The sequence below is a fragment of the Streptomyces sp. NPDC096048 genome (assembly GCF_044763415.1).
GTDB lineage: Bacteria > Actinomycetota > Actinomycetes > Streptomycetales > Streptomycetaceae > Streptomyces.
Genome location: NZ_JBIWGG010000015.1, coordinates 1 through 111,519 on the forward strand (window position 1 = coordinate 1; position 111,519 = coordinate 111,519).

The following is a 111,519-nucleotide window of genomic DNA, read 5'->3' on the forward strand; positions in this document are numbered from 1 at the left end:
TGAGGATGGAGTCCTTGCCGCCGGAGAAGAGGATCACCGGCCGCTCGAACTCGCCCGCCACCTCGCGGAAGATGTGCACCGCCTCCGACTCGAGGGCGTCGAGGTGGGAGAGGGCGTACGGGCCGGCCGTACCCTCCCGCACCGCTGCGACGGTCGTCGTCATGCCAGTCCCCTTTCGGTGAGCAGGGCGTGGACCGCCGCGGCGGACTCCTGGACGGTCTGGTCCTGCGACTCGATGCGCAGGTCGGGCGCGACGGGCTCCTCGTACGGGTCGTCGACCCCGGTGAGCCCGGTCAGCTCACCCGCGGCCTGCTTGGCGTACAGGCCCTTCACATCGCGCACCGAGCACACCTCGACCGGGGTGGCCACGTGCACCTCCACGTACGCCGTGCCGTTCGCCTCGTGCCGCTTGCGGACCGCGTCCCGGCTGTCCGCGTAGGGGGCGATCACCGGGACCAACGCCGTGACGCCGTTGCGGGCGAGCAGTTCGGCGACGAAGCCGATGCGCTGCACGTTGGTGTGCCGGTCCTCGCGGCTGAAGCCGAGGCCCGCCGAGAGGAACTCGCGGATCTCGTCGCCGTCGAGGAGCTCGACGCGCCGGCCCTGCTCGCGGAGCCGGCCGGCCAGTTCGTGGGCGATGGTGGTCTTGCCGGCGCTGGGCAGACCCGTGAGCCAGACGGTGGCTCCGGTCGTCACAGGGTTCTCCTGAATCTCAGTGGTCGTCGTCATGTCAGCCGTGCAGTCCGCACTCGGTCTTGGAGCGGCCCGCCCAGCGACCGGCGCGGGCGTCCTCGCCCTCCAGCACACGGCGGGTGCAGGGCGCGCAGCCCACGGAGGCATAGCCGTCCATCAGCAGCGGGTTGGTGAGGACACCGTGCTCGTCGACGTACGCTTGCACATCTTCCTGTGACCACTTCGCGATGGGAGAGACCTTCACCTTCCGCCGCTTCTCGTCCCAGCCGACCACCGGCGTGTTGGCGCGGGTCTCGGACTCGTCGCGGCGCAGGCCGGTCGCCCAGGCCTGGTAGCCCTTCAGCCCCTCTTCCAGCGGCCTCACCTTGCGCAGCGCGCAGCACAGGTCGGGGTCGCGGTCGTGCAGCCTCGGCCCGTACTCGGCGTCCTGCTCGGCGACCGTCTGCCGGGGGGTGAGCGTGATGACGTTGACGTCCATCACGGCCTCCACCGCGTCCCGGGTGCCGATGGTCTCCGGGAAGTGGTAGCCGGTGTCGAGGAACACCACGTCCACGCCGGGCAGGGCGCGGGAGGCGAGGTGGGCGACGACCGCGTCCTCCATCGAGGAGGTCACGCAGAAGCGGCCGCCGAAGGTGTCGGCCGCCCACTGGAGGATCTCCAGCGCGGAGGCGTCCTCCAGCTCGCGGCCCGCCCGCTCGGCGAGTGCCTTGAGTTCCTCGGTCGTACGCTCTTCCTGAACCGCCGTCATATCGGTTCCCCTCCCGTGGAGTCGGGCTGAAGACCCCGGGCGAGGAGCCCGAGGAACTTCAACTGGAATGCGCGGTTGCACGCCCCGCATTCCCAGGCGCCGTGACCTTCCTCGTGTGGACGCAGGTCCTCGTCACCGCAGTAGGGGCAGTAGAAGGGCGCGGCACGCTCCGTCACGACAGGGCCTCCTCGGAGGCACGGGCCGCCCAGGTGGCGAAGCGCTCGCCGTCCTCGCGCTCGGCCTGGTAGCGCGTCAGCACGCGCTCCACGTAGTCCGGCAGCTCCTCCGCCGTGACCTTCAGGCCGCGCACCTTGCGGCCGAAGCCGGGTTCCAGGCCGAGGGCGCCGCCGAGGTGCACCTGGTAGCCCTCGACCTGCTCGCCCTCGGCGTTCAGGACCAGCTGGCCCTTGAGACCGATGTCCGCGGTCTGGATGCGGGCGCAGGCGTTCGGGCAGCCGTTGAGGTTGATGGTGAGGGGCTCGTCGAACTCCGGGAGGCGGCGCTCCAGTTCGTCGATCAGCGAGGCGCCGCGCGCCTTGGTCTCGACGATGGCCAGCTTGCAGAACTCGATGCCGGTGCAGGCCATGGTGCCGCGCCGGAAGGTGGAGGGCCGGGCGGTGAGGTCCAGCGCCTCCAGGGACTCGACCAGCGAGTCGACCTTTCCCTCCTCGACGTCGAGGACGATCATCTTCTGCTCGACCGTGGTGCGCACCCGGCCCGAGCCGTGCGCCTCCGCCAGGTCGGCGACCTTGGTCAGGATCGTGCCGTCGACGCGGCCGACGCGCGGGGCGAAGCCGACGTAGTAGCGGCCGTCCTTCTGCCGGTGCACGCCGATGTGGTCGCGCCAGCGGCTGGTCGGATCGGCGGGCGCCGGCCCGTCGGTCAGCTTCCGCTTCAGGTACTCGTCCTCCAGCACCTGGCGGAACTTCTCCGGGCCCCAGTCGGCGACCAGGAACTTCAGGCGGGCGCGGTTGCGCAGCCGCCGGTAGCCGTAGTCGCGGAAGATCGAGATGACGCCCTCGTAGACGTCGGGGACCTCGTCGATCGGCACCCAGGCGCCGAGGCGCACGCCCAGCTTGGGGTTGGTGGACAGGCCGCCGCCGACCCACAGGTCGAAGCCCGGCCCGTGCTCGGGGTGCTCGACGCCGACGAACGCCACGTCGTTGATCTCGTGCACCACGTCCAGCACCGGCGACCCGGAGATCGCGGTCTTGAACTTCCGCGGCAGGTTCGAGTACGCCGGGTTGTTCAGGACGCGGCGCTTCATCTCCTCCAGCGCCGGCGTGCCGTCGATGATCTCGTCCTCGGCGATGCCCGCGACCGGGGAGCCGATCATCACGCGGGGCGTGTCGCCGCAGGCGGTGACCGTGGACAGGCCGACGCCCTCCAGGCGGTTCCAGATCTCGGGCACGTCCTCGATCCGGATCCAGTGGTACTGGACGTTCTGCCGGTCGGTGATGTCGGCCGTGCCGCGCGCGAACTCCTGGGAGATCTCGCCGATGACCCGCAGCTGCGCGGTGGTCAGCGCGCCGCCGTCGATGCGGACACGCAGCATGAAGTAGCTGTCGTCCAGCTCCTCCGGCTCCAGGACGGCCGTCTTTCCGCCGTCGATGCCCTGCTTGCGCTGGGTGTACAGCCCCCACCAGCGCATCCGGCCGCGCAGGTCGCCGGGGTCGATCGAGTCGAAACCCCGCTTGGAGTAGATCGTCTCAATACGTGTCCGTACGTTGAGACCGTCGTCGTCCTTCTTGGTCTGCTCGTTTCCGTTGAGCGGGGTGAAGTGACCCATAGCCCACTGACCCTCGCCACGGTGACGGCTCACCTTGCGGCGGGGGGTCGCGGCAGCAGGATTCGGCGGCGTGGCGGCCATGGTTTGACACGTCCTTCGACAGGCGGAAAGCGGCTCTGACCTGCGCGCGCGGCGCATGGCATACGTGAGGCGTACGTGCGCTTCGTCGCGCGGGAATCAGGCGAATGCGGGGAATCCGGAGGTGCTGGAGGGTGCTCTCAGCGGACCGGACAGATGGCGCTGGACATGCGGCCGAGGTCGACGTGCCGCCGACTCACCAAGGCAATTCCAGTTCCAGGCATGACGGAAGCCTGGCACGGCGATCTGGACACAGTCCAGCTTCGTCCAAAATACGGACACCCGTGTCTCGTGGGGCGAGACGCGGGTGTTGTGGATCACAGCTCGGCCCCCGTCCGGAGGCCGCGGAGGGGCGGCCGGTCAGGCGGGGAACGCTCCGGGCCAGGGGCCCGGAGCGGCCACCTCCGCCTCCTCCTCGACCTTGGTGTCGAACAGGCGGAAGCCGCGGCGCTGGTAGTTGGCCATCGCGAACTCGCCGTCCTTGCTGCACGTGTGCAGCCACACCCGCTTGGTCGTGGCCAGCCCCGGCCACCGGTCCGCCAGGTCCCAGGCGCGGGCGGCGCCGTACGAGAGCAGGTGGCCGCCGATGCGCCGGCCCCGGAAGGCCGGGATCAGGCCGAAGTACTCGATCTCCACGACCCCGTCGTCCCCCGGCGTCAGCTCCACGTACCCGGCGGGCGTGCCGTGGTCGTAGGCGACCCAGGTCTCCACGCCGGCCCGCTCCAGGTGCTCCCGCCACCGCGCGTAGCTCCAGCCCAGCCGGTCCGTCCAGCGGATGTCGCCGCCGACCGAGGCGTACAGGAAGCGGCTGAACTCGGGGGAGGGCACCTCGGCGCGGACGATCCGGACGTCCCCCTCCGGTGCGGCGGCCGGCAGCAGGTCGGTCGGCGCCGTCTGCTCCAGGGACCAGGTGGTCACGGCGATGTTGGTCATGCCGGTCAGGGAATCATCCGGTCCGCGGATCTGTCGATCCCCGCCCGCGCGCACCCCCGACGGGCGCTTGCCCGTCAGTCGAGCGCGTCCTCGATCGAGGTCAGCGGCAGCGCGAACAGCATGCGGCCCGACTGGGACCAGACCTCACCGGTCTGCGCCCAGTACGACAGGGAGCCCGCCTGTCCGCTCCAGCACCGCTGCGAGCGGTCCGCCCCGCACTCCGTGGCCCGGGCGTCCTCCGCGTCCTGGCGCCACAGGGTCCCGCGCCCGTCGTCTCCGCCGGCGGCGCGTCCCAGGTACCAGTCGGACCGTGCCGCGCCGGCCGGACGGTGGGAGAGCACGCCTCCGACCTCGGCCGCCCCCGTCTCGTACGCCTCCACCGCGTCGACGTGACCGGAGGAGTCGGCGGCCGGCAGTCCGGTGCGGGCCGGGTCCGTGCCGAACGCGTAGCGCCACAGCCGGGTGGGGCGGTCGTCGTCCGCGGGCACTCGCTCGCTCGCCACCAGGCTGTCGGGGACCGTGCCGCGGTCCAGGGAGATCGCACCGGGGCGGGCGGCGCCGTCGGCGTCGGAGAGCCGGTACGAGGCGACGGCGGGCAGTACGTAGGGGTGGCCGTCCGCCGCCCAGCCCCCGGGTACCCGCCCGACGGCGTCCGCGTCGGTGGTGGCGCGCTGGACCCGGTCCACGTCGTACACGTACAGCGCGTCGCGGTCCCCGGAACCGGTGGTGACCAGCAGCTTGTCCTGGTACCAGACCATGCCGGAGACGGGGGAGGCGAGCCCCCGGTAGTCGTGGCCGCCGTCGACCGGGACGGCGAGGAGCGCCGAGGTGTAGCTCAGGCGGTCGGGGTCGTCGGCGTCGACGAAGGAGACCCGGGCGAGGCCGCCCTCGGGCGTCCCGTCGTCGCGGGTCCAGGCGGACAGGATGACGCGGTGGGCGCCCCAGCGTCCGTCCTCGTCGGCGTCCCCGGAGGTGGTGACCGCGCCGGGCCGCCAGCCCTCGGTGTCGCCCTCCTCCCAGCAGTAGGCGCGGGTGGCCGCGGGGGAGATCGGCAGGGCTTCGCGTTCCTCGGCCGCGCAGTCGGCGGCGTCGCGCAGCGTGTGGTCGGCGGAGCCGAGGAGGGCGTCGACGCCCACCGGTTCGCCCATCGCGGTGGAGAGCCGGTCGAGCCAGGGCCGCGGCACGCGGTGCTCCGTCAGCCGCAGCGGGTCGGTCTCGGCGGCGGAGGTCAGGGGTGCGAGAGCGCCGGGGTCGTCGGCGACCGTGGCCTGCGAGGCGCTGATCAGCGTGGCGGCCCCCGTCAACGCGAGGGCGGCACCGGTCAGGGCCGCGCGCAGCGCCCTGCCCCGCCTGCGTCGGCGGTGTCTGCCGCGCTGCTTCATAGAACCTCCACGGGCACCGAACCAACTGGGCTCGACGGTGGCCACGTTGACCGAGGAGCGGATGGGGCGGTCCGTAGAGGATGCTACGACAGACGGAGGGGTTCGCGGACGCGGACGATGCAAATATGCGAAAACGTGCCGTCTTTCCGGCCATCCCGGACGGCCCGGGGTGCGCGTGGGCGGCTCGGGCGGAGCGGGTCGCGCCCCTGAAGGGGCCCGTTCAGGGCGCCGGCAGCGACGCCCTGCGTTCCGCCACCGCCGGTGCGGCCGAGTGGGGGAGCAGGTCGCGCGGGTCGTCCGGGAGGAGCACCTCGATCTCCGCTTCCTCGCAGAAACGATACGGCCGGTGTTCCAGGTAGGCCCCGAGGTACCTCCGCACCCGCGACATCTCGGCCCGTACCGTCACCGTGCGGGCCGGGTCGCCGAACATGTCCTCGGCCAGCCCCGACGCGCTGCGGCCGGCGCGGTGGACGGCCAGCAGGTACAGCAACTCGGCGTGCCGGGGACTCAGTTCCCGGACCCACGCCTCCGCGCCGCCCAGCACCCGGACCGACCAGCGGCGCGGCTGCCCGAGGTCCAGCACGATCCGGACGGAGCCCTGCGGCACCGGCTCATCGGCCGCCCGCACCAGCCAGCCGTCGCCCAGCGGCTCCACGGTGCACGCCCCGAGCGCCGGCAGCCACCTCGGCCCCGCCGCCGGGGACTTGGGCAGCGTCACCCGGTCCAGGTACGGCATCCCCGTCACCGCCGCCGTCCAGCCGTCGCGGTCCGTCACCAGTGCCCGCCCGTCGAGCCGGGCCAGCACCGGCGCGGCCACCGCACGCAGCCGCTCCAGCGTCAGCATGTGCAGCTCGCGCAGCCGGGCCTCGGCGAGCTTGGCCACCGAGTCGACCCAGGCGAGCGTCGCCGGGTGCATCGTCTCCAGCGGCCCGCTCACGTCGACCACGCCGAGCAGCCGGCCACTGCGCGGATCGGTGATGGGCGCCCCGGCGCAGGTCCAGGTCGCCTGGGACCGGACGAAGTGCTCGGAGGCGAAGACCTGTACGGGCCGCCGGGTGACCGCCGGCGTGCCCACGCCGTTGGTGCCGACCACCTCCTCCCGCCAGTCCGCCCCGAGTTCGAATCCGAGACCGTCGGCCTTGCGCAGCACCGGCGCGCTGCCCTCCCGCCACAGCACCCGGCCCTCGTCGTCAGCGACCACCATGATGTGGTGCGCGACGTCCGCGACCGACAGCAGGCCCTCCCGCAGCACCGGCAGCACGTGCCGCAGCGCCGAGGCCTCCCGCCGTCGCTGTACCTCCTCGGGGGCCAGCAGCCCGGAGCGGAAGTCGTGCTCGGGATCGACACCGCTGCGCAGCATCCGCTCCCAGGACTGCTCGATCACCGGACGCGGCGCCACCGGAGCCCGTCCGCCCGAGAGTTTCGCGGAACGGACCTCGTTGAGCATCCGCGCCGCACGCGCCGTGTCGACGGCGGCGAACTGCGTCACGTCCATCGGCGAGAGCGCCACTGGTCCCGTCCTCCCGAAAGCCGGATGTTCGGATACTCGAATGTTCGGATACTCGGATGTTCGTCTGATACTGGCCGCTTGCCCGTGACACGAGGACACAGTCCGCACACAGTCGGCAGCAAGTTGCAACCCCCTGCAACCCTGGTGGACCGCCGTACCGGTGTCCAAACTTGAACCACGTCGCCCCGAGCGGCGTACGCGGCCTGAACGGGCCGGTGTGGCGGGGGTGGTGCCGTGTCGGCGCGGCACCACCCCCGCGCCACCCGGTGCGATCAGGCCACCGCCGGTGGCCGGGCCCGCTCCACCACCGACGCCAGGTCCAGCGTGGGCGGCAGTGTGCCGAAGGCCGCGCCCCCGTCACCGCCCAGCCGTCCGGCGCAGAACGCGTCGGCGACCTCCGGCGGCGCGTACCGGACCAGCAGCGAGCCCTGGAGCACCAGCGCCAGCCGCTCCGCCAGCCGCCGGGCCCGCCCCTCGGCGGCCCCCAGATCGGCCAGCTCGGTCAGCAGGCCCCTGATCGCCGCGTCCAGCCGGTGATCGGCGCCGCGCGCCAGACCCACTTCCGTCAGATACGCGTCCAGCGCCAGCGGCTCCCGGCCGAGCGCCCGCAGGACGTCCAGCGCCTGCACGTTGCCGGCGCCCTCCCAGATCGAGTTCAGCGGTGACTCGCGCACCAGGCGGGGCATCCCGGACTCCTCCACGTACCCGTTGCCGCCCAGGCACTCGGCGGCCTCCACCGCCACCGGCGCGCACCGCTTGGTCACCCAGTACTTGGCCACCGGCACCGCGATCCGCAGCAGCGCCCGCTCCCGCTCGTCGCCGCCCTCGGCGGCGTCGTAGGCCGCCGCCAGCCGCACCGCGAGCGTGGTGGCCGCCTCCGACTCGATCGCGAGGTCCGCGAGGACGTTGCGCATCAGCGGCTGGTCGACCAGCTTCGCGCCGAACGCCTCCCGGTAGGCGCTGTGGTGCACCGCCTGCGCGACGGCCTGCCGCATCAGGCCCGCCGAACCCAGCACGCAGTCGAGCCGGGTCGCCGCCACCATGTCGATGACGGTGCGCACCCCGCGCCCCTCCTCGCCGACCCGGCGCGCCCAGGTCCCGGCGAACTCCACCTCGGCGGAGGCGTTGGAACGGTTGCCCAGCTTGTCCTTGAGCCGCTGGATCAGGAACACGTTGCGGGTGCCGTCCGCCAGCACCCGCGGCACCAGGAAGCAGGTCAGCCCTCCCCCGTTGCCTTCGGCACGGGCGGTACCCCCAGGGGCCTGCGCCAGCACCAGGAACCCGTCCGACATCGGCGCCGAGCAGAACCACTTGTGCCCGGTCAGCTCGTACGTGCCGTCCTCGGCCAGCGGCCGCGCCGAGGTGGTGTTCGCCCGTACGTCGCTGCCGCCCTGCTTCTCCGTCATGCCCATCCCGAACAGGGCCCCGGCCTTCAGGTGGGCGGGCCGCAGCTCCCGGTCGTACACGCGGGAGGCCAGCCGCGGCTCCCACTCCGCGGCGAGCGCCGGGTCGGCTCGCAGGGCCGGAACCGCCGCGTGGGTCATCGACAGCGGGCAGCAGTTCCCGGCCTCGACCTGGGTCCACATGAGGAACGCGGCGGCACGCCGCACATGCCCGCCCGGCCGGGACCAGGCGTCGGTCAGGCCCGCCGAGACGCCCTTGCCCAGCAGCCGGTGCCAGGCCGGGTGGAAGCCGACCTCGTCGACGCGGTGCCCGTAGCGGTCGTGGGTGCGCAGGACCGGCGGGTTCTCGTTGGCCTGCGCGCCCCACTCCTGGGTCTGGACCGATCCGCAGCTGCGGCCGAGACCCGACAGCTCCTCCAGCGCCTCCTCGTGCAGCCCGGGTGCCAGATGCCGCTCGACCGCGGCCGTCAGGGCCCGGTCGGCGGTGAAGACGTCGTAGCCGACCAGCGGCGGCGCCTGATTCGTCACGGTGTGGGTACTGCCTGCCATGAACGTGAACCTACCGTGCCGCGGACCCGCACGGAGCCGTCACCGGCAGGAGGGCGTCCGCGGATGAGCGCGACCCCCCGCGACGGATACCTTTAGGTCGTGCAGCCAGCAAGTGAATCCCCCGAACGGCCCTCCGGCCGGCTCCATCGCGCCCGGGTCCTGTACCGGAACGTCTCCAAACGCAGGACCGCCTGGCTGCTCCTCAAGGACACGGTCAACTCGTGCATGGAGTACCGCATCCTCGGTCTGGCCGCCGAGGCCGCGTTCTTCACGCTGCTCTCGGTGCCGCCCCTGCTGCTGAGCCTCCTCGGCCTGCTCGGCTACGTCGACTCCTGGATCGGCGCCGACACCACCGAGAGCCTGCGCACCAGCATCCTGGACGCGTCCCGCGCGGTGCTCTCCGAGAAGGGCGTCGAGCAGATCACCGAGCCGATCCTGGACGACGTGATGAAGGGCGGCCGGCCCGACGTCATCTCCCTCGGATTCCTGTTCGCCCTGTGGTCGGGCTCCCGCGCGGTGAACGTCTTCATCGACACCATCACCGTGATGTACGGCCTCGACGGCGTCCGGGGGATCGTCAAGACCCGTCTGATGGCCTTCCTGCTGTTCCTCGTGGCCCTGCTGATCGGGTCGATCGCGCTGCCGCTGATGGTGGCCGGTCCGGACGCCGTGGTGCGGATCGTGCCCTGGTCGACGACGGTCGTCCAGGTGCTCTACTGGCCGGTCGTCATCGTCCTGTCCATCGCGTTCCTGACCACGCTGTACCACGTCTCCGTGCCCGTACGGTCCCCGTGGATCGAGGACGTGCCCGGCGCGCTGGTCGCCCTCGCCATGTGGGTGCTCGGCAGCTTCCTGCTGCGCATCTACCTCACCAGCACCGTCGAGGGCCCCACCATCTACGGCTCGCTCGCCGCGCCCGTCGCCGTGCTGCTGTGGATCGGCGTGTCCGCGTTCGCCGTGCTCGTCGGAGCCGCGGTCAACGCGGCCATCGACCGGGTCTGGCCGGCCGCCGCCACCGCGGCCGCCCGCGAGGCCAACGAGCGGCTGCGCCAGGCGCAGGTCGTCGAGTACGTGGCCCGCACCACCGCGAACGGCGAGGCGGACCCCGACATGCCCTCCGAGTTCCCGGAACGCTGGTCCCGCTTCCTGCCCCCGGAGGACGTCACGTCCCGCCTGCGCACCCACGTGAAGAACACGCCCCCCGTGAACCACAAGAAGCCCGAGGAGAAACCCGAGGCCTCGTGACCGACCGGCCTCGTGACCGACCGGCCGCCTGGTGACCGACCGGCCTGGTGACCGGACTGCTTTCCTAAGGCCGGCCGGACGGATCCGGGGCCCAGGTGCCCGCCGCCGCGCCCTCACGTACGAAGTCCCCGAAGTCCCTCGGCGCACGGCCCAGCACCTGCCGGACACCGTCCGACAGATGGGCGTTGCGGCCGTCGAGCAGGGCACCGAACAGCTCCACGAGGAACGTGACCTCCCCCTCGGGCACTCCGAACCCGGCCAGGTTCTCGCCGTACTCGCGCGGTGAGACGGCCCGATACGTCAGCGCGTGCCCCGTCTCCTTCGCGATCTCGGCGACCGCCTCACCGAAGGTCAGCAGCCGCGGCCCCGAGACCTCCAGCACCCGCCCGGCGTACCGGTCGCCTGAGGTCAGCGCCGCCACCACCACGTCCGCGACGTCCCGCAGGTCCACGAACGGCTCCCGGGCCCCGTCACCGGCCGGGAACATCAACTCCCCGCGCTGCCGCAGCTCCGCCACCAGCGGGCCCTCGCTGAAGTTCTGCGCGAACCAGGCGGCCCGCACGACCGTCCAGTGCGCGCCCGCTTCCGCCAGCGCCTCCTCGGTGGGCCGGGCCTGCTCCTCGCCCCGCGCCGACAGCAGCACCAGCCGCCGTACGCCGAGCCCGGCCGCCTCCCGCGCCAGCGCCCCGACCGTCCCGGCGGCGTCCGGGGCACCGACATCGGTCGGGTAGGCCAGGTAGGCCGCGTCGGCGCCGCGCAGGACGTCCGCCCAGGTCGACCGGTCCCACCAGTCGAAGCCGGTCGCCCGGGACGCCGCCCGCACGGTCAGCCCGGCCGCCCGCGCCGCCTCGGCCACCCGCCGCCCGGTGCGACCGGTCGCTCCCGTCACGACGACCGTCATGCCCGCTTCCGTGTCCACGCCTGTCATGTCTGTCATGTCTGTCATGGCTTCAGTCAACCGCCGGGCGCCGCACGTTCCCATAGCCGAACGGCTCGTTCCCATACGCGTGCGTCTACGCTGTGACGCCATGGACGCACTCGCCGGTCTGCTGGAGGGCCCCCGCGCGCGCGGCGCGTTCATGATCCGCGCCTGTTTCGACCCGCCGTGGGCCGTGCGCATCGAGGACCGGGCGCCGCTGACGGTGATGCTGATGGTCCGCGGCGACGCCTGGATCGTCCCGGACACGGGCGAGCGGCTGCGGCTGCGGGCCGGCGACCTCGCGATCGCGCGCGGCCCCGACCCGTACACCTGCGCCGACGACCCCGGCACCCCGCCGCAGGCGGTGATCCTTCCGGGCGGTGAGTGCGGCTACCCAGACGGACGCCCCCTCAACGGCTCGATGGACCTCGGCGTCCGCACCTGGGGCGACCGCCCCGACGGCGGCGCGGTGCTGCTGATCGGCACCTACCTGGTCCGGAGCGAGATCGGCGGCCGGCTGCTGGACGCCCTGCCGCCGCTGCTGTCCCTCACCTCCGACCAGTGGGACTGCCCGCTGACACCCCTGCTGACGACGGAGGTCACGCGGGACGAACCCGGTCAGGAGGTCGTCCTGGACCGGCTCCTCGACCTGCTGGTCATCGCCGCTCTACGGGCCTGGTTCGCCGGTCCGCGGGCCCGGCCGCCCGCCTGGTACCGGGCGCTGGGGGACCCGGTCGTCGGCCGGGCGCTGCGGCTCATCCAGGACGATCCGGCGCACCCCTGGACGGTCGCCTCGCTCGCCGCCGAGGCCGGGGTCTCCCGCGCCGCGCTCGCCCGGCGCTTCACCGACCTGGTGGGCGAGCCCCCGATGGGGTACCTCACCGGCTGGCGCCTCGCCCTCGCCGCCGACCGGCTGCGCGACACCGAGGACACGCTCGGCGCCATCGCCCGGCAGGTCGGCTACGGCAGCGCGTTCGCCCTGTCCACGGCCTTCAAGCGGGTGTACGGCGTCAGTCCGCAGGAGCACCGGGCACCGGCGTAGCCTGGCAGGCGTGTACGCGGAACGGGCGTCCCGGCTGACCGGCGCGGTGGTGTGGAACAGCACGCCGACCGCGCCCGGCGCCCCGGGGCGCGTGCTGCCCGACGGCTGCATGGACCTGCTCTGGTACGACGGCCGGCTGCTCGTCGCGGGCCCCGACACCCGCGCCCACGTCACCGAGGGCGCCCCGGGCCCCTGGGCGGGCGTCCGCTTCTACCCCGGCACCGCGCCCGCCCTCCTCGGCGTCCCCGCCCACGAACTGCGCGACCGGCGTGTCGAACTCGCCGACCTCTGGCCGGCCGCCCGGGTGCGGCGCCTGACCGCGCGGGTGAACGCGGCCCCCGACCCGGCGAGCGGCCTGGAGGAGGCGGCGCTGTCCCGGGCGGCCGAGGCCGAGCCCGCCGACCCGATGCTGCGCCGGATCGTGACCGCCCTCGACGCCGGCCGCCCGGTGGCCGACACCGCCGACGAACTCGGTATCGGAGCCCGTCGGTTGCACCGCCGCTCACTGGCCGCCTTCGGCTACGGTCCCAAGACGCTGGCCCGCGTACTGCGGTTGCAGCGCGCCCTCGCCCTGGCCCGCGCGGGCACGCCCCTCGCCGAGACGGCCGTCCGGTCCGGTTACGCGGACCAGGCCCATCTGACGCGGGACGTGCGGCAGTTGTCGGGCGTGTCACCCGGTGAACTACTCGGCCGGCGTGGATAGCGGCGCGAACAGGTCGACGCCGTGGCCGTCCGGGTCGTTCACGACGGCGTAGCGCTGCCCCCACACGGCGTCCCAGGGCTTGAGTTCGCCGTGGCATCCGGCTCCGGTCAGCTCCTCGTAGAGCGCGTCGACCTCGGCCGGCGTGTCGCACAGCAGGGCGAGCGAATGCCGTCCGCCGCCTGCGGGCGGCTGCCACCCGGGCATGAAGGAGCGGACGGACTCCTCGGTGTCGAGCAGCAGCCGGATCCCGCCCGGCAGTTCGGCCTCGGCGTGCGGCTGGTCCCCGGCGCCCTCGGGGAACGCGAAACCGAGCCGGCGGTAGAAGGTCACGGACGCGGCCATGTCGGAGACGACGAGGCCGACGGCGTTGAATCGTGCGGTCATGGGGCCACCGTAGGCAGGGTCCGGCAGCCCGGTCTTGAAAGAATCGGACACACGGGATACGGGCCCGGAGGGGAGCCGAGAGGGCCCTTGCCTCAGAAGCCCCTCAAGTCACTTGAACCGCACAGGCCACGGCAACGACCATGGCTCCATGTTCGGACGCGGCAGACAACCGGAACTCAACGTACTCGTCCTGCGCGACGCGGACGTCATCGCCCACGGCGTCCGTCAGGCGCTCGCCGAGGCGACGCCCGAGCAGCGGCCCGGGCTGGAGCACGCCGCCGCCCTGGTCGAGCGGGCCGCCGCCGCCTCCGACGCCGAGTTGCGCGCCCGCTGGGTCCACGAGCGCTTCGCCATGGCGGGTTACCAGGGCCCCGCGGACTCCGTGCAGGCCGTCAAGGTCCTCCGCGAGGCGGCGCCCGGCCTCAGCCTGCTCTCGGCCGTCCAGCTGACGAAGGACGCCGCGGCGCACCGCCCCTGACCCGAAGGCCCCGCCGTCCATGTCTCCCTCACGGCGGACCGGATGTCACCGGTCCCCGAGGCGTGTCCACCGTGCGGCACAGGCCCGTCGGACCGGCGGTGAGCGGCAGCGCCGTGCCGAGCGCGGACAGCGGCGGACGGATCCCGGCGGGGTCGGGGGCGGTCGCGGTGAGGGCCGGCAGGGGAGTGACGGGCAGGCCCGCCGAGGGATGGGGCGTGGCGCCCCGGTCGATGAGGAAGGGCACCAGACCGGAAGGGTGGACGCCGTCGGTCAGGCGCCACTCCAGGAGCGTGCCGTCGGGTCGGCGGCGGCTCACCGGGCGCACCGCGCCGGGGTCGTGACCGCGTGCCCGGGCCGCCGCCACCGCCGCGTCCAGGTCGGGCGGGCGGATCGCCCAGGACACGAAGCGCGGGGCGGTGAGCCGCTCCAGCCACACGGGGCGCGGGCCGTCCGGCGGGGACCGGCGCGGGTCGGGGCCGATGATCTCCAGGTAGCCGGTGCCGCCCAGCCCGACCACGTGGCTCCGGGTGCCGAGGCCGAGATGCGTACCGCCGGGCGCGGGGGCGACACCGGTGCGCCGGGTGTAGTCGGCGACCGTCGCCGCGAGGTCGGGGGTCGCCATTACCAGGTGGTCCAGCAGGGCGGGAAGGGCGTGCGTCGCGACCGAGCGTAGGCGGCCCGACCCGGCTGTGAACACCTCTGTGCGGCAGGATGGCCGCATGATTCGTCCCACGCGCGTCCTGCCGGTGCTGTTGCTGGCCCCGCTGCTGCTCACCGCCTGCGGCTCCGAGAAGGCGGACGCCGGCCCCTCGGCGGGCGTCTCCGCCAGCGTGACGGAGGCCGCCGACCGGGGTGAACTCGACGCCCGTGCCCAGGCGCTGGGCGTGGCGCCCGAGCTGGTCTACGTCACCGAGGCCCCCGGTTTCACCCTGGTCCGGCAGTCCGTCGGCGTCCTCGGCGACGACGGCTTCACCGCCACCTGGGTCTCCCACGAGACCGGTGCCCACCTGCGCCTCTTTGTCGACCGGGGCGCGATCACCGAAGGCGCCTGCCCCGAGCAGCCGGTCGGCGACATGTCCGGTGAGCGCACGATCTGCGAGCGCGACGGCGACGTCTGGTACCGCACCGGTGCCGGTCGCCACGAGTACGCCGTGCCCGAGGAGGGCCACGTCGTGCGCGTCTCCGGCGAGACGGACGCCGTACCGCGCGACGTCCTGCGCGAGGCCGCCCTGGGCGCCCACCGCCCCGACGCCTCCGAGGCCGCCGCCCTCCTGCCCTCCGCCGAACCCGCGCCCGGCACACCGGTGGAGCGCGGCGACCTGCCCTCGTTCGGCGACGGGGCACCCGACAACAACGTGGACGTCGGTGGCTGACCCGGCCCCACCGTCCGTCCCGGCCGTCTAGGGTCGGCGCCATGGCCCCCCGACTGCTCCTCTACACGCGCACCACCGCCTACCGCCACGACTCCATCCCGGCCGCGGTCGACGCCGTGGGAACGCTGGGGGAGTTCGAGGCCGACCACACCGAGGACCCGGCGGTCCTGGAGGGGCCCCTCGACGCCTACGCCGCCGTCGTCTTCCTCTCCACCAGCGGCGAGGTGCTCACCCCGGCCGGGCGCACCCAGCTCGCCGAGTACGTCGAGTCGGGCGGCGGCTTCGTCGGCGTGCACGCGGCGGCCTGCACCGAGGACGACTGGCCGTACTACGGCGAACTGCTCGGCGCCCGCTTCGACCGGCACCCCGCCCACCAGCCGGGCCGGGTCGTCGTCGAGGACCGCGACCATCCGGCGACCCGGAACCTGCCCGCCGTGTGGGAGTGCACGGACGAGTGGTACGACTTCCGCACCAACCCGCGCGGCGCCGTCCACGTCCTCGCCCGCGCCGACGAGTCGTCGTACGATGGCGGCGGCATGGGCGACGACCACCCACTGGTCTGGTGCCGCGACCAGGGCGCGGGCCGCGTCTTCTACACCGCCCTCGGCCACGCCGCCGACGCCTACACCGATCCGCGCTTCCGCGCCCATCTGCGGGGCGGCATCGACTGGGCGGCGCGACGGCGAGCCGGTGACTGACCAGTGCGGCCCGTCAGGGCGCTGCCGCGATCAGCGCGCCGAAGAAGAGGCAGAGAGGCAGCCCGATCAGGGCCCCCGCCATCAACCACCCCACGCGCGGTGTCGAACTCCGCGCGACTCGATGGCAGAAGAGCGCCATCAGCGCGCAGTAGAAGAGCAGCGGCACCACGACAAAGGTCGCACCGGATCCCATGGTGACTTTCCTTCCTTCCTGGGATTGCGGGTGGCCGGGCTGCCCGTGGACAACCCGGCCACCCGACGTTCAGTCGCTAGGGCGTGAAGTTCTCGGTGAACTCCGTGTGCTGGCCCGTCTGCGAGTCACAGTGCGTGACCTTCTTCGGGCGTACGTTCGGGCCGTCGCCGATCAGTGGCACCGGTGCTTCGATGGCCCACGGGTTGCCTCCGCTGCCTCGGCCCATAGCGTCGCACTGACCGTATGCGTGACCGTTGCCCACGGGCAGGTTGCCGAAGTTGCGCCAGTCGCCCAGCTTGATCCGCTGGTTCGACGGACGACCGAGGTTGTCGGTCATCTTGTCATCGATGTAGACGTACAGGTCCGGCATGTAGCTCTGCCACACCAGGCCGTTGTTCGGCACCGCGTCCCGGTTCTCCACCAGGTGGGTCGGCTTGACACTGCCGTCCGCGCAGAAGGCGGCCGCGATGTCCTGCCAGATGGGCGGGGCATTGCCGATCATGCTGCCGAAGGCGTTGTTGTCACCGGAGTTCTTGAAGAACATCGAGTAGATGTCCCCGGCGAAGTCCTGGATGCCCTTGTTGGTTTCCGGGTGAGCCTTGACCTTGTCGACCCATGCCTTCACGTTGTCGTTGACGTGCTGGTAGGCGACCATCGCCCGGTAACCGTGCACACCGCCACCCACGGCACGGAAGTCCACGCACTTCTGGTCGGTGTCCAGGCGCGCCCCGCGGAAGTGCGGGAAGTACGCCTGGCCGGGGGTGTCACCGGTGGTGTACGGGGTCACATACTGGTCGCGGCCGTATTCGAGCGCGTCGTACGTCGTGTAGTTGATGTTCGGCTTCGGGATGCCGTAGTCCGCCTCGATCGCCTTGATGAGATCGGTGACGAAGTGCGGCAGGTGCGCGTTGCCGACGCGGACCTTGTAGCCCGCCGACTCGCTGCCCGGGATGATCTTCCCCGTCGACTCGTCGACGATGTAGCTCACGTCGACATCGCTCTTGATCTTGTAGCTGTTGTCGTCCTGGAACGCCACACTCGCCGGCTGCGAGGTGTCCGGGCGGTGGTTGGCCATCGCCATCCACACCGGGATCGACATGGCGGGCGCCGAACCGTCCGCGCGGACCTTGTTGCCGCCCGCCTTGACCTCCTGGTACCACTTCTCAGCGGCGTCGTAGGTCTTCTGGCCGCTGCACTCGCCCACCGGGGTGGCCGTGGGGCAGCGGGCCCGCCAGGTGATGCCGTAGTGGTCCGCCTCCGGGTTCTGCCAGTACGGACCCGACTTCGCGTGGCCGATGCCCCAGTTGTACAGGGTCGTCATCGTACGCAGCGGAGTCTCCATCTCCGCCGGCATGTTGGAGTTGAGGTCCTGGTTGGGGTCGAAGACCGCCGCGGCCGTCAGGCTCCGCTCGACGTACTTGCCGTTGATCGGCGTGACCGCGACGGCGTCGTAGGCGATGTCCTTGTCGCCCGTGCCGCCCGGCGCGATCGTCGAAAGGGTCACCTTGGGCCTGCCGTTGAACATGAAGGCGCCGATGGAGACCCAGCGGTTCTTGTCGCCCATCTGGTTGACGACCCGAGTACGGACACCGTTGGCGGTGTGGATCTTGTACTGGGCGCGTGTCTCGTGCGCACCGTGATCAGGCAGATGTACCCAGATCTTCGCCGGGCCGTTGACGTCCTTGTTCAGGGTCCAGGAACCGGTGAACTCCAGACGCTTGCCCTTGGCGTCGTCCGAGCGAGAGTGGCCGAAGTAGAAGTGGCCGCCCGCACCCGCGCCGAGCTGGTGCAGATCGACCTTGGAGGGCCAGCGATTGGGCCCACCGATCGTCGGATGCGCGCCGTCGCCGTCACCGAAGTCGATCGAGAAGGTGCCCTCGTTGGTCCAGGACGTGTTCGAGCATCTCTGCGCCGGAACGCCCGACGGCAGATTGTCGATGATCATCGACCCGGCCGGGAGGGTCGAGTTCGGGGAGCAGTTCGGCGGGTACGCGGTGCCGTCCGGCTCCTCGGCCCAGTCGACGGGGAAGCGCGTGAAGTCGTTGCCGCACGAGTAGTCGCAGTCAGTCTTCCACGTGACCGGCATGTGCCACCAGCACTTGAAGTCGCTGCGGGTGCAGGGGCCCAGACCCGCCTCGTTCTGTGCGCCGTCAGAGATCTTGCCGGGGTCGCATTCATTGCCCGCGGCGCAGAAGGTGTTCTCCGGCGGCTTGGCCTTGGCACGGTTCTGCACGGCGGAGCCGTCGACGGACGCGCCGCCCTCGGTGCCGTTCCACCAAGCCGCGCGGAACGCGGGGACCAGCTTGCCGGGCGCCTCGAGGAAGGACGGCGGGTGCGCGGCGAAGCCGATCACCTTCTCCTGGTACGGCCAGTCCTGCGGGTGCGCCGCGTCGGAGGCCTCCTCGTTGCCCGCCGAATCCTCCATGAACGGCGAACGGGCGGCGTCCCACATCGGGTTGGCGGGGTTGTTCGCCCAGCCCACGCCCCACGGGCTGCCGTCACCCTTGTTCGGGTAGAAACCGGCGTTGTACGCCCACAGCGCGAACGACCAGTTCTCGATCTTCGCCGGGTTTCCGTTGTTGATCTGCAGACCGGCCTTCTTGGTCTCGTTCCACTTCGAGACGAGGATCTGCAGGCCCGCCGCGACGTTGGCGGTGTAGTCCAGCGCGACCGCGCGCTGCTTTTCGTAAGGCCAGGCCTCACCACCGTGGCCGTCCTCGCGACCTGCCATCCGCATGTGGTCGGTGACCTGGGTGATGCCGTAGCCGCAGTCGGCCTCCGGCCAGGCGATGTCCCACTCGTTCGAGGAGTCGCCGTCGTAGTAGTCGATGCCGTAGTAGTTGCCGATCAGCGGGCTGCTGCTGACGCCGGGCACCGCGATACGCGATGCCTGCCACATGTTGGACTCCTGCGCGGTGACACCGAGCATCACCTGAGCGGGCACGCTGCCGCCGCCCTCCAGGGCCGGCTTCGGGAAGAGGGTCTGCGGCTGGTACGCCGGCATGCCCAGGCTCTTCCAGTTCGCAGGACGGCTGACGTGCGTGTTCAGATTGCCGCGGATGGCCTGGTTGACCGCCCACTCCACCTGGCGCGGCTTGGGCTGGGTGGCCTGGTTCCGCGGATCGTTGCGCGGCACTGAGCAGACCCGCTCGGACTCGACGATCTCGTTGCGGTCCGCGGACATGGTGCTCATGCCGCCCTCGGCGGACGCACCGCCCTCAGGCGCCGCGAGCGCGGGGCTGCGGTCCAGTCCCTCGGAGAAGGCGGCGCTGGTCCGCTCACCCGGCTCGATGGTGAACTCGGCCCCCTCACCGCTGTCCACGGCCGTCAGCGTGACGTTGACCGGGCGCACGGCATCCGGCTTGTCGGCGCGGATCAGGGCGCCCTGCCCGTCGGTCCACCCGGTCTCGGTCAGCACGGCCTCACCGCGCGTGGAGACCCTGGCGTCCTTCGGTGCCTTGGCCAACTGACGTACGGCGGACGGAAGGTCTTGTCCGGCAACGCGCTTCGCCTTGCCGGTCAGATACACCTTTCCGGCGCCGCGGGTCAGCCCGGTCTCGGTCAGCGGGCCCTCGGCGAACGCGGGCGCCTTGGCCTTGCGGACGTCCGGAGAGGCGATCTGCGCGGCGGTAAGGCGCTTGGCCCGTGCCGACTGCTCGCCGGCGGCCGACTTCGGGGCTCGCCCCTTGCCGGGCTTCGCCTTGGCGGGCTGGTCCCGATCGAGGAAGACCACGCCGCCGTCCGCGTCGGCGGCGATCCGGTGCGGCACCGATTCAGTGTTGAGCAGGGCGGTCTTGCGGCCCTGGCCGTTCACCTTGACGAGCTGTGCCCCCATCGCGCCGACGAGCGAGCCGTCCTTGGTGACGACGGCCGAGGTCAACTGGCCCTTGGTCTCGATGGGCTTGGCGAGCTTGCCCGTCGCCGCATCGAGACGGACGAGACGGGTGGCGTTCTTGGCCTCGTCACCGGCCTGGGTCAGTACGGCGCTCTCGCCGACACCGCAGCCGGGATTGAAGTACGCGAGCGTCGACTGCGTCTTCAGTTTGGTGACCCGACCCGTCTCCAGGTCGACCACCGCGGTGAAGGCGCCGCGTGCCATCAGCTCGGGCTCGTTGGTGAACGTCCGCGGGGCGTACACCACGACGGCGCGCTTGCCGGAGCCGGTCACACACGCGTTGCCGATCCACGAGTCCGCGTCGAAGCCGGGCTCGGACAGCGAGGCCGTGGTCTGCCACTGATAGCCCGTGCTCTCGCGTGCGGTCAGCAGGTGGAAACCCCGTACGTCGCCGGACGTGGTCCACGCGAGGTCACCGGACTTCTTGTAGTCCTTGCCCAAGACGGCCGCACGCTCGGCGGACGGCACGGAGTCCTTCCGCTGCGCTTCTGGCTTCGACTGCACGGACGGCGACTTGCCGACCGTGTCGTCGGCCCAGGCCGAGGCCTGGACCATCCCTCCCAGCACGGCCGTGGCGACGAGCATCACCACGGAGCTCCGTGCTCTCTTGCGGAATCTCAACGATTCTCCTTGTGTTGACTGGCGCCCGTGCCACTGAGCGGGCACGGGTCACCCACCGACGGCGATCTCAGGGATGCGCCACCGGGCTGGGCGGACAGGGGGAGTGCCGTCGCGGGAGGCCGGGTCGGCACGTGTGGCCGGCGACGTGAGGGGGCAGCGAGGGGCTACCGGCGCAGCGCCTCGACCGGCTGCACCCGGCTGGCCCTCCATGCGGGGTAGAGGCCCGCGAGCAGACCGGTGAGCAGCCCGATGCCGGGTGCGGCGGTGGCGACCTGCGGATGGATCACGGGTGTCCAGTCCCTGGCCAGAGCGACACCCACGACGGTGAGGATGCCGAGTGACGCGCCGACCAGGCCGCCGAGCGTGCCGAGCGCGCCCGACTCGGTGAGGAACTGAGCCGTGATGTGCCGTCCGCGGGCACCGAGTGCGCGGCGCAGACCTATCTCACCGGTGCGCTCCAGCACGGCGACCAAAGTGGTGTTGGCGATGCCCAGTGTCCCGATGAACAGGCAGATCGCGGCGAGCAGCAGAAACAGCTGGCTGAGATCACCGCTCACTCCAGCCCGCAGCGACTTGGGGTCGGGCGGCGGCACGGACCTGAAGTGCTCCGGGTGTGCGGCGTCGAGCGCCAGCGGTGCCTCGGCGGCCACCTGCGGGGCGGCACCCAGTTGTGTGGACACGAGCATCTTGGGCGCGCTCTTCGGCACACCCCAGATCTGCTGCGCGGTGGACCGGGGCACCACGACAGAGAGCAGCAGGTCGGCCTGGCGCTCGACGTCGTCCACGATGCCCACCACCGTGAAGGCCTCGTCCCCGATGAACACGGCGGGCGCGGTCTCCAGGGTCGTGATGCCGAGCCGGGCGGCAAGCCCCGCACCGACGACGGCGACCCGCTGCTCGGTGCGGTCATGCCAAGAGTCGTAGAGCCGCCCCTGGGCGAGGGTGGGGTGCGCCGCTTCCAGTACGCCGGAAGAGGCGGCCACCACCTGGATCCTGCCGCTGCCGCGGTCGGGGCCCACGGGTGCCGATCTGACCTGCTCCTCGGGAGCCAGGTCGACGGACCAGTAGACGCCCGCGTCGCGTACGCCGTTGAGCCGCTCGACGCGCTGGTCCGCATCGGCGGGGAAGCCGATGGTGCCCGGGGCGCCCTGCTCGCGGGAGACGTCCTCGACGGTCACCTCGGTGGCGCTGAGGGCGTTGAACCGCTCGTCGATCTGCGAGGAGGCGGTCGCGGTCAAGCCGAGGATGGCGACGAACGTGCCGACTCCGAGCACCGTTCCGAGCGAGGTCAGCGCGGAACGGGCCGGGCGCTGCAGCACGCCGGCGAGGGCCTCGGAGACCAAGTCCCGCACCGCAAGCCGGTGCCGGGTCACGCCGGCGGGCCGGCCGGCCTCGCGCCTGCGGATCCCGGGCAGAGAAAACGGAAGACGTCGCATACGTGCTTTGCTCACCGCAGGAGGTCGAGGGCCGGGGAGTGCGGCCGGTCGGACGCGGGCTCGGGGCTAAGCGGCACCGGGCCGTGCGGCCGGGCGTTCGCCTCGGGGTGCGGCGGGTCTGAGGTCTCGGACAGGGCGCCGTCCCGGATGGTCAGGGTGCGGCGGCCGCGGGCCGCCACCGCTGGATCGTGGGTGATGACGACCACGGTCATACCGCTGCGGTGCACCGCGTCCAGAAGCCCGAGGATGGCCTCAGCGGTCGCGGTGTCGAGGTTGCCGGTCGGCTCGTCGCACAACAGCAGCGACGGTCGGCCCACCAACGCCCGTGCGATGGCCACCCGTTGCCGCTCCCCACCGGAGAGCTGGGTGGGCAGGGAGTGCGAGCGGGGGCCGAGTCCCACCTGTTCGAGGGCGGCGCGGGCGCGTGCCGCCCGCTCCCGGCGCGGAGTGCCGTCGTAGAGGAGGCTGAGCGCCACGTTCTCCAGGGCGCTGCGGTGCGGCATGAGATGGAACGCCTGGAACACGAATCCGATGCGCTGTCCGCGCAGGGCCGTGCGGTCCGCGTCCGGCAGCGAGCCGGTGTCGACACCGTCGAGCAGGTAGCTGCCCGAGGTCGGTGAGTCGAGAAGTCCCACGATGTTCAGGAACGTCGACTTGCCGGCCCCGGAGGGGCCGACCACGGTCACGAACTCGCCGCGCTCGACGCACAGGTCACAGGGAGCGAGGGCCTGCACCGGCGGCGGCCCCGGGTAGGTGAGGCCGGCCTGCCGCAGTTCGATGACCGGGGGTTCGGCTACGGCGGTCACGATCCCGCTCCTGCCGCGTCCGCGGGGCTCGCGCGCACACCGATGAGGACGTTGTCCCCTTCGGCGAGCGCGCCTGCGGTCTGCGGACGCACTTCCACGCAGCCGTCCCCTGTGGACCCGGTGACCACTGCCACCCTGCGCCGGCCGTCCCCCTTCTCGACGACGGTCACCGTCGTCCTGCCGTCTGCTCCCGCCGACACCGCCGAAAGCGGCACGACCAGGCCCGCTGCCTTGGTGGCCGCGGCGTGCACGGTCAGGCGCACGTCCTGCCCGGTGAGGTCCGGCGGCAGCGGCTTGTCCGGACGTACGAGCATCAGGTACCCCTGGGCGCCGACGGCCTGCGCCTTGTCCTCTCCGCTCGCGGCGGTCTGCTCCTGGCCGACGGTGTCCGCGACCGATACGACCTTCGCGGTCGCCGTGCGGCCGGTCACCTCGGACAGGATCCGCACCTGCTGGCCGGACCTGACCAGGCCCTTCTCGTGCTGCTGCAGATAGCCGTGGACGACCAGGGCGCCGGCCGACACCGTGAGGACCGGCCCGGACACCTCATCGCCGACCCGCGCGTGCACCTCGTCCACCCGAGCGGGGAAGCGGGACAGGAAGACGACTTCGGAGGCAGGCAGCATGGGTCCGGTCGTCGCCTGCACCCGGGCCAACTCCTCGCGTGCCTTGGCCAGGTCCTCCTGCGCTCGTTCGATCTGTCGCGCGGAGCCTTCGCCCGCGCCCTTGCCGTCGGAGACCGACGGCTCGTCCGCGTCCTTGTCGTCCACGTCGGTGCCTTCGCCCGTGCCCGCGCCGGGAGTGCCGGAGCCGGCGCCGGACGCCGCGGCCGAGCGGGCATCCTCCAGCGCCCGTTCGGCCTCGGTCACGGCGGACTCGGCGCTGTCCACCGCGCTGTCACCGTCCGCCTGGGCAGGCTGCGGCGTATAACCGATGCTGTCGTAGAACGCGGTGAGCGCGGCCTTCGTCCGCGGCCCGAAGTACCCGCCACGGTCACCGGCCGTGCTGTGCCCGAGCGCGGTCAACGCGTCCTGAAGCTGGGCGATGTCGTCACCCTCGGCCCCGGGCTTCAGGTCCCGGAAGACAGGCAGCTCGCCCTGCAAGGCGAACACCGGGCGGCCGGATACCTCGAGGAGCCGCTGGCCGGCCTCGATCTGCTGGCCGCCTTCGACCGGCAGCTTGGTGACAACGGGCGGGCCTCCGTCGGGGCTGCCCGCCGAGGGGCTGACCTCGACGGTCTGGTCCGCGGTGACCGTGCCGCGGACGGTGACCGAGTCCTCGAGGACCCGGTGCTCGACCGGGGCCGTGAGCACCGTCGGCGGGGGCGCCTCGGAGTCGGCCGCGGCCTGCGCGGGCGACTTGATCAGCTGGGTGGCCGCCATGCCGGCGCCGGAGAGCAGTACCGCTCCCGTGGCGATCCCCACGGCCCACCGGCGCTTTCGGGCCAGCCCCGAAGCACCCGTGTGCACCTCGCCGTCGGACATGGCGGTTCCCTTTCCCCGGACCTTCTCCTGAGCTTCGCCCGGTCCGCTCGTGCGGACCGGACGGTGGCGCGGTCAGCCGCGCAGCACCTGCTCCGCGGCCTTCACCGCGGCTTCGTTCTGCTTCTTCGCCTCGTCGAGGGCGAGTTGGTGCTCCTCGATCTGCCTGCCCTGGATCGCGGAGTCGGCCTCGAACCATATGTTCACCAGGTCGACGGACTTCTTGCAGTCAATATCCGCCAGTGCGACATTGACCGCCCGCTCGCTGTCGAGCGGCTGCCCCTTGTTCAGGTCGATGGCATCAAAAGGATGGGCGACTTCGTAGCCCTTTCCCTTCATGCAGGACGACCATTTCTTTGTGGCTTCCTGAACTTTCGGAGCATCCTGGGACTGCATCAGGCTCTCGTAGTTCAGGCGGCTCACGAGCGAGAAATCAAGTCCGGCGGATCCGACCTTGTTCTTGGCCCATCCCGTGCAACCGCCCTTGGGAATTTTCTTTCCCTCGTACGAATGCGGGGCCGGGGTGAAGCTGTCGCCCTTGCGGAGTCCGCCGCTCAGCACCATCTCCGCAGACTCGGTCAGGGCCGGCGATCGCGCTCCGGTTTCCGGGCCTTTTTCGTCGAGCCCGTATCCGTGCTTTTCCGCTACCTTGCGGTCGGTGATGCCGTAGCGCCGTTCCATGTTCGCGTCATTGGAGTTCGGCGGCGGCGTGTTACCGGCGGGCGGCGGTCGGAAATCGAAACCGAAATCCGCCATGCATTCGGACTGCAGGTTGCGTGTGGCCTGGTCGATGACCACGTTCTGCTCGTACGTCTGCATGTACTGTTCGAGCGGCAGGGTCAGTCCCTTGGCCAGCCCGCTCTCCGGGGTGGCCGGAGGCCACTTGGACCGGTCGACGTTCTTCAGGCTCTGGGCGGCGGCAGCCGCCGGGTCCGACTTCTGCTCGGCGGCGCAGCCCGCCGTGACCGTGCTGACCAGCACGGACACGGCGAGCAGCGTGCAGCGTCGGTTACGCGAAGTGCTGCGAAGCATTGTTGTTCTTGAGCGTGGAGTTCAGGTCGACGAGCTTGCCACCGGCGCAGTACTGGCTGCCGTTGGTGTGCGCGAAGTACTGCGAGCTGCCCTGGTAACCGGAGTTGTAGTAGACCCGGTAGGCGTCCCACGGGCCGCAGTTCTCGACCGAGGCCGCATTGTTCTTCACGGCCTGGCCCGTGCCGGCGGCGGTGTTGCCGACCACGTTCTTACCGAACACGAAGTTGTACGTCTGCGCGGTGGCACCGTTGGCCGACACGGTTTCGCCTGCGTAGTTGTACACGTTTCCGTAGAAGTGGGCCACGCCCGAGTAGTAGCCGTCGTTCGCGATCGAGTTGTAGTGCAGGTTCAGCTGGCCGCCCGCGTTCTCGATGGCGCAGACCTTGTAGCCGCAGTTGTTGTCCACCTTGTACGTGGCTGCATTCGCGGTCGGCGCGGTGCCGAGCAGGGCGGCGGCCGTGGCAGCAATGGTGGCGAGCGCAGCTCCGACGCGCTTGTTGAACATCTTCATTCCTACTCCTCAAGAAACAGAAAACCCATTGAGAGGAGTGGAGCGCAGGCTGTCAAGGCGTTCTTCCGTGCGTCGCAGATCCCCCCCGGGAAGTGCTCATCATTAGAACAGATTCACATCGCAACGAAACGGACAAGTGGTCACTTCTGCTTCATCACAGGTAGGTCACGTTCCGGTCGTGAGGAGAGCGAGCGGCGACCTGGCCGGGAGTTCACGACGCAATCTTGCCGAAAGGGGGAAACGCTGTGATCACGGTACCTAAGCGGACATCGCCCCGCTCCGTGCTGCCCTGTGGTGGCGGGCGGTCAGGCGGGAGCCGGACTCGCGGCGGGCCGCGCGGCGCAGGAGGGGGACGGCGAGCAGGAAACCGAGGACCGCCCAGGCGGTCAGTACCAGGGCGACCATGGGCAGCTCCCAGGAGCCCGCCGGCTCGGCGGCCCGTGCGGAGTCCGGCAGCAGCGCCGAACGCAGGCCCTGTGCCATCCACTTGAGTGGGAAGACCGAGGTGACCTGTTGGACCGGCACGGGCAGCGAGGTGATCGGGAACACCGCTCCGGAGGTGATCAGCAGCGCCATCGTGGGCAGCATGATCAACGCCAGTGCCTCGCGCGGGTTGGGCAGCACGGCGCCGATGGCCGCGCCCAGCGGCACGACGGCGAGCAGCCCGAGGGTGGTGACCCACAGCAGCGTCAGCCAGTCGCCCGGCCCGCGCGGCAGCGGCCCGTCCACCAGCAGCGCCGCGGCCGCCAGGAGCAGGGCCAGGGTGCCGGTCGCCATGACGACCACCAGCAGGCACTTGGCGATGAGGTAGGCCGGTATCCCGCCGGGTGTCGCGCGCAGTCGCAGCAGGGCGCCCTCCTCCCGTTCGGTCACGAGTATCTGCGGGAGGTTGATCAGCCCGATCTGGAACAGCAGGTAGGCGGCGAAGCCGGCGAGGACCAGGTGGGCCATCGGGGTGTGGGTGCCGGGCACGTCGTCGCTGATGTAGGCGGCGATCAGCAGTGCGACGACCACATTGCTCAGATGGCCGGACATCTCCTTGGGGTTGCGCAGGAGGTGCCGCAGTTCGATGCCGCCGCGGAGGAAACCGGCGCGCCAGTGGTGGCGGGTGGGGCGGCTCGGCTGCTTCGCCCCTCTGTCTGGCGCCGCGTCGCTGTTCCTCGTCTTCTCGGTCTTCTCCTTCTTCTCCGTCTGGCCGGCCGTGCTCGTCTCGTCGGTCACGTGCGTCCCCCTCATGCGGCGTGTGTCTGCCGGTCCGTGGCCTCGTCCGTACCGTCGGCCTCCCGGTGCACCATGTGCAGGTAGGTGTCCTCCAGCGTCGGGCGGCGGACCTCCAGGTCGGCGATCGGGCCGGTCGCGTTCCGGTGGAGCTCCCAGACCAGCCGTGAGGGGTCGTCGGTGCGTTCGCGACGGGGCGTCCCGTCGTCGGCCGTCCAGCGGACCTCGGCCTGGGCGGCGGCCCGGCGGGCCAGCTCCGACGGGGTGCCGCAGGCCCGGATCCGGCCGCCGACCAGCATCGCGATCCGGTCGGCGAGCCGCTCGGCCTCCATCAAGTCGTGTGTGGTGAGCAGGACGGTGACGCCCTCGTCGTGGGCCAGTCGTTCGACCAGGAGGTGGAACTCGCGCCGTGCCTCGGGGTCGAAGCCGGTGGTCGGCTCGTCCAGGAAGAGGAGTTCGGGGCGGCCGACGATGCCGAGCGCGACGTCCAGCCGTCGGCGCTGTCCCCCGGACAATCGGTTCACCTGCCGGTCGGCCTGGTCGGTGAGGCCGACCAGGGCCAGCAGTTCGGCCGGGTCACGCGGGTCGGGGTAGTACGTCGCGAAGTGCGTCAGCAGCTCGGCGACCCGCCAGCGGGGGTGGTCCCGCCAGGACTGCAGGACCAGGCCGATACGGCCGCGCCAGGCGTCGTCGCCCCGCTCCGGGTCCGCACCGAGGACCCGGACCTCGCCGGCGGAGCGCTGCCGGAAGCCCTCCAGGATCTCGACGGTGGTGGTCTTCCCGGCACCGTTGGGCCCGAGCAGGGCGAAGACCTCGCCGCGGTGGACGTCCAGGTCCATGTCGTGGAGGACACCGATGTCGCCGTACGCCATGGTCAGGCCGCGTGCCTGGATCACAGGTGGGACGGGGGCGTGCTCGACCTGCGTCATCGTGCTGCCTCCGAGTGGTGCTGTCGCCGTGGTGCCGCCTCGGCCGCCGTCGTGGGTCCGGCGCCCTCGACGATCGCCCGGAGTGCCGCCACATGCCCCTCGAAGGCGGTGCGGCCGCGGTCGGTCAGCCGTACCTTCGTGCGCCGCTTGCGGCCGCCACCCTCCTTGTGGATCTCCAGGTATCCGGCGTCTCCCAGGGTGTGGAGTTGTTTGGAGAGCGCCGAGTCGCTGAGCGAGAGGCTGTCGCGGACGAACGCGAACTCCGCCCACTCGGTGGTGGCGAGCAGCGCGACCACCGACAGCCGGGTGGCGGGATGGATCAGCTCGTCGAAGCCGGTGGGGATGCTCATCGGCCGGCCCCCACGCGGGGCGCCCGTTCGCCGCCGCCGCGCAGCGAGCCCGCCGCCCAGCGGTTCGTCGGCCCGATGAGGACGAGGAACACGGCCGCGGAGACCGTGGCCTGGACGAGACCGGCGATCACCGGCTCCAGTGGCTCGACCAGACGGCCGGACAGCACGACGGTCCCGCCGGTCACCACCGCGGCCCCGACGAACGCCGCGAGCATCCGCCGGTTGGAGCGGGAGCGGTGCAGTCGCATCCGGCTTCTGCGGCTGTGGAGCACGATCAGCGCACTCAGCAGCCCGACGTACGCGGCCAGGAGCAGCCAGACGCCCCACCGGGGCGGATCCAGGCCCAGCCCGGCCAGGAAGACCCACATGATCGCGGCCGTGGCGTAGTTCACGCCCGGGCGGCCGGACGTCGACCGCTCGAACTCGTCGTACACGCGCTCCTGCGGTACCCGGATGCGCTGCAGGTCTCTCCACGCCTGGTCGGCATCCACTGGCGTGCTCACGACTATCGCCTCCCCTGACGGACCTTACTTTCCTGCCGGGAAAGCTATCTTCGACTTTCCCCGTGGGCAAGTCAGGGAGGCGGGGCGCGCTACTCCTCGAAGTCGGCGACGGTGTCGAGACCGGCGTGCCGCAGGGTCCGGTGAACCGCCGGGCGGGCCCTGCGGACGGTGATGGCGGCCGGTTCCGGGGCCCGGGTGACCGCGCGCAGCAGCGCGTAGGCGCAGGCCAGGTCGATGTGGTGCAGGTCGCTCATCTCCAGCGTCCACGCGCCCGGTTCCCGCAGACGGTGGTCGAGGAGGAGTTCCTCCAGGACGCCCAGCGCGTGGGCGTCCAGGTCGCCGGAGAAGGCCAGCACGGCGTGCCGCCCGTCGGCCTCTGCGATCCTCACGGGTGCGGGCCGGCCGGGGGGATGAGGGTCGACGGTCACGACGGCCTCCTCAGCAGCGCATAGCGGGCGTACGTGGCTTCCATTGTCTCCCAGCGGCGTCGGACCGGGCGTACGGAACGGAAACCGGAGCAGATCACCGGAATAGATCCGCGTGCCGCGGCGCTCTGACATGAGCAGTGCATCAGTGCGGCGAAGGGCTGGTGGGCGCGTGATCGCAGGCGAGGTGAACCCGGTGGTCAGTACGCCGCACGGGGCCGTACGCGGCAGATACGAGCACGGCATCGCGGTGTTCCGGGGCATCCCGTACGCGGCGCCCCCCTTCGGCCCCCGCCGGTTCCGGCCGCCTGCGCCGCCCGAGCCCTGGGACGGCGTGCGCGACGCGGGGTCCTTCGGTCCCACGGCGCCGAAACCGCCGTACTCCGAGGCCTTCGCCCAGTACCTCTCCGACCCGGCGATCCCCGGCGACGACTGCCTCAACCTCAACGTCTGGACCCCGGAGCCGGGTCCTGGCGCCCGCCTGCCGGTCCTGGTGTGGCTGCACGGCGGCGCCCTCACCCGGGGCTCTTCGGCCGTACCCGTCTACGACGGCCACACCTTCGCCCGGGACGGCGTGGTCTGCGTGTCGATCAACTACAGGCTGGGGGTCGAGGGCTACGGACTGTTCCCGGACGTCCCCGCCAACGCCGGCCTGCGCGATCAGCTCGCCGCCCTGAAGTGGGTGCACGAGTCGATCGTGGCCTTCGGCGGCGACCCCGGCCGGGTCACCGTCGCCGGCCAGTCCGCCGGAGCCATCAGTACCGGCGCCCTCCTCGCCGCCCCGCAGGCCCAGGGGCTGTTCCGGCGGGCCGTGCTCCAGAGCGGCGCACCGGAGGCCGCCGACCGCGACAAGGTGCGGCGGATGGTCCGCCGCATGGCGAGCCGCCTCAAGATCCCCGCCACCGCCGAGGCCTTCGCCGCCGCCGACCGCGACCAGCTGCTCCGCGCCCAGGCCGAGGTGGGCAGGCTCAGCAGCCCCGTACTCGGCGGGCCCGCCTTCGGGATCGTCGTCGACGGGGACGTGGTCCCCCGCGACCCGCTGGAGGCGCTCGTCGAGGGCGGGGCGGCACCCGGCGTCGACCTGATGATGGGCTGGACCCGGGACGAGTACCGGCTGTGGCTGGTACCCGGCGGCCTCCTCGAACGCGTCGACCGGCTCGGCGCCGTCGCCCTGGCCGGGGCGCGCGCCCGCTGCCACTGCGGCACCGAGGTGGTACGGGGCTACCGCGCCGTACACGCCGGTGCCGCCGAGACCGTCGGCCAGCTGGTCACCGACCACCTGCTCCGCATCCCGATGCACCGCCTGGCCGACGCCCGGCCGGGATCGTCGTACGTCTACGAGTTCGCCTGGCCGTCCGGACTGCCCGACCTCGGCGCCTGCCACGCCCTGGAACTGGGCTTCGTCTTCGACTCCGGCGACAGGCCCGATTCGCGCCGGCTCGCGGGCGACGGGGCTCCGCGGGGGCTTGCCGACGCGATGCACGGGGCGTGGGTGCGGTTCGTTCAGTCCGGGGACCCCGGGTGGGAGTCGTGGGGCGACGCGCACCCCGTGCGGGTTTTCGGGGACGGCGCCCCGCACACGGCGCACGGGCCGCGCGACGCCCAGTTCGACCTGTGGAAGGCCGACGTCACCATGCGAGGAATGCGGTCCAGGCGGCTGGTTCGACGGTGATGTGGGGGGCGGCGGGGTCGTCGCCGGTCTTGGAGTCGCGGATGTGGATGGTGGTGGGTTCGTAGGCGACTTCGAGACACTGGCCGCCTTCGCTGCCGCTGTGGCTGGACTTGAACCACTCAAGTGCGTTTCCGCTGCTCATGCTTCTCCCAGAAGACGGTCCAACAGGCCCTTCGTGTCCTCTGTGTTGAGGGCCTGCGTCCGCAGCATCGCATATTTCTGGGTCAGGATCCCTACCCCGTCGGGATCGGCGATCAGCTGGCTGCCCCGCTGGGTCTCCATGTACGCAAGCCGCTGGTAGTCGGGGGTTTCCAAGAGCACGAAGGGGCCGTCGAGACCCGCGTGCGAGGTGCGGCCGAGCGGCAGGATCTGGAGGGTGACGCCGGGCACGTCCGCGCATTCGCGCAGCTGCCGCACCTGCTCAGCGAATACGTCCTCCCCGCCCAATCGGTCGCGTAACGCGGCCTCCCAGATGACGAAGCTGGTGGTGGGCGGAACCTTGCGCTGGAGGATCTCCTGGCGCTCCATGCGCCTTGTGACGAGTTGCTCGATCTCATCCACGTCGTAGACGGGCACACGACTGCGGAAGACCGCTCGCGCGTATGACTCGGTCTGGAGCTGGCCGGGAACAGCCAAGCTGTCGTACACGGAGATCGCGATCGCCTCCCGCTCCCGATCCAGATACTCCTCCGCCCACAACGGAACCAGATCCACCTCCGGCATCCTGCTCAACGCGACCGACAACGCCCCCTTCGTCTCCAGCAGATCGTCGAGCTGCTCGGCGAGATCCGGCTTCAGTGGGCGCCTGCCCTGTTCGATCGAGGCGATCTGCTGCTCGCCGATGACGAACCGTTCGCCCAGCGACCGCTGCGTGTGGCCGGCGGCCTGGCGGTAGAGGGCGAGCAGCGCCCCCACCATCTTCATCGCGGAGGCGTTCCTCCGTGTCGTCGTGCCCATGAGGTCGAACTCCCCACCCGCGCGCGTACGTTCACCCTCGCGCACCCGTACAGACCTGCTGTACGGCAGTGCGCACTGTCTCATCATGACCACGGAGCGTGACCCTCGTCACGTGAACAAGGAAACTCAACCCCTGTCCCCACGTGAACGCTTCTACCGCCGGGAACGCCGGTCGATCCCCGCCGCGAGGGCGTTCGCGCGCGAGGTGCTCGCCGAGTGGGGTGTGCGCGGGCGCGCGGACGACGTGGTGCTGTGCGTCAGCGAGCTGGCGACCAACGCCCTGCTGCACGGCGTTCCGCCCGGCCGGGGCTTCCTGCTGCGGCTGCTGTCGTGCGGTGACGTCGTCCGCGTCGAGGTGCACGACAGCGGGGACGGCGTACCGGCGGTGCCGCAGACGGACGTACGGGAGCCCGGAGAGGGCGGGCGCGGGCTGCTGCTCGTGTCGGAGCTGGCGGACAAGTGGGGCGTGGGGGAGCGGGACCCCGGCAAGGTCGTGTGGTGCGAGGTGGGTGTCGCGTAGCCGGTCGGCCCTACGATGAGCCCATGAAGCGACGTTCAGCCGGACGCTGGCTCGAAGTTGTCGGTATCGGTCACGGGGTCCTCGGGGCGGTGGCCTACCGCGACGTGTTCACCGACATGGCGCGCGGACAGCTCATCGACTCCGTCCCCGACCGGGGTGACCGGGCGGCCGCCTTCTGGTTCATGGTCGCCGCGCCCGCCCTGTGGATGGGCGGCCGGCTGCTGCGGTCGGCGGAGGAGCACGAGGACGTCCCGGCCCAGCGCGCCGCGGGCGTCGTACTCGCGGCCGTCGGTGTGACGGGCACCGTGGCGATGCCGAAGAGCGGTTTTCCCGCCCTGGTGGGGATCGGGGGCCTCCTGCTGCGCAGGTCGCTGCGCGGCTGAAGGGACCGTCACGCCGACGTCGGCGTCGACGCGATCGACGTGATCGTGTCCGGCCCCACCCGGCAGCACCCGCCGACCAGCCGGGCCCCGGCCGCCCGCCAGCCCCGTACCCGCCCGGCGGCGAACGAGGAACGCCCGCGCCACGCCCGGGCCTTCGCGTCCCAGGCCTCGCCGCTGTTGGGATAGGCGACGACGGGCTTGCCGGTGACCCGGGCGGCAGTGGCGACCGCGCCCGTCACGTCCTCGGGGGCGCAGCAGTTCACGCCCACCGCGATCACCTCGTCCACGTCCGCCGCCAGGGCGAAGGCCTCCTCCAGCGGCTGACCGGCGCGGGTGCGGTCGCCCGCCACGGTGTACGACAGCCAGGCCGGCACGCCGAGTCCGCGCACCGCCCGCAGCAGCGCCGCGGCCTCCTCGGTGTCGGGGACCGTCTCCAGCGCGAGGACGTCGGGCCGGGCGGCGGCCAGGACCTCGAGTCGCGGCCGGTGGAAGCGCTCCAGCTCCCCGGCGCCCAGCCCGTACCCGCCCCGGTACTCCGAGCCGTCCGCGAGCATCGCCCCGTAGGGGCCGGCCGACGCGGCCACCCACAGCGGGCGGGGTGCGCGCGCCCGGTGGGCGGCGTCGCGAGCCAGCCGCACGCTGAGTTCCAGTAGTCCGGCCGCGCGCTCTCGCCCGATGCCGCGCCGGGCGAAGCCCTCGAAGGTGGCCTGGTAGCTGGAGGTGATCGCCACGTCCGCGCCCGCCTCGAAGTAGGCGAGATGCGCCTCGGCGATCGCGCCGGGCTCCTCGGCGAGCAGCCGGGCCGACCACAGTTCGTCGCTCAGGTCGTACCCGGCCGACTCCAACTGGTTGGACAGCCCGCCGTCGAGCACGAGCGGGCGGCCGGAAGCGAGGGCGTCGGCGAAGTCGCTGGTCATGACACGAGGCTAGCCAGTCCGGCCGTGGCCCCGGAGATCTTGTCCCCCGTGCGAGCTACGGCGAGGTGTCCACCGTGAGGTGACGATCTCCGGCCGCCGGATCCGTAGCGTCCAGTGCAGTCCGCGGCACTCCGGCCACGGTCCCGATCAAGGAGATTCCCGTGCGGTTCGTCTGGCAGTTTCTCGCCGTCATGGTGATGTTCGCCCTCACCGGCGGTGCCGTCGGCGCGGTGAAGGACAACGACTGGCTGACGCTCGTCGTCGGACTCACGTCGGCCGCGCTCGCGCTCCTCGTGTACGCATGGGTGGTGCGGCGCACCGAGCACCGGGCGGCCCCGGACGTGGCCCGGGAAGGCGCCGTCGCCAAGACCGGCTGGGGGATGCTGATCGGTGTCGGGATGTTCGGGGCCGTGATCCTGAACCTCTTCACCGCCGGGTACTACGAGGTCGACGGCCTGGGCTCGGCGACCGGAGCGGTGGGTCTGGTCGGCTTCATGGCCGGGGCGGCCGTGGCGGAGGAAGTGGTGTACCGCGGGGTCCTGTTCAGGATCATCGAGGAGCACACCGGCACGTACATCGCGCTCGTGCTGACCGGCGTCGTGTTCGGCCTCTCCCACCTGCTCAACGAGAACGCGACGCTGTGGGGCGCGATCGCCATCGCCATCGAGGCCGGGTTCATGCTCGCCGCCGCCTACGCCGCCACCCGCACCCTGTGGCTCCCGATCGGCCTGCACTTCGGCTGGAACTTCGCCGCGGCCGGCATCTTCAGCACCGAGGTCTCCGGGAACGGTGCCAACCAGGGGCTGCTCGACACCGCGACGTCGGGGCCGAAGCTGCTCACCGGCGGTGAGTTCGGGCCGGAGGGCAGCGTCTACGCGGTCGGCTTCGGGGCGCTGCTGACGATCGTGTTCCTGTGGCTGGCCCACCGGCGCGGGAACATCAAGCCCCGCTCCCGGCGCGCCTCGCGTGTCAAGCCCGTCGCTACACTTCCCCGGTGATCGATCGTCGGCGGGTTCCGGAGCTGTGGCACCGGCTCGATGTCACGGTCCGGGACCTCCCGCTCGGCGTACTGCTCCTCGTCGCCTCGCTCATGCCGGCGTTCCGCGGCAACGGGACGGAGGTCGGCGGCCTGCCGACCCAGTCCGTCGACGCGCTGGGCGGAGTGGCCGCGGTGCTCCAGTGCCTTCCGCTCGCCCTGCGCCGGCGGTGGCCGGCCCTCTGCCTCGCCCTGGTGTCGCTCGGCTTCGCCGTCGACCAGCTCAACGGCTACCACCTGGTCGCGGGCACCGCGCTGCCCATCGCGCTGCTGAGCGCGGGGTCCTACCTGGAGCGGTGCCGGCGCGTCACCCTGCTCGTCGTGTCCGCCGCGTACGTGCCGCTGGCGGTCGCCCTCCACCGGCGCGGTCCGGGTGAACCGCCGGAAGAGTTCGTGACGTTCTACCTGGCGGTCGCCCTCGCGTGGGGTGTCGGCGCGTGGATGCGCTCCGCTCGGGCGGCGGAGGCCGAGCGCCGCGGCCGCGTCGCCGAGGACGCCCGCACCGCCGAACGCACCCGCATCGCCCGCGAGTTGCACGATGTCGTGACCCACCACGTGACGGCGATGGTCGTGCAGGCCGAGGCGGCGCGGTACCTGACCGCCGCGCCGGAGCGACTCGACCAGAGCCTGACCGCCGTCAGCGACACCGGCCGGCGGGCCATCACCGACCTGCGGCACCTGCTCGACCTGCTCAACCCGGACCACGGCACCGGCCACGGCACCGGCCACGGCACCGGCCACGGCACCGGCCACGGCACCGGCCACGGCACCGGCCACGGCACCGGCCACGGCACCGGCGACGGTGCCGAGGACAGGACCCCGCCCGTCGGCAGACTGCTCACGCTGGTCGAGCAGACCCGCCGGGCCGGTCAGTCGGTGGAGTTCACCGAGGAGGGCACGCCGGCGGCATCGACCGGCAGCGCCGACCTCGTGGCGTACCGGGTCGTGCAGGAGGCTCTGACGAACGCCCTCAAGTACGACCACGGCAGCCGGACCTCGGTCCTGGTGCGCCATGGCGAAAGGGAGATCACCGTGGAGGTCGGCACGGACGGGTCCGGATCGCGGGCCGCGTCGCCCGGCGGCAGCGGGCGGGGCCTGGCCGGGCTGCGCGAGCGGGTCCACGTCCTCGGCGGCGAGTTCAGCGCGGACCGCCGGGCGGGCGGCGGCTTCGTCGTCCGGGCCCGGATACCCGGGAGCGCGTCGTGAGCGCGCCGATCCGCGTCCTGATCTGCGACGACCAGATACTGATCCGCACCGGGCTGGCGACGATCATCGGCGCCCAGCCCGACCTGGAGGTGGCGGGCGAGTGCGGGGACGGGCGGGCGGCGGTCGACCTGGCCGCCCGACTGCGCCCGGACGTCGTGGTGATGGACGTACGCATGCCGGTGCTGGACGGCATCGAGGCCACCCGTCTGCTGGCCGGTGCCGGGGTGCCGCACCCCGTGAAGGTGCTCGTGGTGACGACGTTCAACCTGGACGAGTACGTCTACGAGGCCCTGCGCGCGGGAGCGAGCGGCTTCCTGCTCAAGGACGCGCCGCCGGACCGGCTGCTGCACGGCATCCGGACCGTGGCCATGGGTGCGGCACTGCTGGACCCGGAGGTGACGCGCCGGCTCGTGGGCCGGTACGCCGCCCGGATCCGGCCCGCCGAGGGGAGATCGCCGCGGCGCTGGTGATCAGCCACGAGACCGTCAAGACCTTCGTCTCCCGCATCCTCACGAAACTCGATCTCCGCGACCGGGTCCAGGCGGTCGTCTACGCCTACCGCCACGGCCTGGTGACCTGACGCACCGCGCGGGGCAACGGCGTCCGACCCGTTGACCTCTCCATGTCACGCCCTTACCTTTTCGACGTTCGTAATCACAGATGACGTTCGACATGGCGAACCAGTCGTGTCGCGCGCCCTGTCGAGAGGCAGCCCGCATGAGCCGCGCCGACGATCAGCCCGTCCAGTCCGCAGCCCCCGGCCGACGCCTGCTGTTGAAGGGCGCCGCGGCCGCGGGAGCCCTGGCGGCCGTCCCCGCCGTCGCGTCCGCCGCCCCCGGCAAGGCGGCCCCGTACGCGAACCCGCTCGTCCGCAACCGCGCCGACCCGCACATCCGTCGGCACACCGACGGCTTCTACTACTTCACGGCGACCGCCCCCGAGTACGACCGCGTCATCCTGCGCCGCTCCCGCACCCTGAACGGCCTCGCGACCGCCCACGAGTCCGTCATCTGGCGCAAGCACACCACCGGCGACATGGGCGCGCACATCTGGGCGCCGGAGATGCACCGCGTCGGCGGCAAGTGGTACGTCTACTTCGCCGCCGCGCCCGCCGAGCGCGTCTGGGACATCCGGATCTGGGTCCTGGAGAACTCCCACCCCAACCCCTTCCGGGGCACCTGGGTGGAGCGGGGCCAGGTGAAGACGGCCTGGGAGACCTTCTCCCTGGACGCCACCACCTTCACCCACCGTGGCACCCGCTACCTCACCTGGGCCCAGCACGAGCCCGGCATGGACAACAACACCGCCCTGTGGCTGTCGGAGATGGCGAACCCCTGGACACTGAAGGGGCCGCAGATACGGCTCTCCACGCCCGAGTACGACTGGGAGTGCGTCGGCTTCAAGGTCAACGAGGGCGCGTCGGTCATCGCCCGCAACGGTCGCCTGTTCATGACGTACTCGGCCAGCGCCACCGACGCCAACTACTGCATGGGTCTGCTGACCGCCGACGCGGACGCCGACCTGATGGACCCCGCGAACTGGTCGAAGTCGCCGACCCCCGTCTTCACCAGCAACGACACCACCGGCCAGTACGGTCCCGGCCACAACTGCTTCACCGTCGACCGGGACGGCCGCACCGACGTCCTCGTCTACCACGCCCGCCAGTACAAGGAGATCGACGGCGACCCGCTGAACGACCCCAACCGGCACACGCGCGTCCAGAAGCTCGGCTGGAAGGCAGACGGTACCCCGGACTTCGGCGTCCCGGTCGCCGACACGGCGCGGGCGCGGGCGTGAGCCCCGCCGCCGCGGCTCAGCTCTGCAGCCGGCTCCGCATCTGCGAAAGACGCCGGTCGAAACGGAGGTTGAACCAGGTCAGCCAGCCCATGGCCACGACCGCGAGAGCCAGGCTCCAGCTCCCGGCGGTGACGGAGCCGGAGACGAACCAGAGGATCGACGTGCCGAAGAAGATGAGGGCCAGGAGCGGGAACGCCCACCAGCGGTTGCGTCGCAGCCGCCGCTGACGGGAGTCGACCAGCGCCGCCAGGGCCTGCCGGCGTCGCGGATCCTCGGGGGGCGGACCGCCCTTGAGGATCCGCCGCTCCATGGCGGGCACGTCGTCCGGCTCCGCACCGGTGTCCCGCGCGTCGTTGCGACGGCGGCGGCGTACCAGGAAGACGATCCACAGACTCATCAGGGCCGCGCCGATCAGGGCATACGGCCACGCGTCGAGCCCGTCCACGATCAATCGGAAGATCAGATTCGCCGCCAGTGCGACCAGGCCGATGACCGACAGCCGGTCTCGCCAACGCCCTGCGGCGAATTCGTCGTGCCGCTCAGGTCTTCTCATGCTCACCTCTCGGTGTCGGGCCCAGCCGTGATGCCACGTGAGCGTCCAAGTACCCGCCCCCAAGCCGAGGACACTTCGGCCGGCACCGAAGCAACCGGCCCGTAGCGTGCGGGACATGAGCGACACGAACACCGCCACCGCCACCGTCACGCCCGCCGACGCCGTCACCGGCATGGTCGGCCACGTCCTGGCCCTGGCTGCCACCTGGACCCGCTGGGACGGGCGGCCCGCGCACGTCGACGACCGTGTCTACACCCCGCACAAGGCGATCCGGCGCGTCGCCGACCACATGGTCGACCATCTCGCGGAGCTGGAGGCGCGGTTGGCCGGAGAGGAGACGCGGCCCGACCACTGGCACGCCTCCATGGTCACCACGGACGCGGACCGCGCCGCCTTCACACAGGAGGACCTCGACGAGGCCCGCAGCCGCCTCACCCGGCTCGCCCGGATCTGGGCCAACCGCCTCGACGCGCTCACCGACGAGCAGCTCGACCACTCGCCCGGCGAGGGCTGGAGCTTCCGCCGACTCGCCGTGCACCTCACGGAGTCCGTGTACTACGCGGACGCGGTGGGTGACCTGTCGTGACCGCCTTCGCCGACCTCCACCGCGCCGGTGAGCCCCTGCTGCTGCCGTGTGCCTGGGACCACGCCTCCGCGCTCGCCCTCGCCGGGCAGGGCTTCCGGGCGGTCGGCACGACCAGCCTGGGCGTCGCGGCGGCGGGCGGGCTGCCCGACGGGGCGTCGGCGACCCGCGACGAGACGCTGCGGCTGGCCCTCGCCCTCGGCTCGGAGCCGTTCCTGCTGTCCGTCGACGCGGAGGACGGCTTCAGCGACGACCCCGACGAGGTGGGGGAGTTCGCGCGGCAGCTGGCGGCGGTCGGAGCCGTCGGCGTCAACCTGGAGGACGCCCTGGGTCCCGCCGACCGGCACGCGGCGAAGATCGCCGCGGTTCGGTCGGCGGCTCCCGGCCTGTTCGTCAACGCCCGCACGGACACGTACTGGCTCGGGGAGCACGGCGGCGACGGTCGAGGTGACGGCGAGGGTGACGGCGACGGCGGGGGCCGCTTCGCGGAGACGATGCGGCGCCTCGACGCCTACCGCGAGGCCGGCGCGGACGGCGTCTTCGTCCCCGGCCTCACCGCCCCCGGCCGGATCGCGGCCCTCGTCGCCCGCTACGACGTCCCGCTCAACATCCTCTACGCGCCCACCGGTCCGACTCTTCCGCACCTCGCCGACCTCGGCGCGGGCCGGGTCAGCCTCGGCTCGCTGCTGTACCGGCGGGCACTGGGCGCCGCCCTGGAGACGGCGGCCGACATCGGCGCGGGCCGGCGAGTGCGGGGCGCGGCACCGACGTACGACGAGGTGCGGGCGCTGAGCCGGGGGTGCGCGGACCCTGGATAAGGTCAGGGCATGTCGAACGAGTATCCAGCCGCACCGGGTTCCGACGGGCAGCCCCCCGGCCACCAGGGCGGCCCGTACGGCCCGCCACCCGGGGCCACTCCTCCGGGAGCCCACCCCGCGCCACCCGCCCCCGGCGCCCCGGGAGGACACGGCGCCCCCGGCGGATACGCCGCCCCCGGCGGGTACGGCGGCCCGGCTCCGTACGGCGCCCCCGGCGGATACGGCGCCCCCGGCGGATACGGCGCGCCCGGCGGGTACGGCGCCCCGGCTCCGTACGGCGCCCCGGGCTCCTATGGCGCGCCCGGCGGTCACGGCACCCCCGCTGCACCTGGCGGCTATGGCGCACCCGGTGCACCTGGCGGCTATGGCGCACCCGGTGCACCCGGCGGCGCTCCCGGTGGATACGCGGGCGCCCCGTACCCCTACGCCCCCGTGCCGCCGGCGACCATGCCGGGCAGTGTGCGCGCCGCGCAGATCCTGATCTGGGTGATGGCGGGGCTGGTGATGCTGGTCGTGGTCATCTGGGGAGCCGGTGTCGGCGCGGAGGAGGCGGGCCGACTCTTCGCCACGAACCTGATGGGCTGGGTGCTGTTCGTCCTCGCCTTCAGATACGGCACGGGCGGCAACGGTGTGCGGGTCGCGTCCATCGTGCTGGCGAGCGTGCAGATCGTGATGTCGCTCGGCGGGATCGCCCAGGGCAACGGGGGCGGCGGCATCCCGCTGTTCGGCGCCATCGCCCTCGTGGTCCTGCTCAACCAGGGTGCCGCGGCGCAGTGGTTCAAGCGCCCGCGCGCGGGTGGGCCGCCGTACGGTCAGTGACCGCGGGGGCCTTCCGTCTCCCGGGGCCAGTTCTCCAGCGCCACGTGCAGGGCGTCGACCGCCTTGTCCCAGGACGCCTGTACGTCGCGCGGGGCGCCGAAGCCGCCGGAGGCCTCCAGGGCGCAGTAGCCGTGGAAGGTGCTGCGCAGCAGGCGTACCGCGTCGGTCAGATCCGGTTCGGTCAGGCCGTAGGCGCGGAGCATGCCGTAGGTGATCTCGGCGGTGCGGCGCAGGGCGGGGGAGTCGGCGACGAGGGACTGGTCGACGCGGATCTGGGTCGCGGCGTAGCGGCCGGGGTGGCGCAGGGCGTACGCCCGGTAGGCGCCCGCGAAGGCGGCCAGCGCCTCCTGCCCGGCCCGGCCGGCCACCGCCACCGCGATCTCGTCGATCAGCTCGCCGCCGGCCAGCAACGCGACCCGGACGCGCAGGTCCTGGAGGTTCCTGACGTGCGTGTAGAGGCTGGCGTCCTTCACCCCGAAGTGCCGGGCGAGCGCCGAGACGGTGACGCTCTCGAACCCGGTCTCGTCGGCGAGGTCGGCGGCGGCCGCGACGACGCGGTCGGTTGTAAGACCCGCTCGGGGCATGGGCCACCTTCCGGCTTCCTAGGGCTCCTAGGTTTCATGCTAGGGCAGGCCGGGCGGCAGGCGGGGCTCATCTCCGAGTCGTTAAACGTTCATCTTCCGCCTCGATTCTCCTCACAGCCGCGCACGGCGGCGGTATCCAGGAGGACTTCATGGGGCACGGTCACGGGCACGGGCACACGCACGGCCATCACCACGGACACGCACACACGCACGACCACGACCACGACCACGAGGCCGCGCAGCCCCTGCCCGCCGCCTTCGACACCAACGTCCCCGACGAGGCCCTGAGCCCCGAACAGCAGTCGCGCCGCGGCCTGCTGCGCCGCGCGGGCCTGCTCGGCGCCGGACTCGCCGCCGGCACCGTCCTCGCCCAGAGCGCGACCGCCGCGCCCGCCCAGGCCGCGGGCAACGGGCGCCGCAAGAAGGGCTTCCTCTGGCTCGCCGGCGACCACCACATCCACACCCAGTACAGCAGCGACGGCAAGTACCGCGTCGTCGACCAGGTCCGCCAGGGCGCCCGGCACGGCATGGACTGGCTGGTCATCACCGACCACGGCAGCGTCACCCACGCCAAGATCGGTGTGGAGAAGGTCAACCCGGACATCCGCGCGGCCCGCGACGCCCACGAGGACACCCTCGTCTTCCAGGGCCTGGAGTGGAACATCCCGGCCGCCGAGCACGGCACGGTCTTCGTCCACCCCGGCCGGAACGAGGTCTCCGTCCTGAAGCAGTTCGAGACCGGTTACGACGGCAGCGTCAAGGGCGTCGGCGACTCCACGCCCGCCAACGAGGCGCTCGCCGTCGCCGGGCTCTCCTTCCTCGCCGACCAGGTGAAGCGGCGCAAGGTCAAGGACGCCCTGATGCTCGCCAACCACCCGGCGCGCAAGGGCATCGACTCCCCGCACGAGATCCGCGCCTGGCGCGACGCCACCTCCCGCCACCACCAGATCGCCGTCGGCTTCGAGGGCGCGCCGGGCCACCAGGCGGCCGGCCTGCCGAAGCCGCTCGGCATGGGCCGCGCCCGCGGCATCTACGACGGCAGCCCCGGCGCCAACTCCTTCCCCGGCTACCCGCTGGAGAGCTACCGCACCTGGGGCGGCTTCGACTGGATGACCGCCACCGTCGGCGGCCTGTGGGACAGCCTCATCGCCGAGGGCCGCCCCTGGTGGATCACCGCCAACTCCGACTCGCACCAGGTGTACGCCGACACCGCGGCCCGCGGCGGCGGCGACTTCAACGCCAACGGCCGCTACGACGACCCCGTCTACGCCGGGCAGATCGACGTCACGCAGGGCGACTTCTGGCCCGGCCAGTACAGCCGCACCCACGTCGGCTCCGACGGCTTCTCCTACGGCGCCGTCATGGACGGCATCCGCGCCGGACGCATCTGGGTCGACCACGGCCAGCTCATCAGCGGCCTCGATGTCCGCGTCTCCGGCGGCGGCCGCTGGGCCACGCTGGGCGGCGCCCTGCACGTCCGCAAGGGCACGCGGGTCACCCTGTCGATGGACGTGGCCCTGGCCGGCGGCCCCAACTGGGCCGGATTCACCCCCAAGCTGGCCCGGGTCGACGTCATCCAGGGCGACGTGACGGGCGCGGTCGCCGACAAGGACACCTTCACCGCGCCGACGGCCCGGGTCGTCAAGTCGTACGAGGTGAACAAGGACACGGGCACCGTCCGCCTCACCTACGACCTCGGCCGCGTCGACCATCCCGTGTACCTCCGCACGCGCGGCACCGACGGCAACCGGTCCGCCGTCGGCGCCCTGGGCGCGAAGGTCGACCCGGCGGGCCCGGCCATCGACGTCGTCGGTGACGCCGACCCGTGGCGCGACCTGTGGTTCTACTCCAACCCGGTGTGGATCCTGCCGTCGTGAAGCCGACCGCTTCCACGCCGACCGCTTCCACGTCGTACGCCTCCACCGCGTACGCCTCCACGGCGTACGCCATCGGCATCGACACCGACGCGACGACGCTGCGCGAGGCCGATCACCTGCTCCAGACGCTCGCGGCCGAACTCGACCTCCCCGAGGGCGTCTTCGGCTGCACGCACCTGGTGCGGGACGGCCGTCCGCGCGTCGCCCTGTCGCTCGCGACGGACGCCGTGGCGGCGGAGCCGGTCCTGCGCACCGCCCGGGACCGGCTCACCGCCCAGGGGTACGACGTCCGCGACGGCGCCCCGGACGAGGTCGGCCGCGCCGTCCTCTACCCGGGCGCGGGCGCCCTCACCGGCACGCTGACGCTCGCGGAGCTGCTCGCGCGCTCCGCGATCGACCGGGTGACGGTACTGGGCACGCCGGACGAACCGGCCCCGGACGCCCGGCTGGTCACCCGGGAACACGTCCGCCCCCAGTGGCAGGACGGCCGCCTCGTCCTGGCCGCCATGCCCGCCGCGGGCGGCACCCTGGTGCCGTTCGAGGACCCCGACCCGACGCCGTGCTGCGCGGACCACTGACGCGTCCGTAAGGTGGTCGCCGACCGGACAGGGGCGGGGCGGGGGAGGCGACCGGTATGAGAGGGCGGCGGCGGACGGCGACGGCCCGATGAGCCACGAGGCACGGGACACCGGACGTGCCGCCGGCCGTCCCCCGAAGGACCCGCGCCCCCTGTGGCGGCAACGGGACTTCGGCGTCTTCTGGGCCGCGCAGACCCTCTCCGTCCTCGGTGACTCCTTCGCCCTGATCGCCCTGCCCCTGCTGGTGCTCGAAGCCACCGGGTCGATCGCGCGGATGGGGATGCTCACGGCCGTCGGCGGCGCGGCCGCGGTCCTGGCGGCCGTGTTCGCCGGGGCCGTGGTCGACCGGGTGGACCGTCGCAAGCTGCTCATCGGCTGCGATCTCGTACGGATGGTCGTCTACGGGCTGGTGCCCGTCGTCTGGCTGTTCGGCCCGCAGATCTGGCTGCTCTACGTCGTGCTGCCGCTGTGCGAGGCCGTCGGCATGCTGTTCGCCGTCGGCTACGTCACCGTCGTGCGCGGCCTGGTCGGCACCGCACAGCTCACCGAGGCCAACGGACGCCTCAACGCCACCGCCGCCGCGGCCGGCGTGCTGGGCCCGCTGTGCGCCGGAGTGGTGGCCGGCTGGTCGGGACCGGCGACCGCCATCGGCGTGGACGCGGCCAGCTTCGGCGTCTCGGCCGCCTGCGTCGTCTTCGTCCGCTTCCGGTCCCGCCCCGCCGACGACGCCCCGGCCACCGGGAAGCGGCCCGGCCTGTGGCGGGACCTGCGCACCGGGGTCGCCTTCCTGTACGGGCATCCGGTGCTGCGCTCGCTCACCGTGCTGCTGTGCGGGTTCAGTTTCCTCACCCTGGGCCTGAACGACCTGGTCATCTACCACCTCAAGCACGACCTGGGCCGCGACGACGGCACGGTCGGCACCGTCATGGCGGTCGGCGCGCTGGGCACCATCAGCGGGGCGCTGCTGGTGGCACGCGCGCGCCGCGTGCTCGGCTTCGGCCGGACCTGGACCGGAGCGGTCGCGGTGTGCGGGCTGGCCTTCGCCGGTCTCGGCTGGGTGAGCGAGGTCCCCGCCGTAGCCGTGCTGAGCGCCGTCTTCCTCGCCTGCGTCGGCATGGCGGGCACCTGCTCGATGTCCCTGCGCCAGGAGGTGACCCCGGAGCACCTGCTGGGCCGGGTGACCTCCGCCTTCTGGACCCTCCAGTACTCGGTGGCGCCCATCGGCGCGGCCGTCCTCACCTGGGCGGCGGAACGGCGCGGCACCACTCCGGTCGCCCTGGCGGCGGGCGCGTGCTGCGTCCTCATCGCGGCCGTCGCACTGCTCACCCCGATCCGCCGAGCGGGCCGGACCTAGCCCGGCCCGTCCGGCCCCGCCGTCCCGTGCAGGCCGCCCGGTCCCTGCCGTCCGGTCCCGTCCCGCCCAGGCCCGCCCTGCCCTGCCCAGCCCCGGCCCGTCCCGCACCGCCCGGCCGGGGCCGTCAGCCGGCCAGCACCCCGCGTACGAACGCGTTGGTGAACTTCCCCGCCGGGTCCAGGGCCTCGGTCAGCGCCCGGAAATCGGGCAGCCGCGGGTACAGCGCGCGCAGTTCGCCCGCCGGCGTCGTGAACACCTTCCCCCAGTGCGGGCGGGCCGCGAACGGGGCCAGCGCCTCCTCCAGCCGCCGTACCACCGGCAGCACCGCCGCCGTGTCCTCGACCCAGGTGAAGTGCGCGGCCACGGTGTCCCGCCCGTACGCCGGGCTCAGCCACTGCTCGTCGGCGGCGACCGTGCGCACCTCGCAGGTCTGGAGCACCGGCGCGAGCGTCTCCCGTATCGCGTCCATCGCGCGCAGGGCGTCCAGGGCGTGCCCGCGCGGCATCAGGTACTCCGACTGGAGCTCGGCACCGCTGCTGGGCGTGAACTCGGCGCGGAAGTGCGGCAGCCGCTCGTGCCAGGGACCCGGCACCCCGAACTGCTCGGTGCAGTTCACCGCGGGCATGCCCGGCACCGGATGCATCTTCTCGACGGCCGGGGCGGCGTACGGGAACCCGGGCAGCGGCTGGTCGGTGCGCCGCTTCAGCCACGCCTGCCGGAAGCCGGACGCCCGCCAGTCGGTGAAAAGGCTCACGCTGTACGCCGCCGACATCACCGCCGAGAACGTCGCCGCGTCCAGCCCCTCCAGCGGCAGCTCGGTGAAGACGTGCTGCTCGACCTCGTAGGCCGGCTCCAGGTCGAGGGTGAGCGCGGTCACGACACCCAGCGCGCCGAGTGAGGTCACCGCGCCGCCGAACCGCTCGTCACCGCGCGCGATCGACACCGTCGAGCCGTCCGCCGTGACCAGCTCCACCTCGCGCACCACCGACGCCAGCGAGCCGTTGCCCACCCCCGAGCCGTGCGTGCCGGTCGCCACCGACCCGGCGACCGAGATGTGCGGCAGCGACGCCATGTTGGGCAGCGCCAGCCCCCGCCCGTGCACCACCCGGGCCAGCTCCGCGTACCGGACGCCGCCGCCCATCCGCACCGTACGGGCCGCCGTGTCGACGTCCACCTCGGCCGGGAGCGCGGCCAGCGACAGCAGGACGCCCTCGGCTCCCGGCTCGGCGATCTCGTTGAAGGAGTGCCCGCTGCCCAGCACCCGCACCCGCGCGCTGTCCGCCACCAGGGCCCGCAGCGCGTCCAGTGAGTGCGGCCGCAGGAGCTCCTTGGCCGTGTAGGTGATGTTGCCGGCCCAATTGGTCACGGTGATGTCGGTCATACCGCGGAAACCTACCCGGCGCGCCTGGAAGGGGCCCCGGGCGGGAAGCCGCACCGGCGGGGGCATACCGTGAGAAGTCGAACGCCTGAGCCGGGAGGAGACACGGATGGGCAGCCGCACCGCGCTGGTCGAGGATCTTATGGAGCGCTTTCCGCATGTGCCGCGGGAAGCCGTCTTCAAGGAGGACCTGCTCCGCGGCGGGGTTGCCTTCGACCCCTCCGCGCTCAGTGACAACGAGGACGGCGAGGTCAAGCCGAAGTCGTACTTCATCTTCTCCTTCGACCACGGCACCCTGCCGGAGCTGGGCGAGGCCGCGCTGCGCCGCCCGCCCGAGGAGATCATCCTCACCGGCGGCCCCTACGACCTGCGCCGCACCGTCGTCTCGGTCCGCGTGAACCCGGCGTCCCCCTACCGGGTCGCCGCCGACGAGCACGGCCAGCTCGGCCTCTACCTCGACGGCAAGCGCATCTCGGACGTCGGCGTGCCGCCCATGCCGGAGTACTACCGGCACAAGCTCGCCAATGGGAAGTCGGTCATGGAGGTGGCCCCGACCATCCAGTGGGGCTATCTGATCTACCTGACCGCCTTCCGGGTCTGCCAGTACTTCGGCGCCAAGGAGGAGTGCCAGTACTGCGACATCAACCACAACTGGCGCCAGCACAAGGCGGCGGGCCGCCCGTACACGGGCGTGAAGGACGTCGACGAGGTCCTCGAAGCGCTGGACATCATCAACACGTACGACACGGCGAAGACGTCCACCGCCTACACCCTCACCGGCGGCGCGATCACGTCGAAGGTCCAGGGCCTGGACGAGGCGGACTTCTACGGGCGCTACGCCAAGGCCATCGAGGAGCACTTCCCCGGCCGCTGGATCGGCAAGGTCGTCGCCCAGGCCCTGCCGAAGCCGGACGTCCAGCGCTTCAAGGACTACGGCGTCCAGATCTACCACCCCAACTACGAGGTGTGGGACGAGTACCTGTTCAAGATGTACTGCCCCGGCAAGGAGCGCTACGTCGGCCGCGACGAGTGGCACAAGCGCATCCTGGACTCCACCGACGTCTTCGGCGCGCGCAACGTCATCCCGAACTTCGTCGCGGGCGTCGAAATGGCCGAGCCCTTCGGCTTCAAGACGGTCGACGAGGCCATCGCCTCCACCACCGAGGGCCTGCGCTTCTTCATGTCGCACGGCATCACCCCCCGCTTCACCACCTGGTGCCCCGAGCCCACCACCCCGCTCGGCAAGGCCAACCCGCAGGGCGCGCCGCTGGAGTACCACATCCGGCTGCTGGAGGCCTACCGCGCCACGATGGACGAGTTCGGCCTCTCCTCGCCCCCCGGCTACGGCCTGCCCGGCGCCGGCCGTGCGGTCTTCTCGGTCAGCTCCTTCATGGACAGCCTGCCGGAGGACGAACCCGTCGAGGTGTGAGCCGCGGGTGAGACGTTCCGGCCCGGCTTCCGTATGACTCCCGCAGGGGCCGGTCCGCCCCGGGCCGGCGTTCCGCGCCCCTCGGGAGCCGCTTGTGAAGACGGTGCTTGTCAGTTGTGCCGGAGACGTGCGAAGCTCTGCGCCTGCCGTGAGGCCCTGCCCCAACTCCACCGTCCGAACGGTGAGTTGGCCTCACCCGTGGACGCAGTGGATGCAGGAGTCCGATGCCCGACCTGCCGAGCCCTCAGGACGCCGCCGAGGCCGCGCTGCTCGACGAGTGCTGGGACACGGTGCTCTCCTACGCCACCCTGTGCACCGCCGGCCCGCAGGCCGCCGTCCGGCTCGCCACCGAGGCGTTCGCCCACGGCATGCGCGAGGTCCGCGCCGCCGACGCGGCCACGGCGTGCGGCACCGCCCGCCGGCCGTCCCGGCTGCCCCGCGTCCCGCTCCTCCTGACCGCCGTACGCACCACCGCGGCGGCCTGGGAGGACGACGGGCGGGGCCACGGACTCGACGCCGGACTGCGGCTGTGGCTGGGCTCCGCCCAGGCCGCCCGCTACGCCGGTCCGCCGCCGCGCCGCCCGCTCGCGCTGCGCGGCCTCAAGGACATGCAGGCACCGGACGCGGAACTGCTGTGGCTGGCCGACGTGGAGGCCCTGCCGCTACCCGTGGTGGCCCGTCGGCTCGGCCTCGACCCGGCCACCGTGTCCGACGAACTCGCCCAGGTGCGCGAACTGTTCCGGGACCGCTGCCGCCGGGGCCACCTCGACGCGCCACCGGACGCGCGGTGCCGCGGCTACGCCCGGCTTCTGGACGCGGTGACCAGGTCGCCCGCGGCCGACACCCCCGAAGACCTCTCCCGCCACCTCGCCGCCTGCCCCGACTGCGCCGAGGCCGCCGCCTGTCTGCGCCCGCACGGCGGTGGACTGCCCGCGGCCCTCGCCGCCGGCGTCATCGGCTGGGGCGGCCTCGCCTACCTGGAACGCCGCCGCCGCGCCGCCGAAGCACGACTCGGCGCCGGGCGCCCCGCACCGGGCGACGACGACCGCGCCGACGAGCCGCCGGACGGCGCCCACAAGGCCCGCGTCGTCCGCGGCGGCCTCCTCGCCACCGCCGCCCTGGTGTCCCTGCTGGCGCTCACCGTCTCCCTGATGCCCTTCGGCGACACCGCCGAGGACACCGCGGCGTCCACCGGCACCGTCGACCGCCGATCGGCCGCCGCCCCGGACCGCACACCGCCGACGGCGGACCCGCAGCCGTCGCCGGACGCGTCACGGCCGTCCGCCGGCACCACCGCCCCCGCACCCGTCGAGACCCCGGAGCGGAAGGACCCCGACCCGGAACCCCAGGGCACCGCCACGCCCACCGCGAGCACCGAGACCCCGCCGGAACACGACCGTGACCGGCACCCGGCTCCGGCCCCCGGCACGGCCGCCCCCGCTCCCTGCCGCGTCCGCTACGACCTCGTCAACCAGTGGCCCGACGGCTTCCAGGCCACCGTCACCGTCACCACCCGCGGCGCCCTCGACTCCTGGCGCGTCGCCTGGACCTTCCCCGACGGCCAGCGGATCGGCCAGATGTGGGACGCGGGGCACGACCAGAGCGGCTCCCGGGTCACCGCCACGGCCGCCGAGTACAACAGGTCCGTTCCCGCGGGCGGCCGTCTCGCCTTCGGCTTCCTCGCCTCCTGGCGCGGCAAGAACTCCCCGCCGTACGACTTCACGCTGAACGGCCGGGCGTGCGAGCGGGCCTGACGCCGCGGGCCCCGAAAAAGGCGTTGACGCACCGCGGTACCCACGGGCTACTGTGGCGGCACGTCACGCGGTGATCGCCGCGAGGTGAGGAACGCACGAGTGAGGAGGTGTCGACCGATGGCTGTCGTTGCGAGGGGCGCTGCCCGCATCCAGGAATCCATCAAGTCCACCTCCGTGGCCACCGGCTGACCTCAGCCTTCCTGAGTCGTTCCGCCGGGGCCGCCCCCCGAAGGGTCACCCCTTGTCTTCCACCTCTTCCAGCTCCGTCTTCACCGCTCACTCCGCCCTGACCTCCCACGGCTGGGACGAGGACTGGGCCGACGCGTTCACCCCGTACGCCGCCGAGGGTCTGCTGCCCGGACGCGTGATCCGGGTCGACCGCGGACAGTGCGACGTCGTCACCGCCGACGGAGTCCTGCGGGCCGACACCGCCTTCGTCACCCCGCACGACCCGCTGCGCGTCGTCTGCACCGGCGACTGGGCCGCCGTCGAACCGGACGGCAACCCGCGCTACGTACGGACGTATCTGCCGCGCCGTACGGCCTTCGTCCGCTCCACCTCCTCCAAGCGGTCCGAGGGGCAGATCCTCGCGGCCAACGTCGACCACGCGATCGTCGCCGTGTCGCTCGCGGCCGAGCTGGACCTCGCCCGGATCGAACGCTTCCTGGCGCTCGCCTGGGAGTCCGGGGCGCAGCCCCTGGTCGTGCTCACCAAGGCCGACCTCGTCCCCGACCCGGTGACCCTGGGCCACCTCGTCCAGGACGTGGAGACCACCGCCCCCGGCGTGCCGGTGCTGTCCGTCAGCGCCGAGCAGGGGGAGGGACTCGACGTCCTCGCCGCCGTCGTCGCCGGCGGTACGGCGGTGCTGCTCGGGCAGTCCGGCGCGGGCAAGTCCACCCTCGCCAACGCACTGCTCGGCCGGGACGTCATGGACGTCCAGGCCATCCGGGACGTCGACGGCAAGGGCCGGCACACCACCACCACCCGCAACCTCCTCGTCATGCCCGGCGGGGGAGTGCTGATCGACACCCCCGGGCTGCGGGGCGTCGGGCTGTGGGACGCGAGCAGCGGGGTCGGCCAGGTGTTCGCCGAGATCGAGGAACTGGGCCGCGGCTGCCGGTTCCACGACTGCGCCCACGAGAGCGAGCCGGGCTGCGCCGTCCTCGCCGCCCTGGACACCGGCGAGCTGCCCCAGCGGCGGCTGGAGAGCTACCGCAAGCTCATGCGGGAGAACCAGCGCATCGTCGCCAAGACCGACGCCCGGGTGCGCGCCGAGATCCGCAGGGAATGGAAGCGCCGGGGCGCCATCGGCAAGGCGGCGATGGAGGCCAAGCGGGGCCGCGTGCGGTAGCCGCCACCGCCCACCACGGCCCCGCCAACGCCATGTCCGATTTCCGCCAGCCCGGCCGCCCGGGTCTGGCGGAGACTGGAGGGCGTGACGGGAAACGGGACGAAGACCGCGGAGCACCCGACGGACGAGGACAGCAGGTACGAGGCCGTACGCAGCCGGGACGGCCGGTTCGACGGCGCCTTCTTCTTCGCCGTCGAGACGACCGGCATCTACTGCCGGCCCAGCTGCCCGGCGGTCACGCCGAAGCGGCGGAACGTGCGGTTCTTCGCGACGGCCGCCGCCGCGCAGGGCTCGGGATTCCGGGCCTGCCGGCGGTGCCGTCCGGACGCCGTGCCGGGCTCGGCGGACTGGAACGTCCGCGCCGACGTCGTCGGCCGGGCCATGCGGCTGATCGGGGACGGCGTCGTCGACCGCGAGGGCGTCGCCGGACTCGCCGGGCGGCTCGGCTACAGCGCCCGCCAGGTGCAGCGGCAGCTCACCGCCGAGCTCGGCGCCGGGCCGGTGGCCCTGGCCCGCGCCCAGCGGGCGCACACCGCGCGCGTCCTGCTGCAGACCACCGGCCTGCCGGTCACCGAGATCGCCTTCGCGTCGGGATTCGCCAGCGTGCGGCAGTTCAACGACACGATCCGGGCCGTGTACGCGGCCACCCCGAGCGGACTGCGCGCCGCCGCCCCCGCACGTGACCGGGCGGCCTCCCGGCGCGCCGCCACCCCCTCCGCCGGTATCCCCCTGCGGCTCGCCCACCGGGGCCCCTACCAGGCCGGCCCCGTCTTCGACCTGCTCCAGCGGGAGGCCGTCGCGGGAGTCGAGGAGGTGAGCGGCGGGCCGGGCCGCCGCGTCTACCGGCGCACCCTGCGCCTGCCGTACGGCACCGGGATCGTCGCCGTGGACGAACGGCCGGGTCTGCCCGGGACGGGCAGCGGCGGCTGGCTCGACGCCCGCCTCCACCTGACCGACCTGCGCGACCTGACCACGTCCGTACAGCGGCTGCGGCGGCTGTTCGACCTCGACGCCGACCCGTACGCCGTGGACGAGCGGCTCGGCGCCGACCCCCGGCTGGCCCCGCTGGTCGCCGCCCGCCCGGGGCTCCGCTCACCGGGCGCCGCCGACCCCGACGAACTCGCCGTACGAGCCCTGGTCGGGCGGACGGAGGCCGAGCGGCTGGTCCAGCGCTACGGCAAGACGCTGGACGCCCCCTGCGGGGCCCTCACCCATCTCTTCCCCGAACCGGCCGTCCTCGCCGGGGCCGAGCCGGACGGCACCCTGGGCGCGCTCGCCGCCGCGCTCGCCGACGGCGCCGTACGCCTGGACCCGGGCGCCGACCGGGACGCCGCCGAGCAGGCGCTGCTCGCCGTGCCCGGCGTGGACGCCCGCACGGCCGCCGTGATCCGCACCCGCGCCCTCGGCGACCCGGACGTCGCACCGCCGGACCGCACCGTCCCCGACGCCTGGCGCCCCTGGCGCTCGTACGCCCTGAACCACCTGCGCGCAGCGGGAGAATGGGAGCACCGATGACCACGACCGTGACCACGGCCACCACCATGACCACGACCGACCCCATCACGACCACGACGTACTGGACCGAGACGGACAGCCCCGTCGGCACACTGCTCCTCACCGCCGGACCGGACGGCGCGCTCACCTCCCTCTCCGTGCCCGGGCAGAAGGGCGGCCGGAGCATCCAGGAGGGCTGGCGGCACGACGCCGGGCCGTTCCGCGCGGCCGAGGAGCAGCTCGCCGCCTACTTCGCCGGGGAGCTGACGGAGTTCCGGCTGCCGCTGCGCGCCGAGGGCACCGCCTTCCGGGAGCGCGTGTGGGCGGCCCTGGACGACGTGCCCTACGGGGCGACGACCACGTACGGCGAGATCGCCGCGCGCATCGGGGCCTCCCGGCCCGCGGTACGCGCCGTCGGCGGCGCGATCGGCGCCAACCCGCTGCTGATCCTGCGCCCCTGCCACCGGGTGATCGGCTCCGACGGCTCCCTGACGGGCTACGCGGGCGGCCTGGAACGCAAGACGCGACTGCTCACCCTGGAGGGCACCGTACCGGCCCGCTAGCCCGCCAGCACCGCGCCCAGCCACGCCCCGGTGATCAGCAGGCAGGCGAACAGTTCCGTCAGCACACCGGTGCCGCCCGAGCGCATCGCGGTCCGCAGGGCCGCCATCGCCTCGCCGTGCCGGCCGAGCCGCAGCCGTTCGGCGAGGTAGATGCCGCCCATGAAGCCGGGTATCGCGCCGAGCACCGGGACCAGGACGAAGCCGAGGAACGCGCCCGCGCCCGCGTACGCCGTGATCCGGCGGCCGGCGTCGTCCCGGCCCAGCCGCCTGGGCGGCAGCGTCCAGCGCACCGCCTGGGACAGGAGCAGCACGACCGTGGCGCCGACGAGCACGGCCCACGAGAGGGGCTGCGGATCCTTCAGCGCCCACCACAGGACCCCGGCCCACACCAGCCACGATCCGGGCATGCCGGGGAGCAGTACTCCGCACAGCCCGAGCAGGATCACCAGGCCGGACAGCAGGAGGTTCCACGCTCCCATCTGTCCAGCGTGCAGCAGCCGGGCGCGGTCCGCAGATGTCGGGCGGAGCGGGCGGGGGCGGCCGGCGGCCGGGTCAGCGTTTCCGGGCCACCCAGTCCCGCTCGTACGCGTGCCAGCCCAGCTGGAGCCGGGTCGAGACCCCCGTCAGCTCCATCAGGCGCTTCACCCGGCGCTGTACGGTCCTCAGCCCCAGGTCGAGCTGCTTGGCGACGCTCGCGTCGGTCAGGCCGGCCAGCAGCAGGGAGAGGATCTCCAGGTCGGTGGCGTCGGGCCCGTCCGGGCCGTGCTCGCTCACGCCGGCGGCGCCGAGCCGCAGCGGCAGCGCGTCCCGCCACACCGACTCGAACAGGCCCGACAGCAGTTCCAGCAGACCACTGGCGTGCACGACCAGCGCGGCCGGCTCCGAGGAGTGCGCCGTGAGCGGGACCAGGGCCAGGGCCCGGTCGGCGATCACCAGCTTGGTCGGCACCCGGTCCACGACCCTCACCTGCTCGTCGCGGCCCAGTGCGGCGGTCAGCTCGGTGATGCCGGTGGGCAGGTCCAGTACCGTCCGCTCGACCACCACCCGGTACCCGACCCCGCGTCCGGCCGCCTGTTCCTCCGCGTCGTTCTCCATGCCGGTGACGGCGACGGGGTTGCCGGTGACCAGCGCGCACACCTCGTCGCTCGCCCCCAGCTGGAGCTGGAGGAAGCGCTGGGCGACCGCCGAGGCGCCGGTCACCACCTCCACCAGGTCGTGCACCGCGGGCTCGGCCGCCGCCGCCCGGTACTCCTCGGCCAGCAGCGCCGTCGCCAGCTCCGCCTTCTCCAGCTCGTGCCGCTGCTGGGTGAGCAGCGCGCCCAGGGCCACCCCCGGCGGCGCGGCGACCCAGCGGCCGGGGCGGGCCGACGACTGGGCCGCCAGCCCGTTCTGTTCCAGCCGGCGCAGCGCGTGCTCCGTGTCCCGCTCGCCGAGCGCCAGCCGCCGGGCCAGATCGGGCACCTCGGCCGCACCCAGGGACACCAGTGCCCGGTACGCCGACTCGTGCGTGTTCTCCAGCCCCAGCACTCCCAGCATCAGGCGTCGTCCCTCCCCGAGAACAAACCTCACCACCACAACGTGCCGAGCCGTCCGTGGCGGAAAACGGCCACGGCGCAAACCCGCCTCCGGACATCATCGCCGTACCGCCGGTCACTCTGCCAAGGTGGCGTCGCCGAGCGGTTCTCCCGTGGGGGGTGGGACCGCTCGGCCACCCCACCTCGCGACACGTGTTCGACACGTCCCCCGACACGGCGTCCGTCGCGGTGCCGGTCCGCCGGATTTTCCGGATGCCCCGTTTTCCTACGGCTCCGTCGGTGGACAATCAGGAGCATGAGTCAGCAGGGGGGAACACCCACCGGTCGTGACGACGACTGGTGGGGGCAGCTGTACGACGACTCCACCGGCGACACCGGCCCCACGGCCGCGCCCGATTCCCTGGACGACCGGTTCGCCTCGGCGGCGGGGACGGTGGCCCGCCGCCCGGACCACGGCACCGCGGACGGCACGGAACCGCCCACGGACGCGGCAGACCGCGGCCAAGCGGCGGAGCGGCCCGGCCCCGTGCCGCCCCCCGTGTCGCCCCCCGCCCCGTCGCCGGCCGGGCGCCGGGCTGGGCCGCGTGGGCGTACCACCTCGGGGACCGGCCCCGCCGACCTCACCGACCCCCCCGCCACGAACCTGCCGCCCCCACCCCGGGCCACCGCCGACCTGCCCCCGCTCCCGCCGCCGTTCCTCCCCTCGCAACCTCCGGAGCCCCTGCCCGCGCCGTTCCGGGACGGTGCCGGCGAGGTCTCGTCCGCCGCGCGTGACTACGTCGGCTCCGGTCCGCCCACCTACGACGCCGAGCCCACCGCGTTGCCGGCGGCGGACCCCGATGGGCTCGACGGACTGGTGGCGGACACGGTGCTGGACGGTGCCCGGTACGGGACCTGCACGCTTCGGGCCGTCTCCGTACGGGGGGACTCCGCGCGGTACCGGGGCGAGCCGCGCCGCGACGCGCTGCTCGTCGCGCGCTTCGGCGCGGGGGAGCAGGCACTGGTCCTGGTGGCGATGGCGACCGGCGCCCGCGCGACCGCGGGAGCGCACCGCGCCGCCGCCGAGGTGTGCCAGTGGATCGGCCGGGCCGTGGGCCGCAGCCACGCCCGGCTCGCCGAGGACCTGCGGGCCGCCCGGCGCGGCGAGCTGAAGTCCGGACTGCACCGCCTCACCGACCGCAGCCTCGGCAGGCTCCGGGCCGGCGCCGCCGAGCAGGGGCTGGCCCCGGACGAGTACGCGGCCACCCTGCGCTGTCTGCTGCTGCCCGCCGACCCGGAGTGCCGTACCCGGGTCTTCTTCGGTGCCGGCGCGGGCGGCCTGCTCCGGCTGCGGGACGGAGCCTGGCAGGACATGGAACCGGGTGTCGGCGAAGTCGCCGGTGAGCCCGTCCTCGGGTTCGGCTCGGCGCCGCGAGCGAGGCCGGGCGAGGCGCCGAACGGGACGCCGGACGAGACGCCCGAGGGTGACCGGCTCACCATGGACCTGGGCGTCACCACACCGCCCGGACCGTACGACGGACCGCCCGCCGAGCCGTCCCGCGAACCCTTCCGCTTCCGGGCCTCCATAGCCCGCCCGGGTGACGTGCTGCTGATGTGCACCACGGGCCTCGCCGAACCCCTGCTGAGCGAGCCCGAGCTGGGGGAACTCCTGGCACGGCGGTGGGCCGGCCGCACCCCGCCCGGTCTGGCGGACTTCCTCACCGACAGCCGCGTTCGGGTCAAGGGCTACGCCGACGACCGTACGGCCGCCGCCGTCTGGGAGGCGTGACGGCGCCCGTTGTGCCATAGCTGGAGCCATGGCCAAACAGAACGTCGCGGAACAGTTCGTCGACATCCTCACCCGCGCCGGAGTCAAACGCCTCTACGGAGTCGTCGGCGACAGCCTCAACCCGGTCGTGGACGCCGTGCGCCGCCACTCCGGCATCGACTGGGTGCACGTCCGGCACGAGGAGACCGCCGCCTTCGCCGCCGGAGCGGAGGCCCAGATCACCGGGAGGCTGGCCGCGTGCGCGGGCTCCTGCGGCCCGGGCAACCTCCATCTCATCAACGGCCTCTACGACGCGCACCGCTCGATGGCCCCCGTCCTCGCCCTCGCCTCGCAGATCCCCTCCAGCGAGATCGGTCTCGGCTTCTTCCAGGAGACCCACCCCGACCAGCTCTTCCGCGAGTGCAGCCACTACAGCGAGCTGATCTCCAGCCCGAAGCAGATGCCGAGGCTGCTCCAGACCGCCATCCAGCACGCGGTCGGCCAGGGCGGCGTCAGCGTCGTCTCCCTGCCCGGCGACATCGCGGACGAGCCGGCGCCGGAGAAGGCCGCCGAGACGGCACTCGTCACCTCCCGGCCGACCGTCCGCCCCGGCGACGAGGAGATCGACCGGCTGGTGCGGATGATCGACGACGCCGACAAGGTCACCCTGTTCTGCGGCGCCGGCACGGCGGGCGCGCACGCCGAGGTCATGGAGTTCGCCGGGCGGGTCAAGTCGCCGGTGGGGCACGCCCTGCGCGGCAAGGAGTGGATCCAGTACGACAACCCGTACGACGTGGGCATGAGCGGCCTGCTCGGCTACGGCGCCGCCTACGAGGCCACCCACGAGTGCGACCTGCTGATCCTGCTCGGCACGGACTTCCCGTACAACGCCTTCCTGCCCGACGACGTGAAGATCGCCCAGATCGACGTCCGGCCCGAGCACCTCGGCCGCCGTTCCAAGCTGGACCTCGCGGTGTGGGGCGACGCGAAGGAGACGCTGCGCTGCCTGATCCCGCGGGTGAAGGAGAAGAAGAGCCGCCGCTTCCTCGACCGGATGCTCAAGAAGCACGCGGACGCGCTGGAGGGCGTGGTCAAGGCGTACACCCGCAAGGTCGACAAGCACGTGCCGATCCATCCCGAGTACGTCGCCGCCGTGCTCGACGAGATGGCCGACGACGACGCGGTGTTCACCGTCGACACCGGCATGTGCAATGTCTGGGCCGCCCGCTACATCTCACCCAACGGGCGGCGCCGCATCATCGGTTCCTTCTCGCACGGCTCGATGGCGAACGCGCTGCCGATGGCGATCGGCGCCCAGTTCACCGACCGGCGCCGGCAGGTCGTCTCGATGTCCGGCGACGGCGGGTTCACCATGCTGATGGGCGACTTCCTCACCCTCGTCCAGCACGATCTGCCGGTGAAGGTCGTCCTCTTCAACAACTCCTCGCTCGGCATGGTCGAGTTGGAGATGCTGGTCGCGGGCCTGCCCTCGCACGGCGTGGCCAACGTCAACCCCGACTTCGCCGCCGTCGCCGAGGCCTGCGGTGCCTTCGGGGCGCGGGTGGAGAAGCCCAAGGAGCTGGCCGGGGCGCTGAAGGCCGCGTTCAAGCACAAGGGGCCCGCCCTCGTCGACATCGTCACCGACCCCAACGCCCTGTCCATCCCGCCGAAGATCAGCGCCGACATGGTCACCGGCTTCGCCCTGTCCGCCTCGAAGATCGTGCTGGACGGCGGTGTCGGACGCATGCTCCAGATGGCCCGCTCGAACCTGCGCAACGTGCCGCGACCGTGACCGGCGCCATGGCCGGCGCGAATCGACATGACTGCCGGGGGTCCGAACGGGCAAGGCTTCCCCGTGAAGGCGTTCGAACAGGAGGGGAAACGACATCGGTACGCGGACGGGGGACATGAAGGGACAGACGGCACCACAGCTCAGTCGACGGCTGGGGCGGGCGGACCTGCGGGCGGTGCCCGAGGCCCGGCGCGCCCTGCGTGAGCTGCTGCGGCACTGGGGAGGCCCCGGGCGGTCGGACGTCGCGGAGCTGCTCACCAGCGAGCTGGTCACCAACGCGCTCGTCCACACCGACGAAGGCGCCGTCCTGACCGCCACGATCGGACCGCGCGCGCTGCGGGTCGAGGTGCGGGACTTCGTCGGCCGGCTGCCCCGGCCGCGCGCCCCGGAACCGGAGGAGAGCACCAACGGAAGAGGCCTGCTCCTGGTGCGGTCCCTCGCCGACGACTGGGGCGTGCGGCCCTGCGAGGCGGGAAAGTCGGTCTGGTTCGAACTGGACGCCGAGGCCGCCTGAGGCGCCGGGAGCCCCGGCGCCTCACACCTCCTCCAGTTCCGGCCGAACCACCGCTCCAGCGGCTCTAGCCGAACTGCTGCTCCAGGTCCTTGAGCTTGCGCTCCAGGGAGTCCAGGCGCGGCAGGGCCTGGGTGTCGTCCTCCGCGGTGAGGTCGACCGTGACCGGGTCACTTCCGTGGCGTACCGGCTGCAGGGAGGGACGCCGGCCGACGGGCAGGGGCTCCGGGGTGGATATGGCAGGCTCCGCGGTGGCGCGCTCGGTGCCCCGCTCCACCTGCTGCACCTCGACCTCGACCTGCCGGCCGCCCCGACCGGGGAAGCCGCGCGGGCCGTGGCCCCGGCTGATCGCCTTCAACTGCGCCCGCTCCAGACGCTCCTGCTCGCGCCGCCGCAGCTTCTTCTCCTCCTTCTTGCGCATGTCGTCGCGCACCTCCTCGACCGCCTCGTCGAGGCTGCGCACGCCCTCCAGGAGCATCAGCGACCAGGCGCGGTACGTCTCCCGGGGGGCCCGCAGCCAGCGCACCATGCGGATCTGCGGCAGCGGACGCGGCACCAGGCCCTGCTCGCGCAGGGCGGCCCGGCGGGTCTGCTTCAGGGCCCGGTCGAACAGCACCGCCGCCGACAGGGACATGCCCGCGAAGAAGTGCGGGGCGCCCGCGTGACCGATGCCGCGGGGCGCGTGCACCCAGTTGAACCACGCCGCCGCGAAGGCGAACGTCCACACGAGTATGCGGGAGCCGAGCGCCGCGTCACCGTGGCTGGCCTCGCGCACCGCGAGGACGGAGCAGAACATCGCCGCTCCGTCGAGCCCGAACGGGACCAGGTACTGCCAGCCGCCGCTCAGGCCGAGGTTCTGCTCGCCGAAGCCGACCAGACCGTGGAAGGAGAGCGCCGCGGCGACCGCGGCGCAGCAGAAGAGCAGGACATAGGAGAAGGTGCCGTAGAGGGCCTCCTTGCGCCTGCGGCGCTCCTCCATGCGCTCCCACGAGTCGTCAGCGCCCGCGTCCTTCCCCGAGGAACGCTTGCCGCGCGCGAGCACCGCCACCGCCGCCAGCATGCCCAGGAGCAGCACGGCGCCCGGAAGCAGCCAGTTCAGCGATATGTCGGTCAATCTCATCTGGGGGTCCCTTGCATTGGGATAGGGCGTAACGCCCGCCATGGTGGCCCAAACCCAGCGGCCCTCAGGGGGTTTCGAGGCAAGAGGCAGCCAAGGGAGTGTGAGGGGATGCCCAGGGCGGCGTTCTGCTCGAACTGCCGCGTGATGGGCGGGAGTTGAGTTCGAATAAGACTACCCGTACGAGTGGTTCCACGGAAAGTTCCCGCGACCCGTGAGGGAGTTGTGAAACGCCGTCGGTGAGCTTAGCCGATGATCTTGGGGGTTCGCGGCGCGTGAGTGCGGCGGTGACGCGGCGGCGAGAGGCTCAACCCGCGGCGGCGAGGAGCTTGTTGACGCGGTCCGCGTCACAGGTGCGCGGGCAGGTGGCGCAGGTGTCCTCGGGGCGCAGTGTGTAGAACATGCAGCAGCTCGCCCGGTCCCGGGTGTGCAGCGGCTCGCCGTCCGGCCCGGTCAGCTCGCGGAACGCGGCCTTGCCGACGTAGGGCTTGGTCGCGCCCGGCAGCAGCAGCTCCAGTTCGTGCCGCGCCCGCTCCTGCTCGCCGAGCAGGTGAGCGACGTACCACAGGCCCTCGACGACCTCGTCGGTCGCCATGCCCCACAGGGCGCGGCCGCGCCGCCGCATGCGCGGCCCGAACCCCGCCAGCACCGGCTCCATGTGCTCGGCGACCGCGGCGCGCACCTCGGCCCGCAGCGCCTCCTCGTCGGCGACCACGCGGGCGCCGGGCAGCGCGGCGGCCGGGTCGCCGGGCAGGCAGGCGAAGCCGCTCGGCCGCACGGCCATGCGGCCGAGCGGGAGGCCGGCGGCGGAGCGGTCGTAGGCGACATGGGTCACGGGGTAGCGGGGGACCCTGCGGTGCAGGAACCACGGCACGGTGATCAGCAGACAGGCCGGCCACGCGTAGCGGTGCAGTCCGAAGCTGGCGACCACGTCCGGCCGGGCCCGTTGTCCGTAGTCCCGGATCACCTGGGCGTCGTCCCAGGCGAGGAACGCCTCCAGTTCCGCCCCGCCCGAGGCGAGCGCGCCGGCCGCGACCCATCCGCCGCCGCGCGGCACCTCGCCGGCCGTGTCCAGCTCGCTGACGCCCAGTCCCGGAAGGACCTCGGACAGGCGCGCGTAGGCGTCCGTGAAGGCCGAGCGGGTGACAGGCATGCGGGACCACCGATCCACGTCGGAGCAACGGGCTGCTTGAGGTAAGCCTTACCTTACCGAAGATCCTTGGGATTTGAACTGGCGGCCCATGCCCTTATGGTGCTTGACGGACAAGTGACAACCCGCCGTAATGACCCCAAGTACCGACACGTCCCACAGGAGGCCCCGTGAAGCCGAGCGCGCAGGGTCCCGCGGGGACGGGGATCGGATCGGTCGCGTCGGTGCGGGTTCCGGCGCAGCCGGGCGCCTCGGACGCGGACCGGGACAGGGCACGCGGGGCCGTGGAACCGGCCGGGGCCGCGCGCGGCGAGCACACGCACAGCGAACCTCCCCCGCCCCGGCCGCGCGCCCTCGTCCAGCGTTCCTCCGTGCGCGGGCAGGTACTCGACGCCCTGCGCACCGCCCTGGTCTCCGGCGAGCTGCGGCCCGGCGAGGTCTACTCGGCGCCCGCGCTCGGCGACCGCTTCGGCGTCTCGGCCACGCCCGTTCGGGAGGCCATGCAGCAGCTCGCCCTGGAGGGCGCCGTCGAGGTCGTCCCCAACCGCGGCTTCCGCGTCGTCGAGCGCGGCGACCGGGAGCTGGCCGAGCTCGCCGAGGTCCGGGCCCTGATCGAGGTCCCCGTGCTGCTCCGCCTGGCCCGCACGGTGCCCGCCGAGCGCTGGGCCGAACTGCGCCCCCTCGCCGAGGCCACCGTCCGGGCCGCGTCGTCCGGCTGCCCGGCCACGTACGCCGAGGCCGACCGTGCCTTCCACCGCGCGGTGCTCGCCCTGGCCGGCAACGACCAGCTCGTCCGGATCGCCGGTGACCTGCACCGCCGCGCCCAGTGGCCGCCGGCCGGCGCCCCCGCGGTGCGGGGGCGGGCCGACCTGATCGCCGACGCGCACGAGCACACGGCGCTGCTGGACGCGCTGATCGCCGGCGACCCGGACCTGGTGCGGACCCTGGTGGGGGAGCACTTCGGCGAGGCGCGCTGAGCGCGACGACGCGGGCGCGACCCCCTACGGGCTTCCTACGGGACCTCCTGCCGTTCCGCGCGGCTCGCCGGCACCTTCTTCTCCGCGGTCCGTCCCGTGCGGCGTGCGGGTCGGGACCCGGACCCGCGGTCGTACATCTCGATGGCCAGCGGAGAGGCGGTGAACACCGAGGAGTACGTGCCGACCCCCACGCCGATCAGCAGCGCGAGGGCGAAGTCGGTGAGCGAGTCGTCGGCGAGGACGGCCAGCGAGGCGAGGATGAGGACCGCGCCCATGCCCGTGTTGACCGTGCGTGGCAGGGTCTGCAGGATCGCCTGGTTGGTGAGCCGGGCGAACGCCGTCTTCCGCTCCTTGCCGCCGAGCAGCTCCCGGATGCGGTCGAAGAGGACCACCGAGTCGTTGACCGAGTAGCCGATCACGGTCAGCAGTGCGGCCAGGAACACCCCGTCGATCGGTTTGCCGAGCCAGGCGAACACCCCGACCAGGATCACCACGTCGTGGGCGAGCGCGCCGACCGCCGCGGTGCCGAACAGCAGCCGGAAGCGGACGGCGAGATACAGCAACTGGGCGCCCAGGGCCAGGCCCAGCGCGATCAGGGCGTCCTTGCGCAGTTCCGCGCCCAGACTGGGGCCGATCAGCTCGTCGCGGACCTTCTCCGTCCCGCCGCCCAGCTCGCCGATGACCTTGGTGACGGTCTCCGCCTCGGTGTTGGTCAGCTTCTCGGTGCGCACCGTGAGGTCGCTGTCACCGGAGGACTGGACCACGGCGCGGGGGAAGCCCGCGTCGGCGAGGGCGTCCCGGGCCCGGTCGGCGTCGACCTGGGTGGCCGTGGAGTACTCGATGAGCCGTCCGCCGGTGAACTCGATGCCGAAGTCGAGGCCCCGGACCAGGATGCCGGAGCCGGCCGCCACGAGGACGACCGCGCAGGCGGCCAGCCAGCGGCGCGGGCGGCGCATCAGGAACGGGTCGCGGCGCAGCAGGGCGTCCCGGACCGGGCCGGTGGTCGAGATGCCGGTGATGTGCGGGCGGCGGAAGACCGAGGGGCGGCTCGCGGCGAACTCGGCGAGCACCCGGGTGATCACCAGGGCACTGACCATGGAGGCCAGGACGCCGATGCCCAGCGTGACGCCGAAGCCCTTCACCGGACCCGAGGCCAGGAAGAACAGCAGGGCAGCGGCGATCAGCGTGGTGACGTTGGAGTCGGCGATCGCGCTGAAGGCGCCGCGGAAACCGGCGGTCAGTGAAGAGCGTGTGCTCGGGCGGGTACGGGCGGCCTGTTCCTCGCGGGCGCGTTCGAACACGAGGACGTTGGCGTCCACCGCCATGCCGATGGACAGGACGAAGCCGGCCAGGCCGGGCAGGGTCAGGGTGGCGCCGATCGCGGCCAGGGCGGCGTAGGAGATCACGCCGTAGCAGAGCAGTGCCACGGTCGCGAGGGCACCCATCAGCCGGTAGGCGACGATGATGAACAGCCCGGTCAGCGCGGTGCCGATGACCGCGGCCCAGGCGCCGGCCGAGATCGCCTCGTCGCCCAGGGTGGCGCCGATGGTGCGCTGCTCGATGGTCTCCACCGGTACGGGCAGGGCACCGCCCTTGACGAGCAGCGCCAGTTCGCGGGCCTCGGCGTCGTCGAAAGAGCCGGTGATCTGGGTGGAGCCGCCGGCGATGCCCGCCCCGCAGGCCACGGCGGGGTCGACCTGCGGCGAGGAGATGATCTTGTTGTCGAGCACGATGGCGACCCGGCGCCGCGGGTCGCCGGCCGGGTGACAGGCGGCTTCGCCGGTCACCTCGGCCCAGCGGTCGCTGCCCGCGTCCTTGAAGTCGACGGTGACGTGCCACCCGGCCCCGCCCTGCTGGTCGAAGCGGGCGTCGGCGCCCTTGACGTCCTGCCCGGTCAGCGTGGCGGCCTCCAGCCGGAGGGACTGACCGGACTCGTCCGGCAGGACAAGCTCGGCGTCCGTGCCGGACGGGTCCTCGGCGTCGTTCCCGGCTTCGTTCCCGGCGGCCTCGGCCGGGCCGAGCACCGAGTGGACCGTGAGCTGCGCGGTGCGGCCCAGTACGTCGGCCGCCTTCTTCGGATCCTGTACGCCGGGCAGTTCGACGACGACGCGGTTGTCGCCGGACCGGACGATGGTCGGCTCGGCGACGCCGAGCGCGTCGATACGGCCGCGCAGCACCTCCACGGTGCGCTCGGTGGCCGCACGGTCGGCCTCGGTGGTGGCGGTGGACTTGGTCTCCAGCACGATCTGGGTGCCGCCGCGCAGGTCGAGTCCGAGGCGGATCGGCATGGTCAGGGCGATGGCCACGGCCCCGGCCATCACGAGCAGGGCGACGAGCGCACGTCCCTTCAGGGAGTGGGCTCGGGAGCGGGGACGAGAACGTTTCAACACGGGCCTCCGGCGGGCACGCCGCGGCAGCGGCCCAGCGCGGCCGCGGCGAAGAACGGTGAAAGGACGGGATGTCTCAGGTGCCGGAGGAGACGGGAGGAGCCCGCCCGCGGTCGTGGTTCGTACGGCCGGGGGAGACGGGCAGGGGGCCGGGCACGGCCGAGGTCCACCCGCGGGCGGCCGGGGCGGTGCCCGAGGTGCGCGGGGTGGTGGCGAGGCGGTCCGGCGGTGCCGGACGTTCACCGAGATGGTCGTGCCGGGCCCGGGCCTGGGCGGCGCAGGTGGTGGAGCAGCCGTCGTCGGCGTGGTAGCCGCTGTCCGGGTGCGGGACGGTCGTCGCCGCGGGCACCGGGGCGGCCCCCGGGACGGGGACGGCGATGCCCGTGCCGGCCGCGGGCCATGCCGGGGCCAGGGTCAGCAGAACGGCCAGCAGCGCGGTGAGCGCCGCCGCGAGCCGGTGCCCCGGGGCGGGGGCGAGGGCGGGGGCGGTGCGTTGTGCGGGGGCGGTGCGACGTGCGGGGCGCATGCACCGTCCCCTTTCATTGTGGGTGAGGCGTGGTGAGCGAGGCGTTGTGGATGAGGTGTGGTGGGTGATGCGTGGTGGTGATCGGACGGCAGGGCGGGGAGGAGGCCCGGGGCTCCGGCCGGGGAGTGGCGGTCAGAGCCTCGGGCGGTTCGGAGGGACGGTCCGGGGGCCGTCAGGACTCGTCAGGGTTCGATGAGTCCGGCCCGGATGGCGTAGCGGGTCAGTTCCAGGCGGTCGCGCAGACCGAGCTTCTGCAGCAGGTTGGCCCGGTGCCGCTGGACCGTCTTGATGCTGATGAAGAGGATCTCGGCGATCTCCTTCGAGGAGTGGCCCTCGGCGACGAGCTTGAGGACCTCCTCCTCGCGGGGCGTGAGGATGTGGTCGGCACTCTCCTCGCCGTGCCGGACCCGGTCGAGGTAGTTGCGGATCAGCGCGGTCACCGCACCCGGGTACAGGAAGGGCTCGTCGCGCATCGCGGCCCGGCAGGCGGCGACCAGATCGCGGTCGGCGACGGACTTCAGCACGTACCCGCAGGCCCCCGACTTCAGCGCCTGGAACAGGTACTGCTCGTTGTCGTGCATCGTCAGCATCAGGATGCGCAGCCCCGGCTTCAGCGCGGCCAGCTCCCGGGCGGCCTGCAGACCGGTCAGGCGCGGCATCGCGATGTCCAGCACGGCAAGGTCGACGGCGTGCGCCCGCGCCATGTCGATGGCCTCCGCGCCGTCCCCGGCCTCGGCGACCACCTCGAGGTCCGGCTCCCGGTCGAGGATGAGCCGCACGCCCCGGCGTACCAGCGCGTGGTCGTCGGCGAGCAGGATGCGGATCCTCTGCGGATCGGACCTGGGCGCCGCTGCCGGGCCGGACGCGGTGGAGTCGGGCAGGGAGGGGTCGGACATGGTCACGGCTGCTTCCTGGGGACGGGTGCGGTGAGCCGGATGCGGGTGCCGGCGCCGGGTGCCGAGGTGATGTCGAGGGCGGCCCCGATGAGCAGGGCCCGTTCGCGCATGCCGCGGATACCGGCGCCCTCGCACGCCGCCTCGATGCCGCGGCCGTCGTCGGCGATGGCGAGCGTCACCGCCCCGGCGGCGGGGCCGAGGCTCACCTCCAGCCGCCGGGCGTCCGCGTGCCGGGCGGCGTTGGTCAGGCTCTCCTGCGCGACGCGGTAGAGGACCAGCTCGGTCTCGGGGTCCAGGGCGGGCAGATCGGCGTCGAAACGCCGCACCACCCGCAGCCCGGTGTGGGTGGCGAAGTCGTGCGTCAGCGAGGACAGCGCGCTGATCAGGCCGAGGTCGTCCAGGACGCCGGGCCGCAGCCGGCGCACCAGGCGGCGGACCTCGTCGAGGCTCTCCCGGGTGATCTCCTGCGCCTGCTGCAGCTCGTCGCGCAGCGGCTGGTCGGCGTCGTCCGCGGCACGCCCCAGGACCAGCAGGATCGCGGTCATGCTCTGCCCGACCTCGTCGTGCAGCTCCTGCGCGATACGGCGCCGTTCCTCCTCCTGGGCGAGAAGGACGCGGGCGGTGCTCGTAGCCCGCTCGTGCTCCAGCCGGTCGAGCATGGCGTTGAAGGTGCGGATCAGCTCCGGGATCTCACCGCCGCCGGACACCGGAAGTCGCTGGCCGGGGCGCAGCAGGTCGACGGTGGTCATCAGCTTCGTGAGCCGGTCCAGCGGTGCCAGACCCCAGCGCAGCAGGGCGCCGTTGGCCACCAGCATGACGCCGAGGCCGCCCACCAGGATGACGGCCTCGGTCAGCAGGACCGGCACGGAGACGGTCACCGGAGCCCACAGCAGCAGTGCCGTGGCGAAGCCCAGCACCACCGCGTTGAGCCCGAAGATCCGCCAGAACAGGGACACCGGGGGGTACGCCTCCTTCTGCGACGCGTCGACTGGTACGCCTCTACTGTCGGCCATCGCGCACCCTCGGTGGGAGCTGCGGCCCAGGTCGCGACCGAGCAAGCGACCAGCTTCTCCCGTCCGCCGCCGCCGGGTCGATGGGGTCCGACCCCCATTTCCGCGTCGCGCCACACCCATACGGCCGCCGCCGCGCGCCGCCGAGTGGATCCCTTGCCCCCTGGCAAATGGGGCCCGCGCCCGATGGGTTTCCCCCGACGGCACGGCCAAGGTGGAGGACGACCGGGTCCGATCGGCCCGGCTCTCGTCATACCCGCAGAACTTCCCGAGAGAAGGACTCACCGTGTCGCCCGACGCCTCCCGCATCGAACCCCGCCCCGAGCGGCTGACCGCCCACGAGGCGCGCCAGCGTCTCGAACACGCCCGCAACACCCGCATGACCCAACTGCGGGCCCTCGGAGAGAGCGGCCAGGCGGACGACCAGCTGATGTCCGCGCAGAAGGGCGCCATCGAGCGGGTGCTCAAGGAGATCGAGGAGGCCTTCGCCCGTATCGACGACGGCACCTACGGCACCTGCCTGGGCTGCCGCAAGCCCGTCCCGGGGGAGCGCCTGGAGATCCTCCCCTACACGCGGTACTGCGTCGCCTGCCAGCGCCGCGCCGCCGCCTGACCGACCGCCCGTCCGTCCGTCCGTCCAGTCTTCGTCTCCCACCCCGCCCGAGGGGTGAAGTGGGTGAAGTGGGTGAAGTGGTGAACAACCAGATCATCGGCGACCGTGGCACGCGGCTGTCGTCCCTGTCGCCGGAGGACCTCGCCGTGCTCCGGGACAGCCTCCACGAGCAGCGGCTGTTCCGCGAGGAGCAGCTGCGGCAGATCGCGAACGTCCCGGCCCGCACCGACGAGCCGGTCCCGCGGCGGTCCGCCGCGCAGACCGAGGTGCGGGCCGAACTCGCGGCTTCCGCGCGCATGGTCCTCGCCGACGTGGAAGCGGCGCTCGAACGCATGGCCGAGGGCCGTTACGGCCGCTGCCATCTGTGCCGGCGCCCCATCGACCGCGAGCGCCTGGTGATCGTGCCGCAGGCCCGCTACTGCGCTCGATGCCAGCAGGTGCGGGAGGCCGGCCGATGACCGTGGTCCGCCGGCCCCGGGCCGGCCTCGCCCGGCACCGGCCGTGGCCGCTGTGCCGGCAGTGCGGCGGCGTCGCCCTCGACATGGGCAGCGCCCGTACCCGCGCCTGGGTCTCCGGGCGCGGAATGATCCTCGACGTGCCGACGGTGACCTTCCCCGGCGCCGGTGCGGTGTACCCCATCCAGCGCGGCTCCATCGTCGACACCCAGGGCACGGCCCGGATGCTCGACCGGCTGCTGGGCCACCGCCTGCCCCGCTTCGCCCGTCCCCTGGTCGTGGTGACCGCGCCGGTGCTGGACGGGTTCGCCTACCGGACCGAGGCCCGTACAGCGGTGGAGGTGCTTCGCCCGCGCGGTGTGCTGACCGTCCCCAGCGCGCGGGCCGTGGCTCTGGCGGCGGGCGTGGACCTGTCCCGGCCGCTGCTCGTGATCGACATCGGCGCCCACCTCACCGAGGTGGTGCTCCTGGTGGACGGCGCCGTCTTCGACGCGCGCCGCACCGCGCTGGGCACGGGGGACATCGACGACGCCACCCCGGCCGCGCGGGTCGCCGAGGCGGTGGCCGACATGACGACCTCGATGCTGCGGCAGGACGACACGTCCCTCACCGTCGACGCCCTGAGCAGGGGCCCGCTGCTCGCGGGCGGGGGCGCCCTGCGTCCCGACATCACCTGCCGCCTCGCGGCCGGGCTGCACGCCCCTCTGCGTGCGGTGCCGGCCCCGCACACGGCCGCGGTCCGAGGCGCCGCCAAGCTCCTGGAAACCGCGCACTCCCACCCGCCGACCGCGAGCACGGGCCCACCGGACGACCACCCGCACTGACCCCGAGGCACCCGGCCGTCGACGGCGGTGACGCCCATGGTGCCGCCCGGACATCGGCGCCGCCCGGACATCGGCGGCGGTGCCATCCATGCGGCCGCCCGGACATCGGCGCCGCCCCGACATCGGCGGCGGGCACACCCCCGTGCGGCCGCCCGGACGCACCCGCCACCCACGACGGACGCCCCGCCGCCCCCGTACTACCCGCACGCACACCGACGCCGCCCCCCCCAGACCCGTTCGCCCCCGGCCCTCACGTCCGTCGCCTTACTGGCAACGGACGCGCCCAACCTCCCCCGGTCCGCCGCCCGCCCAGCGTCGGCCGCCTGCCCGCCCTCGACCCGCTCCGCCGCACGAGCCGAGCATTGCCCCGCCCGTCGGCCCCGCGTCGGCCTCGTCGCCGTACGGGCGCCGCTCGTAGCCCGCCCCACGCCCGCGCCCGCCCCACGCCCGCGCCCGCCCACGCCCGCCCCACGCCCGCCCGGCGTCAGCCGTACCGACCGCTCCCGTCCCCGCGCCCGCCCGGCCTTCCGCCGTACCGCCCACCCCGCCGCAACCCTGAGCCCCCCGTGCCGTCGAGCGTCCCGAGCCCGACCCCCGATCCGCCGTCGGTGCCGGACCGGCATCGACGGCGCCGTTCCGGCTGCCCCGACCCTGGAAGGAGACACACCGTGGCCGGTGAGATTCCGCGAGCCCAGCCACCGCCCTACGTTCCCGCCCCCGGACGACACCCGCACCTCCTGCTGTGGCGGTGGCGGCGCAACCCCCTGCGGCGCCGTACCGACCGGCTGCGGGCGTGGGTGGCGCTCGGGCTTCTGCTCGCCGTCCTGGTGGCGGCCCCGGCGGCGATGTTCGCGGTCGGTGACAGCGCCTACCGTCACTACCGGAGCACCGCCGAGCAGGAGGCCAGGACCCGGGACCACCGCCCCGCCGTCCTCGTCCACGACGCCCCGCGCCACCCCGAGCCGGGGTCGGACGAGGCGAAGAAGACCCGGTATCCGGTCGAGGTCCGGTTCACCGGTCCGGACGGAGCGGCGCGGACCGGGAAGACCGACGTCGAGCCGGGGCTGCCCGCGGACAGCACCGTCCTCGTCTGGGTCGACACGGCGGGGGAGGTCACCGAGCCGCCGCTGACCTCGGAGCAGATCCGCAGCCGCACGATGGGCTGGGCGATCCTCGCCTTCCTGGGCGTCGTCCTCACCGGCCTCGCCGCCCACGGGGCCACCGGTCTCGTGCTGCAACGGCGCAACCTCGCCGGGTGGGACGCCGCCTGGACCGCCACGGCCCCGCGCTGGAGCAGGTCCCCGTGAACGGCCGTCACGCCGTCGCCGCACCCGCGGCCGGCGGGGCCAGGTGCCGCGCCAGCCACGTCGGCACACCGCCCAGCAGCCGGAACAGCCGCCGCGCCTCCTCGCGCAGCCGCGACGCCTCCGGTTCGGTCTCCGCGTCGGCGAGCGACGCCAGCGCCGGCGCCGTACCGACGAGATATCCCAGTTCCTCGCGGATGCGCAGCGACTCGGCGAACCCGTGCCGCGCCTCGGCCAACTCCCCTTCCCGCAGGGCGAGTCCGGCCAGATGCCGCCAGGTGAAGGACTGGAGCAGTGGATCGGCGTGCGCGGTGGCGCCGGCGTGGGCGCGCCGGTATGCCGCTCGGGCGGCCTGCGGTGAGCGGGTGAGGTTCTCCGCGAGCAGCCCGCGCCGGAAGTCCAGCAGCGCCCGTCCCTCGGCCCCCGGCGCGATCAGCGCCGCCGCCCGGCCCAGCGCGGCCCGCGCCTCGTCGGACCGGTCGCGCACCCCGTGCACCGTGGCGGCGTACGCGAGTTGACCGCGTTCGCAGGCCGCGGCCCCGCGCTCGTCGTCGCTGTGGGCCAGCGCCTCGGCGGTGCGCAGCGCGTCCTCGGCCTCCGCCCAGCCCTGCTCGGTGTACAGACACCGTTCCACCAGCAGCGCGGTCCGCTGCAAGGCGGTGGCCGCGGTGACCGGCTCCAGCAGGGCCGCCGCGTCGGCCCAGCAGGCGCGCGAGCGCAACCGCCATACGGCGGTCTGGAGCGGATCGTCACCCTCGGTCGTTCCCCAACCAGAACCGGCCATGGCGGAATGCGCCACGTTGCCCTCCCCTTAGCACGGCATCGAGCTCTCGAGTGGTGGCCGCATCTCAGCACGGATCCGGCAGCCCGGCCAAGAGGATGGGTGAAAAATTTCACAAAGTGGGGGACTTCCCGGTCCGGAGGTTTGGGAGCCTCCGGGCCTCCTCGCGTCCTGCGGGCTCAGCTCATCCGCAGTGCCAGGAAGAAGTCCAGCTTGTCCTCCAGGCGCGAGAGGTCACGCCCCGTCAACTGCTCGATCCGCCCGACTCGGTAGCGCAGCGTGTTGACGTGCAGGTGGAGGCGGCTCGCGCAGCGCGTCCAGGAGCCGTCGCTGTCGAGGAACGCCTCCAGCGTCGGGATCAGCTCGGCGCGGTGGCGGCGGTCGTAGTCCCGCAGCGGGTCCAGCAGCCGGGCGGTGAAGGCCCGGCGGACGTCGTCGGGGACGAAGGGGAGGAGGAGGACGTGCGAGGCCAGCTCCTGGTGGCCGGCCGCGCAGACCCGTCCGGGGCGCGCAGCGGCCACGCGCCGCGCGTGCCGGGCCTCCTCCAGCGCGCCGCGCAGTCCCTCCGCCGAGTGCACGGCCGCGCTGACGCCGAGCGTGACCCGCCCGTCGCCGTCCAGCCCGGCCGACAGCGGTTCCCGTACGGACTCCAGCAGCGCGTCCGCGAGGATGCCGGTCTCGGAGCCGTCGTGCTCGCTGGAGACCGCCGGCAGCGGCACCAGGGCGACGGCCTCGCCGCCGGTGTGCGCCACGGCGATGCGGTCGGAGTGCTCGGGGCCCGTGGCGAGCGGGTCGACGAGGATCTCCTCCAGCAGGGTCTGGGCGACCGGGCCGGTCTCCGCCGAGCCGTCCTCCCACTCGACGCGGGCCACCACGACCTGCCAGTGCGGGGCCGCACCGAGGCCCGGCAGCAGCACCGGCGCCGCCACCCGCAGGCGGGCCGCGATCTCGGCGGGCGCGGCGCCCGTCTGCACCAGCTCCAGGACCTCCTGCGCGAGCCGCCGCCGCACCGTGCGCGCCGCGTCCCGCCGGTCCCGCTCGACCGCGATCAGCTGCGTCACGCCGTACAACAGGTCGAGCCGCTCCTCGGCCCACTCCCCGGCGTCCGCCTCCACGACCAGCAGCCAGTCGGACAGCACCGTCTCGCGCGCGTCCCGCGCGGCGCCCGCGGCCTGCGGGGCTCGCGCGGCGCCGCGCACCGGGAAGAGGCTGTACGTCGTGCCGCCCAGCGGCACCCGGTGCGGCGCGCGCCGGCCCGCGCGGGTGGCCGCGAGGTGGTCCGCCGCCAGCTTCGCGCACAGCTCGGTGGGGAGGGCGGGAGCCGCGTCCTTCGGGCCGGCGACCGGGCGGCCCGTCGGGGAGAGCACCCAGGCCCGCAGGTCCAGGTCGGAGCCGAGCAGGTCCAGCACCACGTCGGGGCCGCCGCCCGCCGGGCCGGAGGTCATCATCCGGCGGTGCCGGTCCACCACGGCCGCCAGGTCCCCGGCCCGCTCGCCGGAGACCTGGCGGACGACGTGCTCGGTGATGGTCGCGAAGGCGACCGACTCGTTCACCGCGAACAGCGGCAGGTGGTGCCGCGCGCACGCCACCACCAGGTCCTCCGGCACGCTCCCCAGCTCCGCCTCACCGGCGGCCAGCGCGGCCACCCCGGCCTGCACCAGGATGCGGACGAACGGCTCGGAGTCGTCGGCGTCCCGGCGCCAGGCGAGGCCGGTGAGGACCAGCTCCCCGCCCGAGAGGTAGCGGCTCGGGTCCCGCAGGTCGGTGGTCATCACGCCCCGGACGGAGCGGTCCAGCTCGTCCTCGCCGCCGAGCAGCTTGAGGCCCAGCGCGTCGGTGTCCAGCAGTGCGCGCAGCCGCATTCTCGTCGCCGCCGATCTTTGTCTCGAAGTGTTCCAGGTCACGCGGCTGTGTCGCCCGATTTCCGGAGGGGCCAGAGGAAAACCAGGAGGTTGATGAGCGCCTCCTTTCATACGAATCTACAAGATGCCCGCCCTGGCCAGCCAACTCCTTCATGGTTTCTGCGACTGACCCCGGTGGAGCAGCGGGCGGTGTACTGACACCACGTGAACAGCACATGAACGAGCCGGGCCCGCTGCACACGCAATGGCTCAATCCGTACGACTCGCCAGACGAAGACGAAGAAGAGAGCCGGTCATGGACTTCCTTCGCCCCGCCAGCTGGGAGGAGGCGCTCGCCGCGAAGGCCGAGCACCCCACCGCTGTGCCGATCGCGGGTGGCACCGACGTGATGGTCGAGATCAACTTCGACCACCGCCGGCCCGAGTACCTCATGGACCTCAACCGCGTCGGCGACCTCTCCGCATGGGAGGTCGGCGAGGACTCCGTATGGCTCGGTGCCTCCGTGCCCTACACCAGGATCATGGAGAACCTGAGCACCGAGCTGCCGGGTCTCGCCCTCGCCTCGCACACGGTCGCCTCCCCGCAGATCCGTAACCGCGGCGGCGTGGGCGGGAACCTCGGCACCGCCTCCCCGGCGGGCGACGCCCACCCGGCGCTGCTCGCCGCCGGCGCGGAGGTCGAGGTCGAGTCGGTGCGCGGCAGGCGGCTGATCCCGATCGACGCGTTCTACACGGGCGTGAAGCGCAACGCGATGGAGCCCGACGAGCTGATCCGCGCCGTGCACATCAAGAAGGCCGACGGCCCGCAGCAGTTCTCCAAGGTCGGCACCCGCAACGCCATGGTCATCGCCGTGTGCGCCTTCGGTCTCGCCCTGCACCCCGGGACCCGCACCGTCCGCACCGGCATCGGCTCGGCCGCGCCCACGCCCGTGCGCGCCAAGGCCGCCGAGGAGTTCCTGAACGCGGCGCTCGCGGAGGGCGGCTTCTGGGACAGCGGAAAGATCATCACTCCGTCGGTGGCCAAGCAGTTCGCGGACCTGTGCTCCGCCGCCTGCAACCCGATCGACGACGTCCGGGGCACCGCGAGCTACCGCCGCCACGCGGTCGGCGTCATGGCCCGCAGGACGCTCACCTGGACCTGGGAGTCGTACCGCGGCGCCCGCCACACCACGGAGGGAGCGGCGTAATGCGCGTCAACTTCACTGTCAACGGACGTCCGCAGGAGGCCGACGACGTGTGGGAGGGCGAGTCCCTGCTGTACGTGCTGCGCGAGCGGATGGGCCTGCCCGGCTCCAAGAACGCCTGCGAGCAGGGCGAGTGCGGCTCCTGCACGGTCCGCCTGGACGGCCTCCCGGTGTGCTCCTGCCTGGTCGCCGCCGGCCAGGCGCAGGGCCGCGAGATCGTCACCGTCGAGGGCCTGGCCGACTTCGCCAAGGAACGCGCCGAAGGCTGCGCCACCGGCGCCCGCGGCAGCGCCGCCGACAAGGGCACCACGCTCGACGAGGCCAAGCGGTGGCAGGCCCGGGGCACCGACTCCCACACCGGCGAGGGCACCGAACTGGCCCCGATCCAGCAGGCGTTCATCGACGCCGGCGCCGTCCAGTGCGGCTTCTGCACGCCCGGCCTGCTGGTCGCCGCCGACGAGATGCTCGAGCGCAACCCGAATCCGACCGACGCGGACATCCGCGAGGCGCTGTCGGGCAACCTGTGCCGCTGCACGGGCTACGAGAAGATCATGGACGCGGTCCGCCTGGCCGCCGCCCGCCAGTCCGAGGGGGTCTGAGCATGGCTGCCACCGGCGCGCCCACCAAGATCACCCAGGGGTCCCGGACCAAGGGCGGCGTCGGCGAGTCCACGCTCCGCCCGGACGGCACCCTCAAGGTCACCGGCGAGTTCGCCTACTCGTCCGACATGTGGCACGAGGACATGCTCTGGGGCCAGATCCTGCGCTCCACGGTCGCGCACGCCGAGATCCTCTCGATCGACACCGGCGAGGCCCTCGCCACGCCGGGCGTCTACGCCGTCATGACGTACGACGACCTGCCGACCGAGGTGCGCGAGTACGGCCTGGAGATCCAGGACACCCCGGTCCTCGCCCACGGCAAGGTCCGCCACCACGGGGAGCCGGTCGCGATCGTCGCCGCCGACCACCCGGAGACCGCGCGCCGCGCCGCCGCCAAGATCAAGGTGGAGTACCGGGAACTGCCCGTCATCACCGACGAGGCCTCCGCGACCGCCCCCGACGCGATCCTCGTCCACGAGAACCGCGACGATCTCCCCCTCTCGCCTCCGACAAGCTCCGGCGCCGGGGGGACCCCCATCATCGGCCACGTCCCGCACCCCAACATCGTGCACCGCCAGCCGATCGTCCGCGGCGACGCCGACGCGGCCGCCGAGCGCGCCGACGTGATCGTCAAGGGCGACTACTACTTCGGCATGCAGGACCAGGCCTTCCTCGGGCCCGAGTCCGGCCTCGCGGTGCCGTCCGAGGACGGCGGCGTCGAGCTGTACGTCGCCACCCAGTGGCTGCACTCCGACCTGAAGCAGATCGCCCCCGTCCTCGGCCTGCCCGAGGACAAGGTCCGCATGACGCTCTCCGGCGTCGGCGGCGCCTTCGGCGGACGCGAGGACCTGTCGATGCAGATCCACGCCTGCCTGCTGGCGATGCGCACCGGCAAGCCCGTCAAGATCGTCTACAACCGCTTCGAGTCCTTCTTCGGCCACGTCCACCGCCACCCGGCGAAGCTCCACTACGAGCACGGCGCCACCAAGGACGGCAAGCTCACGCACCTGAAGTGCCGCATCGTCCTGGACGGCGGCGCCTACGCCTCCGCCTCCCCGGCGGTCGTCGGCAACGCCTCCTCGCTGTCCGTCGGCCCCTACGTGGTCGACGACGTGGACATCGAGGCCATCGCCCTCTACTCCAACAACCCGCCCTGCGGCGCCATGCGCGGCTTCGGCGCGGTCCAGGCGTGCTTCGCCTACGAGGCACAGATGGACAAGGTGGCCCAGGAACTCGGCATGGACCCGGTGGAGTTCCGCCGGATCAACGCCATGGAGCAGGGCACGATCATGCCCACCGGGCAGCCCGTGGACTCGCCGGCCCCGGTCGCCGAACTGCTGCGCCGCGTCAAGGCGATGCCCATGCCGCCGGAGCGCCAGTGGGAGTCGAGCGAGGGCGCCGACGTACGGCAACTGCCCGGCGGTCTGTCCAACACCACCCACGGAGAAGGCGTCGTCCGCGGCGTCGGCTACGCGGTCGGCATCAAGAACGTCGGCTTCTCCGAGGGCTTCGACGACTACTCCACCGCCAAGGTCCGCATGGAGGTCGTCGGCGGCGAGCCGGTGGCCACCGTGCACACCGCGATGGCGGAGGTCGGCCAGGGCGGCGTCACCGTCCACGCGCAGATCGCCCGCACCGAGCTGGGCGTCGCCCAGGTGACCATCCACCCGGCCGACACCCAGGTCGGCTCGGCCGGCTCCACCTCGGCCTCCCGGCAGACGTACGTCACCGGCGGCGCCGTGAAGAACGCCTGCGAACTGGTCCGCGAGAAGGTCCTGGAGATCGGCCGCCGCAAGTTCGGCTCCTACCACCCGGCCTGGGCGACCGCCGAACTCCTCCTGGAGGGCGGCAAGGTCGTCACGGACGGCGGCGAGGTCCTGTCCGACCTCGTGGACGTCCTGGAGGGCGAGGCCGTCGAGGTCGAGGAGGAGTGGCGGCACCGGCCGACCGAGGCCTTCGACCCGCGCACCGGCCAGGGCAACGGCCACGTCCAGTACTCCTTCGCCGCGCACCGCGCCGTCGTCGAGGTCGACACCGAACTCGGCCTGGTCAAGGTCATCGAACTGGCCTGCGCCCAGGACGTCGGCAAGGCGCTCAACCCGCTCTCCGTGATCGGCCAGATCCAGGGCGGCACCGTCCAGGGCATGGGCATCGCGGTCATGGAGGAGATCGTCGTCGATCCCAAGACCGCGAAGGTCAGGAACCCCTCCTTCACGGACTACCTGCTCCCCACGATTCTCGACACGCCGACCATCCCGGTCGACGTGCTCGAACTCGCCGACGACCACGCCCCGTACGGGCTGCGCGGCATCGGCGAGGCACCCACCCTGTCGTCGACTCCGGCGGTCCTCGCGGCCGTACGGGACGCGACCGGGCTGGCGCTCGACCGCACGCCGGTACGACCGGAGCACCTGACCGGCACGGCGTGAGAAGACCCTCCGGGCGGCGCACGGAACGTCACACACTCCGCGCCGCCCGGAGCACAACCCAAGTACCGCTCCGCTCGCGGTGCTTGAAGCGACACCACATGTAGCACCACATGTAGCACCACATGCAGCACCACACGTACCACCACACATGCGTTCGTCTCGGGCCGTCCCCCGGGTCGTGCATATCCCAAATCCCGCGGACCGCCCCAGCGGCCGACCGGGTGCACCTATGAACCTTGGGAGACGGCCCCATGACCCAGCAGTCAGTGGAGCCCAAGACCACCGCGGACGACGCGGGCGCGGGTTCCCGCGTCCCCGCCGGACGGTCTTGGCTCGACCGGTACTTTCACATATCCCACAGGGGGTCGACGGTCGCGCGTGAGGTGCGCGGCGGTACCACCACCTTCATGGCGATGGCCTACATCGTCCTGCTCAACCCCGTGATCCTGTCCGGCAGGGACGCCGCGGGGGACACCCTGGGCCAGAAGGCCCTGATCACCGCGACGGCGCTCGCCGCGGCGGTCACCACGCTCCTGATGGGATTCGTCGGCAAGGTGCCGCTCGCCCTGGCCGCCGGACTCTCGGTCTCCGGTGTGATCGCCGGCCAGGTCGTTCCCCAGATGACCTGGCCGCAGGCCATGGGCATGTGCGTGATGTACGGCGTGGTGATCATGCTGCTCGTGGTCACCGGGCTCCGCGAGATGATCATGAACGCGATCCCGCTCGCCCTCAAGCACGGCATCACCATGGGCATCGGCCTCTTCATCGCCATCATCGGCCTGGTCAAGGGCGGCTTCGTGCACCCGGGCAAGGCGACCCCGCTCTCCCTCGGCCCCGCCGGTGAACTCGCCGGCTGGCCCGTCCTGCTCTTCGCGGGCACCCTGCTCCTGATCTTCATGCTCCAGGCGCGCCACATGCCCGGGGCCATCCTGATCGGCATCGTCACCGGCACGATCGTCGCGGCCCTGCTGAACGCCACCGGGGTCATCGACCCCAAGCAGTGGGCCAACGGAGCCCCCGAGCTGCACGGCAGCGCGGTCTCCATGCCGGACTTCTCGCTCTTCGGCGACCTGGAGTTCGGCGGCTGGGGCGAGGTCGGCGCCATGACGGTCGGCATGATCGTCTTCACGCTGGTGCTGGCCGGGTTCTTCGACGCCATGGCCACGATCATCGGCGTCGGCACCGAGGCCAAGCTCGCCGACGACAAGGGCCGGATGCCGGGTCTGTCGAAGGCGCTGTTCGTCGACGGCGCCGGCGGTGCCATCGGCGGTGTGGCGGGCGGCTCCGGCCAGACCGTCTTCGTCGAGTCCGCGACCGGCGTCGGCGAGGGTGCCCGCACCGGACTCGCCTCCGTGGTCACCGGCCTGTTCTTCGCGGCCTGCCTCTTCTTCACGCCGATCACTGCGATCGTGCCGCAGGAGGTCGCCTCCGCCGCGCTGGTCGTCATCGGAGCGATGATGATGATGAACGCCCGGCACGTGGACTGGGCCGACCGGGCCACCGCGATCCCGGTCTTCCTGACCGTCGTCCTGATGCCCTTCACGTACTCGATCACGGCGGGTGTCGCCGCCGGCGTCATCTCCTACGTCGCCATCAAGGTCGCCCAGGGCAAGGCCCGGGAGATCGGCGCGTTCATGTGGGCGCTGACGGTGATCTTCATCGTCTACTTCGCCCTCAACCCGATCGAGAGCTGGCTGGGCGTGCACTAGTCGCCGCGACGGGAACCCCTTCCATATAGCCGCTCTGTGAGGAGACCGACAGATGCTGGACATCGCCGAAGAGCTGAACCGGTGGGTCGAGCAGGGACGCGCGTTCGCCGTGGCCACCGTGGTGGCCGTCAGCGGCAGCGCACCCCGCCGGCCCGGCGCCGCCCTCGCGGTGGACGCCGACGGCACGGCGATCGGCTCGGTCTCCGGCGGCTGTGTGGAGGGGGCCGTGTACGAGCTGTGCCGGCAGGCGCTGGACGACGGGGAAACCGTCCTGGAGCGCTTCGGCTACAGCGACGAGGACGCCTTCGCCGTGGGCCTGACCTGCGGCGGCGTCATCGACATCCTCGTCACCCCGGTACGGGCGGACGGCCCCGCCCGTCCGGCCCTCGCCACCGCGCTCACCGCCGCCGCGCGAGGGGAGGCGGCGGCGGTGGCGCGGATCGTGAGCGGACCGGCGGAACTGACGGGCCGCGCGCTCGTCGTCCGTCCGGACGGCTCCCGCGCCGGCGGTTTCGGCGCCCACCCCGAACTGGACCGCACGGTGGCCGCCGAGGCGGGTGCCTTCCTGGACACCGGCCGCACCGGCACGCTGGAGATCGGGGAGCAGGGCTCGCGTTGCGGAGCACCGCTCACACTGCTGATCGAGTCCTCGGTCCCGGCACCCCGCATGATCGTGTTCGGCGCGATCGACTTCGCCTCGGCGCTGGTCCGCGTCGGCAAGTTCCTCGGCTACCACGTGACGGTGTGCGACGCGCGCCCCGTCTTCGCGACCGAGGTCCGCTTCCCGGACGCGGACGAGATCGTCGTCGAGTGGCCCCACGAGTACCTGGGGCGCACCGAGGTCGACGCGCGCACGGTGCTGTGCGTCCTGACCCACGACGCCAAGTTCGACGTGCCGCTCCTCAAGCTCGCCCTGCGCCTCCCGGTCTCCTACGTCGGCGCGATGGGCTCCCGCCGCACCCACCTGGACCGGAACGCCCGCCTGCGCGAGGTCGGCGTGACCGACCTGGAGCTGGCCCGCCTCAGGTCCCCCATCGGCCTCGACCTGGGCGCCCGCACCCCCGAGGAGACGGCCCTGTCCATCGCCGCCGAGATCGTCGCGGCCCGCCGCGGCGGCACGGGCGCCTCGCTGACGGGCGCCCACACCCCGATCCACCACGACGGTCCGACGGTCCGGGGCGGCCGTATCGGCTCAGTGGCCTAGGAGCGGTCTCAGGCCCGGCCCGACCCCTTTTCCGGCTACCTCGACAGCGACACCTCCGCGACCACCGGCCGATGGTCCGAGGCCACGGCCTCCGCCGGGACCGAGGCACCGCGCACCCGCACGCCCTTGCCCACCGTCACGTAGTCGATCCGCTTGACGGGCGCCGCGGCCGGGTACGTGCCACCGGTGCCCGGGCCGGCGTCGCGCAGCTCCCGCCAGAGCGAGGCCAGTTCGGGAGCCGCCGGCTCGGCGTTGAAGTCGCCCAGCAGCACCTGCCGAGCCCCCGGCAGGGCCGCCCGCTCCCGCGCCATGATCCGCCGGGTGTCGGCGACCTGCGCCACCCGCACCGCCGGGTCGGACCGGTAGTCGAGGTGCGTCACGAACACCTGGACCGGCACTCCGCGCACCTTCAGCGTCACCTCGCCGAATCCCGGCGCGGGCGCCGGGACCGGGTTCTCGTCCTGGGTGGACAGGCGCGTGATCTCGTGATTCGCCGCGGAGCGGATCGGGAAGCGGGATAGCACCGCCACGCCGTACTCGCGCCGCGGGCCGCCGGCCTCGACCGGGTCGAGGCTGTAGATCGGCGCGAACGACACCCGCATGCCGAGCCGGCGCCCCAACTCCTCGGCCATGTCCAGCCCCTGGCTGCGTGCGCCCCAGTGCACGTCGACCTCCTGGAGGCCGATCACGTCCGCGTCGAGGGCGCGCAGTGCGGCGGCCTGCCGGTCGAGGTCGAAGACGCCGTCCGATCCCGTTCCGGCGTGGATGTTGTACGTGGCGATGCGCAGCGGGACCGAGGTCCCCTGGCCGGCTCCGGCGGCCGGTGCCGCCACGGTCAGGCTCAACAGGGCGCCGGCTACGGACAGTTGGATGAGGGTGCGCGCTCTGGCAGACATGCCGGCACGGTACGCGGGAAACGCCCGGGGCGGGGCGTACGACGCGATCCCGTCCGCGTCCCGTACCCCGTGCGCAGCCCGTGGTTCACGGACGCCGCAGGAGCCGGTTGACCGCGCGGCCGAAGACGTACCGTCCCGCGCCGCCCAGCGCGCCGTCGAAGGCGGAAGGCAGGAGACGGACCCGTAGCTCCTCACGCCACACGACGCGGGCACGGCCGCCGGGGCCGGGACGGACCTCGATCTCGGCCCAGCCCCCGACCAGCCGGCCGCGCTTCTCCAGCCGGCACCGGCCTGGGGCGTCGTCCCGAGGTGGCTGCCAGACGGTCACCTCCATCCTGTCGTCGAAGGCGAGCGGGCCGGCGCCCGTGCGGGCCACGATCACCGTGCCCCGGCGAGTGGGGCCGGGCGTGATGACGGTGACCCGGGTCAGCGGCACGGCGTCGCCGTGCCGCCGCCATTCGGTGAGCCGGCGCCAGGCCTCGTCCAGCGGGAGCGGGGCGGTGCGTTCGAGCGAGAAGGTGGCCACGGAGCGATCGTAGGGAACCGGCCGCGTGACCGGGGGGAGGCCCTAGCGGTACACCTTGCCCGGCTCGGCCTTGCCGGGGGCCAGCAGCTGGGGGACCGTCACGAAGACGTAGCCGCGCTTCTTGAGCGCGTCGATGATCCCGGGCACGGCGGGCACGGTGCCGTCGTAGATGTCGTGCAGCAGGATGATGCCGTCCCGGGAGGACTGCTTCAGGACGCGCTCGGTGATCAGGTCGGAGTCGTCGGTCTGGTAGTCCTTGGCGGTCACGCTCCACAGCACCTCCGCCAGTCCCAGTTCGCGGCAGATCTCGTGCACCGTGTCGTCGGTGCGGCCCTGCGGCGGGCGCATCAGGGTGGGGCGCTGCCCGGTCAGACGCTCTATCTCCCTGTTCGGGCGCTCCAGTTCCTCGCGTATCTCGTCCGGTTCGGCGTCCGTGAGGATCTTGTGCGTCCAGGTGTGGCTGGCCACCTCGTGGCCCTCGGCGGCCATGCGTCCGACCAGCTCGGGATACGTGTCGATGTGTCTCTTGCCGAGCAGGAAGAAGGTCGCCGGGACTTTCTTCTCCTTGAGTATGTCGAGCAGCCGGGCGGAGTTCTCGCTCGGTCCGGCGTCGAAGGTCAGCGCGATGCATTTGGCGTGGCCGCAGTCGACGGTGCCGAACCCGGCCCGCGCCTGCGCGCCCGCCGCGCCCCGGACGGAGCTGGGGGAGGTCGTCTCCAGTTTCGTGCAACCGCTCAGTGCCAGTGTCAGTGAGGCGGCGGCCGCGAGTGTCGCGACCGCACGCAACCCGGTCCCCGTTTTTGTCGTCTTCCTGGTCAGTGAAGGCATGCGAGGACTATACATAGCGAGTATATACGCAGTTTATAGTGCCCTCTCGAATGAACATTCGAGGTAGTGGGGGCGTTCACCGGGTTACTCAGCCGACACGCAAGTGACGGTGAGAACGAGGAGGACCCCGTGAGCGAGACCCCCGTGGGCGACAGCCCCGTGAGCGGACGCGTCTGGCGCCGGGCCCTGGTGACCGGCGGCGCCGGATTCGTGGGCTCCCACCTGTGCGGCCGCCTGCTCGACGCCGGCACCGACGTCGTGTGCCTCGACAACCTGGCCACCGGCACCCGCGCCAACGTGGCCGACCTGGAACGGCACCGCGGCTTCCGGTTCGTCCGGGCCGACGTCACCGACCCGGCGGCCCTGCGCGGCCTGCCCGGCCGGTTCGACCTGGTCCTGCACTTCGCCTGCCCGGCCTCGCCCGCCGACTACCTCCGGCTGCCCCTGGAGACCCTCGACGTCGGCAGTACCGGCACCCGCAACGCCCTGGAGCGGGCCCGTGCCGACGGCGCCCGCTTCCTGCTCGCCTCCACCTCCGAGGTCTACGGCGACCCGCTGGAACACCCGCAGCGCGAGACCTACTGGGGCAACGTCAACCCGACCGGTCCGCGCAGCGTCTACGACGAGTCGAAGCGCTTCGCCGAGGCGCTGGTCACCGCCCACCGCCAGGTGCACGGCACCGACGCCGCCATCGTCCGCATCTTCAACACCTACGGCCCCCGCATGCGCACCGGCGACGGCCGCGCCGTGCCCACCTTCATCGCGCAGGCCCTGGACGGCATGCCGCTCACCGTCGCCGGGGACGGTGGCCAGACCCGCTCCCTGTGCTACGTCGACGACACCGTCGACGGCGTCCTGGCGCTCGCCGGGTCCGGCGAGACCGGGCCGATGAACATCGGCGGCGCCGACGAGATCACCATGCTGGAACTGGCCCGCCGCGTCGTCGAGCTGACCGGCTCCGGCTCCCGCATCCGCTTCGTCGAGCGCCCTGTCGACGACCCCGGCAGGCGCAAGCCCGACACCACCCTGGCCCGGGAACGGCTCGGCTGGCAGCCGCGGGTCGGGTGGAACGACGGGCTGGAGCGGACCATCGGCTGGTTCGCGCACTCCGTCGCCGCGTAGGCCTCCGGCGCTTCGACGCATCTCATCACGGAGGGTGATATGCGCGCTCATTTCTGGAATTGAGTTGCCTCCAAGTGTTTGAAGCAGCCGCACCACGGGACCCGCGAGCCGAGAGAGACCCAGAAGTATCAAAGAGCACCAGAAGTACCGCAGAGACCGAGCAACACCCACGAGACGCCCGGGACGGAGCACCCCCCATGCGGATCCTTGGTATCAACGCCCTGTTCCACGACCCGGCCGCCGCACTCGTCGTCGACGGCCGGACCGTTGCGGCCGCCGAGGAAGAGCGCTTCAGCCGACGCAAGCACGGCAAGCGCCCGGTGCCCTTCTCCGCGTGGGAGGTGCCGGAACTGTCGGCGCGGTGGTGCCTGGAACACGCCGGGGTGCGGCCCGGGGAACTGGACGCCGTCGCGTACTCCTTCGACCCCAAGCTCGCCCGGCCCGCCCGCGACATGGGCCTGGACGACCCCTGGGACCCGCTGCGGCTGGAGTACGCCCGCCGCGCCCCCGAGTTCCTCGCCGACGCGCTGCCCGGACTCGACCCCGACCAGGTCGTCTTCGTCCCGCACCACGTGGCGCACGCCGCCTCCGCCGGACCGGCCTCGCCGCACCCCGACAACGATGTACTCGTCCTCGACGGACGCGGCGAGTCCGCCTCCCACCTGGCCGGCCGCTACCGCGACGGCAAGCTCGACACCCTCGCCACGCAGGCGCTCCCGCACTCGCTCGGCCTGGTCTACGAGGAACTGACCGAGCACCTCGGCTTCCTGCGCAGCAGCGACGAGTACAAGGTGATGGCCCTCGCCTCCTACGGCACCCCCCGCCACCTCGACCGGCTGCGCGAACACATCCACGCCACCGGCGACGGCGGGTTCCGCGCCCACGGCGTCGACTGGGCGGCCCTCGCCCCGGCCCGCGCCAAGGGCCAGGACTGGACGAAGGACCACGCCGACCTCGCCGCGAGCACCCAGGCCGTACTGGAGGAACTGCTCCTCGAACTCGTCCACTGGCTGCACCGCGAGGCCGGGGGAGAAGCACTGACCATGGCGGGCGGCGTCGCGCTCAACTGCGTCGCCAACTCGAAGATCGCCGCCCGCGGCCCGTACCGGCACGTGTGGGTGCAGCCCGCCGCCGGCGACGCGGGCACGGCCCTCGGCGGCGCCCTGCACGTGGCCGCCGCCCAGGAGGGCACCGCTCCCGAGGCCATGCCCGGCGCCGACCTCGGCCGCGGCTGGAGCGACGAGGAGATCCGCGCCTGGCTGGAGACCGCCGCGATCCCCTACGAGGAGCCGGACGACATCGCCGAGACGGTCGCCGAGGAACTGGCCCGGGACGGCGTCGTCGCCTGGTTCCAGGGGCGCAGCGAGTTCGGGCCGCGCGCCCTCGGCCACCGCTCCCTGATGGCCCACCCGGGCCGCGCGGAGAACCTGGAGCGGCTCAACCACGTCAAGGGCCGCGAGGAGTTCCGCCCCGTCGCCCCGATGGTGCTGGCCGACCGCGCCTCCGACATCTTCACCGGGCCGATCCCCAGCCCGTACATGCTCTTCGTGCACGACGTCGCCGCCGCGTGGCGCGACCGCATCCCGGCCGTCGTCCACGTCGACGGCACCGCCCGCATCCAGACCGTCGAGGAGCGCCGCGAGCCGCTCGTCGCGCGGATGCTGAACGCCTTCGAACGGCGCACCGGGCTGCCCGTCGTGGTCAACACCAGCCTCAACACCGCCGGGCGGCCCATGGTCGACGACCCGCGCGACGCGCTGGAGTGCTTCGGCTCCGCACCCGTGGACCTGCTGGCCATCGGCCCGTTCGCGGTGCGCCGGGGGAAGGCGTTCGGATGAGCGGCGCACCCGCGACCGGCGGCTCCATGACCGGCTACGCCGTGGTCGTCCCCACGCTCGTCCGCGACACGCTGGCCGACTGCCTCGCGGCGCTGGCCGCCGCGACCGGACCCGGCCCCGACGAGATCGTCCTCGTCGACGACCGGCCCGGACCGGACGCCGACCCGGAAGCGCTGGAACACCCCCTGACCGTCCTCGGCGACCTGCGCGAGCGCACGGTGGTGCTGCGCAGCGGGGGCCGGGGCCCCGCCGCCGCCCGCAACACCGGCATCCGCGCGGTCACCTCACCCTGGACCGCCTTCCTCGACGACGACGTGCAGGTCGGCCCGCACTGGTGCGACCAGCTGGTCCAGGACCTCGCCGACGCGGCCCCCGACACCGGTGCCGTGCAGGGCGTGATCGCCGTGCCGCTGCCCGGCGAGCGCCGCCCCACCGACTGGGAGCGCGGCACCGCCGGCCTCGCACGGGCCCAGTGGATCACCGCCGACATGGCCTACCGCACGGACGTGCTCAAGCAGGTCGACGGCTTCGACGAACGCTTCACCCGCGCCTTCCGCGAGGACGCCGACCTCGCGCTGCGCGTCCTCGACGCGGGCTGGCGCATCCGGCGGGGCCGCCGCACCACCCGCCACCCCGTACGCCCCGCTTCCCGCTGGGTGTCCCTGAAGCAGCAGCGGGGCAACGCCGACGACGCCCTGATGCGGCGGCTGCACGGCCCCGACTGGTGGGCCAAGGCGGTGGCGCCCAAGGGCCGCATCCGGCGCCACGCGGCGATCACCGCCGCCGGCGCGGCCGCCCTCGCCCTCACCGCCGCCGGCCGGCCCCGCGCCGCCGCGGTCGCCGGGCTCGGGTGGGCCGCGGGCACCGCCGAGTTCGCCTGGGCCCGCATCACTCCCGGGCCACGTACCCGCTACGAGGTCACGACCATGCTGGTCACCAGCGCGCTCATCCCGCCCGCCGCGACGTGGTACCGGCTGAGCGGACGGTGGCGGCACCGCCGCGCCCCCGCCTGGCGGGAGGTGGCCGCATGAGCCCCGTCAAGGCCGTGCTCTTCGACCGCGACGGCACCCTCGTCCACGACGTCCCCTACAACGGCGACCCCGAGCGGGTCCGGCCGGTCGAGGGCGCCCGCGAGGCGGTCGAGCTGCTGCGCGCACACGACATCCGCACCGGCGTCGTCACCAACCAGTCCGGCGTCGCCCGCGGCCTCATCAGCGACGCCGACGTCCGCCACGTCAACCGGCGGATCGACGACCTCATCGGCCCCTTCGACGTCTGGGCGGTCTGCCCGCACGGCCCCGACGACGGCTGCCACTGCCGCAAGCCGCGGCCGGGCCTGATCCTCTGGGCGGCCGGACGCGTCTGCACCGCCCCCGCCGACTGCGTCGTCATCGGCGACATAGGCGCCGACACGGAGGCCGCCCGGCGCGCGGGCGCCCACGGCGTCCTCGTCCCCAACGCGCGGACCCGCCCGGAGGAGACGGCCGCCGCCGCCCACGTCGCCCCGGACCTGCTGACCGCCGTACGAGCGGTCCTCGCAGGCCCGCCCAAGGGCCGGATCCTCGCGGACGAACGGCCCATCGGCGCGGCCTTCCGGACGGGAACGGCATCCGCCCTCGCTCCCGAGGCGGCCCCGTCACGTACCGCCGCGGACACCGGAGGGAGGCCGCGATGAAAGCACTCGTCACCCGGCTCGACAGCTTCGGCGACGTACTGCTCGCCGGACCCGCCGTGCGGGCCGTGGCCGCGCGGGCCGACCACGTCACGCTGCTGTGCGGATCGCGCGGCGCGCCCGCCGCCCGCCTGCTGCCCGGCGTGGACGAGGTGCTGGTGTGGGACGCGCCGTGGGGCGGGTTCCAGCCGCCCGACGTGAGCCGGGAGGACATCGACGCGCTCGTGGACCGGATCGACGCCGACACCGCGCTGATCCTCACCTCCTTCCACCAGTCCCCGCTGCCCACCGCCCTGGTCCTGCGCCTCGCCGGCGTCCGGCACATCGCCGCGGACAGCGTGGACTACCCCGGCTCGCTCCTCGACCTGCGCCACCAGCGTGCCCCGCACGCCCACGAGGCCGAGGCCGCGCTCGACCTCGCCGAGGCGGCCGGATTCCCCCGGCCCGACGACGGACGGCTGCGCGTGCGCACGCCGCCCCGCGCCGACGGGCTGACCGGCCCCGGCCCGTACGTCGTACTCCACCCCGGCGCCAGCGTCCCCGCCCGCGCCTGGAGCCCCGAACGCGCCGCCGAGGCCGTACGCGAACTCGCCGCGGCCGGGCACCGCGTGCTGGTCACCGGCGGCCCCGACGAACGCGACCTCACCGCGTACGTCGCGGGCGGACACGGCACCGACCTCGGCGGCCGCACCGAGGCCCCGGAACTGTCCGGCGTCCTCGCGGGCGCCGCCGTCGTCGTCACCGGCAACACCGCGCCCGCCCATCTCGCCGCCGCCGTCGGCACCCCGGTCGTGTCCCTGTTCGCGCCGGTCGTACCGGCCGAGCGCTGGCGGCCGTACGGCGTCCCGTACGTCCTGCTCGGCGACCAGGACGCGCCCTGCGCCGACAGCCGGGCCCGGGACTGCCCCGTCCCCGGCCACCCCTGCCTGAACACCGTCACGGCCACCGACGTGGCGGCCGCCGTCGAGAAACTCCTGGGGGAGGCATGAGGATCCTCATCTGGCACGTGCACGGGTCGTGGACCACGGCCTTCGTGCAGGGCCCGCACACCTACCTCGTCCCCGTCACCCCTGACCGCGGACCCGACGGCCTCGGCCGCGCCCGCACCTGGGACTGGCCCGACTCCGTCGTGGAAGTACCGCCTCAGCGGCTGCGGGACGAGCACATCGACCTCGTGATCGTCCAGCGCCCGCACGAACTCGCCCTGGTCGACCAGTGGCTGGGCCGCCGCCCCCCGACGGTGTACCTGGAGCACAACGCCCCCGACGGCGACGTACCCGACACCCGCCACCCCGCCGCGGACCTCCCCGGCGTCGCGGCCCTGGTCCACGTCACCCACTTCAACCGGCTGATGTGGGACGCCGGTCCGGCGGAGACGACGGTCATCGAGCACGGCATCATCGACCCCGGCCACCGCTGGACCGGTGAGCTGGACCGCGCCGCCGTCGTCGTCAACGAGCCCATCCGCCGCGGACGCACGACCGGCACGGACCTGCTCCCCGAGTTCTCCCGCGCCGCCCCGCTCGACGTCTTCGGCATGCGCACCGAAGGTCTCGCCGAGCACATCGGCGTCGACCCCGGCCGCTGCCGCACGCAGGACGTCCCCCAGGGCGACCTGCACACCGAACTGGCCCGCCGCCGCGTCTACGTCCACCCCGTCCGCTGGACCTCCCTCGGCCTGTCCCTGCTGGAGGCCATGCACCTCGGCATGCCCGTGGTCGCCCTCGCGACCACCGAGGTGACCGAGGCCGTCCCCCCGGGCGCCGGAGTGGTCTCCAACCGCATCGACGTACTGACCGACGCCGTACGCGACTTCCTCGCCGACCCGCCGCACGCGCGGACCGTCGGCGACGAGGCCCGCGCGGCGGCCCTGTCCCGCTACGGGCTGTCCCGCTTCCTGGACGACTGGGAGCGGCTGCTGAAGGAGGTGACCCGATGAGGATCGCCATGGTGTCCGAGCACGCGAGCCCGCTCGCCGCGCTCGGCGGCGTCGACGCCGGTGGACAGAACGTCTACGTGGCCCGTCTCACCGAGGAGTTGGCCAAGCGCGGCCACGACGTCACGGTCTACACCCGCCGGGACGCCACCGCTCTGCCCGACCGGGTGCCGCTGCCCGGCGGCGCGGTCGTCGAGCACGTGCCGGCCGGACCGCCCGCGGTCGTGCCCAAGGACGAACTTTTCCCGCACATGCCCGCCTTCGGCGCCCACCTGGCCCGCGCCTGGGCCCGGGAGACGCCCGACGTGGTGCACGCCCACTTCTGGATGTCCGGCATGGCCTCCCAGATCGGCGTACGGCCGCACGGCATCCCCCTCGTGCAGACCTTCCACGCCCTCGGCACCGTCAAGCGGCGCCACCAGGGCCTGCGGGACACCAGCCCGTACGAGCGCATCGGCATCGAACGGCAGCTCGGCCGCGCCTGCGAACGGGTCCTGGCCACCTGCACCGACGAGGTCGTCGAACTCGGCGACATGGGCGTACCGCCCCGGCAGGTGTCCGTCGTCCCCTGCGGCGTGGACGCGGAGCACTTCCACCCCACCGCCGACACCGGCCGCACCCCCGCCCGACGGCAACGGCACCGCCTGCTCGCCTGCGGCCGGCTCGTGCCCCGCAAGGGCTACGACCAGGCCATCCGCGCCCTGGCCCAGATCCCCGACACCGAACTCCTCATCGCGGGCGGCCCGCCCGCCGGCGCCCTCGACGCCGACCCCGAGGCACAGCGCCTGACCGCGCTCGCCCACCGCACCGGCGTCGCCGACCGGGTCCGGCTGCTCGGCGCCGTCGACCCCGAGGACATGCCCGCCCTGCTCCGCAGCGCCGACCTGGTGCTGTGCACCCCGCTCTACGAACCCTTCGGCATCGTGCCGCTGGAGGCGATGGCCTGCGGCGTGCCCGTCCTCGCCACCGACGTCGGCGGCCACCGCGACTCCGTGGCCGACGGGACCACGGGCCGCCTGGTCACCCCGCAGGACCCCGAGGCCATCGCGGACGCCGCCCGCGAACTCCTCGCCGACGAACGGCTGCGCCGCCAGTACGGCAGGAACGGCCGCGAACGCGTCCTGCGGCACTACACCTGGGCGCGCGTCGCCGACGGCGCGGAACAGGTGTACCGCCTGACCCTCGCCGACCACGCACTGTCAAAGGAGGTGGCGTGATGACCGTGCACCCGCCCGTCGTCGGGCACTGCGACGAACTCCAGGAGGCGCTGGAGGCGTTCCGGGGCTCCGCGCACATCACCGAACGCTGGGGTTCGCGGCTCGCCGCCGTCCTCTCCGGCGGCGGCCGGCTGCTGGCCGCGGGCAACGGCGGCAGCGCCGCCCAGGCGCAGCACCTGACCGCCGAACTCGTCGGCCGCTACCGCGACGACCGCCCGCCGTTCTCCGCCATCGCCCTGCACGCCGACACGTCCTCCACGACCGCCATCGCCAACGACTACGGCGTCGACGAGGTGTTCGCCCGCCAGGTCCGCGCCCACGGCCGCGAGGGCGACGTCCTGATGCTGCTCTCCACCAGCGGCGCCAGCGCCAACCTGCTCTCCGCGGCCGACGCCGCCCGCGCGGCCGGCGTACGGGTGTGGGCGCTCACCGGCTGCGAACCCAACCCGCTCATGGCGGGCAGCGACGAGTCCCTGTGCGTGGACGCCCCCTCGACGGCCACCGTCCAGGAGATCCACCTGGTCGCCGTGCACATGATCTGCGCGGCCTTCGACGCCGCCCTGGAACGGGGCGTACCGGGTGTACGTGACAAGGGAACGCGGAGGTGACCGGACACATGGCTGACAGGACCCCTCTGGTCGTGGTCGGCGACGCCCTGCTGGACCGCGACCTGACCGGCTCCGCCGACCGGCTGGCGCCCGACGCGCCGGTCCCGGTCGTGTCGGAGTGCGCCGAGCGCGTACGCCCCGGCGGCGCCGCGCTCGCCGCCTACCTCGCCGCCCGCGACGGCCGCGAGGTCACGCTGATCACGGGCGCGGGCGACGACCCGGCCGGCCTGGCCCTGCGCGAACTCCTCGACCCCTGGCTGACCCTGATCCCGCTGCCCCTCACCGGGACGCTGCCCGAGAAGACCCGCGTCCTGGCGCAGGGGCGCCCCGTCGTCCGCCTCGACCGCGGCGGCGGCCGGGTCCGCGAGGCCACGGACGAGGCCCGCGACGCGCTGCGCTCCGCCCGGGCCGTGCTGGTCTCCGACTACGGCCGCGGCACGGCGGACGCCCTGCGGGACGTACTGGCCGCCCGCCCGCCCCTGGTCTGGGACCCGCACCCGCGCGGCGGCCCGCCGGTGCCCGGCACCCGGCTGGTGACACCGGCCGAGAAGGAGGCGCACGGCTTCGCACCGCGCGACGGCCACCCGGTCGGGGGCCTGCGCGCCGCCGCCCGCAACGCCGCCGCCCTCGTACGCGACTGGCGGGTGGCCGCCGTGACGGTGACCCTCGGCTCGCGCGGCGCCCTCCTCTCCTACGGCGAGCACCCCCTGCTCGTCCCCGCACCCGCCGCCCACCACGGCGACTCCTGCGGCGCGGGGGACCGGTTCGCCGCCACCGCCGCCGGGCTGCTCGCCGACGGGGCGCTGGTGGGGGAGGCCGTCGAGGGCGCGGTGGGCGCCGCGACGGCGTTCGTCGCCGCGGGCGGCGCGGGCGCCCTGCCCCCCGCCGGCGCCGGTCCCGCGTCACCCTCGTCGCCCGACACCGACGACCCGCACGCCCTGGCCGACCGCATCCGCGCCCAGCACGGCACGGTGGTCGCCGCGGGCGGCTGCTTCGACCTGCTGCACGCCGGGCACGTCGGCCTCCTCCAGGCCGCCCGGCGGCTCGGCGACTGCCTGGTCGTCTGCGTCAACTCGGACGCCTCCGTCCAGCGCCGCAAGGGCGACGGCCGCCCCGTCAACCCGCTCGCCGACCGCGTCCGCGTGCTGCGCGCCCTCGCCTGCGTCGACGCGGTCGCCGTCTTCGACGAGGACACCCCCGAACGCCTCCTCGGCGACCTGCGCCCCGACGTCTGGGTCAAGGGCGGCGACTACGCGGGCGCGGACCTCCCCGAGGCCGCGCTCCTCCAGGAGTGGGGCGGCCAGGCGGTCCTGCTGCCCTACCTGGACGGCCGCTCGTCCACGGCCCTGATGGCCCGGGCCGCAGAGGGGGTGCGATGACCCACGGCACCCCGGCCACGGGACGCGGCCGGGCCGCCGCCCCACCGTCCGCCGATGCCCTGCCGACCAGCGGCACCGCGTCCCGGACCTCGTCCGACGGCCCGGCGACGGGCGCCCCCTCGCCTCCGCCGTCCGCCGGGACGGCGCGTGTGGGGCCAGGCGTGGCTGCTGGCGGAGGTCGCGGTGGTGCGGAGCCTGCTGCGGCTGTGGCCGTGGCCGTGGCCGTGGGTGCGGGTGTGGGCGCAGAGCCTGCTGTGGGCGCGAAGGACCCGACGCCTTCGGCGTCCGAGGGTGGGTCGGACGGGGGTGACCGCGTGCCCCCGACGACCGCCGGTGGGCCCGTGACGGGCGACCCCGTGCATCCGCCGTCCGCCGGGACGGCGCACTCGCCCGGTGCCGGGCCGGCGCACGCCGCGTCGGACGCGGTGCTGTCCGGCACCGCGTCGGACGCGGTGCCGGACAGCGGGCCGGGGGAGCGCGAGGCCCGTGGCGGGACGCGGCCCCGGGTGCTCGTCCTTCGGGCCCTCGGGCTCGGGGACCTGCTGGCCGGGGTGCCCGCGCTGCGCGCGCTGCGCCGGGCGTACCCCGGGCACGAGGTGGTGCTGGCCACCCCCGCCGAGCTGGCGCCCCTCGTCGCGGCGACCGGTGCCGTGGACCGGCTGCTGCCCGCCGCCGAACCCGGCCGTGCCGTCCCGCGCACCCTCGACTGGACCGGACCGCCCCCCGACGTCGCCGTCGACCTGCACGGCAACGGACCGCCCAGCCACCGCCTGCTGGCACGTCTGCGCCCACTGGAACTCCTGGCGTTCGCGCACCCGGAGACGCCGGAGGTCGACGGGCCGCCCTGGTACGCCGAGGAGCACGAGCGCGACCGGTGGTGCCGGCTGCTGCGGGCGTACGGCATCGACGCCGACCCGGCCGACCTGCGGCTGCCGCGCCCGGACGCGCCGTCCCCCGCCCCCGGCGCCGTCGTCCTGCACCCCGGCGCCGGCGCCCCCTCCCGCTGCTGGCCCGTGGAACGGTATGCGGCCGTGGCGGAAGCGCTGCGCGCACGGGGGCGCAGGGTCGTCGTCACCGGGGGAGCGGACGAGTCGGACCTGGTGGCCAGGCTGGCCAAGCTCGCCCACCTGCCCGACACGGACGTGTTCGGCGGCGGCCTGCCCCACGACCGGCTCTCCGCCCTGGTGGCCGACGCCCGCGCCGTCGTCAGCGGCGACACCGGCATCGCCCACCTCGCCGTCGCCCACGCCACGCCGTCCGTCACCCTGTTCGGCCCGGTCCCGCCCAGCCGCTGGGGCCCGCCCGACCACCCCCGGCACCGCGCCCTGTGGCACCCGGACCCGGACGGCGACCACGGCGACCCGCACGGCCACGAGACCGACCCCGCGCTGCTGCGGATCACCACCGACGACGTCCTGGACGCACTCGACGCCCTGGACGCCCTGGGAGAGGCACCATGAACCACGCCACGAACCGCGGCCCGTCGATCACCCGCGAACGGCCCCACGCCGACCCCACCGAACCCGCCCCCGTCGGCATCGTCATCGCCACCCGCAACCGTTCCGCGAGCCTCGCCGTCACCGTGCGGCACCTGCTCGCCCTGCCGGAGCGGCCCGAGATCCTCGTCGTCGACAACGCCTCCACCGACGACACCCGCGCCATGCTGGCCCGCGACTTCCCACAGGTCCGCGTGGTCTCCCTGCCGTTCAACCGCGGCGCCCTCGCCCGCACCCACGGCGTCCGCGCCCTCGACACCCCGTACGTGGCGTTCAGCGACGACGACTCCTGGTGGGCGCCCGGCGCCCTGCGCGCCGCCGCCCGGCACTTCGACGAGCACCCCCGGCTCGGCCTGCTCTCCGCCCGCACCCTCGTCGGCCCCGCCGACGCCGCGGACCCCCTCAACGACCTGCTCGCCGATTCCCCCCTCGGTACGGCCACCGACCTGCCCGGCACCCAGGTGCTCGGCTTCCTCGGCTGCGCGGCCGTCGCCCGCCGCACGGCCTACCTCGACGCGGGCGGCTACCACCCCCTGCTCTTCTTCGGCGCCGAGGAGACCCTCCTCGCCTACGACCTGGCCGCCCGCGGCTGGGGCGTCACGCACTGCCCCGACGTGACCGCCCACCACCACCCGGACCCCGGCCCCCGCACCGACCGCCCGGCCGTCGTGCGCCGCAACGAACTGCTCACCGCCTGGCTGCGCCGCCCCCTCCCGCACGCGCTGGCCCGCACCCGCGCCCTCGCCGCCGACGCCCGCCGCGACCCGCACGCCCGGCGCGCCCTGCGCGAGACGCTCACCCGCCTGCCCGCCGCCCTGCGCGCCCGCCGACCCCTGCCCCCGCACGTGGAACGCGCCGCTCGCCTCCTGGACACGGCGAACGGAGGGACGTCATGACCGACACCCGGACCACCGTCGTCGTCATCACCCACAACCGGCGCCCGGAACTCCTGCGCACCCTGGACCGCCTCGCCGAACTCCCGGAAAAGCCCCCGGTGATCGTCACCGACAACGCCTCCACCGACGGCACCGCCTCCGCCGTCGCCCGCCACCACCCGGGCGTACGGCTCCTGCGCCCCGGCCGCAACCTGGGCGCCGTCGGCCGCAACCTGGCGGTGCGTCAGGTCGGCACGCCCTACGTCGCCTTCTGCGACGACGACTCCTGGTGGGCGCCCGGCTCCCTGGCCGGGGCCGCCGACCTGCTCGACCGCTACCCGGCGGTCGGCTCGGTCACCGCCCGCATCCTCGTCGAACCCGACGGCACCGAGGACCCGATCGTCAAGGAACTGCGCGACTCGCCCGTGCCCCGCCCGGACTGGCTCCCGGGACCGGCCCTCGGGTCCTTCCTGGCCGCCGCGACCGTGCTGCGCACCGACGCCTTCCGCGCCGCGGGCGGCTTCCACCCCCGGCTGTGGCTGGGCGGCGAGGAGGAGCTGCTCGCGGCCGACCTCGCGGCGAACGGCTGGTGGCTGACGTACGCCGATCACCTGACGATCCACCACCACCCCTCCAAGGCGCGGGACTCGACACTGCGACGGACGCACGGCATCCGCAACACCCTGTGGTTCACCTGGCTGCGCCGCCCGGCCGGCCCGGCCCTGCGCCGCACCCTCCACCTGGCCCGCACGGTCCCGCGCGACGCCACGTCCCTGCGCGCCTTCGCCGAGGCGACGGCCGCCCTGCCGTGGGTGCTGCGCGAACGCCGGGTGCTGCCGCCGGAGGTCGAGGCCCGCCTGCGCTCCCTGGAACCCGCCCAACGCGACTCGACGGCCCGCAGCTACACGGGCTGACCGACGCCACCGCCCGCCTCGCCACCGCCCGCCTCCCCTGACCCTGGGTCTTCGCTAACCCTCCGTCCACCGGCACAGCAACCGGAACGCCGCGAACAGCGTCACCGGCCACACCGCGGCGAAGGCCCAGATCACGCCGGGCTCGGACGTGACGATGCCGGTGACCATGAGGGTCACCGAGAGCGCGAGCAGCAGGAGGACGGTCAGGGTGCGCGGGCGGTAAGCGGCCAGGCGGCCCAGGTCGGGGCGGCGGCCGAGCCGCAGCGTGCGCAGGCGCCGGTCCAGCCGGCGGTCGCGGCGCAGTACCCGTTCCACCTCGTCGAGTACGCGCTGCTCGTGATCGGGGAGCCGGCCGATGCTCACGATGTCTCCTCCCGGGGGCGGACCGACGGGCCCCCGAGTGCCCCCGCCCCGGGGAGTCAACCGGCCGGCCGCACTCCCGGCGCCTCCAGCGCCCGCACGAGACCGTCCGCGGCGTCCGCGACCGTCTCCGCCGCCCGGAACCCGGCACCGATCCGCCGGGCCTCGTCCCGCCCGCCGGTCAGGCACCAGTCCCACCAGTGCTCCAGCACGTCCGCCGCCAGCCGCTCGGCGGGCACCAGCGCCGGCCAGCCGCAGGCACGGGCCTGCGCCGTCACCTTCGCACCGCCCGCGACCGGGTCGACCGCCAGCGCCGGCGTCCCGGCGCGCAGCGCCAGGACCAGCCCGTGCAGCCGGTCGGTGACGACCAGGTCCAGCCGGGCCAGTACGGCCTCCAGCTGGGCCGGCGTGCCGCACAGCCGCCAGTCGTGCGCGTCGAGCCGCGTCTCCAGCTCCAGCCGGGCACAGTCCTTGCCGGCCAGCCAGCGCGTCAGCTCCGCGGCGACCTCCTCGTGCCGCCGCTGCCCCCCGTACTCGTGCTGCCCGTGGGTGAGGACCACTCCGACGACCGGCCGGGCGGGCAACGCGGGCGCGCGGGCCGCGAGATCCAGGGTCGGCACGGCGCCGGCGGAGTCCCGGGCCAGCACCTCGTGGAAGCCCGTGACGGCCGGCGAGCCGGGGTCGACGACGGACACGCCGACGGCGATCCGCACACAGTGCGCGAACCGTCGGTGCAACTCCTCGACCTGCGGCCCGTGCGCCGGCCCGCACACGAAGACCAGCCGTGAGTACGCCGCCGGGTCCACGTCCGCGAAGTGCGGCCCCTCCGCCCGGAAGCCGGGGCTCCATACGACGTCGTACGCGAGCCCCGCCTCCCGCAGCACCTCCTCCACCCGCCGCAGCGCCAGCACGTCCCCGGCGGTCGCCTCCCCGTGCAGGAAGCTGAACCAGCCGGTCACCAGGGTCTTGTCTCGTCCGTGCACAGTGCGCACGGGTGCCCCGGCGCCGGCGCGGCAATCACCGCCGGTGGCCGGTCAGCGCTTGACCACCGGCTCGAAGGCGTCGCGCACGTTCGCGTCCGAGGGCGTGACGGACCGCTGCGACGGCGGGCTGCCGTAGTACGAGATGAAGTACGGGCAGCTGGCGCCGCTGATCTGCAGCTTGCGGTCGGTCACGAGCTGCCCCGTCCGCAGCGCGTAGGCCTTCACCCGGACCTCGACCTTGTGGAAGGTGACGCTGCGGACGCGCTGGTCGTCGTCCCGGTACCGGCAGGTCTGGACGGTGTTCCCCACGCCCGTCGAGTCCACGCACACCACCAGCGCCGCCTTGGCCGCGTCGGTGACGGTCACCGTCACCTGGTCGCCGGGCGCCGTCCCCGTGAGGGCGGTGCGCACCGCGTCGGCCGCGACCGGGCGGCCGACGGCGTCCCGCGACTCGACGCGCGGGGGCACGATCGACGTCCGGCGTCACGGCCGCGGGGGAGACCCGCCGTGCCCCCGCCCCGTACCGGCCCCACGGGCGCACCCCGTACCGGTGGCGGCGGCGATCCGGGGCAGTCGTAGGACGGACGTCCGTGAAGGAGACCGACTCGTGAACCCGTCGCGCACCACCGTCGACCGCACGCTGCTCGCGCTGACCGGGGCCGCGCTGCCGGCCGGCGGTGGATGGCTCGTCCTCACCGCGGTCGCCGAACGGCTGCCCGGATGGTGGCCCGGCCCCGGTTCCGGCACCGTCTTGCTGGACCGCGCGGGCCTCGCCGACTCCCGTGGCCGCGGTTGGTGCACCCCGGCGGTCGTCGCCGGCCCGGCCTCGGCGCCGCTGCTGTGCCTCACCTGGTTCCCGGCCCTCCACCCGCCGGGCACCCACGTCCGCGTGGGCGTGCGGTCCCGCCGCGAGCGGTGTACGCGATGACGACGTACCTGGAGGCCCGGCTGACCCGGCTCAGGGACCGTTCGGTGCCGTGGACCGGTGCGCTGCGCCGGGTGCCCCGGGCGATGTGGGACGACAACGTCTCGGACTGGGCGGCGGCCCTCACCTACTACGCCGTCCTCGCCCTGGTACCCGCTCTGATCGTCACCGCGTCCGTCATCGGCCTGGTGGCCCCCGACCTGACGGACCGTCTCATCGCGGACGTGACGTCCTGGGCGCCCGCCCAGTCCGGCGCCGAACTGCACCGCACCCTGCACGAGATGGCCGGGCAGCGCTCCGCCGCCCTGACCGTGGCCGTGGCGGGCGGCGTCAGCGCGCTCTGGTCGGCCTCCAGCTACCTGGCCGTCTTCCGGCGCGCCCTGCACGACATGCACGGCGTCCCCGACCGGCGCCCCCTGTGGCACCGGCTGCACCGCATCGTCCTGACCGCGCTGAGCCTGCTCGGTCTGCTCGTCGCCAGCGCCCTGGTGCTGCTCCTGACCGGACCGCTGGCGCAAGCGCTCGGCCGGTCGGTCGGCAGTGGTGCGACGGCGACCACCGCATGGTCCGTGCTGCGCTGGCCGGTCCTGCTGTGCCTGGTCGCGCTGCTCGTCCTCGTCCTGTTCCGCACCGGCCCCGCAGCGGCCCGCCGAAGCCGTCAGGCCCTGCCCGGCGGCGCCCTGGCGGCACTGCTGTGGCTGGCCTCCTCGGCGGCCTTCTCCCTCTACGCCTCCAGCATCGGCACCTACGGCAGGCTGTACGGCTCCCTGGCCGGCGTCGTCGTCTTCCTGGTGTGGCTGTGGGTGTCGCACCTGGCCCTGCTGGCGGGCGCCCGTTTCGCGGTGGAGCTGAGCCGGGCCGAGGACTGAACGCGCGGTGCCCCGCGCACCGGACCGCTCGCGGACAGCGGCTGTCCGCGAGCCCCGCTACCGTGCACAGCATGACGACCAAGGCACGAATGACGGCCCCCGTCCTCGGCACCCGCGCCCTGAACCGCGCGACCCTGGCCCGCCAGTTGCTGCTGCGGCGCGCGTCGATGTCCGCGGAGGCCGCCGTCGCGCACCTCGTCGGACTCCAGGCGCAGAACGTGAAGCCCCCGTACTACGCGCTCGCCGCCCGCCTCGACGGTTTCACGCCCGACGACCTGTCCGGGCCGATGGCCGACCGCCGCGTCGCCCGTCTCGTCACCATGCGTTCGACGATCCACACCCACACCGCCGACGACTGCCTCACCCTGCGGCCGCTGGTGCAGGCCGCCCGGGACCGGGAGTTGGGGAACTTCCGCAAGGGCCTCGTGGGCGTCGACCTGGACCGCCTCGCCGTCCTCGCCCGCGCACTCGTCGAGGCCGAGCCGCGCACCATGGGCCAGTTGCGCGAGGCACTCCTCGCCGAGTGGCCGGACGCCGACCCTCAGGCGCTGGCCGTCGCCGCCCGCTGCCGGCTCCCGCTCGTGCAGGTGACGCCGCGTGGACTGTGGGGGAGGAGCGGCCAGGTCACGCTCACCACCGCCGAACACTGGCTCGGACGCCCCGCCCGGCCCACGCCGGCACCCGACGACACCGTGCTGCGCTACCTCGCCGCCTTCGGTCCCGCCTCCGTGCGGGACATGCAGACCTGGGCGGGCCTGACCCGCCTCCGGGACGCCTTCGAACGGCTGCGCCCCCGGCTCGTCACCTTCCGGAGCGTGGACGGCACCGAGCTGTTCGACCTCCCGGACGCGCCCCGCCCCGCCCCGGACACGCCGGCCCCGCCGCGCTTCCTCCCGGAGTTCGACAACCTGCTCCTCTCCCACGCCGACCGCACCCGCGTCGTCCCGCCCGAACACAAGGGCCGCACCTGGAAGGCGAACCAGGCCTACCGCGTCCTCCTGGTCGACGGCTTCGTGGCCGGACTGTGGAAGCCGGCCGACGACGCCCTCGTCGTCGAGCCCTTCGACCGCCTCACCAAGGAGCGGAAGGACGAGGTCGCGGCCGAGGGGGAGCGGATGCTGGCGACGATGCACCCGGGGGACGCGTACGACGTCCGCTTCGGGACGGTACGCGAATGACACGGTGACGGGCGTGGAGGAGGGCATGAGGAGGGGCGGGAAGGGGCGTCGGGAGGGACGGGAAGGGGCATGGAGAGGGGGCGCTGCGGGCCGCTCGTGGAGGCTCGCAACGCCCCCCGGTCTTTCACCTGAGAGGTACTCAGGAGATCAGGAGAGCCGCCGGACCGGGGCTACGAGGTGACCTGCGCGGTCACCAGGTCCGAGAACCTGGTCAGCCGGGAGTAGACACCCGGGTAGCCGGCCCGCGCGCAGCCCTCGCCCCAGGAGGTGACCCCCGCGAGGACGCCCCCGACGAGCAGGGGCCCGCCGCTGTCGCCCTGGCAGGTGTCCACACCGCCGGAGGTGTATCCGGCGCACACCATGTCGCTCGCGACGAAGTCGGCGCCGTAGGAACCGCGGCAGCCGCTGTCCGACACGACCGGTACGGTCGCGGTCCGCAACTGGTTGGAGGAGCTGCCGTTCTCCCGGGTGGTGCCCCAGCCGAGGACGCGGGCGGTGGTGCCGGCCGCGTAGACGGAGGTGTCCGAGGAGGAGACGTACTTCGCCGGGGCGTACGGCATGGACCTCGACAGGGTCAGCACGGCCACGTCGTCGCCGCTGGTGACGCGGGTGTAGTCCGGGTGGATCCAGATCCTGCTGACCTGGGCGACCGTACCGTTGGTGCCGTTGAGGTAGGTGCGTCCGCCGACCACGCGCACGCTGCGGGTGGTCTCGCCGACCATGCAGTGGGCGGCGGTGACGACCTTGGTGGGACTGACCAGGGTGCCGCCGCAGAACTGGTTCCGCGAGGCGTCCGTGATCTGCATGACGAACGGATACGCGCTCGTCGTGGTGGTCGTACCGCCGACGATCGGCTGCGGTGCGGCGACGGCGGAGGGGGCGGCGAGCAGCGCGGTGGCGGCGGCGGTGGCCAGGGCGGCGGCGGCCGATCTGGCCCGGGTGAGCCCGAACATGAGTCTCCTCAAGGGGTTGCCGGTGGGGGGTCGCACGGGCGTGGGGGGAGCACGGGGGTCTCGGGACAGACCCCCGTATGCCCGGGCGAGCGGCACGTGCTCACGCTAGAACCGGCGGTACGGACCGCCCAATGAGGGAAGCCCCTAGGTGAGTCGGGCAGGGAAAACCCTCGGTTCACCGCCGGTAAACCCGGCCTTTCTCAGTCGGGCCGCCGGCCCGCCGCCAGTCTGACGATGTCGACCCGGGACCGGATCCCGAGTTTGCGGTAGACCCGGGTCAGGGTCGCCTCCACGGTCTTGACGCTGACGAACAGGCGGGCGGCGATCTCCCGGTTGGTCGCGCCCTCCATGACGAGCGAGGCCACCTGACGCTCCATCGAGGCGAGCCCGGCCAGGCCGTCCGGCACGGCGGGCGGCGCGGGCGGCGGCCCCGCCGCCTGTGCCGCGACCGCCGCCTCGACCTGCCGCAGCCAGGGCAGTGCCCGGCAGCGCCGGAACAGCCGGGCCGCCTCGTCGTACGACGCCGGTCCGGGCCCCCGCCCCGGCCGTCCGGCGTGCAGCGCCGCCAGCGCGAAGGCCGCCCGCGCCTCCTCGAGGCCGTAGCCCAGCCCGGCGAGCCGCTCCCGCGCCGACGCCAACCGGGTGACGGCGGCCCGGTGTTCGCCCCGTGCCGCCCGTACCCGTGCCTCGGCCCGGTCCAGCACGGCGAGCACACTCTCCCGCCCGAGCCGGAGCGCGTGCGCGCGCGTGACCTCGATGACGTCCTGGGCCTCGGCCGGCTCCCCGGTACGCACCAGCGCCTCCGCCAGGTCGCCCTGCCACCGGCCGCGCGCCGGGTCGGTGATGCCCGCGCCGGCCTCCAGCTCCCGCACCCGGCGCAGCGCCCGCACGGCCGCCCCGGCGTCGCCCGCCACCAGGCTCGCGTGCCCGAGCGCGGCCAGCGCCCGCGACAGGTACACGGCGTCGCCGTCCTCCTCGGCCCGCCGCACCGCCTCCCGCGCCAGCGCCAGCGCCCGTTCCACGTCGCCGCCGGCGGCCTCGGCGAGCGCCGCCTGCATCGCGCCCGCGCCCTCGCCGATGCCCGCGTCCCGGGCCAGCGTCAGGCTCTCCCGGGAGAGTTCGAGGGCCCGGCGGCAGTGCCCGGAGTGCAGTTCGGTCTCGGCGAGGAAGCGCAGGTAGTGGACCTCGCTCTCGGCCATGCCGCGCCGGCGCACCTCGCGCAGCAGCGCGGTGACGGTGGTCCGCGCCTCGGCCAGCCGGTCGCTCATCACCAGCCACCGGAACCGCGACGAACCGGCCCCGTTGTGGTGGCACGCCACCCGGGGGTCCTGCGGCTCCTCCAGCGCCCGCCGGATGGTCGCCGGGGCGCCCGGATGCCCCATCAGCGTCTCTGCCTGCGCCTGGAACGCGAGCGCGAGCACTTCGGTGCGCCGGTCCCCGGCCCGCGCCGCCAGCCCGGCCGCGTGCGCGGCCTCCTCCCGGCCCTGCGCGAAGTCGCCCTGCACCACCAGGGAACGCCAGGCCAGCTGGTAGTGGACCAGGGCGAGCAGCCGCGGGTCGTCGCCCGCGTCGGCCAGGGCCTGCGGGAAGACGGCGTCGACCTCGCCGATGGCCTGTCCGGCCGCCTCGATCACCACCATCCAGGCGCGTACCCGCTCGCCGGGCGCGCCGGTCCGCTTCAGCACCTCGCGGGCGATGTCCCGGGCGAGGTCCGGCTCGCCGGCGGTGATCGCGTCCTCGGCGGCCGTCAGCCGGCGCTCGTCCGGTCCCGGTGCGCTGTCCGCCGGGGTGTGCCGGGCCGCGAGCAGCCCCAGCGACGCGGCCACCGACGGCGCCCCGCGGTCCCGGGACAGCGCGGCGGCCTCCGCCAGCCGGGCCGCCACCTCCGGGTCGGTGCCGGTGGTGGCCAGGGCCAGGTGCCGGGCGCGCTCGATCGGGTCGGAGGCCGCCGTGGACAGCGCGGCGTGCGCCGCCCGCCGCTCCGGTGCCGGTGCCTCGGCGTACAGCGCGGCCGAGATCAGCGGATGCGCGAACCGTACGGTCGGCCCCTCCGGGTCGGTCGCCAGCAGCCCGAGCGTCGCCGCCTGGGCGGTCTCGGCCTCCGCGTTCTCCCGGCCGGCCGCGTGCAGCAGCGCCGGGGTGGGGCGGGCGCCGGCGCTCGCGACCAGGAGGGTGCGGCGCGCCTCGTCCGACAGCATCTCCAGCCGGGACAGGACCAGGGCGCGCAGCGAGGTCGGCACCGGCAGCGGCTCGCCCGGCCGCGGCGGGGTGGGGCTCTCGGCCAGCGCCCGGCCCAGCTCCAGCGCGAACAGCGGATTGCCGCCGCTGGTGCGGTGGATGTCGCGGACCGTGGAACGGGGCAGGCCCGCGTAGCCGCGCTCGTCGAGCAGCGTCGACACCTGGGCGCGGGTCAGCGGGCCGAGGCGGATCGCGCGGGTGTCCGGCGGGGACGCGCGCAGATGGCGGCCGTACTCCGCGCCCTCGGTCTCCGGTCCCTCCGTCCGCACCGCGCACAGCAGCCGTACCGGGGTGTCGCCCAGGCGGCGGGCGGCGAAGCCGAGGAGTTCGGCGCTGGCCGGGTCGAGCCACTGCAGGTCGTCGGCGACGACGAGGACGGGCCCGTCGGCGGCGAGCGCGCGCAGCGCGGAGAGCACGGCCAGACGCAGCGCGAGACCGTCGCGCTGGAGCGTGGACTCGCCGCGGCCGGTGAGCGCCGACTCCAGCGCGGTGCGCTGGGCGGCGGGCAGCCCGTCCGACACGTCGTCCAGGACCTGCCCCAGGAGGTCGGCGAGGGCCAGGAAGGGCAGATGCGATTCGGACTCGGTGGCCGAGCAGCGCAACACGGTGTGTGCCGTGCGGGCATATTCCGCGGCCAGGGTCCGCAGGACGGTCGACTTTCCAATTCCGGCGGGCCCGTGCAGCAGCACGCTCCCGCCTCGGGCGAGCTGCTCACGCGCCGCGCCGAACGACTCCTCCCGCCCGATGACCAGGTCGGAACGGCTCCCGGCAGACTCCGCGAAGTCCCGTCGCACGGTGACCGCTCCCCTCCGTATGTCGTGTCCCGGCCAATGTTAGGCATCGGTTCATCGAATTACGGTGGCACGAGCAGGTGAGGCGAATAACAAACGGCGGCACCGAAAACAAAGGCCCCGAAAAAACACCGCGATCGGCCGCCCACGGCAGCGGTACAGCTCCCTGCGCGGGCTACGGCAGCCACCCCGCCCTGCGCGCCGCGACGACCGCCTCTCCGCGCGTCCGGGCGCCGAGCTTGCGCATGGCCGAGCGCAGGTAGCCCTTGACGGTCTCCGGCCGCAGGCCGAGCCGCTCCGCGGCCACCGCGTTCGTCGCGCCCGCGGCCACGCAGGCCAGCACGTCCATCTCGCGCGGAGCCGGCCGGGGCCCCTGGGCGGCGGGCCCGCTCCCCACCGCCAGCAGCCCGCACGCGCGCAGCAGCTCGTCCCGCAGCGCCGGGTCCGCGATCCTGGGAGCCAGTGCCCGCAGCGCCGTGTGCGCCTCCCGCACCTGTTCCCAGGCCGCGGCGCCCGAAGGGTCGCAGGCCGGCTCCGGCCGGGCCGCCGCCAGCAGTTCGCCCGCCTCGTCCCGCAGCACCAGCGCCTGCTCCACGTCCCGCGCCGCCGCCACGGCCGCGCTCAACGTGCGGTCGCCCAGCGGCTGGGCCGTGCGCAGGGCGCCGTACAGCACGCCGCGCACCCGGCGCCGTACCACCACCGGCACCGCGAGCACCGAGCGCAGGCCCTCGGCGGCGACGGGGAGGTCGTACTCGTGGCTGATCTGCCGGGAGACGGAGTAGTCCGTCACGGCGCACGGCCGGGTGAGCTGCACGGCCCTGCCGCCCAGACCGTTGCCCGAGGTCACCGCGAGGGCGCTGAGCGCGGTCGTGGCGGTGCCGCTCAGCTCGCTGATGCGCACCCGTCGCCGCCCGGACTCCACCAGCCCGCCGAAGGCGACCGGCAGCCCGGTCGTGCGCCGCATCCTCACCAGCGCGTTCCGGATCTCCACCACGTCGGCCGCGTCCACCGCCACTCGTTCGCCCTCCTCCGTTCCCCTCCCGGGACGCACACCCCCGTTCGGGGGTAGTGAGACCTGCATCACGGATTACACGATGGCACAGAGCCGCCCGGCAAGGTCCGGCACAGAGGAGGACAGATGACGACGGCCACGGAGCTGTTCCGCAGCGCACGGGACTTCCTGCTGGAACACCGCGAGGACTACACCGCCGCCCACGAGGGCTTCACCTGGCCCCGCCCCGAGAACTTCAACTGGGCGCTGGACTGGTTCGACGTCATCGCCGACGGCAACGAGCGCACCGCCCTGCACATCGTCGAGGAGGACGGCTCCGAGGTCCGGGTCTCCTTCGCCGAGATGTCCGCCCGCTCCGACCGGGTCGCGAACCGGCTGCGCGAGTGGGGCGTCGGCCCCGAGGACCGCATCCTCGTCATGCTCGGCAACCAGGTCGAACTGTGGGAGACGGCGCTCGCGGCGATGAAGCTCCGCGCCGTCGTCATCCCGGCCACCCCGCTGCTCGGCCCCGCCGACCTGCGCGACCGCGTCGACCGCGGCCGGGTCGGCCATGTCGTCGTGCGCGCCGAGGACACCGGCAAGTTCGCCGACGTGCCCGGCGACTACACGCGCGTCGCGGTGGGCGGAACGACGCCGCCGCACTGGCAGCCGTACGAGGACGTGTACACGGCCTCCGACGCCTTCACCCCCGACGGGCCCACCGCCGCCGACGACCCGCTGATGCTGTACTTCACCTCGGGCACCACCGCCCGGCCCAAGCTGGTCGAGCACACCCACGTGTCGTATCCCGTCGGGCACCTGGCGACCATGTACTGGATCGGGCTCAGGCCGGGCGACGTCCACCTGAACATCTCCTCGCCCGGCTGGGCCAAGCACGCCTGGTCGAACCTGTTCGCGCCGTGGAACGCCGAGGCGACCGTCTTCCTGTACAACTACACCCGGTTCGACGCGGCCCGGCTGATGGCCGAGATGGACCGGGCCGGCGTGACCACGTTCTGCGCCCCGCCGACGGTCTGGCGGATGCTCATCCAGTCCGACCTGAGCCGGCTCGCCACCCCGCCGCGCGAGGTCGTCGCCGCCGGCGAGCCGCTGAACCCCGAGGTGATCGAACAGGTCCGCCGCTCCTGGGGCAGGACCATCCGGGACGGCTTCGGCCAGACCGAGACCGCCGTCCAGGTCTCCAACAGCCCCGGCCAGGTACTGAAGACCGGCTCCATGGGCCGTCCCAGCCCCGGCTACCGCGTCGAACTCCTCGACCCGGTCACCGGCGCGCCCGGCGCCGACGAGGGCGAGATCGCCCTGGACCTCTCCGACCGTCCTGTCGGCCTGATGACCGGCTACCACGGCGACCCCGACCGCACCGCCGAGGTGATGGCCGGCGGCTACTACCGCACCGGCGACATCGGCGCCCGCGACGCCGACGGCTACCTCACCTACGTCGGCCGCGCCGACGACGTCTTCAAGGCCTCCGACTACAAGATCTCCCCGTTCGAGCTGGAGAGCGCGCTGCTGGAGCACCCGGCGGTCGCCGAGGCCGCGGTCGTGCCCGCCCCCGACGAACTGCGCCTCGCGGTGCCGAAGGCGTACATCGTCCTGGCGGCCGGCTGGGAGCCGGGCCCGGACATCGCCAAGGTGCTGTTCGAGCACTCCCGCGAGACCCTCGCCCCCTACAAGCGCGTCCGCCGCCTGGAGTTCGGCGAGCTGCCCAAGACCGTCTCCGGCAAGATCCGCCGCATCGAGCTGCGCGAGGCCACGGCGGCGGGCTCGGACGCCGAGTACCGCGAGGAGGACTTCCGGTGAACTCGTACACCCACGGGGTCGGCGACACCCCGCTGCTCGGCGACACCATCGGCGCCAACCTGGACCGCGCGGTCGCGACCTGGCCGGATCGCGAGGCACTGGTCGACGTGGAGACCGGGCGGCGCTGGACGTACGCCCAGTTCGCCGCCGACGTCGACGAGTTGGCGTACGCGTTGCTCGCGAGCGGGATCTCCCGGGGCGACCGGGTGGGCATCTGGGCGGTCAACTGCCCCGAGTGGGTGCTCGTCCAGTACGCGACCGCCCGGATCGGCGCGGTCATGGTGAACATCAATCCGGCCTACCGCACCCATGAGGTCGAGTACGTCCTCAACCAGGCCGGTGTCTCGCTCCTGGTCGCCTCCCTCAGCCACCGGACGAGCGACTACCGGGCGATGGTCGAGCAAGTGCGGGCCAGGTGCCCGCGGTTGCGGGAGACGGTGTTCATCGGGGACCCGAGTTGGGAGGCGCTGACCGCGCGCGGGACGCCGGTGCCGTTCGAGGAGCTGTCCTGCGACGACCCGATCAACATCCAGTACACCTCCGGGACGACGGGCTTCCCGAAGGGGGCGACGCTCTCCCACCACAACATCCTCAACAACGGTTACTTCGTCGGGGAGTTGGTCGCCTACGGCGAACAGGACCGGATCTGCATCCCGGTCCCGTTCTACCACTGCTTCGGCATGGTGATGGGCAATCTCGCCGCCACGTCCCACGGCGCGTGCATGGTGATCCCGGCCCGCTCGTTCGACCCGAAGGCCACGCTGGATGCCGTCCAGCGGGAGCGCTGCACCTCCCTGTACGGCGTCCCCACCATGTTCATCGCGGAGCTGAACCTCCCCGACTTCGCCTCCTACGACCTCACCTCCCTGCGCACCGGCATCATGGCCGGCTCGCCCTGCCCGGTGGAGGTCATGAAACGGGTGGTCGCCGAGATGCACATGGAACAGGTCTCCATCTGCTACGGCATGACCGAGACCTCCCCGGTCTCCCTCCAGACCCGGATGGACGACGACCTCGAACACCGCACCGGCACCGTCGGCCGGGTCCTGCCCCACATCGAGGTCAAGGTCGTCGACCCGGTGACCGGCGTGACCCTGCCCCGGGGAGAGGCCGGTGAGCTGCGCACCCGCGGCTACAGCGTGATGCTCGGCTACTGGGAGGAGCCCGAGAAGACCGCCGAGGCGATCGACCAGGGCCGCTGGATGCACACCGGCGACCTCGCGGTGATGCGCGACGACGGCTACGTCGAGATCGTCGGCCGCATCAAGGACATGATCATCCGGGGCGGTGAGAACATCTACCCGCGCGAGGTCGAGGAGTTCCTGTACGCCCACCCGAAGGTCGCGGACGTCCAGGTCGTCGGCGTACCGCACGAGCGCTACGGCGAGGAGGTCCTCGCCTGCGTCATCCCGCGCGACGCGGCCGACCCGCTCACCCTGGAGGAGCTGCGCGCCTACTGCGACGGGCGGCTGGCCCACTACAAAGTGCCCAGCCGCCTGCGGATCCTCGACGCCTTCCCGATGACCGTCTCCGGGAAGGTGCGCAAGATCGAGCTGCGGGAGCGGTACGGCGCGTGACCGTACGGAGGTGACACGTCAGCCGGCCGTGGCGTCCAGCGCCACGGCCGGCGCGTTGACCGGGCGCGGCACCCCCGCGGGGTCGAGGACGAAGAGCGGGACGCCCAGCAGGTCGGCGCGGGCGCGGGCCTCCTCGGCGTACCCGGCGAGGGAGAAGTAGACGCAGCCCGCGGACTCCGCCATGGCGGTCAGCCACAGGCACTCCACGTCCCGCACCGAGGCCGGGCCCACCGTCGGATCGACCTGGACGACGATGCCGGGCGCGGCCAGCCCGATGCCGGACATGGGCCGCTGCTCGGCACGGTGGACGTCCCGGTGGCCCAGCCCGCGCAGATACAGGACGGCGGCGGTGACCGCGTCGCGGGCGGTGCGGATCGGGACGGACCGGTGGGCCGGGACCCGCGAACCGGGGGCGCGCCCGGACCGGCCCGTCGCCGCGGGGTCCACCGGCACGCACAGCACCGTCCCGCACGAGCAGCCCAGTTCCGGCCGCGGCCACCGGCTCTCGTCACCGCAGGCGGCGCAGCGCACGCCGATCCACTCCTCGTCCCACGCCCGGTGGGTGACAGCGGTCGGGGACCCGCGCGGATCGAGCGCCGGGGCGACGGGCGCCCCGCACACGCAGGGATACGACGGTGCCGTGTAGCGGTGCCGGCGCCCGCAGGCGGTGCAGCACACCGAGATGGTCTCGGACATGTCCCCATCGTCCTCTCTTGACGACCCTCGGCTGCCCACTTACATTACTTCCAGATCGTAGAAAAGAAATTTCGCTATACGGAAGTTGCTACGGAAGAAGCTCACCGCGGGGCGCGACGGGAGTGCGAATCCGACAGCCGGAGCAGGAGTACTCGATGGCTCGTATGACCGCTGCCCGAGCGGCAGTTGAGATCCTCAAGCGCGAAGGCATCACCGACGCGTTCGGTGTGCCGGGCGCGGCGATCAACCCCTTCTACGCGGCGCTCAAGGCCTCCGGCGGCGTCCAGCACACCCTCGCCCGCCACGTCGAGGGCGCCTCGCACATGGCCGAGGGCTACACCCGGACCCACCCGGGCAACATCGGCGTCTGCATCGGCACCTCGGGGCCGGCCGGCACCGACATGATCACCGGCCTCTACTCGGCGATCGGCGACTCGATCCCGATCCTGTGCATCACCGGCCAGGCGCCGACCGCGGTGATCCACAAGGAGGACTTCCAGGCCGTCGACATCGCCTCCATCGCCAAGCCGGTCACCAAGATGGCCGTCACCGTCCTGGAGGCGGCGCAGGTCCCCGGCGTGTTCCAGCAGGCGTTCCACCTGATGCGTTCCGCCCGGCCGGGACCGGTCCTGATCGACCTGCCGATCGACGTCCAGATGACGGAGATCGAGTTCGACCCGGACACCTACGAGCCGCTCCCGGTCTACAAGCCGGCCGCGAGCCGCGCCCAGATCGAGAAGGCCATCGGCCTGCTCAACGCCTCCGAGCGCCCGCTGATCGTGGCCGGCGGCGGTGTCATCAACGCCGACGCCGCCGACCTGCTGGTGGAGTTCGCCGAGCTGACCGGCACCCCGGTCGTGCCGACCCTCATGGGCTGGGGCCTGCTGCCCGACGACCACGAGCTGAACGCCGGCATGGTCGGCCTCCAGACCTCGCACCGCTACGGCAACGCGACGTTCCTGGAGTCCGACTTCGTCCTCGGCATCGGCAACCGCTGGGCCAACCGCCACACCGGCAAGCTCGACGTCTACACCGCCGGCCGCAAGTTCGTCCACGTCGACGTCGAGCCGACCCAGATCGGCAAGATCTTCGCCCCGGACTACGGCATCGCCTCCGACGCGAAGGCGGCCCTGGAGCTGTTCGTCGAGGTGGCCAAGGAGCTGAAGGCGGCCGGCAAGCTGCCCGACCGCTCCGCGTGGGCCGCCTCCGCGCAGGAGCGCAAGGCCACCCTCCAGCGCCGTACCCACTTCGACGACATCCCGATCAAGCCGCAGCGCGTGTACGAGGAGATGAACAAGGCCTTCGGTCCGGAGACGCGGTACGTCTCCACCATCGGCCTCTCCCAGATCGCCGGCGCCCAGATGCTGCACGTCTACCGGCCGCGGCACTGGATCAACTGCGGCCAGGCGGGCCCGCTCGGCTGGACCGTCCCGGCCGCGCTCGGCGTCGCCAAGGCCGACCCGGACGCGCAGGTCGTGGCGCTCTCCGGCGACTACGACTTCCAGTTCATGATCGAGGAACTGGCCGTCGGCGCGCAGCACAAGATCCCGTACGTCCACGTCCTGGTCAACAACTCCTACCTGGGCCTGATCCGCCAGGCGCAGCGGGCGTTCGAGATCGACTTCCAGGTCAACCTGGAGTTCGAGAACATCAACTCGCCCGAGCTGGGCGTCTACGGCGTCGACCACGTCAAGGTCGCCGAGGGCCTGGGCTGCAAGGCGATCCGGGTGACCGACCCGGGCGAGCTGGGCGCGGCCCTGGAGCAGGCGAAGAAGCTCGCCGCCGAGCACCGGGTGCCGGTCGTGGTCGAGGCGATCCTGGAGCGCGTCACCAACATCTCCATGTCGGGCACCAACGACATCGGCAACGTGGTGGAGTTCGAGGAGCTGGCGACCGAGCCGGGGCACGCCCCGACCGCGATCCGGACCCTGAAGGCCTGACCCGCACGCAGCACACCGAGAGCGGCCCGTCCCACACGGACGGGCCGCTCTTTCGCGCGCCTACCGCGGCCGGGGGACGGGCCGGGTGCCCCGGAGGCGGGCCGACCCCCGCCCGGAGTTGCGCCGGGCGCTCGGAGGGCGGACTCACCGCCCGCATGCGCGCCGGCCCACCGGGAGGCGGGCCGGCCGCCCGGAGACGGGCCCGCCGCCGGAGCGGTGCCGTCCGCGCCGGGGCCCCGGCGGGCCTCAGCGCCACCTCCCGGCAGTGGTCGCGTCGGCGGGGCGCCGGGCGGCGCGGGTGTCGTGCCGTGTCCGGACGAGTGTCCGCCGGGCCGGCTCCCGCCGGGCCCGGCCCCGCTCAGTCGCCGCCGCCACCCCCGCCCCCGCCGCAGTAGTACGCCATGCCGCCTCCCGAGCCGCTTCCGCGTCCGGGCGGGGAGTGCTTGAGCAGCCCCTTGTCCGCCACCTCCACCCGTTCGATGAGCCCGGCCCGCAGGGCGAAGCGGGGCAGCAGGACACGCAGGGCGGCCACGTCGTGCAGGGCGACGGCGAACAGCCTGTCGTCGGCCGTCAGGCCGCGTCGGCCCGTGGGCAGCGGGTGCGCCTCCTGGAGGGCCCGCACCCGGCGGCGGGCGGCGCGGGTCGGACCGAGCAGCGGGTAGCGCAGCAGCCCGGCCTCCGCCAGGGGGATCCGCATCAGCGCCACCGCCAGGCGAACGTCCGTGTGCCGGGTCAGCCTCCGTACCGCGAGGGGCTCGCGGAGACACCCCCGCACCGTCTCCGCCAGCGCCGGGAGGGGAACCGCGGCCGCCCCCGGCTCCGACGCCAGGGCCCGTACCGTGCCCGGTGGGCCGCAGTCCAGGGCGCCCCGCAGATACAGGTCCACCACGGCGACCGTCACGGCGGCACGGGGGCCGCCGCGCAGCAGCGCGGCCTCGTGCGGTGCGAGCCGGACCGTCCTGTCGTCGTCCATGAGACCACCCCCGAGAGCACCCCGTGTGCCCGGGTTGTGCCCGCTGCCGGGGGCGCCTACGCGCGTTCAGCCCTCATGGTGCCCGTGGTGCTCGTGCAGCCCCGGCCAGTCGTCCGGGCCGCCGCCCTGCCACTCGACCAGCTCGCTCTCCGCCACGTCGGTCACGTACAGGTCGGCCAGCCGCAGCAGCTCGGCGACGTCGTCGACGTGCGAGGCGACGCCCAGCGTCTCCTCGCCGGAGGTGACGCGGCGGGAGCCGTCCAGGGCCGGGGCGTGGACCACGATGTGCGGGTCCTCGGGTGGGTGTGCCATGACTTCAGGCTGCTGCGCGGGCAGGGAATCCGCACCCCGGCGAA

106 protein-coding genes and 2 pseudogenes are annotated in these 111,519 nt (G+C 73.4%); 55 read left to right on the top strand and 53 right to left on the bottom strand.

Annotation, left to right across the window (positions count from 1 at the left end; genetic code table 11):
* The 10 genes and pseudogenes from ACIQ6R_RS33135 to ACIQ6R_RS33180 all read right to left on the bottom strand — a co-directional run.
* Positions 1 to 163 (bottom strand): annotated as a pseudogene (locus ACIQ6R_RS33135) (sulfate adenylyltransferase small subunit); the annotation flags it as partial.
* Positions 160 to 729, bottom strand: a complete 570-nt coding sequence (gene cysC / locus ACIQ6R_RS33140; RefSeq protein ID WP_121749830.1) for an adenylyl-sulfate kinase — start codon at positions 727 to 729, stop codon at positions 160 to 162. The gene cysC and the pseudogene ACIQ6R_RS33135, both read right to left, overlap by 4 nt.
* Before the next feature lies 1 nt (position 730).
* On the bottom strand, positions 731 to 1,441 hold the full coding sequence (locus ACIQ6R_RS33145) for a phosphoadenylyl-sulfate reductase (protein WP_404225434.1): 711 nt from the start codon (positions 1,439 to 1,441) through the stop codon (positions 731 to 733).
* Positions 1,438 to 1,617: a hypothetical protein gene (locus tag ACIQ6R_RS33150; RefSeq protein ID WP_404172206.1), complete on the bottom strand. Its 180-nt coding sequence runs from the start codon at positions 1,615 to 1,617 to the stop codon at positions 1,438 to 1,440. Before ACIQ6R_RS33150 ends, ACIQ6R_RS33145 begins: the two co-directional genes overlap by 4 nt.
* On the bottom strand, positions 1,614 to 3,311 hold the full coding sequence (gene sirA / locus ACIQ6R_RS33155; RefSeq protein WP_404172203.1) for a sulfite reductase SirA: 1,698 nt from the start codon (positions 3,309 to 3,311) through the stop codon (positions 1,614 to 1,616). Before sirA ends, ACIQ6R_RS33150 begins: the two co-directional genes overlap by 4 nt.
* A gap of 137 nt (positions 3,312 to 3,448) precedes the next feature.
* Positions 3,449 to 3,532, bottom strand: a complete 84-nt coding sequence (locus ACIQ6R_RS33160) for a putative leader peptide (RefSeq protein ID WP_351391960.1) — start codon at positions 3,530 to 3,532, stop codon at positions 3,449 to 3,451.
* A gap of 136 nt (positions 3,533 to 3,668) precedes the next feature.
* Entirely contained in the window at positions 3,669 to 4,241 is a 573-nt protein-coding gene (locus ACIQ6R_RS33165; protein WP_404172200.1) for a GNAT family N-acetyltransferase, read from the bottom strand.
* A gap of 74 nt (positions 4,242 to 4,315) precedes the next feature.
* Entirely contained in the window at positions 4,316 to 5,623 is a 1,308-nt protein-coding gene (locus ACIQ6R_RS33170; protein WP_404225436.1) for a hypothetical protein, read from the bottom strand.
* Positions 5,624 to 5,843: 220 nt separating this feature from the next.
* Positions 5,844 to 7,133: a GAF domain-containing protein gene (locus ACIQ6R_RS33175; RefSeq protein WP_404225438.1), complete on the bottom strand. Its 1,290-nt coding sequence runs from the start codon at positions 7,131 to 7,133 to the stop codon at positions 5,844 to 5,846.
* A gap of 272 nt (positions 7,134 to 7,405) precedes the next feature.
* Positions 7,406 to 9,085, bottom strand: a complete 1,680-nt coding sequence (locus ACIQ6R_RS33180) for an acyl-CoA dehydrogenase family protein (protein WP_404172192.1) — start codon at positions 9,083 to 9,085, stop codon at positions 7,406 to 7,408.
* A gap of 99 nt (positions 9,086 to 9,184) precedes the next feature.
* Here ACIQ6R_RS33180 and ACIQ6R_RS33185 point away from each other — a divergent pair, with 99 nt between their 5' ends.
* Positions 9,185 to 10,330 carry a YihY/virulence factor BrkB family protein gene (locus ACIQ6R_RS33185; RefSeq protein WP_404172189.1) on the top strand — a complete coding sequence of 382 codons (1,146 nt, stop codon included), beginning with the start codon at positions 9,185 to 9,187 and terminating at the stop codon, positions 10,328 to 10,330.
* Positions 10,331 to 10,394: 64 nt separating this feature from the next.
* Here the strand turns inward: ACIQ6R_RS33185 and ACIQ6R_RS33190 are convergent, their stop codons facing one another.
* Positions 10,395 to 11,276 carry an NmrA family transcriptional regulator gene (locus tag ACIQ6R_RS33190; protein WP_404225440.1) on the bottom strand — a complete coding sequence of 294 codons (882 nt, stop codon included), beginning with the start codon at positions 11,274 to 11,276 and terminating at the stop codon, positions 10,395 to 10,397.
* Positions 11,277 to 11,358: 82 nt separating this feature from the next.
* Here ACIQ6R_RS33190 and ACIQ6R_RS33195 point away from each other — a divergent pair, with 82 nt between their 5' ends.
* Positions 11,359 to 12,291 (top strand): AraC family transcriptional regulator, encoded by a 933-nt coding sequence (locus ACIQ6R_RS33195; RefSeq protein ID WP_404225442.1) that lies wholly within the window; start codon positions 11,359 to 11,361, stop codon positions 12,289 to 12,291.
* A 10-nt stretch (positions 12,292 to 12,301) separates the two neighbouring features.
* A complete protein-coding gene (locus ACIQ6R_RS33200) occupies positions 12,302 to 12,994 on the top strand; it encodes a helix-turn-helix domain-containing protein (protein WP_404225444.1) in 693 nt (230 codons plus the stop codon).
* On the opposite strand, the gene ACIQ6R_RS33205 is transcribed toward ACIQ6R_RS33200, so the two are convergent.
* Positions 12,974 to 13,378: a VOC family protein gene (locus ACIQ6R_RS33205; protein WP_404172177.1), complete on the bottom strand. Its 405-nt coding sequence runs from the start codon at positions 13,376 to 13,378 to the stop codon at positions 12,974 to 12,976. The genes ACIQ6R_RS33200 and ACIQ6R_RS33205 overlap by 21 nt on opposite strands.
* A 148-nt stretch (positions 13,379 to 13,526) precedes the next feature.
* On the opposite strand from ACIQ6R_RS33205, the gene ACIQ6R_RS33210 reads away from it, so the two are divergent.
* Positions 13,527 to 13,856: a hypothetical protein gene (locus ACIQ6R_RS33210; RefSeq protein ID WP_404172174.1), complete on the top strand. Its 330-nt coding sequence runs from the start codon at positions 13,527 to 13,529 to the stop codon at positions 13,854 to 13,856.
* 28 nt (positions 13,857 to 13,884) lie between these two features.
* Here the strand turns inward: ACIQ6R_RS33210 and ACIQ6R_RS33215 are convergent, their stop codons facing one another.
* Positions 13,885 to 14,577 (bottom strand): VOC family protein, encoded by a 693-nt coding sequence (locus ACIQ6R_RS33215; protein ID WP_404225446.1) that lies wholly within the window; start codon positions 14,575 to 14,577, stop codon positions 13,885 to 13,887.
* On the opposite strand from ACIQ6R_RS33215, the gene ACIQ6R_RS33220 reads away from it, so the two are divergent.
* Entirely contained in the window at positions 14,576 to 15,229 is a 654-nt protein-coding gene (locus ACIQ6R_RS33220) for a hypothetical protein (protein ID WP_404225448.1), read from the top strand. The two genes, ACIQ6R_RS33215 and ACIQ6R_RS33220, sit on opposite strands and share 2 nt — an antisense overlap.
* A 41-nt stretch (positions 15,230 to 15,270) precedes the next feature.
* A complete protein-coding gene (locus ACIQ6R_RS33225) occupies positions 15,271 to 15,927 on the top strand; it encodes a ThuA domain-containing protein (protein WP_404225450.1) in 657 nt (218 codons plus the stop codon).
* Positions 15,928 to 15,940: 13 nt separating this feature from the next.
* Here ACIQ6R_RS33225 and ACIQ6R_RS33230 read toward each other — a convergent pair whose 3' ends face one another.
* The 12 genes from ACIQ6R_RS33230 to ACIQ6R_RS33285 form a co-directional block, all read right to left on the bottom strand.
* Positions 15,941 to 16,120: a hypothetical protein gene (locus ACIQ6R_RS33230; RefSeq protein ID WP_404172166.1), complete on the bottom strand. Its 180-nt coding sequence runs from the start codon at positions 16,118 to 16,120 to the stop codon at positions 15,941 to 15,943.
* A 76-nt stretch (positions 16,121 to 16,196) separates the two neighbouring features.
* Positions 16,197 to 20,636: a hypothetical protein gene (locus tag ACIQ6R_RS33235; protein ID WP_404225452.1), complete on the bottom strand. Its 4,440-nt coding sequence runs from the start codon at positions 20,634 to 20,636 to the stop codon at positions 16,197 to 16,199.
* Positions 20,637 to 20,800: 164 nt separating this feature from the next.
* Complete coding sequence (locus ACIQ6R_RS33240) at positions 20,801 to 22,072, bottom strand: ABC transporter permease (RefSeq protein ID WP_404225454.1); 1,272 nt, start codon at positions 22,070 to 22,072, stop codon at positions 20,801 to 20,803.
* A gap of 11 nt (positions 22,073 to 22,083) precedes the next feature.
* Entirely contained in the window at positions 22,084 to 22,878 is a 795-nt protein-coding gene (locus ACIQ6R_RS33245) for an ABC transporter ATP-binding protein (protein WP_404225456.1), read from the bottom strand.
* Positions 22,875 to 24,362 (bottom strand): peptidoglycan-binding protein, encoded by a 1,488-nt coding sequence (locus ACIQ6R_RS33250; protein ID WP_404225457.1) that lies wholly within the window; start codon positions 24,360 to 24,362, stop codon positions 22,875 to 22,877. Before ACIQ6R_RS33250 ends, ACIQ6R_RS33245 begins: the two co-directional genes overlap by 4 nt.
* 72 nt (positions 24,363 to 24,434) lie before the next feature.
* Complete coding sequence (locus tag ACIQ6R_RS33255) at positions 24,435 to 25,346, bottom strand: hypothetical protein (RefSeq protein WP_404172151.1); 912 nt, start codon at positions 25,344 to 25,346, stop codon at positions 24,435 to 24,437.
* Between the two features lie 22 nt (positions 25,347 to 25,368).
* On the bottom strand, positions 25,369 to 25,902 hold the full coding sequence (locus ACIQ6R_RS33260) for a hypothetical protein (protein ID WP_404172148.1): 534 nt from the start codon (positions 25,900 to 25,902) through the stop codon (positions 25,369 to 25,371).
* Positions 25,903 to 26,160: 258 nt separating this feature from the next.
* The gene (locus ACIQ6R_RS33265; protein ID WP_404225670.1) at positions 26,161 to 26,973 is read right to left on the bottom strand and encodes an ABC transporter permease; all 813 of its coding nucleotides are present in this window, start codon (positions 26,971 to 26,973) and stop codon (positions 26,161 to 26,163) included.
* A 161-nt stretch (positions 26,974 to 27,134) separates the two neighbouring features.
* A complete protein-coding gene (locus ACIQ6R_RS33270; protein WP_404225459.1) occupies positions 27,135 to 28,049 on the bottom strand; it encodes an ABC transporter ATP-binding protein in 915 nt (304 codons plus the stop codon).
* Positions 28,046 to 28,399, bottom strand: a complete 354-nt coding sequence (locus tag ACIQ6R_RS33275; protein WP_404225460.1) for a transcriptional regulator — start codon at positions 28,397 to 28,399, stop codon at positions 28,046 to 28,048. The genes ACIQ6R_RS33270 and ACIQ6R_RS33275 overlap by 4 nt, the downstream gene beginning before the upstream one ends.
* The gene (locus ACIQ6R_RS33280; protein WP_404225462.1) at positions 28,396 to 28,902 is read right to left on the bottom strand and encodes a hypothetical protein; all 507 of its coding nucleotides are present in this window, start codon (positions 28,900 to 28,902) and stop codon (positions 28,396 to 28,398) included. Before ACIQ6R_RS33280 ends, ACIQ6R_RS33275 begins: the two co-directional genes overlap by 4 nt.
* 89 nt (positions 28,903 to 28,991) lie before the next feature.
* The gene (locus ACIQ6R_RS33285; protein WP_404225463.1) at positions 28,992 to 29,330 is read right to left on the bottom strand and encodes an STAS domain-containing protein; all 339 of its coding nucleotides are present in this window, start codon (positions 29,328 to 29,330) and stop codon (positions 28,992 to 28,994) included.
* Positions 29,331 to 29,523: 193 nt separating this feature from the next.
* Here ACIQ6R_RS33285 and ACIQ6R_RS33290 point away from each other — a divergent pair, with 193 nt between their 5' ends.
* Complete coding sequence (locus ACIQ6R_RS33290) at positions 29,524 to 30,999, top strand: carboxylesterase/lipase family protein (RefSeq protein WP_404225672.1); 1,476 nt, start codon at positions 29,524 to 29,526, stop codon at positions 30,997 to 30,999.
* On the opposite strand, the gene ACIQ6R_RS33295 is transcribed toward ACIQ6R_RS33290, so the two are convergent.
* Together ACIQ6R_RS33295 and ACIQ6R_RS33300 are read right to left on the bottom strand one after the other, a co-directional pair.
* A complete protein-coding gene (locus ACIQ6R_RS33295) occupies positions 30,956 to 31,141 on the bottom strand; it encodes a DUF397 domain-containing protein (protein WP_404172134.1) in 186 nt (61 codons plus the stop codon). The genes ACIQ6R_RS33290 and ACIQ6R_RS33295 overlap by 44 nt on opposite strands.
* Positions 31,138 to 31,956 carry a helix-turn-helix domain-containing protein gene (locus ACIQ6R_RS33300; RefSeq protein WP_404225465.1) on the bottom strand — a complete coding sequence of 273 codons (819 nt, stop codon included), beginning with the start codon at positions 31,954 to 31,956 and terminating at the stop codon, positions 31,138 to 31,140. The genes ACIQ6R_RS33295 and ACIQ6R_RS33300 overlap by 4 nt, the downstream gene beginning before the upstream one ends.
* A 112-nt stretch (positions 31,957 to 32,068) precedes the next feature.
* Between ACIQ6R_RS33300 and ACIQ6R_RS33305 the strand changes: the two genes are divergently transcribed.
* The gene (locus ACIQ6R_RS33305) at positions 32,069 to 32,476 is read left to right on the top strand and encodes an ATP-binding protein (RefSeq protein WP_404172129.1); all 408 of its coding nucleotides are present in this window, start codon (positions 32,069 to 32,071) and stop codon (positions 32,474 to 32,476) included.
* 23 nt (positions 32,477 to 32,499) lie between these two features.
* Complete coding sequence (locus ACIQ6R_RS33310) at positions 32,500 to 32,859, top strand: DUF6463 family protein (RefSeq protein WP_404172126.1); 360 nt, start codon at positions 32,500 to 32,502, stop codon at positions 32,857 to 32,859.
* 8 nt (positions 32,860 to 32,867) lie between these two features.
* On the opposite strand, the gene mmuM is transcribed toward ACIQ6R_RS33310, so the two are convergent.
* Positions 32,868 to 33,776, bottom strand: coding sequence for a homocysteine S-methyltransferase (gene mmuM / locus ACIQ6R_RS33315; protein ID WP_404172123.1), 909 nt, complete (start codon positions 33,774 to 33,776; stop codon positions 32,868 to 32,870).
* Positions 33,777 to 33,937: 161 nt separating this feature from the next.
* On the opposite strand from mmuM, the gene ACIQ6R_RS33320 reads away from it, so the two are divergent.
* The 4 genes and pseudogenes from ACIQ6R_RS33320 to ACIQ6R_RS33335 all read left to right on the top strand — a co-directional run bounded on the left by ACIQ6R_RS33320 (position 33,938) and on the right by ACIQ6R_RS33335 (position 37,815).
* Positions 33,938 to 34,774, top strand: a complete 837-nt coding sequence (locus ACIQ6R_RS33320) for a lysostaphin resistance A-like protein (RefSeq protein ID WP_404172120.1) — start codon at positions 33,938 to 33,940, stop codon at positions 34,772 to 34,774.
* Positions 34,771 to 36,018: a sensor histidine kinase gene (locus ACIQ6R_RS33325; protein ID WP_404225467.1), complete on the top strand. Its 1,248-nt coding sequence runs from the start codon at positions 34,771 to 34,773 to the stop codon at positions 36,016 to 36,018. The genes ACIQ6R_RS33320 and ACIQ6R_RS33325 overlap by 4 nt, the downstream gene beginning before the upstream one ends.
* Positions 36,015 to 36,598 (top strand): annotated as a pseudogene (locus tag ACIQ6R_RS33330) (response regulator). The gene ACIQ6R_RS33325 and the pseudogene ACIQ6R_RS33330 overlap by 4 nt, the downstream one beginning before the upstream one ends.
* Before the next feature lie 137 nt (positions 36,599 to 36,735).
* The gene (locus ACIQ6R_RS33335; protein ID WP_404225468.1) at positions 36,736 to 37,815 is read left to right on the top strand and encodes a family 43 glycosylhydrolase; all 1,080 of its coding nucleotides are present in this window, start codon (positions 36,736 to 36,738) and stop codon (positions 37,813 to 37,815) included.
* Positions 37,816 to 37,831: 16 nt separating this feature from the next.
* Here ACIQ6R_RS33335 and ACIQ6R_RS33340 read toward each other — a convergent pair whose 3' ends face one another.
* Positions 37,832 to 38,368 carry an LPXTG cell wall anchor domain-containing protein gene (locus tag ACIQ6R_RS33340; RefSeq protein ID WP_404172108.1) on the bottom strand — a complete coding sequence of 179 codons (537 nt, stop codon included), beginning with the start codon at positions 38,366 to 38,368 and terminating at the stop codon, positions 37,832 to 37,834.
* A gap of 115 nt (positions 38,369 to 38,483) precedes the next feature.
* On the opposite strand from ACIQ6R_RS33340, the gene ACIQ6R_RS33345 reads away from it, so the two are divergent.
* The 3 genes from ACIQ6R_RS33345 (at position 38,484) to ACIQ6R_RS33355 (ending at position 40,588) form a co-directional block, all read left to right on the top strand.
* Positions 38,484 to 38,954 (top strand): hypothetical protein, encoded by a 471-nt coding sequence (locus ACIQ6R_RS33345; RefSeq protein ID WP_404172105.1) that lies wholly within the window; start codon positions 38,484 to 38,486, stop codon positions 38,952 to 38,954.
* Positions 38,951 to 39,769, top strand: coding sequence for an isocitrate lyase/phosphoenolpyruvate mutase family protein (locus ACIQ6R_RS33350; RefSeq protein WP_404172102.1), 819 nt, complete (start codon positions 38,951 to 38,953; stop codon positions 39,767 to 39,769). Before ACIQ6R_RS33345 ends, ACIQ6R_RS33350 begins: the two co-directional genes overlap by 4 nt.
* 432 nt (positions 39,770 to 40,201) lie before the next feature.
* The gene (locus ACIQ6R_RS33355) at positions 40,202 to 40,588 is read left to right on the top strand and encodes a hypothetical protein (protein WP_404225470.1); all 387 of its coding nucleotides are present in this window, start codon (positions 40,202 to 40,204) and stop codon (positions 40,586 to 40,588) included.
* On the opposite strand, the gene ACIQ6R_RS33360 is transcribed toward ACIQ6R_RS33355, so the two are convergent.
* Positions 40,582 to 41,172 (bottom strand): TetR-like C-terminal domain-containing protein, encoded by a 591-nt coding sequence (locus tag ACIQ6R_RS33360; protein ID WP_404225472.1) that lies wholly within the window; start codon positions 41,170 to 41,172, stop codon positions 40,582 to 40,584. The genes ACIQ6R_RS33355 and ACIQ6R_RS33360 overlap by 7 nt on opposite strands.
* Before the next feature lie 149 nt (positions 41,173 to 41,321).
* Here ACIQ6R_RS33360 and ACIQ6R_RS33365 point away from each other — a divergent pair, with 149 nt between their 5' ends.
* From ACIQ6R_RS33365 to ACIQ6R_RS33375, 3 genes are all read left to right on the top strand, one after another.
* Positions 41,322 to 43,049: a PHP domain-containing protein gene (locus tag ACIQ6R_RS33365; RefSeq protein ID WP_404225473.1), complete on the top strand. Its 1,728-nt coding sequence runs from the start codon at positions 41,322 to 41,324 to the stop codon at positions 43,047 to 43,049.
* Positions 43,050 to 43,120: 71 nt separating this feature from the next.
* Positions 43,121 to 43,627, top strand: coding sequence for a hypothetical protein (locus ACIQ6R_RS33370; RefSeq protein ID WP_404225674.1), 507 nt, complete (start codon positions 43,121 to 43,123; stop codon positions 43,625 to 43,627).
* 88 nt (positions 43,628 to 43,715) lie between these two features.
* Positions 43,716 to 44,981, top strand: a complete 1,266-nt coding sequence (locus ACIQ6R_RS33375) for an MFS transporter (protein WP_404225475.1) — start codon at positions 43,716 to 43,718, stop codon at positions 44,979 to 44,981.
* 124 nt (positions 44,982 to 45,105) lie between these two features.
* On the opposite strand, the gene ACIQ6R_RS33380 is transcribed toward ACIQ6R_RS33375, so the two are convergent.
* The gene (locus ACIQ6R_RS33380; protein WP_404225477.1) at positions 45,106 to 46,362 is read right to left on the bottom strand and encodes an FAD-binding protein; all 1,257 of its coding nucleotides are present in this window, start codon (positions 46,360 to 46,362) and stop codon (positions 45,106 to 45,108) included.
* A gap of 106 nt (positions 46,363 to 46,468) precedes the next feature.
* Here ACIQ6R_RS33380 and ACIQ6R_RS33385 point away from each other — a divergent pair, with 106 nt between their 5' ends.
* The 5 genes from ACIQ6R_RS33385 (at position 46,469) to ACIQ6R_RS33405 (ending at position 52,950) form a co-directional block, all read left to right on the top strand.
* Complete coding sequence (locus ACIQ6R_RS33385) at positions 46,469 to 47,788, top strand: radical SAM protein (RefSeq protein ID WP_337304705.1); 1,320 nt, start codon at positions 46,469 to 46,471, stop codon at positions 47,786 to 47,788.
* A 224-nt stretch (positions 47,789 to 48,012) separates the two neighbouring features.
* Positions 48,013 to 49,542, top strand: coding sequence for a cellulose binding domain-containing protein (locus tag ACIQ6R_RS33390; RefSeq protein ID WP_404225479.1), 1,530 nt, complete (start codon positions 48,013 to 48,015; stop codon positions 49,540 to 49,542).
* A gap of 241 nt (positions 49,543 to 49,783) precedes the next feature.
* Positions 49,784 to 50,893 carry a ribosome small subunit-dependent GTPase A gene (gene rsgA / locus ACIQ6R_RS33395; protein ID WP_404225481.1) on the top strand — a complete coding sequence of 370 codons (1,110 nt, stop codon included), beginning with the start codon at positions 49,784 to 49,786 and terminating at the stop codon, positions 50,891 to 50,893.
* An 84-nt stretch (positions 50,894 to 50,977) separates the two neighbouring features.
* Positions 50,978 to 52,408, top strand: coding sequence for a bifunctional transcriptional activator/DNA repair enzyme AdaA (locus ACIQ6R_RS33400; protein ID WP_404225482.1), 1,431 nt, complete (start codon positions 50,978 to 50,980; stop codon positions 52,406 to 52,408).
* Positions 52,405 to 52,950, top strand: coding sequence for a methylated-DNA--[protein]-cysteine S-methyltransferase (locus ACIQ6R_RS33405; protein WP_404225484.1), 546 nt, complete (start codon positions 52,405 to 52,407; stop codon positions 52,948 to 52,950). The genes ACIQ6R_RS33400 and ACIQ6R_RS33405 overlap by 4 nt, the downstream gene beginning before the upstream one ends.
* On the opposite strand, the gene ACIQ6R_RS33410 is transcribed toward ACIQ6R_RS33405, so the two are convergent.
* Positions 52,947 to 53,429, bottom strand: a complete 483-nt coding sequence (locus ACIQ6R_RS33410) for a DUF456 domain-containing protein (RefSeq protein WP_404225486.1) — start codon at positions 53,427 to 53,429, stop codon at positions 52,947 to 52,949. The genes ACIQ6R_RS33405 and ACIQ6R_RS33410 overlap by 4 nt on opposite strands.
* Positions 53,430 to 53,502: 73 nt before the next feature.
* On the bottom strand, positions 53,503 to 54,486 hold the full coding sequence (locus ACIQ6R_RS33415; protein ID WP_404225488.1) for a helix-turn-helix domain-containing protein: 984 nt from the start codon (positions 54,484 to 54,486) through the stop codon (positions 53,503 to 53,505).
* A gap of 294 nt (positions 54,487 to 54,780) precedes the next feature.
* On the opposite strand from ACIQ6R_RS33415, the gene ACIQ6R_RS33420 reads away from it, so the two are divergent.
* The 3 genes from ACIQ6R_RS33420 (at position 54,781) to ACIQ6R_RS33430 (ending at position 58,538) form a co-directional block, all read left to right on the top strand.
* The gene (locus ACIQ6R_RS33420) at positions 54,781 to 56,253 is read left to right on the top strand and encodes a protein phosphatase 2C domain-containing protein (protein ID WP_404225490.1); all 1,473 of its coding nucleotides are present in this window, start codon (positions 54,781 to 54,783) and stop codon (positions 56,251 to 56,253) included.
* A 28-nt stretch (positions 56,254 to 56,281) separates the two neighbouring features.
* Entirely contained in the window at positions 56,282 to 58,024 is a 1,743-nt protein-coding gene (locus ACIQ6R_RS33425) for a pyruvate dehydrogenase (protein ID WP_404225492.1), read from the top strand.
* Positions 58,025 to 58,139: 115 nt separating this feature from the next.
* The gene (locus ACIQ6R_RS33430) at positions 58,140 to 58,538 is read left to right on the top strand and encodes an ATP-binding protein (protein ID WP_404225494.1); all 399 of its coding nucleotides are present in this window, start codon (positions 58,140 to 58,142) and stop codon (positions 58,536 to 58,538) included.
* 64 nt (positions 58,539 to 58,602) lie between these two features.
* Here ACIQ6R_RS33430 and ACIQ6R_RS33435 read toward each other — a convergent pair whose 3' ends face one another.
* On the bottom strand, positions 58,603 to 59,655 hold the full coding sequence (locus tag ACIQ6R_RS33435; protein ID WP_404172057.1) for a DUF2637 domain-containing protein: 1,053 nt from the start codon (positions 59,653 to 59,655) through the stop codon (positions 58,603 to 58,605).
* Between the two features lie 304 nt (positions 59,656 to 59,959).
* Positions 59,960 to 60,805 carry a (2Fe-2S)-binding protein gene (locus ACIQ6R_RS33440; RefSeq protein WP_404225495.1) on the bottom strand — a complete coding sequence of 282 codons (846 nt, stop codon included), beginning with the start codon at positions 60,803 to 60,805 and terminating at the stop codon, positions 59,960 to 59,962.
* Positions 60,806 to 60,972: 167 nt separating this feature from the next.
* Between ACIQ6R_RS33440 and ACIQ6R_RS33445 the strand changes: the two genes are divergently transcribed.
* A complete protein-coding gene (locus ACIQ6R_RS33445) occupies positions 60,973 to 61,779 on the top strand; it encodes a GntR family transcriptional regulator (protein ID WP_404225497.1) in 807 nt (268 codons plus the stop codon).
* A 35-nt stretch (positions 61,780 to 61,814) separates the two neighbouring features.
* Here the strand turns inward: ACIQ6R_RS33445 and secD are convergent, their stop codons facing one another.
* From secD to ACIQ6R_RS33465, 4 genes are all read right to left on the bottom strand, one after another.
* Entirely contained in the window at positions 61,815 to 64,166 is a 2,352-nt protein-coding gene (gene secD / locus ACIQ6R_RS33450) for a protein translocase subunit SecD (RefSeq protein WP_404225499.1), read from the bottom strand.
* A 76-nt stretch (positions 64,167 to 64,242) separates the two neighbouring features.
* Positions 64,243 to 64,692 (bottom strand): hypothetical protein, encoded by a 450-nt coding sequence (locus ACIQ6R_RS33455; protein WP_404225500.1) that lies wholly within the window; start codon positions 64,690 to 64,692, stop codon positions 64,243 to 64,245.
* 182 nt (positions 64,693 to 64,874) lie between these two features.
* On the bottom strand, positions 64,875 to 65,588 hold the full coding sequence (locus ACIQ6R_RS33460; protein ID WP_404172042.1) for a response regulator: 714 nt from the start codon (positions 65,586 to 65,588) through the stop codon (positions 64,875 to 64,877).
* A gap of 2 nt (positions 65,589 to 65,590) precedes the next feature.
* Entirely contained in the window at positions 65,591 to 66,544 is a 954-nt protein-coding gene (locus tag ACIQ6R_RS33465; RefSeq protein WP_404225676.1) for a HAMP domain-containing sensor histidine kinase, read from the bottom strand.
* A 340-nt stretch (positions 66,545 to 66,884) separates the two neighbouring features.
* On the opposite strand from ACIQ6R_RS33465, the gene ACIQ6R_RS33470 reads away from it, so the two are divergent.
* The 4 genes from ACIQ6R_RS33470 (at position 66,885) to ACIQ6R_RS33485 (ending at position 69,797) form a co-directional block, all read left to right on the top strand.
* Positions 66,885 to 67,211 carry a TraR/DksA family transcriptional regulator gene (locus tag ACIQ6R_RS33470; RefSeq protein ID WP_404225502.1) on the top strand — a complete coding sequence of 109 codons (327 nt, stop codon included), beginning with the start codon at positions 66,885 to 66,887 and terminating at the stop codon, positions 67,209 to 67,211.
* Between the two features lie 77 nt (positions 67,212 to 67,288).
* On the top strand, positions 67,289 to 67,669 hold the full coding sequence (locus ACIQ6R_RS33475) for a TraR/DksA family transcriptional regulator (RefSeq protein WP_404225678.1): 381 nt from the start codon (positions 67,289 to 67,291) through the stop codon (positions 67,667 to 67,669).
* Positions 67,666 to 68,490 carry a rod shape-determining protein gene (locus tag ACIQ6R_RS33480; RefSeq protein WP_404225504.1) on the top strand — a complete coding sequence of 275 codons (825 nt, stop codon included), beginning with the start codon at positions 67,666 to 67,668 and terminating at the stop codon, positions 68,488 to 68,490. The genes ACIQ6R_RS33475 and ACIQ6R_RS33480 overlap by 4 nt, the downstream gene beginning before the upstream one ends.
* A gap of 668 nt (positions 68,491 to 69,158) precedes the next feature.
* The gene (locus tag ACIQ6R_RS33485) at positions 69,159 to 69,797 is read left to right on the top strand and encodes a hypothetical protein (RefSeq protein WP_404225506.1); all 639 of its coding nucleotides are present in this window, start codon (positions 69,159 to 69,161) and stop codon (positions 69,795 to 69,797) included.
* A gap of 7 nt (positions 69,798 to 69,804) precedes the next feature.
* Here ACIQ6R_RS33485 and ACIQ6R_RS33490 read toward each other — a convergent pair whose 3' ends face one another.
* Together ACIQ6R_RS33490 and ACIQ6R_RS33495 are read right to left on the bottom strand one after the other, a co-directional pair.
* Entirely contained in the window at positions 69,805 to 70,593 is a 789-nt protein-coding gene (locus ACIQ6R_RS33490) for a hypothetical protein (protein WP_404172030.1), read from the bottom strand.
* Between the two features lie 161 nt (positions 70,594 to 70,754).
* A complete protein-coding gene (locus ACIQ6R_RS33495; RefSeq protein WP_404225508.1) occupies positions 70,755 to 72,437 on the bottom strand; it encodes a PucR family transcriptional regulator in 1,683 nt (560 codons plus the stop codon).
* Between the two features lie 295 nt (positions 72,438 to 72,732).
* Between ACIQ6R_RS33495 and ACIQ6R_RS33500 the strand changes: the two genes are divergently transcribed.
* From ACIQ6R_RS33500 to ACIQ6R_RS33520, 5 genes are all read left to right on the top strand, one after another.
* Positions 72,733 to 73,623, top strand: a complete 891-nt coding sequence (locus tag ACIQ6R_RS33500) for an FAD binding domain-containing protein (protein WP_404225510.1) — start codon at positions 72,733 to 72,735, stop codon at positions 73,621 to 73,623.
* Positions 73,623 to 74,219, top strand: coding sequence for a (2Fe-2S)-binding protein (locus ACIQ6R_RS33505; RefSeq protein WP_404225512.1), 597 nt, complete (start codon positions 73,623 to 73,625; stop codon positions 74,217 to 74,219). The genes ACIQ6R_RS33500 and ACIQ6R_RS33505 overlap by 1 nt, the downstream gene beginning before the upstream one ends.
* A gap of 2 nt (positions 74,220 to 74,221) precedes the next feature.
* Positions 74,222 to 76,648, top strand: coding sequence for a xanthine dehydrogenase family protein molybdopterin-binding subunit (locus ACIQ6R_RS33510; RefSeq protein ID WP_404172017.1), 2,427 nt, complete (start codon positions 74,222 to 74,224; stop codon positions 76,646 to 76,648).
* Between the two features lie 251 nt (positions 76,649 to 76,899).
* Entirely contained in the window at positions 76,900 to 78,357 is a 1,458-nt protein-coding gene (locus tag ACIQ6R_RS33515; protein ID WP_404225514.1) for an NCS2 family permease, read from the top strand.
* Between the two features lie 52 nt (positions 78,358 to 78,409).
* Positions 78,410 to 79,561 carry an XdhC family protein gene (locus ACIQ6R_RS33520; protein ID WP_404225516.1) on the top strand — a complete coding sequence of 384 codons (1,152 nt, stop codon included), beginning with the start codon at positions 78,410 to 78,412 and terminating at the stop codon, positions 79,559 to 79,561.
* Between the two features lie 35 nt (positions 79,562 to 79,596).
* Here ACIQ6R_RS33520 and ACIQ6R_RS33525 read toward each other — a convergent pair whose 3' ends face one another.
* From ACIQ6R_RS33525 to ACIQ6R_RS33535, 3 genes are all read right to left on the bottom strand, one after another.
* Complete coding sequence (locus ACIQ6R_RS33525) at positions 79,597 to 80,457, bottom strand: endonuclease/exonuclease/phosphatase family protein (RefSeq protein WP_404225518.1); 861 nt, start codon at positions 80,455 to 80,457, stop codon at positions 79,597 to 79,599.
* Positions 80,458 to 80,542: 85 nt separating this feature from the next.
* Complete coding sequence (locus tag ACIQ6R_RS33530; RefSeq protein WP_404225520.1) at positions 80,543 to 80,983, bottom strand: SRPBCC family protein; 441 nt, start codon at positions 80,981 to 80,983, stop codon at positions 80,543 to 80,545.
* 42 nt (positions 80,984 to 81,025) lie between these two features.
* The gene (locus ACIQ6R_RS33535) at positions 81,026 to 81,811 is read right to left on the bottom strand and encodes a polysaccharide deacetylase family protein (RefSeq protein WP_404225522.1); all 786 of its coding nucleotides are present in this window, start codon (positions 81,809 to 81,811) and stop codon (positions 81,026 to 81,028) included.
* A gap of 129 nt (positions 81,812 to 81,940) precedes the next feature.
* Between ACIQ6R_RS33535 and ACIQ6R_RS33540 the strand changes: the two genes are divergently transcribed.
* The 12 genes from ACIQ6R_RS33540 to ACIQ6R_RS33595 all read left to right on the top strand — a co-directional run bounded on the left by ACIQ6R_RS33540 (position 81,941) and on the right by ACIQ6R_RS33595 (position 94,868).
* Positions 81,941 to 82,933, top strand: coding sequence for a UDP-glucuronic acid decarboxylase family protein (locus tag ACIQ6R_RS33540; RefSeq protein ID WP_404225524.1), 993 nt, complete (start codon positions 81,941 to 81,943; stop codon positions 82,931 to 82,933).
* Between the two features lie 197 nt (positions 82,934 to 83,130).
* Complete coding sequence (locus tag ACIQ6R_RS33545) at positions 83,131 to 84,771, top strand: carbamoyltransferase (protein WP_404225525.1); 1,641 nt, start codon at positions 83,131 to 83,133, stop codon at positions 84,769 to 84,771.
* On the top strand, positions 84,768 to 85,802 hold the full coding sequence (locus tag ACIQ6R_RS33550; RefSeq protein ID WP_404225527.1) for a glycosyltransferase: 1,035 nt from the start codon (positions 84,768 to 84,770) through the stop codon (positions 85,800 to 85,802). The genes ACIQ6R_RS33545 and ACIQ6R_RS33550 overlap by 4 nt, the downstream gene beginning before the upstream one ends.
* Positions 85,799 to 86,446: a D-glycero-alpha-D-manno-heptose-1,7-bisphosphate 7-phosphatase gene (locus ACIQ6R_RS33555; RefSeq protein ID WP_404225529.1), complete on the top strand. Its 648-nt coding sequence runs from the start codon at positions 85,799 to 85,801 to the stop codon at positions 86,444 to 86,446. The genes ACIQ6R_RS33550 and ACIQ6R_RS33555 overlap by 4 nt, the downstream gene beginning before the upstream one ends.
* Positions 86,443 to 87,432 (top strand): glycosyltransferase family 9 protein, encoded by a 990-nt coding sequence (locus ACIQ6R_RS33560; RefSeq protein WP_404225531.1) that lies wholly within the window; start codon positions 86,443 to 86,445, stop codon positions 87,430 to 87,432. The genes ACIQ6R_RS33555 and ACIQ6R_RS33560 overlap by 4 nt, the downstream gene beginning before the upstream one ends.
* Positions 87,429 to 88,382: a glycosyltransferase gene (locus ACIQ6R_RS33565; RefSeq protein ID WP_404225533.1), complete on the top strand. Its 954-nt coding sequence runs from the start codon at positions 87,429 to 87,431 to the stop codon at positions 88,380 to 88,382. The genes ACIQ6R_RS33560 and ACIQ6R_RS33565 overlap by 4 nt, the downstream gene beginning before the upstream one ends.
* Positions 88,379 to 89,596, top strand: coding sequence for a glycosyltransferase family 4 protein (locus ACIQ6R_RS33570; protein ID WP_404171983.1), 1,218 nt, complete (start codon positions 88,379 to 88,381; stop codon positions 89,594 to 89,596). The genes ACIQ6R_RS33565 and ACIQ6R_RS33570 overlap by 4 nt, the downstream gene beginning before the upstream one ends.
* Positions 89,596 to 90,204, top strand: coding sequence for an SIS domain-containing protein (locus ACIQ6R_RS33575; protein ID WP_404225535.1), 609 nt, complete (start codon positions 89,596 to 89,598; stop codon positions 90,202 to 90,204). The genes ACIQ6R_RS33570 and ACIQ6R_RS33575 overlap by 1 nt, the downstream gene beginning before the upstream one ends.
* A gap of 8 nt (positions 90,205 to 90,212) precedes the next feature.
* The gene (gene rfaE2, locus ACIQ6R_RS33580) at positions 90,213 to 91,583 is read left to right on the top strand and encodes a D-glycero-beta-D-manno-heptose 1-phosphate adenylyltransferase (RefSeq protein WP_404225537.1); all 1,371 of its coding nucleotides are present in this window, start codon (positions 90,213 to 90,215) and stop codon (positions 91,581 to 91,583) included.
* 452 nt (positions 91,584 to 92,035) lie between these two features.
* A complete protein-coding gene (locus ACIQ6R_RS33585) occupies positions 92,036 to 93,043 on the top strand; it encodes a glycosyltransferase family 9 protein (protein WP_404172296.1) in 1,008 nt (335 codons plus the stop codon).
* Complete coding sequence (locus ACIQ6R_RS33590) at positions 93,040 to 93,975, top strand: glycosyltransferase family 2 protein (RefSeq protein WP_404225538.1); 936 nt, start codon at positions 93,040 to 93,042, stop codon at positions 93,973 to 93,975. Before ACIQ6R_RS33585 ends, ACIQ6R_RS33590 begins: the two co-directional genes overlap by 4 nt.
* On the top strand, positions 93,972 to 94,868 hold the full coding sequence (locus tag ACIQ6R_RS33595; protein WP_404225540.1) for a glycosyltransferase family 2 protein: 897 nt from the start codon (positions 93,972 to 93,974) through the stop codon (positions 94,866 to 94,868). Before ACIQ6R_RS33590 ends, ACIQ6R_RS33595 begins: the two co-directional genes overlap by 4 nt.
* A 54-nt stretch (positions 94,869 to 94,922) precedes the next feature.
* On the opposite strand, the gene ACIQ6R_RS33600 is transcribed toward ACIQ6R_RS33595, so the two are convergent.
* Genes ACIQ6R_RS33600 through ACIQ6R_RS33610 form a run of 3 tightly spaced genes read right to left on the bottom strand, consistent with a single transcriptional unit; the run spans position 94,923 to position 96,679 of the window.
* Positions 94,923 to 95,231, bottom strand: coding sequence for a DUF3040 domain-containing protein (locus ACIQ6R_RS33600; protein WP_404225542.1), 309 nt, complete (start codon positions 95,229 to 95,231; stop codon positions 94,923 to 94,925).
* Between the two features lie 56 nt (positions 95,232 to 95,287).
* Positions 95,288 to 96,211 carry a polysaccharide pyruvyl transferase family protein gene (locus ACIQ6R_RS33605; protein ID WP_404225680.1) on the bottom strand — a complete coding sequence of 308 codons (924 nt, stop codon included), beginning with the start codon at positions 96,209 to 96,211 and terminating at the stop codon, positions 95,288 to 95,290.
* A 51-nt stretch (positions 96,212 to 96,262) separates the two neighbouring features.
* A complete protein-coding gene (locus ACIQ6R_RS33610) occupies positions 96,263 to 96,679 on the bottom strand; it encodes a hypothetical protein (protein WP_404225544.1) in 417 nt (138 codons plus the stop codon).
* Positions 96,680 to 96,818: 139 nt separating this feature from the next.
* Between ACIQ6R_RS33610 and ACIQ6R_RS33615 the strand changes: the two genes are divergently transcribed.
* The 3 genes from ACIQ6R_RS33615 (at position 96,819) to ACIQ6R_RS33625 (ending at position 99,183) form a co-directional block, all read left to right on the top strand.
* Positions 96,819 to 97,139, top strand: coding sequence for a hypothetical protein (locus ACIQ6R_RS33615; protein ID WP_404225545.1), 321 nt, complete (start codon positions 96,819 to 96,821; stop codon positions 97,137 to 97,139).
* Complete coding sequence (locus ACIQ6R_RS33620) at positions 97,136 to 98,005, top strand: YihY/virulence factor BrkB family protein (protein WP_404225547.1); 870 nt, start codon at positions 97,136 to 97,138, stop codon at positions 98,003 to 98,005. Before ACIQ6R_RS33615 ends, ACIQ6R_RS33620 begins: the two co-directional genes overlap by 4 nt.
* Before the next feature lie 71 nt (positions 98,006 to 98,076).
* Positions 98,077 to 99,183, top strand: coding sequence for a winged helix DNA-binding domain-containing protein (locus ACIQ6R_RS33625; RefSeq protein WP_404225549.1), 1,107 nt, complete (start codon positions 98,077 to 98,079; stop codon positions 99,181 to 99,183).
* Between the two features lie 170 nt (positions 99,184 to 99,353).
* Here the strand turns inward: ACIQ6R_RS33625 and ACIQ6R_RS33630 are convergent, their stop codons facing one another.
* From ACIQ6R_RS33630 to ACIQ6R_RS33640, 3 genes are all read right to left on the bottom strand, one after another.
* Positions 99,354 to 100,136 (bottom strand): S1 family peptidase, encoded by a 783-nt coding sequence (locus ACIQ6R_RS33630; RefSeq protein WP_404225550.1) that lies wholly within the window; start codon positions 100,134 to 100,136, stop codon positions 99,354 to 99,356.
* Positions 100,137 to 100,336: 200 nt separating this feature from the next.
* A complete protein-coding gene (locus tag ACIQ6R_RS33635; protein WP_404225552.1) occupies positions 100,337 to 103,168 on the bottom strand; it encodes an AAA family ATPase in 2,832 nt (943 codons plus the stop codon).
* Between the two features lie 172 nt (positions 103,169 to 103,340).
* Complete coding sequence (locus tag ACIQ6R_RS33640; RefSeq protein WP_404225554.1) at positions 103,341 to 104,180, bottom strand: response regulator transcription factor; 840 nt, start codon at positions 104,178 to 104,180, stop codon at positions 103,341 to 103,343.
* A gap of 123 nt (positions 104,181 to 104,303) precedes the next feature.
* Here ACIQ6R_RS33640 and ACIQ6R_RS33645 point away from each other — a divergent pair, with 123 nt between their 5' ends.
* Both ACIQ6R_RS33645 and ACIQ6R_RS33650 read left to right on the top strand, forming a co-directional pair.
* Positions 104,304 to 105,977, top strand: a complete 1,674-nt coding sequence (locus tag ACIQ6R_RS33645) for an AMP-binding protein (protein WP_404225557.1) — start codon at positions 104,304 to 104,306, stop codon at positions 105,975 to 105,977.
* Complete coding sequence (locus ACIQ6R_RS33650; RefSeq protein WP_404225559.1) at positions 105,974 to 107,554, top strand: AMP-binding protein; 1,581 nt, start codon at positions 105,974 to 105,976, stop codon at positions 107,552 to 107,554. The genes ACIQ6R_RS33645 and ACIQ6R_RS33650 overlap by 4 nt, the downstream gene beginning before the upstream one ends.
* Before the next feature lie 18 nt (positions 107,555 to 107,572).
* Here ACIQ6R_RS33650 and ACIQ6R_RS33655 read toward each other — a convergent pair whose 3' ends face one another.
* The gene (locus ACIQ6R_RS33655; RefSeq protein WP_404225561.1) at positions 107,573 to 108,250 is read right to left on the bottom strand and encodes a hypothetical protein; all 678 of its coding nucleotides are present in this window, start codon (positions 108,248 to 108,250) and stop codon (positions 107,573 to 107,575) included.
* Between the two features lie 155 nt (positions 108,251 to 108,405).
* On the opposite strand from ACIQ6R_RS33655, the gene gcl reads away from it, so the two are divergent.
* Positions 108,406 to 110,190 (top strand): glyoxylate carboligase, encoded by a 1,785-nt coding sequence (gene gcl, locus ACIQ6R_RS33660; RefSeq protein WP_404171932.1) that lies wholly within the window; start codon positions 108,406 to 108,408, stop codon positions 110,188 to 110,190.
* A gap of 358 nt (positions 110,191 to 110,548) precedes the next feature.
* Here gcl and ACIQ6R_RS33665 read toward each other — a convergent pair whose 3' ends face one another.
* Both ACIQ6R_RS33665 and ACIQ6R_RS33670 read right to left on the bottom strand, forming a co-directional pair.
* Entirely contained in the window at positions 110,549 to 111,163 is a 615-nt protein-coding gene (locus tag ACIQ6R_RS33665) for a TIGR04222 domain-containing membrane protein (RefSeq protein WP_404225563.1), read from the bottom strand.
* 66 nt (positions 111,164 to 111,229) lie between these two features.
* Entirely contained in the window at positions 111,230 to 111,475 is a 246-nt protein-coding gene (locus ACIQ6R_RS33670; RefSeq protein ID WP_404225565.1) for a hypothetical protein, read from the bottom strand.
* Positions 111,476 to 111,519 lie beyond the last annotated feature (44 nt).

Excerpts from the sequence above, each read along its gene's own strand:
- cysC (WP_121749830.1), bottom strand. The coding sequence starts at position 729 with ATGACGACGACCACTGAGATTCAGGAGAACCCTGTGACGACCGGAGCC.
- ACIQ6R_RS33145 (WP_404225434.1), bottom strand. The coding sequence starts at position 1,441 with ATGACGGCGGTTCAGGAAGAGCGTACGACCGAGGAACTCAAGGCACTC.
- sirA (WP_404172203.1), bottom strand. The coding sequence starts at position 3,311 with ATGGCCGCCACGCCGCCGAATCCTGCTGCCGCGACCCCCCGCCGCAAG.
- ACIQ6R_RS33160 (WP_351391960.1), bottom strand. The coding sequence starts at position 3,532 with ATGCCTGGAACTGGAATTGCCTTGGTGAGTCGGCGGCACGTCGACCTC.
- ACIQ6R_RS33165 (WP_404172200.1), bottom strand. The coding sequence starts at position 4,241 with ATGACCAACATCGCCGTGACCACCTGGTCCCTGGAGCAGACGGCGCCG.
- ACIQ6R_RS33170 (WP_404225436.1), bottom strand. The coding sequence starts at position 5,623 with ATGAAGCAGCGCGGCAGACACCGCCGACGCAGGCGGGGCAGGGCGCTG.
- ACIQ6R_RS33180 (WP_404172192.1), bottom strand. The coding sequence starts at position 9,085 with ATGGCAGGCAGTACCCACACCGTGACGAATCAGGCGCCGCCGCTGGTC.
- ACIQ6R_RS33190 (WP_404225440.1), bottom strand. The coding sequence starts at position 11,276 with ATGACAGACATGACAGACATGACAGGCGTGGACACGGAAGCGGGCATG.
- ACIQ6R_RS33195 (WP_404225442.1), top strand. The coding sequence starts at position 11,359 with ATGGACGCACTCGCCGGTCTGCTGGAGGGCCCCCGCGCGCGCGGCGCG.
- ACIQ6R_RS33205 (WP_404172177.1), bottom strand. The coding sequence starts at position 13,378 with ATGACCGCACGATTCAACGCCGTCGGCCTCGTCGTCTCCGACATGGCC.
- ACIQ6R_RS33210 (WP_404172174.1), top strand. The coding sequence starts at position 13,527 with ATGTTCGGACGCGGCAGACAACCGGAACTCAACGTACTCGTCCTGCGC.
- ACIQ6R_RS33220 (WP_404225448.1), top strand. The coding sequence starts at position 14,576 with ATGATTCGTCCCACGCGCGTCCTGCCGGTGCTGTTGCTGGCCCCGCTG.
- ACIQ6R_RS33215 (WP_404225446.1), bottom strand. The coding sequence starts at position 14,577 with ATGCGGCCATCCTGCCGCACAGAGGTGTTCACAGCCGGGTCGGGCCGC.
- ACIQ6R_RS33225 (WP_404225450.1), top strand. The coding sequence starts at position 15,271 with ATGGCCCCCCGACTGCTCCTCTACACGCGCACCACCGCCTACCGCCAC.
- ACIQ6R_RS33230 (WP_404172166.1), bottom strand. The coding sequence starts at position 16,120 with ATGGGATCCGGTGCGACCTTTGTCGTGGTGCCGCTGCTCTTCTACTGC.
- ACIQ6R_RS33240 (WP_404225454.1), bottom strand. The coding sequence starts at position 22,072 with ATGCGACGTCTTCCGTTTTCTCTGCCCGGGATCCGCAGGCGCGAGGCC.
- ACIQ6R_RS33250 (WP_404225457.1), bottom strand. The coding sequence starts at position 24,362 with ATGTCCGACGGCGAGGTGCACACGGGTGCTTCGGGGCTGGCCCGAAAG.
- ACIQ6R_RS33260 (WP_404172148.1), bottom strand. The coding sequence starts at position 25,902 with ATGAAGATGTTCAACAAGCGCGTCGGAGCTGCGCTCGCCACCATTGCT.
- ACIQ6R_RS33270 (WP_404225459.1), bottom strand. The coding sequence starts at position 28,049 with ATGACGCAGGTCGAGCACGCCCCCGTCCCACCTGTGATCCAGGCACGC.
- ACIQ6R_RS33275 (WP_404225460.1), bottom strand. The coding sequence starts at position 28,399 with ATGAGCATCCCCACCGGCTTCGACGAGCTGATCCATCCCGCCACCCGG.
- ACIQ6R_RS33295 (WP_404172134.1), bottom strand. The coding sequence starts at position 31,141 with ATGAGCAGCGGAAACGCACTTGAGTGGTTCAAGTCCAGCCACAGCGGC.
- ACIQ6R_RS33300 (WP_404225465.1), bottom strand. The coding sequence starts at position 31,956 with ATGGGCACGACGACACGGAGGAACGCCTCCGCGATGAAGATGGTGGGG.
- ACIQ6R_RS33310 (WP_404172126.1), top strand. The coding sequence starts at position 32,500 with ATGAAGCGACGTTCAGCCGGACGCTGGCTCGAAGTTGTCGGTATCGGT.
- mmuM (WP_404172123.1), bottom strand. The coding sequence starts at position 33,776 with ATGACCAGCGACTTCGCCGACGCCCTCGCTTCCGGCCGCCCGCTCGTG.
- ACIQ6R_RS33335 (WP_404225468.1), top strand. The coding sequence starts at position 36,736 with ATGAGCCGCGCCGACGATCAGCCCGTCCAGTCCGCAGCCCCCGGCCGA.
- ACIQ6R_RS33340 (WP_404172108.1), bottom strand. The coding sequence starts at position 38,368 with ATGAGAAGACCTGAGCGGCACGACGAATTCGCCGCAGGGCGTTGGCGA.
- ACIQ6R_RS33345 (WP_404172105.1), top strand. The coding sequence starts at position 38,484 with ATGAGCGACACGAACACCGCCACCGCCACCGTCACGCCCGCCGACGCC.
- ACIQ6R_RS33360 (WP_404225472.1), bottom strand. The coding sequence starts at position 41,172 with ATGCCCCGAGCGGGTCTTACAACCGACCGCGTCGTCGCGGCCGCCGCC.
- ACIQ6R_RS33365 (WP_404225473.1), top strand. The coding sequence starts at position 41,322 with ATGGGGCACGGTCACGGGCACGGGCACACGCACGGCCATCACCACGGA.
- ACIQ6R_RS33375 (WP_404225475.1), top strand. The coding sequence starts at position 43,716 with ATGAGCCACGAGGCACGGGACACCGGACGTGCCGCCGGCCGTCCCCCG.
- ACIQ6R_RS33380 (WP_404225477.1), bottom strand. The coding sequence starts at position 46,362 with ATGACCGACATCACCGTGACCAATTGGGCCGGCAACATCACCTACACG.
- ACIQ6R_RS33385 (WP_337304705.1), top strand. The coding sequence starts at position 46,469 with ATGGGCAGCCGCACCGCGCTGGTCGAGGATCTTATGGAGCGCTTTCCG.
- ACIQ6R_RS33390 (WP_404225479.1), top strand. The coding sequence starts at position 48,013 with ATGCCCGACCTGCCGAGCCCTCAGGACGCCGCCGAGGCCGCGCTGCTC.
- ACIQ6R_RS33405 (WP_404225484.1), top strand. The coding sequence starts at position 52,405 with ATGACCACGACCGTGACCACGGCCACCACCATGACCACGACCGACCCC.
- ACIQ6R_RS33410 (WP_404225486.1), bottom strand. The coding sequence starts at position 53,429 with ATGGGAGCGTGGAACCTCCTGCTGTCCGGCCTGGTGATCCTGCTCGGG.
- ACIQ6R_RS33415 (WP_404225488.1), bottom strand. The coding sequence starts at position 54,486 with ATGCTGGGAGTGCTGGGGCTGGAGAACACGCACGAGTCGGCGTACCGG.
- ACIQ6R_RS33420 (WP_404225490.1), top strand. The coding sequence starts at position 54,781 with ATGAGTCAGCAGGGGGGAACACCCACCGGTCGTGACGACGACTGGTGG.
- ACIQ6R_RS33425 (WP_404225492.1), top strand. The coding sequence starts at position 56,282 with ATGGCCAAACAGAACGTCGCGGAACAGTTCGTCGACATCCTCACCCGC.
- ACIQ6R_RS33430 (WP_404225494.1), top strand. The coding sequence starts at position 58,140 with ATGAAGGGACAGACGGCACCACAGCTCAGTCGACGGCTGGGGCGGGCG.
- ACIQ6R_RS33435 (WP_404172057.1), bottom strand. The coding sequence starts at position 59,655 with ATGAGATTGACCGACATATCGCTGAACTGGCTGCTTCCGGGCGCCGTG.
- ACIQ6R_RS33440 (WP_404225495.1), bottom strand. The coding sequence starts at position 60,805 with ATGCCTGTCACCCGCTCGGCCTTCACGGACGCCTACGCGCGCCTGTCC.
- ACIQ6R_RS33455 (WP_404225500.1), bottom strand. The coding sequence starts at position 64,692 with ATGCGCCCCGCACGTCGCACCGCCCCCGCACAACGCACCGCCCCCGCC.
- ACIQ6R_RS33460 (WP_404172042.1), bottom strand. The coding sequence starts at position 65,588 with ATGTCCGACCCCTCCCTGCCCGACTCCACCGCGTCCGGCCCGGCAGCG.
- ACIQ6R_RS33480 (WP_404225504.1), top strand. The coding sequence starts at position 67,666 with ATGACCGTGGTCCGCCGGCCCCGGGCCGGCCTCGCCCGGCACCGGCCG.
- ACIQ6R_RS33495 (WP_404225508.1), bottom strand. The coding sequence starts at position 72,437 with ATGCGGCTGCGCGCACTGCTGGACACCGACGCGCTGGGCCTCAAGCTG.
- ACIQ6R_RS33500 (WP_404225510.1), top strand. The coding sequence starts at position 72,733 with ATGGACTTCCTTCGCCCCGCCAGCTGGGAGGAGGCGCTCGCCGCGAAG.
- ACIQ6R_RS33505 (WP_404225512.1), top strand. The coding sequence starts at position 73,623 with ATGCGCGTCAACTTCACTGTCAACGGACGTCCGCAGGAGGCCGACGAC.
- ACIQ6R_RS33510 (WP_404172017.1), top strand. The coding sequence starts at position 74,222 with ATGGCTGCCACCGGCGCGCCCACCAAGATCACCCAGGGGTCCCGGACC.
- ACIQ6R_RS33515 (WP_404225514.1), top strand. The coding sequence starts at position 76,900 with ATGACCCAGCAGTCAGTGGAGCCCAAGACCACCGCGGACGACGCGGGC.
- ACIQ6R_RS33520 (WP_404225516.1), top strand. The coding sequence starts at position 78,410 with ATGCTGGACATCGCCGAAGAGCTGAACCGGTGGGTCGAGCAGGGACGC.
- ACIQ6R_RS33525 (WP_404225518.1), bottom strand. The coding sequence starts at position 80,457 with ATGTCTGCCAGAGCGCGCACCCTCATCCAACTGTCCGTAGCCGGCGCC.
- ACIQ6R_RS33535 (WP_404225522.1), bottom strand. The coding sequence starts at position 81,811 with ATGCCTTCACTGACCAGGAAGACGACAAAAACGGGGACCGGGTTGCGT.
- ACIQ6R_RS33545 (WP_404225525.1), top strand. The coding sequence starts at position 83,131 with ATGCGGATCCTTGGTATCAACGCCCTGTTCCACGACCCGGCCGCCGCA.
- ACIQ6R_RS33550 (WP_404225527.1), top strand. The coding sequence starts at position 84,768 with ATGAGCGGCGCACCCGCGACCGGCGGCTCCATGACCGGCTACGCCGTG.
- ACIQ6R_RS33555 (WP_404225529.1), top strand. The coding sequence starts at position 85,799 with ATGAGCCCCGTCAAGGCCGTGCTCTTCGACCGCGACGGCACCCTCGTC.
- ACIQ6R_RS33560 (WP_404225531.1), top strand. The coding sequence starts at position 86,443 with ATGAAAGCACTCGTCACCCGGCTCGACAGCTTCGGCGACGTACTGCTC.
- ACIQ6R_RS33565 (WP_404225533.1), top strand. The coding sequence starts at position 87,429 with ATGAGGATCCTCATCTGGCACGTGCACGGGTCGTGGACCACGGCCTTC.
- ACIQ6R_RS33570 (WP_404171983.1), top strand. The coding sequence starts at position 88,379 with ATGAGGATCGCCATGGTGTCCGAGCACGCGAGCCCGCTCGCCGCGCTC.
- ACIQ6R_RS33575 (WP_404225535.1), top strand. The coding sequence starts at position 89,596 with ATGACCGTGCACCCGCCCGTCGTCGGGCACTGCGACGAACTCCAGGAG.
- rfaE2 (WP_404225537.1), top strand. The coding sequence starts at position 90,213 with ATGGCTGACAGGACCCCTCTGGTCGTGGTCGGCGACGCCCTGCTGGAC.
- ACIQ6R_RS33590 (WP_404225538.1), top strand. The coding sequence starts at position 93,040 with ATGAACCACGCCACGAACCGCGGCCCGTCGATCACCCGCGAACGGCCC.
- ACIQ6R_RS33595 (WP_404225540.1), top strand. The coding sequence starts at position 93,972 with ATGACCGACACCCGGACCACCGTCGTCGTCATCACCCACAACCGGCGC.
- ACIQ6R_RS33620 (WP_404225547.1), top strand. The coding sequence starts at position 97,136 with ATGACGACGTACCTGGAGGCCCGGCTGACCCGGCTCAGGGACCGTTCG.
- ACIQ6R_RS33625 (WP_404225549.1), top strand. The coding sequence starts at position 98,077 with ATGACGACCAAGGCACGAATGACGGCCCCCGTCCTCGGCACCCGCGCC.
- ACIQ6R_RS33630 (WP_404225550.1), bottom strand. The coding sequence starts at position 100,136 with ATGTTCGGGCTCACCCGGGCCAGATCGGCCGCCGCCGCCCTGGCCACC.
- ACIQ6R_RS33645 (WP_404225557.1), top strand. The coding sequence starts at position 104,304 with ATGACGACGGCCACGGAGCTGTTCCGCAGCGCACGGGACTTCCTGCTG.
- ACIQ6R_RS33655 (WP_404225561.1), bottom strand. The coding sequence starts at position 108,250 with ATGTCCGAGACCATCTCGGTGTGCTGCACCGCCTGCGGGCGCCGGCAC.
- gcl (WP_404171932.1), top strand. The coding sequence starts at position 108,406 with ATGGCTCGTATGACCGCTGCCCGAGCGGCAGTTGAGATCCTCAAGCGC.
- ACIQ6R_RS33665 (WP_404225563.1), bottom strand. The coding sequence starts at position 111,163 with ATGGACGACGACAGGACGGTCCGGCTCGCACCGCACGAGGCCGCGCTG.
- ACIQ6R_RS33670 (WP_404225565.1), bottom strand. The coding sequence starts at position 111,475 with ATGGCACACCCACCCGAGGACCCGCACATCGTGGTCCACGCCCCGGCC.